Raw genomic sequence first — 110,165 nt, forward strand, 5'->3', positions numbered from 1 at the left:
ATTTTAATGAGGACTAAGGTTTGAGTTTGCATCGTTGCGACCGCCATCTTGTGTGGGCGGATCGTCGGGATTTCAACGAGCAAGGTTTCAATATTTTTGTACATGCAGCAATATATTCCATTAATATATGCTAAATACCTTATTTGAAATAAAGTATTGAAAATAGAGGTTAAGTAGTATATTAAAATACTAAAAAAGTATGGATTGAGGAAATTTCAATGGAATTAAGAACATTAAAGTATTTTGCTACTGTGGTCGAAGAAAAAAGTATTACAAAAGCTGCTGAAAAATTATGTATCGCACAACCACCACTTACACGACAAATCAAAAACTTAGAGTCAGAGTTAGGTGTCGTATTATTTGAAAGAGGCATGAGACCGATCAAAACAACTGAAGTTGGAGAATTTTTTTACCAATATGCTGTACAGATACTGACCTTAACAGCACATGCTAAATCGATGGTAAATCGATATAAAGTGACAGATACTACGGTACGAATTGGGTATGTTGGTTCGCTTTTTTATTGGAAATTACCTGAGATCATTGATTATTTAAGAAAGCATATTGCAAATATAAAAGTTGAATTAGTGGAATGCGGAACCAGAGACCAGGTAGAAGCTTTGAAATTGGGAAAAATTGATATTGGGTTTGGTCGATTAGGAATTAGTGATCCTTCAATAAAAAGAATAGTGATCGAAAGAGAGCAACTTTTTTTAGCAGTGCACAAAGATCATACATTAGTGACCCAAAATGTTAAGGAAGTACATTTATCACAATTGGTCAACGAACATATTTATATATATCCAAATACTCCTAAACCAAACTTCTCAACTTTTGTTCAAGGAATATTCTCTGAACTTGACTTAATTCCCCAAAATCTGATCGAGACGAGAGAAATCCATATGGCATTGGGAATGGTGTCATCTGGTGAGGGGGGGTGTATTATTCCAAAGAGTGCATGCTCTATAGGTATGAAAAATTTGAAATTTATACCAATTCTAGATAATGAGGCTGAAAGTCCAATTACAGTTGCCTATAGAAGTATCGATAATAATGAATACATCAAACAAATATTAGATTATCTAGACGAATTGAAGAGCATGAACTAATTTTTATGATTAGATTAATATAAAATATCTATTTATATGTAATATTTAATGGAAAAATAAATAGAATAATAATGTTAAAAATGATATTAATTTTATAAATCAGCATAAATTGGCATGGATTTGTCATAGGGATAGCGCTGATCTATAAAATATTTAGGATGATTTCGATGGAAAAAATTTCCGAGTTAAAGAGTAATGATGCAAAAAAAAAGGATATTTATGCTTGGTATGTTGTAATACTTTGCATGATTGCATATATATTTTCTTTTATCGATCGTCAAATTTTGGCTTTGATGATTGAACCGATAAAAGCAGATTTGAATTTAACAGACACGCAATTCAGTTTACTTCATGGACTAGCTTTTTCTTTATTTTACGCATTCATGGGTCTTCCATTGGCTTATATCGCAGATCGATTCTCAAGACCAAAATTAATTGCTGCTGGGATTGTATTTTGGAGCATTGCAACAGCTTTATGTGGTTTAAGTAAGAACTTTATCCAGTTGTTTTTGAGCAGAATGGGCGTAGGAATTGGTGAAGCTGCTTTGTCACCTGCAGCCTATTCAATGTTTAGTGATATGTTTGCAAAAGATAAATTGGGTCGAGCTGTCGCTATTTATTCGATTGGATCTTTTGTTGGTGGGGGAATCGCGTTTTTAGTAGGCGGTTTTGTCATTGGATTACTCAAGGACATGTCTCTTATCGCTGTACCCTTATTTGGAATGTTAAAGGCATGGCAAGTGGCGTTTATTTTAGTAGGTTTACCAGGAGTCATTATTGGCATATTGGTACTTTTAACTGTTAAAGATCCTAAGCGTAAAGGGCAAATGGTCGATGCGCAGGGGAACGTGGTAAAAGTAAAGCTTAGTGATACTTTTAAATTTTTGAAAAAGCATAAAAAAACATTTACATGTCATTATTTGGGATTTACTTTTTATGCCATGGCATTGTTTTGCTTAATTAGCTGGACACCTGCATTTTACATACGACATTACAATATGACAGCCACTGAAGTGGGCTATATGTTGGGTGCCGTGTTACTGATTTCAAATACTTTAGGTGTATTTGCGGCTGGTTGGATGAATGATTATTTTATTCAAAAAGGCAGAAAAGATTCGCCTATGTTTGTGGGTGTGATTGGAATCGTAGGTCTGATTATTCCAATGATTTTGTTTTCACAAGTTAATGAATTATGGCTATCAGTTACATTGTTGGTTGTTGCAATGTTTTTCGCTTCTTTCCCAATGCCGATCTCAACAACAGCAATGCAAATGCTTTCGCCAAATCAATTACGTGCCCAAATCTCATCTATCTTTTTACTCATCAGTAATTTGATTGCTTTAGGTATTGGTACCACATTAGTGGCTTTAATTACGGATCGTATTTTTGAAAATCCTTTAATGGTCGGTTCATCGATATCTATCGTTGGTGCAATATCATGCGTATTGTGCTTTGTCTTATTGAAAGTGGGTTGTAAAGCCTTCGAAAATAGTTTGCAAGTTGAGTATAAATAAATCATGTCTGAATAAAATAATGAGGGTACACCTATCATGTATTTATCGAATCTGAAACTTTTAAAGAAATTCAACTTATTGTCTTCAAAAGATTATTTTCAGATTAAAGATGTGATAGGACAATACTTGTGCCCTCATCAATTTGAAGTATTGAATGATGAATCTTTAGAAGTAAAATTAAGTGGGTTTTCATTTGGTCAAGTTGCACTATTTGAATTAAGTTACAATGCTGCAGTTCAAATTAGTTTTGGTGCTGAGTGTCAAAGTTATCTGTTTAGATTTAATTTGGAAGGGGAATGTAAAGTCAAATATGATCATTCAACTTATCAACAACGTCCTGGATTACTTACAGTTTCTCATCCTCATTTTGAAAATAGAATTGAACTCCAAGCCAAATGTAGAAATATCATATTAAAAATTGATCATGAGTTGATCAACACTGTTTTATATCGCTTGTTGGGATATATCCCTCAAAAAAATCTTATTTTCGATAGTGGCATTTCCTATACATCTGAAGAAAGAATTTCAATTTTAGAAACACTGAACTACTTATGCTTTGCATATTCAAATATTGAAAATTGGTGGCAAATTTCTGATAGCTTTAGTTCATATTTGACTGAGTTATTACTGATCAAAATTCCACATAATTTCAGTGAACGAATCGCAGATAAAAAATATCAACTCATCCCAAGTTATATCAAAAATGCAGCTCATTTGATTGAGCAACATTATATGGAAGCAATCTCGATTGAGGAAGTTGCGAGGCTTGTAAAAGTCTCGGTAAGAACGCTTCAAAAGGGATTTAATACCTATTTGAACCAAACGCCTCTCAGTTTCATGACATCAATCAAATTGGACCGAGTTCATCAAGAACTTAAACACACTCAGGTTGATCAGCCTATAATTGATATCTTCAATGCTCATGGTGTAAGAAGCTTTGGACACTTTACTCGGCTTTATAAAAAACGTTATGGATGCACGCCTTCAGAAACCGTGAAACAAAACAAATTAATAGAAATAAATTCGTAATTCGAATAGCAGTACCGCTTTTTGACGCGAGCAAAAAGAAGAATCTTTCCTACTATCACAATACACAATAAATATGTAAGGGAAGAAAATGAAAATCACGGTTCTTGGCGGTGGACATGGATGTTATGCATCAGCAGTGGAGATGGCGGAAAAAAATCACGAAGTTAAATTATGGCGAAGAGATCGAGATTCACTAAAAGAATTAGCGAAATATGGTGAGCTTACTGTAAAAGACTTTCGTGGCACTAGAACAGTATCTGTTGGGGCTGAACATCAAAAAATCCAACTTGAAACTGATTTATCCAAAGCTATTGAAAACGCTGAATTGATTATTATTCCTTTACCCGCAACAAGCCATGAAGATTTATCGATTGAAATAGCACCCTACTTAACATCTGGTCAAGTCGTATTTTTACCCCCAGGTACTTTTGGAACATACCTATTTGCTCAAGCAATGCTTAAAATTGGAAATAAGTCTGACGTGGCTTTTGCTGAAACGGGTACTTTGCCATATTTAGTAAGAAAACATAGTCCGAATTCTATCGTGATTAGTGTATATGCGACGCGATTGCCTACTGGGGTCTATCCAGCAAAATTAAAAGATCATGCTATTAGAGTATTAAAGCAAGCTTATGACAGCATCGAGCCTATAGAGGATGCTTTGAGTGGAGCTTTAATGAATGCAGGACCCATTATTCATCCTCCATTAATTATGCTCAATGCTGCACCTTTAGAACATTTTGATGTATGGGATATTCATAATGAAGGTACTCAACCTTCAGTGAGGAGAGTAACGAGCTTATTAGATCAAGAGCGAATGAATATTCGAGAAGCATTGGGATACTCGAAACAGCATTTCCCACTCGCAGATCACTACAATAAAGAGGGTGAAGGAGATGAGTGGATGTATGGTAGGGGGGCACATGGTAAGTTGACTGACAGTGGCGATTGGCGCGAGAAAATAGATTTACATTCACATCGGTATATGCTCGAAGACACACGATTAGGCCTGTCATTTATTGTATCGGTTGGTAAGTATGTTGGAGTCAAAACGCCGATTGCTGAAGGGCTTCTGAATATCGCATCATCAATTACTGGTAGGGATTTGTATAGTGAGGGTCGCACTCTTGAAAATTTAGGGTTATTTGATTTAACACAGCAACAATTAAAACACCTGTTGAACTCCGGAGAGCAATCTGCATGATTAAAAATATTATTATTGTAGGTGCAGGCAGAATGGGTAATGCGATTGCGATCGCATTCGCATATGCAGGAATTGAGATTGCACTTGTAGATGTAAAAGATCGAAACCCAGCAGAAAAAAATGAATTTCTGCAAAAATGGAATGACAGCCTCGAACAAGAGTTGCATCTCTTAGAACATATCGGGATGTTAGTGAATGATCAATGTAAAGTATTAAAAGAAAGAATTCATTTCTATTTCAAAGATAATCAAACTATTGATTGGAAAAATTGTGAATTAATTATTGAAGGTGTACCTGAAATAATGACTCATAAACAACATTGTTTTTGGTGGTTAGAACCCTTAATTTCTAAAAACTGTATTGTAGCATCAACGACTTCGACCTTTTTGGTCACTGATATAGCAAAATTAATTTCTCATCCAGAACGTATTGTTAATGCGCATTGGCTTAATCCTGGGTATTTAATGCCTTTAGTTGAGCTAAGCCGATCGGAGCATACTGCTGATATAGCAGTAGAAAAACTAAAAACATTACTTGAGGCAATTGGTAAAGTCCCAGTGATTTGTAATGCAGTTGCTGGATACATTGTTCCAAGAATTCAAGCATTAGCAATGAATGAAGCAGCGAGAATGGTTGAAGAAAACGTAGCAAGTGCTGAGGATATTGATAAAGCGATTCGTACAGGTTTTGGTTTGCGTTTTTCAGTGTTAGGAATGTTAGAGTTTATCGATTGGGGAGGAGGAGATATTCTGTATCATGCTTCAGAGTATTTGAGAGAAGAACTTGGTGAGCGTTACAAAGCCCCTGATATTATCAAAAAAAATATGCGCGAAAATAGAAATGGCATTAGAGAACTATCAGGTTTTTACAAATATGAAAGTATGGATATTTATCAATATAAACTAAATGTCATATCAAAATTCGCTGAAAATTTGCGATTTAATCAGCTTATTCCACAATATGAAATTATGAAATAAGCGTTAGTAGGTAAAAAGATTTTAGTCTTTTTACCTATTTGGCATTAAATTGAATATTTTCTTTAATTGTAAATTTAGTGACTCAAGTTCTTGCTCATCAAAAGAATTTAATATACCAGCTAAAGTAACACGATTGATCTGATTAATTTCATCCACAAGACCATATCCTTTTTCAGTGAGCTTCACCATAGAAATCCTTTCATCATGAGGGGATGAGAAAACTTCAACTATCCCTTCTTCGACTAATCTATAGATTGCTTTAGTTGCAGTTGTTAATTTGATTGTTGCTAAATTAGCTATTTCAGTGATATTCGCTTCACCGAGAGCATTTGTACTCAAAATGATTTTTCTTTTTGTATTATCGAGACCGATTTTTTTTAAAGATTTATCAATCAATTGGGAATACTTACCATTAACTTGAGATATCCAAAAAAATGGGAAATTTTCCAAACTTTTGGGATCGTTATTTGGCAAATAATTTTCAAAATTTTTTAACATGAGCAGCAATTAAACTTAAAAAAATATAATTGATTATACAAGAAAAAAGACAAAGATTATTTTATTTCAAAATAACTTGACAAATACATTAATTTTTCAGATATTGATGTTTAGTATAAAAATACATGGAAAAGTGAATTGAATATTATATCTAGAAGTCTCTCTTTAGGAGATGGAAAAATTAGAGTCATGGTTAAAGACTCAATTGATATACAAAATGAAGTGACGACACTTGGAACTCAGGCGCGCGTTGAAGCATGCCCTGCAAACTCACACGCTGAAATTATAAAAAATATACTCAACAGTGATTGCAAAATTATTGGAAAAACTCATCTTCATGAACTTGCATTCGGTATAACTGGAGTAAACAAAAACTTCGGAACACCTTTAAATGTTAAGTATCCGAAGCTTATTCCTGGAGGTTCTTCCAGTGGTTCGGCTGCAGCTGTTGCGGCGGGTCTAGCAGACTTTAGTATTGGTACAGATACAGGTGGCTCAATTCGTATGCCAGCCGCTTGCTGTGGAGTGTATGGTTTAAAACCTTCATTTGGGCGTGTTAGCCGTGTTGGGGTTTGGCCAAAAGATACCACTTTAGACTGTGTTGGGCCATTCGCATCAGATATCAATAATCTGATTCTTGCTATGCAAATCATTGATCCTACTTTTAAACAAATCCAAATTGATCAACAGCAGATTCAATTAGGAATATTGCGTGTCGAAGCGGAATCTGAAATTTGGCATGTCTTAGATGCTGAGTTAACAAAAATTGATTTACCTCAAAAAAATCTAGTCATAAACAATATTGATGAAGCATATCAAGCAGGTATGTCGATCATTAATTATGAAACTTGGGGTGCATATCATGATCTTACTCAAACTGGACTTCTAGCCAATGATGTTCAGCAGCGTTTATTAAAAGCATCTGAAACCACTCAAAAAGATGTTGAAAATGCTGAATTAATCAGAACTGAATTCACAAAGCAGATCAATGATTTACTCAACAACGTTGATGTCTTGATACTGCCGACACTACCTCAATTTCCACCTAAATTAGACGAAGCTGAAAATACTGTTGCTTTCCTCAATTTAACTAAGCTCGTGCGACCATTTAATTTATCGGGCCATCCAGCGCTCACGATTCCATATGAAACATCAAATGGCTTACCTGTCGGTATGCAATTAATCGCTAAGCATGGTGAAGATGAAAAATTGTGTGCTATTGCACAACACATTGTCGATATTACGAAGCATTCACAAGGAGGTGGCAAATGAGCAATTTAGCCAAAGATCAAACTGAGAGCTTGATTGATCTTGAAGAATTATGTCAAGAGATTAGACAGCGAGCGTGTTCAGGTGAATTCGACGAACAAGCATACGTGAGTCAAGACATTATTCAAAAACTGAAATCAATTGGGGTATATCGTGCTTTAGTTCCTAAACGTTTCGGTGGTGATGAGGTTTCACCACGTACGTTTTGTGAACTTATTGAAAGGCTTTCTAAAGCAGATGGATCAGTAGGTTGGGTTGCAAGTTTTGGTATGAGCCCAGCTTATCTTGGGAGTTTACCTGAAGAGACACTTTCTGAACTTTATAAAAATGGCCCAGATATCGTTTTTGCTGGTGGAATTTTTCCACCGCAAGCTGCTCAAGTGACCGATGATGGTTTAGTTGTAAAAGGCCGTTGGAAATTCTCAAGTGGTTGTAAAGGTGCAGATATCGTTGGTGTAGGCATTGCCCCGATCAAAGATAATGAATCTCATGGCTTACCACGTATGGCTGTTTTACCAGCGCATAAAGCACAAATTGAAATGACGTGGGATACAGTAGGTTTAAAAGGCACAGGTAGTCACGATCTCATTGTCGATAATGTACTTGTACCTGAGCATTGGACTTTTGTTCGGGGTGAGCCATCTAAACTCAGCGAACCATTTTTCAAATATCCATCCCTCTCTTTGGCGACTCAAGTCCTCACCGTAGTCGGAATTGGCGTAGCCTCGGCGTCATTGGAAGAATTTAGAAAATTAGCTCCAGGTAAGTCGTCGATTACTGGAGGTGCAGAAATTGCTAATCGACCTATCACTCAGTACGAATTTGCGAAAGCTGAAGCTGAGTTCCTAGCTGCAAGAACATGGTTCTACAACACCATGGATATTGTATGGGAAGAAGTACTCAACGGGCGAAAACCTGCGCCACATTTAATTAGTGATATGCGTCTATCTTGTACACATGCTGCAAGAGTCTGTGCAAAGGTCACACGCAAAATGCAAATGTTAGCTGGGATGACTGCCATTTATACCAACCATCCATTTAGTCGCTTTGTGAATGACACGAATGTCGTGACACAGCATGCATTTATGGGTGATGCAACTTTACAAAATGCTGGTGCGATGAGCTTTGGGCTTAATCCGACACCTGGATATTTATAAATGACCGAAAAGAAGGAAATCGAAATGGAAGCTAAAAAATCATTACGTGTATTGTTCTGTATGGGGATTAACCAAAACTTCTTTGATGCAGAGCCAGCAGAAGCAAAGGCAGTATGGGCAGCATTTGGTGAAATGTGGAATGGTATCCATGATTTACCTGGCGTTCATGTATACGGCAACTTAGATGATGATCAAAGCATGGTAGGTGCAAGTACGGGTTGGCCTTGGACAACCTATTTATTGGCTGATGTACCTGATATTGAAACTGTTCATGCTGCATGTAATTTATTCCGTACGACTGTGGTCGGAGAAGGTCCATATAAACTTTGGAAGTATTGCAAAGTTGAAGCAAGAGTTGGTCGTGAATTAATTATTCAACGATAAGGATATCGATATGGTCGACTCTAATGAACTCAAAAGCATTCTTCAACGTCTTCAACAGTTGGAAGCGCAGAATCAAATTCGTAATTGCGTAAATCGCTATATGGAAATTTGTGATGAACTTAATCAAAACACAAATTTAGAAGCGCTGATGGATTTATTTGATCGTGAGTGTATTTGGGAGGGGGTAGGGAAAAAATACGCCCAGTCATTTGGTCGGCTTGAGTCTTGGCAGGCAGTATATGACATGTTTAAAACATACACGCTGAAGGACTCGCATTTTGTTATGAATGCACATTTTGTGAATTCTGAACAAATTTATATTGATGGTGATGTGGCTGTTGGTCACTGGTTGATGTTGCAAACATCAACTTTCAAAACGGGTGCAAGCCACTTGAATGCAGCCAAACTGACAATCCGTTTTAAGCAACAAAATAATGGCATTTGGAAAATCAAACACTTCCAAACAGAAAATATTTTCAGTCGACCAGTAACGCATTGGACCAGTGATGATGAGTTACCAGTACCGCAATCAAATTTAGTCGGTTGAGTTGCATAAACAGTTATAAGGGAATACATGATGAATAGTGCAATACCAGTTCAAAATATTGAAATTGATTACAATGAATTAGTTCAAAGTGACCGAGTGCATACCTCTTTATATAAAGATGCACAAATCTTTGAAGATGAAATGGAAAAAATTTTCTACAGCACTTGGGTTTGGGTTGCTCATGCAAGTGAAATTCCAGATGCTGGTAGTTATAAAACGATTAATATTGGTAAACAACCTGTAGTGGCTGTACGAGATCGTAAGAAAAAAGTCCACGTTTTACTCAACCGCTGTCGCCATCGTGCTGCTACAGTTTGTGAGCATAAAAAAGGCAAAACAAATAGCTTTGTATGTCCATATCATGGTTGGAGTTACGCTTTAGATGGTACATTGCGTGGCGTTCCTTCACCTGAAAGTTATGGCGAATGTTTAGATAAATCTGAATTTCCACTGATCAGCCTACGTGTAGAAGAATATAACGGCATGATCTTTGCGACCTTCAAAGACGATATTGAGCCATTAGAAGACTTTTTAGGTGCTGCGAAAAAGTGGATTGATCTATTCATGAAGCAAGGCGCAGGTTATCCAGTCAAAGTATTAGGTGAACATCGTTTTACATTCCCAGGTAACTGGAAGATTCAGTTGGAAAATACAACTGACGCGTATCATTTCCCATTGGTTCATAAATCATTCTTAAGTTCTGTAGACGAAAAAACAGAAGAGCTTTTCAACTTTGAAAATCAACCAGGCTATGTTGAAGATCTAGGAAATGGTCACAGCGTGATGGTGATGATTCCAGAACTGGTAGATCTTGATGAAGAGTTGATGGAGCGACCAATCCAAGAGCGTTTTGAAGAACTTGCCCAAGCGCTACGTGAAGAAGGTCATGAGGAACTTGAAGTTCGTCGAATTTGCCGTGCTGTCGGTGGTTCGGGCTTTAACTTAAATATTTTCCCTAACATTGCATGTTCTATGGCGTTCTTCCGTGTAATGCAACCATTAGCGGTAGATAAAACTGAAATTCACCACTCAGTGATTACGATGGATGGTGGACCACAAATTGCCAACCAATATCGCCTACGTCTACATGAACATTTCCAAGGTCCTTTCGGTTTTGGTACGCCAGATGATGCGGAAGCTTGGGAGCGTGTACAGCATGGTGCAAATGCGGGCAATGATCTTTGGATCATGTTGAACCGTGGTTTACCAGGAGAAGTCAAAACTGAAGATGGTCTGAAGAGTGACGTGAGTGCTGAAACAGGCATGCGTGGCGCTTACCAACAATGGAAAAAGTTGATGACGGCTTAAGGGGAAGAGCATGAAAATTAATTTAAATCTTTTGAACGAAGTAACAGCATTCATTTGGGCTGAAGCTGACATGTTAGATCATTCAGAGTATCAAGCATGGTTAAATTTATGGAATGAAAATGGCAAATACATCATTCCAATTGATCCATCATTGACAGATTACGAAAACCATTTGAACTATGCATATGACAATCACCACATGCGTCAATTACGTGTAGAGCGTTTAGAAAATGGTGAAGCAATCTCGACAGCTCCCAAGGCCAATACTGTTCGTAGCCTGTCACGTGTGCGAATTATTGAAGAAACTGATCACAAGATAATTTTACGCTGTGCACAAAATTTAAGAGAGTTCCGCAAAGAAAATTTACGTCATTACACTGCTGATGTGATTTATGAGCTAATACGTCAAGAGAATGGCGAACTCAAAATAGACCGTAAAATTATCAATCTAGTCAATTCGACAGATACCTTAGCTGGTATCAGTTACATTCTATAGGAGGTGACCATGTCACAAGTTGTTTTGGTTACTGGTGCTGCCTCTGGTTTAGGTAATGTGATTGCTGAATATTTTGCTGAACAAGGGCATCAAGTTATTTTAACTGCAAGTACCTTAGAAAAAGCGGAAAGTGCTAAAGCTGCGAGTCAGTATCCATCGCAAATGTATCCCTTAAAACTGGATATATCAGTAGAGCAGGACTTTAGAGAAGCAGTGAGTTGGGTTGAAACTCATTTCAACAAGTTGGATGTTTTAATCAATAACGCCACAGTAACTAAAGCAACTCCTGTCCTTGAAATCACTGCGAGTGATTTTGATTGGGTGACACAAGTCAACCAACGAGGAACCTTTCAGTCATGCCAAATTATTGGTCAATATATGGCATCTAAAGGCTTTGGTCGAATTATCAACATGGCTTCATTGGCTGGTCAGAATGGTGGTACTGCAACGGGAGCGCATTATGCAGCTTCAAAAGGGGCAATCGTAACTTTGACTAAAATTTTTGCAAAAGAATTTGCCGCTAAAGGTGTGACGGTAAATGCCGTAGCACCAGGACCAATGGAGTCTCCAATAGTACACAGCGTTGTTTCAGATGAAAAAATGGAAGCGTTTATCAATAACATTCCTGTTAAGGCTTTAGGCAGTATGAGTTTTATCGCTGAAACTTGTGCTTTGTTAGCATCCCCACAAGCAGCTTTTGTGACAGGAGCAACATGGGATATTAACGGAGGACTATTTATGCGCTAAGCATTGGCTTAGTCATAAAGGGGAAAACTATGAACGAAAAATACTCCGTAATAGTAAATAAAAGATCAGTAGAAGCGGAAAATGTTGTTGTATTAGATTTAATTTCAGCAACTGAGTCTCCATTACCTGAAATTGAAGCTGGATCACATATCGATCTATTCCTGCCTAATGGTTTAATCCGTCAGTATTCTCTATGTCAAGATCCTAGTTTAAAAGGTGTTTTTCGATTAGGGATCTTAAAAGACGAAGCATCAAGAGGGGGATCACTGTCGGCGTTTAATGACATCTCTGAAGGGATGCAACTACAAGTCAGCCATCCTAAAAATTTGTTCCCATTGTTAGATGCATCTCACAGCGTTTTAGTTGGTGGTGGTATTGGGATTACACCGTTAATTACCATGGCTTATGATTTATTGAATAAGAATAAGTCATTTGAATTGCATTATTGTGCAGCCTCTAAACAAACCGCTGCATTTGTAGATGAAATCAAGCAAGGTCCCTTAGCGAGTTATACAACTTTCCATTTTAAAGATGATGGTGCAAATCATCGTGAATTTTTTGATCACGCAATGAAAGATATTGCCAAAGATTCACATTTATATACCTGTGGTCCTAATGGATTTATGGATTGGATTATTAATCTTGCTGAGTCTAAGGGTTTTAGTTCCGATCAATTACATAAAGAATATTTTCAGGTAGATATTGATTTAGGTGGCGCTAGTTTTGAAGTTGTTGCACAACAAAGTGGTAAAACGATTCAAGTAGCTCCAGAGGAAACTATTCTGCAAGCTTTAGCGCGAGAAGGGATTAAAGTCGAGTTATCGTGCGAACAGGGCGTTTGTGGAACGTGTATGTGTGATGTGCTTGAAGGCGAACCCGATCATCGAGACGTCTACTTTACTGACGAAGAAAAAGAAAGTAATGAGCAGATTTTAGTGTGTTGTTCTCGATCAAAAACACCGAGATTAGTTTTAGATATTTAATAGTTGAATTGCCATCATGGAAGGTCATTTTGGGATTCAGGAGAAGGGAATGAATAGTTATCAAAAATCGGAAGAACAAGCTATTGATCCGATGAAATTCCGCAGAGCACTCGGTAATTTTGCAACTGGGGTTACTATTATTACAGCGCAAAATGCGCAAGGTGAAAAAGTGGGTGTAACTGCCAATAGTTTTAACTCAGTTTCATTAGACCCACCTTTAATCTTGTGGAGTATTGATAAAAAATCGACCAGTTTTGAAGTTTTTAAAAACTCTAGTCATTTTGCAGTCAATATTTTATCTGGATCACAAATCGAGGTATCGAATAAATTTGCTAAACGCAATATTGATAAATTCGAAGGAGCAAACTACCGTTTGGGTGTAGGTAATGCTCCAGTTCTGGAAAATTGCTCTGCTGTTTTTGAATGTGAATTATTTCAAATTGTAGAAGGCGGGGATCACTGGATTATTATTGGAAAGGTCGTTAATTTTCAAGATGAAGGTCGTAGTCCATTAGTATATCACCAGGGTGCGTACTCAGCAGTAACACCACACCCAATGTTAAGAATTAAAGATTCAAATCCGGTCCAAACCGATGATTTGGGTCAACTATATCAAGGTAACTTATATAATAATGTTGCCTATCTCATGAGTCGAGCATTCAAGTTTTATCAAAATGATTACATCCCAAAGCAATTAGTCACAGGTTTTAGAACGAGTGAAGCTCGAATGCTTTTAGTGCTAGGCAGTGGTGCAAGTTCATGCAAAGATGATTTGCCACGTGATATAGCAATGCCTATGCGAGAAATAGAAAGAGCAGCGGAAATCCTTAAGAAAGATGAGCTACTAGTCGAAACAGAAGAATTCTACCAATTAACGGATAAAGGTAAAAAAACCGCACATTATTTATTTGATATAGCTGATGAGCATCAAAATGAAGTATTTGCAAAATACAGTGACCAAGAAAAGAATACTTTTATCACCATTCTAAAAGATATTGCGGGTATTCATTAAATCAAATTGGGCTAAATGTTAGATCATTTGGCCTTTTTTTCAATCTATGAAGATTTAAAAGGGATTTAATTATTAATTAAGGTATATAAATATACTTAAAAGAAAATTGAATTTTCTATGGAATTGGAAAAGAATTGGGTTGAATATATGAAATTTCATATAGCTGAATAGAAATAATTAAACAGGGTTGAGTGAGAAAATCAGTAAAAAACTAAGGGGAAGTTGAGTGAAAAAGTTACCTACATTTGCAATACTAGCAATTTGCTGTAATACAGCAGTTTATGCGGACTTGGTAAAAGATAGTCAAACGACAATAAATTTAAGAAATTTCTTTATTGATCGAAATAACACAACACAGCCTGATGTTGGTAGTTGGTCACAATCATTAGGTCTAAAGTTTAGTTCAGGTTATACCAATACACCCATTCAGGTGGGTTTTGACGTGACTTCAAGTTACGCACTAAGATTATCAAATCATAATGCTGAAAGGTCTGATTCGATCTTACCATTTGATCCCATAAAAAATGAGCAAGAACGTAGTTATAATAAATTTGGTGCAACCTTAAAGCTGAAATATAAAGATTCTGAGCTATTAGTTGGGGAACTTTCGCCAAAAACACCTGTTGCATTTATTGATGATTCACGTCAGTTGGTGACAACATATGCTGGTGCGGCATTTGAAACCAAAGCCATTCAAGATTTAAAACTGTCTGCTGGACGAATCACGCATATTAATGCGCGTAATGATGATGAGTTTGAAAAACTAAGCTTGTTTGCACCAGGTAAAGCAAGAATAGAAAGTAATGGTTTAAGTTATGTTGGTTTAGACTATAATTTTAGCCCTAAAATTTCAGGCTCTTACTGGTTTGGTCAGCTGGAAGATATTTATAACCAACATTATTTAAATGCAGCATATAACACTCAAATTGGCGACTCTAAAATCAAATTAGATGCACGTTATTTCCATAACAGTGAAGCTGGTGACAAATACTATGGAAACATAGATAGCAAAACATTTGGCGTTCAGGCCAACATTCAAAATGGCTCACATAGTTTTGCTGCAGGTGTTCAAAAAAATTCCGGGGATACCAATTTTCCAACATTTGATGGATTCGCTCCTCAACCTTTCCTACATACTTGGTCAACTTTAGGTTTCATCAAACCTGAAGAACTTACTTATCATGCACTTTATTCTTATGACTTTAAAAATGTTGGTTTGCCGGGTTTAAGAACGACTTTGCGTTATTTATATGGTACGAACATAGAGCGTAATGGCCTACCAGATAATAAAGAAACTGAAGCTAATTTCATTGTCGGCTACACCGTTCCAGAAGGGTCTTTTAAAGGGTTGGGTATAGAATGGAGGTATATCGACACGACTACTAAATATGGTGCAGGAACAACCAATGGTAATGATTTTGTTGAAAATCGAATCATTACTACATATAGCTATAAATTCTAATTACATAAACAGTTAATGGACAAACTGGAGATTATATGATGTTTAAAAAATTATTATTATCAACAAGCTTAATCGCAATTGCCACTTATGCTCAAGCTGATATCACGATTGGAGTTGTGACATCATCATCCGGACCTGTAGCAATGGTAGGTATACCACAAAAAAATACAGTTGCTTTATTACCTAAAAAAATTGGTAATGAGAACGTTCGATATATTTCTCTTGATGATGCGAGTGATCCTACAGCATCTGTCAAAGCTGTCGAGAAACTAATTAAAGAAAACAAAGTTGATGCAATCATTGGTCCTTCTGGTTCACCAAATGCTTCTGCTGTGATTGGGACGATTGCTAAAGCGAAAGTACCTCTTCTTGCACCGGTTGGAACTTCTACGATAGTCATGCCAATGACGGATCAAAAAAAATGGGTGTTTAAGACCACTCAGAATGATGAAATCATCGCAGAAGCGCTTGTGCAAGATATGGTGAAGCGAAAAATTACAACTCTAGGATTTATCGGTACTGCTGATCCGTACGGAGAAAACTGGGGAAAAGTCTTAGCGAATTTAGCAAAGAAAAATGGGATTAAAATCGTTGCTCAAGAATCATTTCAACGTCAAGATACCTCTCTAACTGGTCAAGCGTTAAAACTCATAAGTAAAAAACCACAGGCAATTCTAGTTGCAGCACCAGGTAGTTCAGCAGTGCCTCCACAAACTGCTTTATATGATCGAGGCTATCGAGGGCAAATTTATCAAACGCATGGTGCGGCTTTAGATCAATATTTAAAAATGGGTGGCAAGAAAGTAGAAAATACGATTTTAGCTGCCAGTTTAATGCTTGTTTTAAATGAAGTATCTAATACACATCCTTCTAAGAAAATTGCTACTAAATATATCAATGATTATAAAGCAAAATATAAACAAACACCTGCAACTTTCGGGGCAAATGTGTATGACGCAGGTATTTTGCTTGAAAAAGCTGTACCGACTGCTTTGAAAAAAGCAAAGCCTGGCACCGTGCAATTCCGTGAAGCTCTACGTGATGCATTGGAATCTACAAAAGAAGTCGCAGGAACTCAAGGCGTGTATAACATGAGCCCATCTGATCATAGTGGATTTGACAAGCGTGGGCGTGAAATGATCATTGTTAAAAATGGTCAGTGGAAACTACTGAAGTAAATTTAGCTTTTCATCATAAATAAACTCAGAGCGATATGCATATATCGCTCTAGGTAAATTCATCCTCAAAAAAGGGTAGGAAGATGTTATGGATTTAAATATCGCGTTAATTTTGGGGCAGGATGGTATTACCAGTGGTGCTATTTATGCATTATTAGCGCTATGTATCATTTTAGTTTTTACTGTCACTCGGATATTACTTATTCCATTGGGTGAATTTGCTGTATTTGGTGCATTGACTTTGGCATCCATTCAAGCAGGTATTCCAAGCTTAATAGTTTGGCTGGTAGTTGCGTTTTTTATTGTCAATACAAGTCTGGATTTATACGCTAAATTTTTTAAAAATCAAATATTTAATATCAAAATTTTTATTGCGTCATTGATTTATATTTCTTTGATCGTTATCGCGATGTACACACTACCTTTAGCGACGCTTCCAATGCCAATTCAAGTTTTATTGACTTTGGCTGTGATTACACCGCTTGGTCCTCAAATGTATCGCACTTTTTTTCAACCTTTAGTCGCAGCCAAACCTTTAGTTTTATTGATCGTGTCGATAGCGGTTCATGTGGCATTAGTCGGTTTAGGACTCGTGATATTCGGTCCAAATGGTGCTCAAACACAACCATTTAGTGATAAAAGCTTTGAAATTGGGACTCTTGTTTTAAGCAGTCAAACTTTGATCATTATCGTTTCATTCTTTGTGATGATTTTAGTGCTTTGGTATTTCTTTGAAAAAACACTCTATGGTAAGGCATTGCATGCAACCGCTGTCAATCGAGTCGGTGCACAGCTCATGGGTATTTCTCCAATCTTTGCGGGCAAACTGACTTTTGTTTTAGCTACATTTATCGGAACGTTATCAGGCATTTTAATTGCACCGATCACAACCCTGTATTACGACTCAGGATTTATTTTAAGTCTGAAGGGATTTGTAGGGGCAATCATTGGAGGACTAATCAGCTTCCCGGTCGCAGCAATTGGTGCCGTGATTGTTGGTGTTATTGAGTCTTTCTCAATGTTTTGGGCAAGTGATTACAAAGAAATCATCGTCTTTACATTAATTATTCCTTTCTTACTTTGGAAATCACTCACAACTCGTCATGTTGAGGAGGATGAAGAATGAAATCAAAAACTTATTTCTTTATATTTGCGCTAATTGTATTCATCAGCCCATTTTTTTTACCGACCTATCAAGTCACTTTATTGAACTATATTGGTCTAAATGCATTAGTCGTGTTAGGTCTAGTATTGGTGACAGGCGTTGGAGGCATGACTACATTTGGTCAAGCAGCCTTAGTTGGAATTGGCGCATACGCAACTGCTTACTTAACTGTGACTGAACAATTACCAAGTTTCCTCGCATGGACAGGTGGCAATCCTTGGTTTGGACTTCTGCTCGGAATATTCATTACAGTCGCATCTGCGATTTTGGTGGGTGGCTTAACACTTAAACTTTCAGGACATTATCTGCCTTTAGGTACGATCGCTTGGGGCATTTCACTTTATTATTTCTTTTCGACCATTGAAACTTTAGGTGGGCATTCTGGAATTTCGAATATTCCCTCTATTTCTATCGCAGGATTTGCCTTTGATAACGGCAACAAAATGTTCTACCTCATTTGGCTCATTGTATTTATTGCCATTATTTTGACAAAAAATCTTTTAAATTCTCGAGAGGGGCGAGCAATCCGTGCTTTGAAAGGCGGACAAGTAATGGCTGAGTCTATGGGAGTAAATACGTTTAGAGCAAAAATGATCATCTTTGTGATTGCTGCAATTTTTGCATCAATTTCAGGGTGGCTTTATGCACACACGCAAACTTTTATTAACCCGACACCTTTTGGACTCCAAATGGGTATCGACTACTTGTTTATGGCGTTGTTAGGCGGTGTCGGTAGTATTTGGGGTGCAATATTAGGTGCAGGCATATTCACCATGGTACGCCAATGGTTGCAAGACGCTTTGCCTATTATTTTTGGCGGACAAGGTCATTATGAAACAATCGTATTTGGATTAATCATTGTTGTATTGATGCAAAAAGCACCATCAGGGATTTGGTCATTTATTACTAAGTTGATCCCAAATAAATATAAGCCTGTAGATTTATATCCTTCAATCCACCCCATTCCTCAAATGGACAAAGTAGAAAATCAAATCAACAAGGGTGAATTGATATTAGATGCGAAGAACATCACGAAAAAATTTGGTGGCTTGGTTGCGAACAATGAAATGAATCTGAAAATTCACGCTGGAGAGGTTCTCGCTTTAATTGGTCCGAATGGTGCTGGTAAAAGTACCATGTTCAATCAAATATCAGGTGTAGATGTTCCAACAAGTGGTGAAGTTTTATTTAAAGGTAAAAAAATAAATGGCATACCATCCAGAGAAATTGCCAAATTAGGATTAAGTCGTACATTCCAACACGTAAAAATATTGCCTGAAATGACTGTATTAGAAAATACAGCCATAGGTGCACATTTGCGCGGAGAAAAAAGTGTCATCTCATCCATGTTACTTCTTGATCGAGTTGAAGAAAATGAACTTCTCAATGAGGCTAAATATCAACTAGAACGTGTAGGGCTTGGAGAATATTTGTATGTCGAAGCTGGCAGTTTAGCACTCGGGCAGCAACGTATTTTAGAAATTGCACGTGCTTTATGTGCGAACCCAAGCTTATTACTACTTGATGAGCCCGCAGCAGGATTAAGATTTAAAGAGAAACAAGCCTTAGCTGAACTTCTATCTAAATTACGTGCTGAAGGTATGGCAATTCTCTTGGTCGAGCATGATATGGACTTTGTCATGAATCTCGCAGACCGAATTGTGGTCATGGAGTTTGGTCAAAAAATTGCTGAAGGATTACCAGAAGAAATTCAAAAAAATGAAGCTGTATTGGAAGCTTATTTAGGAGGTGCTGCATGATCACAATGCTTGGAAATCAAGAGGGCACGCCTCTGCTAGAAGTAAATAATTTGAGTGTTGCTTACGGAAAAGTCGAAGCGCTTTCAAATTTTAATATGCGTGTTAATCAAGGCCAAATTGTTTCTGTTGTTGGTCCAAATGGTGCGGGTAAAACAACTTTATTGTCTGCAATTATGGGGGTGCTGGGTTCTAAAGGACACGTCGATTTCGATGGACATGTGGAGCAATGTCCACAGGTTGAGCAAATGGTCATTCGTGGGCTTGGATTAGTGCCTGAAAAACGAGAGTTATTTGGAACAATGTCTATTGAAGACAATCTTATGCTTGGCGCTTTTCAACGCTATCGCCAAAGAGACAAAGAGATTTTGAGCACTTTAGATGAAGTGTATGACATTTTTCCTCGTTTGAAAGAAAGACGATCACAGCAAGCAGGAACACTTTCTGGTGGTGAACGACAAATGCTTGCAGTGGGTCGTGCACTCATGGCTAAACCTAAATTGTTGATGCTAGACGAGCCGAGTTTGGGATTAGCGCCACTCATCACCCGAGAAATTTTTAAGGTGATTGACCAATTAAGAGGACATGGCGTGTCTATCTTGTTAGTTGAGCAGAATGCTAGAGCTGCTTTAAAACTTGCAGATTATGCTTATGTCTTAGAAATGGGAGAGCTTTCAATGGAAGGAAGGGGCTCTGATTTAGTTGAAGATCCAAGAATCATCGAAAGTTACTTAGGAATTAATAGTAAGCATCAAGACGTATTAGCTATTTAGAACATAACTACTCATACGCTTTTCAGGGATTTGAATGGATGTCAAAAAAAATTTTGGTATATGGTGCTGGAGCTATAGGCTGTGTAGTTGCTGCTAGATTAACGCTAGCAGGACACCAAGTCACTGTTCTCGCGCGAGGGGAAAAAGTCGAAACGCTAAAGCAAAAAGGGATTCACTTAAAAGATGTACTGGGTGAATTCCAAGTACATCCATCTCGAATTGTGGATACAGAAGAATGCATTGAAAAACAAGATTTTATCTTTATAGCAACGAAGTTTAACGCTTTATATGAAATTTCAACTCAGCTGAAGCGTTATATGCATAACGCGACAGTCATTGTCCCGTTAATGAATGGAATACCCTTTTGGTATTTTTACGGTTTAGAGAATAACTCTAAAAATTCAAGGATAAATTGTTTAGATCAACAGGGCGTTTTAAATGACCATTTTCCATTAGAACATTTAATTGGCGCTGTTGTATTTATTACAGCGCAAAGTGTCAATGAAAATGAGGTCAAATCAGACAATCCGTATTTGTTGATCTTTGGTGAGCCGAGTCATCAAATGACTGAACGATTAGATGCGCTTGTTGAATTGTTTGAAAATACAAGTATTGAAGCACGACCCGTAGAAAACATCCGAGATCAAATTTGGACCAAGGTTATGGCTAACTTGAGCTCCAATCCATTATCGGTTGTGGCTGATGCTCCGCTAAGTAAAATTTATGCTGATCAAAATTTAATTCGAATTACTCAACAAATTTTATATGAAGTTCGAGCTGTTGCGGCTTGCTATGGCGCTCGTATCAATATCGACCCAAACACATTTTTAAAGTTAGGTTCAGAGATGGGGGAAACATATACATCAATGTGGCATGACTACAAAAATCGTCGCCCTTTAGAGTTAGCACCCATTGCAGAAGCTGTATTTGAATTGGCAGATGCTTATGAATGTCCGATGCCGACATCCAAACTTATATATGAATTAACGGTCTATTTAAGCGAACAAGCCAGAACAAGGAATAATGAAGATGAAAAATAATGTATTGAATGTCTCTGAAGCTGAATGGGCGCTCAGAGTTAAATTAGCGAATTGTTATCACCTTATTGATTATTTTGGTTGGACGGAAACAATTTTTAATCATGTCTCAGCGCGCTTACCAGGAGCTGAACACTATTATTTAGTAAATCCTTTCGGCTTGAACTATACGGAAATCACACCCGAAAATTTATTAAAAGTAGATTTAAACGGTAATAAAGTGATTCATTCTGAATATGATGCCAATCCTGCAGGATTTGCTTTACATAGTGCTGTTCATGGTGCTCGTGATGATATTCGATGTTTAATACATACACATACCACACCAATCAGTGCTATTGCACAAAAGAAAGATGGCTTTAAAAATGACAATTTTTATGGTGCGCAGTTATATGGGCGGGTAGGTTATCACGCCTTTGAAGGCATTACTCTATTCGAAGAAGAAAAACAAAGAATGATCAAAAGTTTAGGTGATCATCACATTCTGGTACTTAGAAATCATGGTGTAGCTGTGGGAGAGAGTACGATTGAAAAAGCTTTTTTCCTACTCTGGACAGTTCAACGAGCCGCAGAAATACAATGCCAAGCGGATTCAATGCGTGGTGACGATGTTGAATTAGATCATATCGTAAAACAGAAGTGTGCAGACTTAACTCAAATGTTAATTCAAGAAAGTGCTTTCGCAGATAAATTTTTTAATGCAATGGTTCGAAAAATGCAGGAAAACAAACACTAGTTCAGGGATAGATTGCGATGAATACGATATTAAAAGAGAAAATCAGTCATAAGTCGGCATGGGTGGGCAAAGACCTAAAAAATCAGACAGATTGGACTTATTATTTAAGCGAAGAAATGCTTCATGAATTAAGCCAAAATTTGCAATTGATAGAACAACAAGATCTAGAAATTGATCAATTGAATAACACGCATTTAACGATTAATAATCCACAAGTTTTATCTGAATTTAAAAAATATGCCGATGAGCTTGAGAATGGATATGGTTTCTTTCTATTAAAAGGTTTGGATGTCTCTAAATTTAGTGAACGCCAATTGGCGATTATTTACTATTTAATAGGCATGTATATGGGTCAACCCGTTACCCAAAATCCTAAAGGCGATTTATTGGGTAAAGTAGAAAACGTTGGTGATCTTAACAACAAATCAACGCGAGTTTATGAAACAAACGCATATCTCCCTTACCACACTGACTTATCTGACGTAGTTGGATTGCTATCAATTAGAAAAGCAAAGAGTGGAGGATTGAGTAGTCTCGTCAGTGCTGCCACAGTCTACAATAGAATTTTAGAAAATTATCCTGAATATCTTGGTTATTATTATCATCCAACATATTGTGATCATTTGGGAGATCTAGAACCTACCTTGACACCAATTTTTAGTTATTATGAAAACAAATTAAGCTGTCGCTATTTAAGAGCTTATATTGAGCTTGGGCATGAGCGAAAAGGAATACCTTTATCCAGAGTTCAAGTCGATGCACTTGATATTTTCGATCAGTACATACAAGATCCTGATCTCAGACTAGATATGATGCTTGAACCGGGTGATATGCAGTTCTGTAATAACTATTGTGTAATGCATTCACGATCATCATTTATAGATGATGAAGACATCTCAAAGCGAAGAAAATTATTAAGATTATGGTTAAAAATGCCTAATGCTCGATCTTTAGCAAAGGATTTCCCAGGTAGAAATGGTATTCAAAAATTAAATCTTTCATAAAAAATGCTCAATATTTGACTATAACCTGACTCGGCCTTTTAAGGTCGAGTCTTTTTTTGCAATTACTCAAAGGTTTTAAGACGTGTCTGATTTAGAGCTGAGTATAAAAATAATTACAGTCTAATTCGATTGATCACCTAAACAATATTCTTTTTTTGTTAGCGCTATATGGTTCGGCATCATATCTTCAAACAATAATCACAATTTGAATGAGTTAAGTTAAATCAGCTTCTGGAAGTGAATTTTCCTTATTCAGCAGTCCTGAACGCATTTTAGTAAATTTGAGAGTGATTTCTATTCAAGTTGTTGAGGGAGAATAATCTGCTCTTCAAACGAAAAATGTTGAAAGCCTAGACCTGACAGGGGATACGTCGTTAATCTTTATTTAATCGGGCATCGTACATGGGTCATCATCATAATGCGGCTTTGGCTTGCAAGAAGTAGACGTTGATTATTTTTTTCTACATCTAGACTTTTCACAAAATGTTTACATCCTGTTTTGAGTAAAATAATAGTCAATAACGCTGAGAAACCACCTACGATTGAAATTGAATAACCCACCATGTTGGTATCCCCGAATACTTTATCGGTAATTAATGCGACTAAAGTTGTTCCAATACCTAAACCAATTAAGCTACTGATTAACAAGAAAATTGCAGAAATTTGAGCTCGTAATTGATTTGGAGCTAAAATTTGCATAGCTGCTGTTGAGGTTGGCATTGGGAAAGATGCAAAGAACATAGCCACTGTAAAAATAGCAACAGATAACCACAGTGAGTCTACTAATGTATAGCTAATAATCGGTAAGATAATTCCTAAACCACCTAAATAACCAGTATACATTGCAGCATCACGTCGACATTTACTTGTCAGATTAGTTAGTTAACCAGCCTACAAAGAAAACGCCAGATGTGTTTGCGATAAGTAGAATCATTCCTAACATATAACCTGTTTCAACAGGACTTAGACCAAAGTTACGCATATAAAATGCAGGTGACCAGCTCATGACACAAAACAATGCCATTGCATAGAATGTGAAGCCCATGTAGTGACAAGTAAATGTCTTAATATGCTTTTTTAAGAATTTAAACGAATCCGTAAATTTAACTTTTACGACATTACCTGAGGCATCGAGTTTTTGTCCTGTTCGTTGCGGATTTCTTACTGTTAAAATAAATAAAAGACCAATAAAAACGCCTGGCAATCCAACAAGAATAAAGGCAACTTGCCAAGCCTTTATCATGCCGAGTAGAGGAACATCAATAAACGTTGCATCTTTTAATAAGCTGATCACATAGCCGCCAACGAGAAAAGCCATCCCTCCACCGATAAAAGAACCAATGGAGTAAATACCAACGGCTTTACCTAATTTGTCTTTACTGAACATATCACTAAACATGGAATATGCTGCGGGTGATAATGCTGCTTCACCAATGCCAATCCCCATTCTTGAAAGAAAAAGTTGAATGAAGTTTTTACTTAGACCACAAGCCGCTGTTGCTAAGCTCCAAAAAATAATGCCAATTGCAATAATTTTTGGTCGGGAAAATCGGTCTGCTAAATAAGCGATAGGCAATCCCATAAATGCGTAAAATAGGGAAAAAGCTAAACCGTGCAATAGACTAAACTGAGTATCAGTTAAATTTAAATCTGCTTTGATCGGTTCAATCATCAAGACTAAAATTTGTCGATCAATATAAGAAAATATATAAGCCAACATACATAGTGTGACTACGTACCAAGCGTATCTCGTATTTTTTTTGACCGAAGCGGGTTCTTCAGCATTTAGAGTATTCTGCATTTTCGTATCCTATATCCTTAAGGGTTTGATTTTTATTCCATTATTTTTTTAGCTAAACTGTGACTAGGTATTCAAATTTAAGCAGCATTAGTCATATATAATGCAAAGTTAAACTCAAATACTTTTTTATCAGCATACTGATAATATTTATGATTTTATAAAAGGGCAATAGGTATGTTTAAAAAAAATACGAATTCACCTGAAATATTTGATAATGAATCGGGTTACCTTGGATTTTTATTAAGAAAGACATCCCATGTATATCGTTTAAAAATGGAGCGTGTACTTGCTGAATATTCAATCACTCCACCACAGTTCACAATTTTGAAAATTATTTTGACTTACCCAGGTTTCACAAATGCGGAAATAGCACGTTTTGCTTCATTAACACCGCAAACAGTAAATTTGATGATCTCAAAATTAGAAAAACAAAATATTCTCTATAAAACTTCTCATTCTACGAATAAGAAAATTCAATTAATTGAGATATCAGATTTAGGGAAAAAACTTATGGAAGATTGTGGTGATGCTATTGATCGTTTAGAAGATTCTCTAGTCGATGGTTTTAGTGAAAGTGAAATAAGAATCGTCAGGAATTGGATGAAAAAAATTAATGAAGAATAATTTTCTAAATTATTTGGTTTTTGAACTTGCATAATTATCAGCACACTGATAATTTTTAAGTGCATTAAAAAAACTGAATGGATTTAGAGGAAAATAAAATGATCAAACCTTATGGTGTAGTAGGATTAGTTCCAACAATATGGGGCACAAGTTGTAGAGCAGATATTATGAAAAATATCTCTCATTTAGAGGAACTTACATCCGGTGCATTATGGTTGAGTTCTTTAGATATTCCAGTAAGACTGTTGGTTCTCCCAGAGGGGGCATTACAGGGCTTCAACGACGAAGCACTCGATGTTGATATTCAAGAATTCTTGGATGATGGTGCGATCGATATACCAGGCCCTGAAACAGATCGTTTAGGTGAGTTAGCTAAAAAACATAATGTTTTTATCATGGCGCAAGCCAAAGCTAAAAATGAGGATTGGCCAGGCATTATGTTTAATGTCGGATTTATTATAAATCCTCAAGGCGAAATTATTTTAAAACACCACAAAATGTCTGCTTTATTGCCATGCGAGCGTTCAGCATCACCTCATGATTTGTATGATAAGTGGGTAAAAAAATATGGTGAAGAGCTTCAATCATTTTGGCCAGTAGTTGATACGGAAATTGGTCGATTGGGCATCATGATGGCAATGGAAGGTAATTTTCCAGAAAATGGTCGAGGCCTAGCGATGAATGGTGCTGAAGTCGTCTATCGTGCATCTTTACCAGCTTCATTTACTGAAAATGATGTATTTGAAATCTCCAATCGTGCTCGTGCTTTAGAAAATAATATGTACGTAGTAGCACCAAATATTGGGGGGATGTATCTTGATGAAAATACATTAGCACCGATCGATTGTGGTGGTGGTCTTTCTATGATTGTGGACCATAAAGGTAAAATAGTGGGTAAACAGCATGATACCAATGGATCTACCTATGTCACTGGTGTAGTTGATATAGAGGCACTTCGTTATCATCGTACACACGCTCAGGTGACCAATTGGATGAAAGATATACGTGCAGAATGCGCACAATTAATTTATAAAAATAATATATATCCTAAAAATTTGTATTTGCAGCAAAAACAGGGACATCACGACGAATATAAAGCGGAAGTGATTGATAAGCAAATTCAGAAGCTTATTGATATGGGTGTCTGGAAAAAAAGCGCATATGATGAGTCTTAATCAATGCACTAGCTTAAAAACCCAATAATGTATTGGGTTTTTTTGGGTTTATATATTTTTTAAATGATCTTTTTTTACATAAATCAAAGCGCCAGAACCACCTGCTTTGATTTCAATACGATGTTGAATCGGAAACCTCATCCACGAACCGGCTGAATAATTTCGTTCATTCATCACCAATTTACCTTTGATAATGAAAATTTCAATACCGTTATGATGTGTTGATTCTAAAACCTGTTGGCTTTCGAGTTTTTCGAGAAAGGTGTCTTCATACTCAGATTGAAATAGTTGGCAAATCTTTCTGTTGTTAAAATAGGTCCAGTTTCGCTCGTCACGAGTATCAATTCGTGTAGCTAATTTTTCTTCTTCAGACATTTGCATGAGTTTCACCAAGATCAGACATCCATCTAAGCTCGAGACAATATGTTTAGAAAGGTGAGGATTTCGCATATACCATCCAGATGGATAGTGCTGATGATCATCTTCAGTAAAAGTCCCGTTTAACACTAGAACTTCTTCACCGAAGGGGTGTTGATGCTCTGGGAACTGAGAATTTGAAGGGAACTCAACTAGGCTGGTTGCTCTTGCTTGTTCTAAGCCAACACGATCAAACATCATTCGTTTAACTTCGCCTCTTGGGGATTGAATCCATTGATAATCTTCTGGAGTAATTATTACAGGTTGAGAGAAGTCAGCATTTAATCTCATGCTTTTAGCCTAAAAAAGAGCATTAAAGTAATTAATATTATCAAAAAAAGAGTGAATTTAAGATGAAAACCTGTTCAAGTTTGAGAGTGATTGGGTGTGGAGCAACTTTGACTTTGGTCGGCTAGCTTCTCTTTTCTCTTTCGAATAATTTAATCTAGGTCGACTTTATTTGAGAATCTAAGTCAATAAAAAAAGCCTCAATCTTTCGACTGAAGCTTTTAAAATTTTGGAGCGGGAAACGAGACTCGAACTCGCGACCCCAACCTTGGCAAGGTTGTGCTCTACCAACTGAGCTATTCCCGCAATATGGTGTGAATTATAGTGATTTTGCACACCCTGTCAACACTTCCAAAATTTAATTGATGAATTAATCAGCACGTCGCCATAAAGTTCCTTGACGCGTATCTTCAAGTACAATGCCTTGATCAAGAAGATTTTGGCGAATCTCATCTGCACGTGCAAAGTTTTTCTCTTTCTTGGCATCTTTGCGTTGTTGAATGAGATCTTCAATTTCATCATTACTCAAAGATAAGCTTTCTTGACCAATATCTGATTTTAGGAATTCATCAACATTATGTTGAACAAGACCTAAGATATTGGTCAGATAGCGCAAGGTGGCATAATATATGGCCGCCTGTTCAGCAAGTTCGTCTTTTACGGCACGATTTAATTCTTTATTGATTTCAAAAAGTACGGCAATCGCTTCTGATGTGTTGAAATCATCCCGCATTGCTGCATTAAACTTTTCAACGAGTGCTTCATCGTATTGCGAATTAATTTCGGCACCATATATCTGTTGATATGCTTTAAATGAATGATAAAAACGACTTAATGTGTTTTTAGCTTCTTTAAGCGCAGTATCAGAAAAATTCACAGGGCTACGATAGTGTGATGAAACGATAAAGTAACGAATAACTTCAGGATGGAATTTTTCCATGACATCGCGAATCGTGAAAAAATTGCCTAAAGATTTAGACATTTTTTCACCATCGACATTGATAAAGCCTACGTGCATCCAATAGTTTACATATTGTTCGCCAGTTGCAGCTTCACTTTGTGCGATTTCATTTTCGTGATGGGGGAAGGTTAAGTCAGACCCACCACCATGAATATCAAAATGATTACCAAGGCAACATGTAGACATTGCTGAACATTCGATATGCCAACCTGGACGACCATTCCCCCAAGGAGATTTCCAAGAAGGCTCATTTTCTTTTGCATGCTTCCATAGCACAAAATCGAAAGGATGTTTCTTTTCAACTTCAACATCGACTCGTTCGGAAGCACCTGCTTGCATGTCTTCGAGTTTACGACCAGATAGACGCCCGTATTTTTTAAATTTTTCAACTTCGAAGTACACATCACCGTTTGACGCAGGATATGCAGTGCCATTATTGACCAAAGTACCAATCATATTTTGCATTTGATCGATGTACTCTGTCGCACGAGGTGCTTCATCAGGTGCCAAGCATCCTAAATTGGCAGCATCTTCATTCATTGCCTGAATAAAGCGATCAGTGAGTGCTGTAATGCTTTCACCATTTTCATTTGCACGTGCAATGATTTTGTCATCAATGTCAGTAATATTGCGAATATATTTAACTTTCCAACCTTGGCTACGAAGAAAACGAATAATATAGTCAAATGCAACCATAACCCGAGCATGACCGATATGACAGTAGTCGTAAACTGTCATCCCACAGACATACATATCAATATGTCCTTCTTTACGTGGTACAAACTCAACTTTTTTTCGTTGCTCTGAGTTATATAGAACAAATGGTTGCATAGGTCTTCAAAAAGCTAAAAAAATGGTGGTTCATCTTAACCTAAGGCTTATCTTTCACAAAGTTTTATGCGTAAAAAATCTATGCAAATGAAATTTATACATTTAAGAAAAAGATACTTGCATGCTTATGTTAATATATGAAGAATAATTTAATGATTGAAATTGTGGCTGAATCCAGCCTCAAGGTGCCCAGATTTGAATTCTGAAAATACTACATATCCAATTGATTTTCAAAAGGTTGCAAAAGAAACCTTGGAGATTGAACGTCAAGCTTTATCGGTGCTATCTCATCAGATTGATGATCGCTTTTCCCAAGCATGTCAAATTATCCTACGGTGCCAAGGTCGTTTAGTGGTCACTGGTATGGGGAAATCTGGTCATATCGGTCGAAAAATGGCTGCAACATTTGCATCAACAGGAACGCCGTCTTTCTTCATGCATCCAGGTGAAGCTGGTCATGGTGATCTCGGGATGTTAGTGCGTGGAGATGTGCTGATCGCGATTTCGAACTCTGGTAAAAGTGATGAAATCATGATGTTAATGCCACTCATCAAACATTTGGGTGTGCCATTGATAACAATTTCAGGTGATGACCGTGGACCAATGCCACAGAACGCTGATGTTGCGCTTACACTTGGTCATATTCAAGAGGCATGCCCATTAGGTTTGGCACCAACTTCAAGCACGACAGCGACTTTAGCTTTAGGTGATGCTTTGGCTGTTGCTTTACTTGAAGCGCGTGGATTTACTGCAAATGATTTTGCCATGTCACATCCAGCTGGTGCACTCGGTAAGCGATTACTGTTGCATGTTAAACATCTGATGCACGTGGGTGACTCTCTACCAAAAGTTTCACCAGATACACCAATGAATAAAGTTTTATACGAAATATCAAACAAACGTCTCGGATTAACCACAATTGTGGATGAAAATGATGTTCTGTTAGGTATATTTACGGATGGTGACTTACGACGTCTCATTGATAAGCAACAAGGTTTTGATGTTAATCTTGCTGTATCAAAGGTTATGATTGAAAATCCTCTAACCATTTCACAAGAAGCAAGAGCGGTTGAAGCGCTAGAGCAAATGAATGCTAAAAAAATCAATCAATTTGTAGTAGTCAATGATGCCAAACAAGTGATTGGTGTGATTAGCATGCACGATTTAATTCAAGCTGGGGTAAATTAATTCATGGCATCTTATGTATTGTTAGAACAAGCACGACATATCGAAGCGTTGGTTTTGGATGTGGATGGTATTCTAAGTGATGGTTTTGTAACGTTGACGAACTCAGGTGATGAAATTAAGTCATTTGATATTCGTGATGGACTTGGGATGAAACTTGTTCAGCAAGCTGGAATTAAAGTTGTCATTATTACCGGTCGCCAAAGCAATATTGTGACAAAGCGTATGAATGATCTAGGTGTAGACTTAGTTTATCAGGGGCGTGAAGACAAAGGGACTGCCTTACAGCAAGCTTGTACGCAACTGGGTTTAAAACCAGAAGATTGCTTGTATATGGGGGATGATTGGCCAGATTTATCAGCTTTTGCGATTGCGGGAATGAAAGTAACAGTGCCAAATGGTCATGTTGAAGTTCGTCGTCGTGCAGACCTTGTAACCCAAGCTTATGGTGGTCGTGGCGCTGTGCGTGAAATTTGTGACATGTTATTGTTGTCAAAAGGGGTTTACCATGAACTTCTTGAAAAATATTTGGCTGTAACGCACTAATACGCAGTTGATATGAACGCTGAATATAGTTGATGATTTATGGATACTAAAGTTTTATATATTACTGCTGTTATTGTCGCTGCTATAAGTGGTGGCTATTATTATTACAGCGGTAAAGGGAAAAAATTAGAGGGTTCATCCGCTCAATCGATGACATATTCAGCAAAGAATATTAATCTTTTGCAAACTGATGAAAAAGGCATGCTTTATGTTAAGGCTACAGTGGATGAGCTGAACCAAGATATGAAACAGAAAACATCAAGCTTGCAGAATTTAAATGCCAGCATGTTTACTAATAATGTAGAAGACGCTACGTTTTATGCTAAACAAGCACATGGTTTCAATGACAATGAGAAGATTGTGTTATCTGGAGATGTTGTTGCAACCAAGCAAGGAGAAATGGGCAAAATGGTTTTTCGAACCGATGCGCTTACAGGATATCCAAAAACAAGAAAGCTTGAAACATCTGAGCAAGTTACTGTACAAACACCAAATGCAGATTTTGTCAGCCAAGGCTTAGAAGCAGATTTGAATGAAGGTCAGTACGATTTTAAAAATATTCGAGGAAAGTATGCACCAAACTAAACCTTCTTATTTATCAGGTTCAAAAATGCTTAAAGCAATAGCAATGGTGGCACTCAGTTCTATTTCTGTTATGGCATTTGCATTGCCAAGTGATCGTAATCAACCCATCATGCTTTTAGCTGATCGTGCGACCTATAATGACAAAACAGGTATAACGACCTATGTGGGGAATGTTTCTGTTGAACAAGGTACTTTCAAGTTAAATGCAGCCTCTATAGTTGCTAATCTCAATGCCAATCGTCAAATTAGCTCAGTAAATGCGTCAGGTTCCCCTGCAAAATTCCAACAGCAATTAGAGTCTAAACGTGGCATTGCACGTGGTGAAGCCTCTAAAATTGTATATAACGCTGATACAGGCATTATTACTTTGTCGGGTAATGCATACTTGTATCAAGATGGCGCAAGTATTCGTGGGAACACTTTGCGTTACAGTATGAATAAGGGTGATATCGAAGTTGTAGGCGGTGGCAGTAGTGGCACAGGCAGTTCGAAAGGTCGTGTACAAATTATCATTCCACCTTCTGCCTCAAAATCATTCTCTGGAGTACGTGATTAATGAGTGTCAATGAATCACCAATCCAAACATTAAAAATTAAACATCTTGCCAAAGTTTATAGTAAACGCTGGGTGGTGAAAGATGTTTCATTTAGCATGCAGAGTGGTCAAATTGTTGGTTTGCTTGGACCGAACGGGGCGGGAAAAACGACAAGCTTTTACATGGTAGTCGGACTGGTTCGAATGGATAAAGGTGAAATTCACTTAGATAATCTTGATCTTTCGGACCTTGCAATGCATGAGCGTGCTCGTCATGGAATTGGTTATTTGCCACAAGAGGCTTCAATTTTTCGTAAATTGAGTATTTCAGATAATATTATGGCGATTCTTGAAACGCGGAAGGATCTTAATAAGCAACAACGTAAAGAGAGACTTCAAGAGTTATTAGAAGACTTTAAAATTACACATATTAAAGATTCTTTGGGGATGAGTGTGTCAGGGGGGGAACGTCGCCGTGCTGAAATCGCTCGAGCATTAGCCGCCGATCCTAAGTTTATGCTCCTTGATGAGCCTTTTGCTGGGGTAGATCCAATTTCTGTAGGTGATATCAAAGATATCATTCGCAATTTAAAAGAACGTGGTATCGGTGTGCTCATTACAGACCATAACGTTCGCGAAACGCTCGCGATTTGTGAGCATGCTTATATTGTCAGCGAAGGATCTGTCATTGCGGAAGGAACACCAGATCAAGTACTTATGGATGAAACTGTCCGTAAAGTTTATTTAGGTGATGATTTCACAGTTTAAAAAAATAGTGTGATATCTATAAAATAATGTTGTTTTATAGATATTTAGACTGTAAATTAACTCAAACAAATCGTAAGTTTACAATTGACGCAGAAATAATATAAAAATCATTGTAGAATACGATTGATTTTATGTGACGTAGTTCACACTTTTTAATAGAGATTACAAGTGGCTAAACATCAATTAAGTCAGAAGGATATGGGGTATATCACGCTGTTTGCGATCAGTTTATGTGCGACACAAGTACATGCTGAAGATGCAATCGCTCCTCTAGCAATTGACGATACCCAACGTGCACTATCAGCAGAATTACAAAAACCCAAAATCAATTTTAGTTTGGAAAAAAAGACTGTTGAAGATATACCTGAACAGCTTGAAAAGCCACGTTTTAAATTATTCCAATCGAAATCCAAAATCTCGAAAGAGCAAGTGAAAGAACAGGTTCTTGTTCCTAAAGTTATTGAACAAGTTCCTGATTTAGACGACATAGTCGAAAATGAAATTGCTCAAGTTAACACTATACCTTTATCTAATTCGCAGTCTCAGAATGAGTCGAAGGAAAAGACTCAAAAGAAATCTTTCTTTGCATTTGTTAAGCGTGAAAAAGCGGCATCTGAACCAAAAGTATTGCTGCCAAAGGTAAAGCAGGATATTGAAGAGGCTTCAGCTCCAAATGTTCTAAAACCTACTATTTCATCTACTGTACAACCCGCTACTAAAGACACTCGTCAGGTTTTAAAACCGCTTAAACCAAAGATCCAAAATCAACTAACAGAATCTTTAATTGACGCGCAACACGCAAAATTACTAGAAAATGAAACATCGGTTTCAGAAGACAAAACAGAAAAACCAAAAAGTAAACTCTTTACATTTATTGGGAATATAGGCAAAGATAAAACTAAGTTGGATGAGAGTCATCACCAAGCTACTGGCAATGTTTCAAATACAAAAGTTTTGACACCTACTTTACAAAAATCGGTGAGTGAATCTTCATTGAAAGTGTCTAGTACACCAAAACCGAAGATTGTTAATGATCAACAAATCAACAGCCAAAACAACTTGCTACAAGCTCCACCTTCAACTGTAGCGAAAGTTGAACATCGTCAAAGTCTTGTATCTAAAGCCAAAGCTTTTTGGCCTTTTAAATCAGGTTCTCATAATAAGTTAGAAACACAGAATGTAATTGAGCGTCCAAACTTGATCGTTCAGCAACCGACTAGTGCTTTGGCTGTAAATAAACCTACAATTGTTTATTCAAAACCAATAGAGCAGAAAGCGAAAATATCTGAACAATCGCAGTCGATTAAGCCAGTTGTAAATATTAAGCCTAAAGCTGATCAAGTCGTCTCTGAACAAAAATACAATACGGTGAATGCTGAACCTCAAGCAAAGAAAAAATTCAGTTTAACTGCATTAAAATCAAATATGGATCAGTTTTTTAAACCTAAAGCTGATGATGACTTTAGACAAGTTAAGTTAAATGAACTGAGTGATTTTAGCTTTGATCCTAAACAGGTCGAACAATTGCCTGTGATAACGACACAAGCTTCGCCTAGTGCTCCAGTATCTTTGATGCCACTTGTGAATGGTACGGCTGATAAACAAACGTTAAGCTTATACGATGCGATTAAGATTGCAGTAGCTAGACATCCTGAAGTGACACAAAGTGTTTCTTCACTCGCATCACAAAATGCATTTATTGATGTTGCTAAAGCCGGTTATTACCCACAGTTGAGTGCAGGTGTTTCAACTGGAGATATGACTTCAGGAGAAAGAGGGCGTCAATTATTTAATGTCAATGCGACACAACTACTTTTTGACTTTGGTAAACAAAAATCACTAGTTAGTACAGAAGAAGCCAAGTTGCAGTTTAGCCAAGCTCAAGTTCTTGTCACAATTGACCAAATTGCTCTTGAAGTGGCTTCTGCCATCGTGAATATTAAGCGATATGAAGAAATTACACGTATTGCACGTGAGCAAATTGCTGGTATATCACGAATCCGAGAAATTGCTAATTTACGTGCAGAGGCAGGTATCAGCAGTCAGGCCGATCCAATCCAAGCGCAATCATATTATGAATCTGCACAATCAAATTTAATTCTGCAAGAAACACAGCTCAATGTATTTAAACAACGTCTTAGAACTTTGATGGGAACAGATATATCAAAATATAACTGGGAGATACCTGAGAGTTTAATTAAGGCTTCAGATATTTATTCAGAGCCAAAGTTTAACGAAATTCCGAAAATGATGGCTGCCAAAGCTGAAGTTGATGTTGCAGAATTGGAAAAAAAACAAACTCAATTGAGTCGTTATCCTACGTTAAATGTTAAAGGTACATTGAGTCAAGCAGTCAACGGACGTAATCCGAATAACAATCAAGACGATGGAACAGATAGTTCTATTATGCTTGAAGCAAATAGTACTTTCTTCCAAGGTGGTGCAATTAGTTCACGCAGTCGTGCGGCATCGTTTGCAGAAGAAGCTGCTAAAGCAAAAGTAAATGCAGTTTATTTAGAAACAATTGATGAAATTCGTCGTGCTCAAGAACAAGTTGAAAATAAACAGCGACAAATGAAAGTATTAATTGATCAACAAGCGACATCAGTCAGAACAAAAGAGTTATATCAAGAACAATATAAACTTGGCACTCGTACAGCTGTTGATCTTTTAAATGCTGAACAAGCGATTCACCGTTCAAATTCAGATATTGAAACGGCACGTTATGATATTTATGAAAACTTAGTTCAATATATTGCCGCTTCTGGTAAGAGCCGCGATGTATATCAACTTAATAATTTGACCATTCAAGGGGTAGAATTGAAACCATGAATACAAGAATAAATTATCAACCATGGTTACAAGGTGTCCTGACGGTTGCACGTCATTATCGAATTGAAACCTCTGCTGAACGTATTCGCTTAGAACTAAACTGGAATCAGAACCAGTCAGTCGATGACATCTTGGCAATTATGACACGCCAAGTAGGTTTGCATGTCCGTAAAGTGGATTTTAGCCCCGATATTTTAAATCCGTGGCGTTTACCGGTATTGGTCGGATTTAAAGATGGGCAAGTTGGGGTCATTGATCGTGCAGATGCACAAGGTAACGCAAGTGTTCAACTGAGCGGTGATGAAGGGTTAGCGCAGACATTTTCAGTAGATACATTGTTAGATGTCATCGACTCAGTCTATATTTTAAGACCAGAAACCTCAGTACCTGATGCGCGTATTGACGAATACATTAAACCGTACGAAAAAAATTGGTTTTGGGAAATTGTATTACGCGATTGGAAACGCTATATCGATATTATGTTTGCATCATTGCTTGCAAACGTATTAGCACTCGCGACAATCGTATTCTCGATGAATGTGTATGACCGCGTTATTCCAGCACAATCTATTCCAACCTTGTGGGTACTGGCAGGTGGTGTATTACTTGCTGCAATCTTTGAATTCGCATTGAAATACTCACGATTAATTCTTTCAGATATGATTGGTAAGCGTGCGGATTTAAGAGTCTCAGATCGGGTCTTTGGTCATGCTTTACGTATTAAAAATAGTGAACGATCTAAATCCACGGGAACGTTTATTTCACAAATTCGTGAATTAGAAGGTGTGCGTGAGCTTGTAACATCTACAACAATTACCGCCTTTGCTGATTTACCATTCTTCTTCCTGTTTCTTGGTATTTTTTGGCTTATTGGTGGCAATCTTTTCTGGGTAATTTTGGTGGTTGTACCGCTGATGATTATTCCAGGGCTTTTGGCGCAAAAAAAATTAGCGCAATTGGCTAAAGAGGGTATGCGTGAGTCATCAATACGAAATGCGATTCTCGTTGAAGCTGTTCAAGGTATTGAAGATATTAAACTGCTACGTGCAGAGTCTCGCTTTCAAAATCAGTGGAATCACATGAATGATGTTTCAGCTTCTATCAGCATGAAACAACGTAAAATTGTAGGCGTATTGAATCTTTGGACACAAAAATTACAGGGATTGACCTTTGCAATTGTAGTATTGGTGGGTTGTTTTGCGGTAATGGATGGAGAAATGACCACCGGTGCGTTGGTGGCATGTTCGATTCTATCATCACGTATGTTAGCGCCAATTGCACAGGTTACAGGTGTTCTTGGTCGTTATCAGCAAGCTAAAACAGCGAAAGAAAGTCTTGATGAATTAATGAGTAAACAGGTTGACCATCCTGAGCGTTCACAATTGATTCAGCGATCAGTACTTGATGGTCATTATGAATTAAATGGTGTGGTCTTTAAATACGGCGAAGAAGATCCTAAACCAAGTGTCGTTATTCCTAAACTTGAAATTAAACCAGGTGAAAAAATTGCGATTCTTGGGCGTAACGGTGCAGGTAAATCGACCATTCTTCAATTACTTTCAGGTATGCAAACTGCAGTTCAAGGTAAGGTTCAATTAGATAATATTGATATTACCTTGTTAGATCCATCGGACGTTCGTCGTGACGTAGGTTTGTTGAATCAAAATGCGCACCTATTCTTTGGTACAGTCAGAGAAAATTTAACGTTAGGTGCACCCTTAGCTACCGATGATGATTTATTAAAAGCACTTGCTGTAACCGGTGCACTTAACTTCATTCAAGAAAAGAAAGAAGGATTGGATCATATTATTTTAGAAGGTGGTGTCGGCTTCTCAGGTGGACAACGTCAGGCACTTTTATTGTCAAGACTCCTCATTTGTCAGCCAAATATTCTGTTGTTAGATGAACCTACAGCTGCGATTGATGATGTATCTGAAAAACAATTAATTGATCATATGAAGAACTGGCTTGGACATCGCACATTGGTTGTGGCAACCCACCGCCGTGCAGTATTAGAGTTAGTGGATCGTATTATTGTGGTGAATGATGGTCGTATCGTTATGGATGGCCCACGTGATCAAATTTTAAATAATTCTGGCCAGCAACAAGCAAATTCAGGGGCTAAATCATGAGCGAAGAATTAAAACAACAACGTTCATTAAAAGTGTCTCAGTTAGAGCCACCATTACCGAAGGTCAGTATTACGATTTGGATTATTGGTCTGGGTTTGCTTGCACTCATTATTTGGGCAGCTATTTTCAAACTTGAAGAAGTTTCTAATGGTACAGGTAAAGTGGTTCCAACTTCTAAGGAACAAGTGATTCAATCTTTAGAGGGCGGGATTCTAACCAAACTTGAAGTTAAAGAAGGTGATATTGTTGAAAAAGGGCAAACCCTTGCTCAACTTGATCCGACACGATTTGCTTCAAATGTGGGTGAATCAGAATCGTTACTACTGTCATCGCAAGCAACAGCTGCGCGTTTACGTGCGGAAGTGAATGGTGGTCCACTGGTATTTCCAGAATCAGTTCAAAAAATTCCAAAATTGGTTGCTGAGGAAACTCAGCTTTATCGTTCTAGACGTGCCAATATGGAAGAATCCATTGCTGGCTTAACGCAAGCACTTACGTTAGTTCAGCAAGAATTGAGAATGACAGAACCGCTTGTTGCCAAAGGTGCTGCGAGTGAAGTTGAAGTTTTACGTTTAAAACGTCAAGCAAATGAATTGACCAATCAAATTAACGATATTCGTAACCAGTACTATGTTCAGGCACGTGAAGAATTATCTAAGGCGAGCACGGATGTCGAAACTCAACAACAAGTGATCAAAGGTAAATCGGATAGTCTGAATCGTACAATCTTTAAAGCACCAGTCCGCGGTGTAGTGAAAGAAATTGATGTGATGACTTTGGGTGGAGTTATTCCTCAGAATGGTAAGTTGATGACCATTGTTCCATTGGATGAACAACTTTTAATTGAGGCGCGAATTTCACCGCGTGATATTGCATTTATTCATCCTGGACAGGAAGCTTTAGTTAAAATCACTGCGTACGATTATTCAATTTACGGTGGCTTAAAAGGAGAGGTAACAGTCATTTCTCCTGATACGCTACGTGATGAAGTTAAACAAGATCAGTTTTATTATCGTGTGTATATTCGTACTGATTCAGACAAACTTTATAACAAAGCTGGGCAAGCTTTCCCAATCACGCCGGGTATGGTATCAACGGTTGATATTAAGACAGGTCAAAAAACGATTCTTGAATACCTGTTGAAACCATTCAATAAGGCGAAGGAAGCGTTACGAGAACGATAATCTTTATTTTTCAGTCTGTTTAAAACCCAATCAATGATCTTTTGATTGGGTTTTTTAATATGATTGAATCACGCATAATGTATTTGAGTTCAATTGTTGTAATTTACCATGCCATTTACTCTTGCTCAGACTTATATCTATGAAGAAGATATTAAGAAAAGCCGTTTTCAGGCGATCACCGCACCTGTGGAAAATGAACAGGATGTAAAAGAGTTTTTAAACCAGTATTTTGATGCCTCGACGACCCATCAATGCTGGGCATGGAAAATTGGGCAGCAAGTCCGTTTTAATGATGATGGAGAACCTTCAGGAACAGCTGGAAGACCCATACTTGCAACGATTGAAGGGAATGAGCTCACTAATATTATTGTATTGGTAAACCGCTGGTATGGTGGTATCAAACTCGGAACTGGAGGCTTGGTACGAGCATACGGAGGTGTAGCAGGGCAATGCTTATTACAGGTCGAAAAAATTGAACTCATCGAAAAGAAAACTGTAAATTTTAAATGCCAATTTAATGAGTGGTCGATTTTTCAATATGAGTTAAATCAACAAAAAATTGAATATATTGAGGAATATGTTGACTCTGGGGTGTTGATTACTGCACGTATGCAAATTCATGAAATTGAGCCGTTTAAACTGAAAATCCAAGATGTGACTCGTGGACGTGAGCAATTGAATATAGAGGATGTCGAACGTGACGGAACATGATCCTTTACTCAAGTACCGAGAACAGCATAAACATCGTTTGAATTACATGCCTTGGTTATATTGGTCACTCAAGGCAAAGCATCGTGAATGGGCTGAAGCTTGGCAAAAAGATTATCAAGCCTATTTAATGGACATGGAGACTGTTGAAATTGGAGAAAATTGTTTCATTTCCCCTTTAGCCCATATTTTTGCTGAGCGTGGTCGGAAGATCATTATTGGAGATAATACTTTTATTGCCGCGGATTGTACCTTGCATGGTCCTTTAGAAATTGGGTCTGAAGTCGCCGTTAATCATCATTGTATTTTAGATGGTGGACGCGTTGGGATTAAGATTCATGACCAAGTACGGATCGCAGCTTATTGTCATCTTTATGCATTTGACCATGGCATGAGTTTAGATCAACCTATTTACCAGCAAGCAGTACGCTCAAAAGGCATTGAGATTCATCGTGATGTTTGGTTAGGGGCGCATGTGGGCATTAAAGATGGCGTGACCATACATGAACAGGTGATTGTAGGTATGAATAGTATGGTTACTAAGGATATTCAGGCAAGAGAAGTTGTTGCAGGGAATCCAGCTCAATTTATACGAATGCGTGAATAATTCGTAACGCGAAAGATTGAATTAAATTACATAAACCATGTTCATTTGCCCGAAAGCTATGATAGTTTAAAGAAAAGAACAATCAGACATCATGTCAAAGTGAGGCAATCATGAACCGTGTAATTGCGTGTATTGATTCATCCCCATGTATTCATGCCTTAGCTGAAGCAGCAGCCTGGATTGCGGATCGAACTAAACGTGAGTTAGTCCTTTTACAGGTTTTAGATTACTATCCTGCAAGTTATCATCTGGGTGAAATTAGTGGTGTGATTGGATTTGAAAGTAATGCGATGCTCTTAAAAGAACTCGCGGAATTAGAACAAAAACAAAGTGAATTAGCTTTAGATTATAGTAATAATCTTCTTTCACATATTTCAGAAGTGATTGAAGAAAAATATGGTATTACGCCGATAAAAATTCAAGAAAAAGGCGATTTCCTCGAACAGAGTTTCAATGTTTTAAATGAAAATGATATTGCGATTATTGGTCGAGTAGGTGAGCGCTCCGCGGAAAAACACAAAAGCTTAGGGAGTAATGTAGAGAATTTTATTCGTGGTGCTCGTTGTACGGTTTTAACTGTTGGTGAAACCTTTAAGCCACCAACACGTTTTATTTTCGCCTATGAAGATTCTCAGACTTGTAAAGAAATGATGCATCGTGTTGCTAAAAGTGATTTATTAAGAACACTTCAGTGTCATTTGCTTTATGTGGGTGATCATCCCGAAATTCTTGATATCCCAGCTCAGTATTTACGTGAAGCTGGATTGGATGTGGTTGTTGAATACCGTTTTGGAGATGTCGCTGAGAATATTTTAGATTATCAGCAACAACATCAAATTCAATTAATTGTGCTAGGCGCTTATAGTCGCAGTAAAGTAAAACAATTTTTCTTGGGCAGTATTACGACCAATATATTTAGAAATTCAGTCGTTCCATTGTTGGTTGCTAAATGATCAATCAATTTTGATTAATTTTACTTGATAAATATTGGTTCAACTTTACTGGTAGAAGGTGGATAAATTTTTAGAACAGTAGGGTTTTATGGTTTGATTATTTTATAATCTTTTGATTAAAGCTTATGAAAATCAGGTGTTTGCCATAATATTTTATTTTTATCCACAGGAATACAAACAGGAATCGGGGATAACTTTTTCAGGGCTTTAGTGCAAAAAAAAGGAGTATTCAAATTGATGAATACTCCTTTAAGTGATACTAATGACTAGTATTAAGATTTATTTGACAATCGCCAGTGCAAAACCATCATGTCCTTTACTGCCGACGGTTTGTAATGCTGTACTCGACAATAGTCGAGGATGATTCTGCATAAGGCGGTACATTTCACGAATACCTTCGATGCTTGGTTTGACATTTTTTTCATCCAAAATATCACCAGCGCGAATCACATTATCTAAAAAAATAATGGTACCTGAGCGTGAAAATTTAAGTGATAGTTCTAAATACTCTGGGTAACTTTGTTTATCAGCATCAATAAATATAAAGTCAAATGGCTCAAAATTTTCAGGTAAAGATTTGAGAATATCCGCAGCGCGACCAACTTTTAATTCAACCGTTTGCTTTAATTTCGCATTGTCGATATTTTCTTGACCGAGTGCTGCATGTGTATCACGACCCTCGATCGTGAGAATATATCCATCCTCAGGAAGAGCTCTTGCTAGCCACATGGTGCTATAAGCCGCAAAGGTTCCAAGCTCTAACACACGCTTACACTGATTCATTTGAATCAACATTTGTAATAACATGCCTTGGTTAGCAGCAACTGCTAGATGGTCAGGAAAACCCTTATCAGCTGTATTTTGTAGAGTCTGAGTTAAAATTGGATCTTCTGGCATCAGATGAGATTCAATATAAGCATCAATATCTGACCATTGTTGTTGCATAACTGAGTACCTGTAGGGAGTTCAGTGCATTGTAATCGTTTCGAGTGAATGTGCAAATTTCTGATGCTTTGATGCTGAAAAATCAGTCAAAAAAAAGAGGTCAAAGACCTCTTAATTAAATGTGATCATCTAAAATTAGTAATGGCATAAAGATGTATTTCGAGTCAGATCGGGTCCCCAAGTTCGGTAACCTTGAGTATCAATATGTATTTGACCAGTCGCATACAAACCTAAGCCCATATTTAAGCTTTGACCATAATTTTGCCAAAATTGGCACAATTTAAATTTAGAATTTTCGATGAATGCATAATCTTCAGCCTGAGGAAATTCAGGACCGATTCTGAAATCAATGGCTGAGTTATACAAGTGTCGAGACGAACCTGCGCCACCAGCACACTGATTTAATGGAAGGTCACGATATACAGATGTAACCTCAAAATCAGTTAAAATCCTTGCTGCAACGAGATATTTAAATACTTTCAGTGTTGGTAACTGATTCGACCATAGCTCACGGTTTGGAACCATATATTCAGATTTACCACATTTCTGCCAAGCACGTGCTGATTTAAATAATTCAAAACTTGGGATAATATTGCCGACATTATTACGTTCTAAGTATTGTTCATATTCTCGTGCTTGAGCTTGGTTATTACCTTGCATCAGCCAAACACGATAAGAATTCGGCATGACTTTTGGTCGCGCTGGACGTTCATAGGTTATTTTTTCTTGTGGAATATATATGCGTTGACCATCATTGGTGACGATTGTTCGTCCTTTTTGAGGGGAGGACGTACATCCAATCAATATCAACGATATTGCACTGATTGAGCACAAGCCCTTCAAAATTAATTTCATTATAAATAAATTTTACTAAAGCAAATAAGTTTCTATTTTATGCTAATTGATTATCAAGAATGCGTATAAATTGCAAATAAATGTACCAATTGGGTATAAAAAAGATCAGCCGAAGCTGATCTCTCATTGGATTATTTTTCTAAATATTGCAATTTGTTTGGTTTGCCATTCCATTCTTCACGGTCAGCTGGCTGATCACCAATCTGAGTAATATTTGGCCATTTTTCTGCAAGTTCAGCATTGAGTTCGATAAAGACTTCTTGACCTTCAGGCAGTTCATCTTCCGAGAAAATGGCATTTGCAGGGCATTCAGGCTCACATAACGCGCAGTCAATACACTCATCTGGATTAATGACTAGAAAGTTTGGACCTTCATAGAAACAGTCAACTGGGCAAACTTCTACGCAGTCTTGATACTTACATTTAATACAATTTTCAGTGACAACAAAGGTCATGGCGTCAGCTACCTAAAAAATATGGTTCTAATAACGAATGCTGTATTTTAGGCAAATTGAACGAAACTAACAATTCCTTTTCTTGATATTTAATATAGGGGATGCTACTAAATCAGTAATATTTATGATGAGATCGTACTAATTTGCAAATTCTCAGGCATTCTGCCTCTGATTTCAAAAATCATGATTAAAAAAAGCCAGCAAATCGCTGGCTTATTGATTGAGTGTGCTTGAACTAAGATTTTTGGAGTAATTGTTTGAGTTGGTAGAGTTGGTCTAAAGCCTGTCTTGGACTTAAGTCATCTACAATAATTTCTGAAAGAAGTTGTTCAACTTGAGAAGGTTTACGAATTTCAACCACTTTTTCAACTTCAATAATTTTTTCTACAGGGTTACTATTTGAAAATAAATCTTGAGAGAACAAATCTTTTTGCACAGGTTGGGTTTGCAGTTGGAGTTTCTCCAGTTTTTTAAGTTTAGCTTGAGCCTCTTTAATCACGTTTTGAGGAATACCTGCTAGTTTAGCGACCTGTAAACCATGACTTTGACTTGCAGGACCTTTTTGAACCTTATGCAATAAGATGAGATGACCATTCACTTCTTGCGCAGTGACATGATAATTATCAATACACGGATCCATGCCTAATTCTGTTAATTCAAAATAGTGCGTTGCAAAAAGACATAAACATTTAATGCGATGCGTCAAATCAAGAACACAAGCCCAAGCTAATGACAAACCATCATAAGTGCTTGTGCCACGACCTACTTCGTCCATCAATACCAAAGATTGTTGAGTGGCATGATGTAAAATTTGAGAAGTTTCCGTCATTTCCACCATAAATGTAGATTTGCCAGAAGAAAGATCGTCTGCTGAACCGATACGCGTAAAGATCCGATCAATAGGTCCCAATTTTGCAGATTTCGCTGGAACGAAACTACCGCAATATGCCAATAGCGTAATTAACGCCGTCTGACGCATGAATGTAGATTTACCACCCATATTTGGGCCTGTGATAATCGACATACGATGCTGCATATCTAGATAAGTATCATTTGGGGTGTAAGGCGTTTTAATCAGTGATTCAACAACGGGATGGCGTCCTGCTTGAATGTATATTCCAATTTCAGGGCTAAATTCCGGACGATTCCAATTATATAATCTTGATAGATGTGCAAAGTTTGTAAGAACATCCAGTTGAGCAATAGCGCTCGCCATCATTTGAAGATTGGCGATATCTTGACGTAATTCATCCAATAACATTTCAAACAAAAGTTTTTCACGAGCCAATGCACGTGATTCGCTTGAAAGCACTTTATCTTCGAAAGACTTCAATTCAGGGGTGATATAACGTTCAGCATTTTTTAATGTTTGACGACGAATATAATGTGCAGGAGCTTGTTCTGCTTGCGCTCTGGTTAATTCAATATAGTAGCCACTCACTCGGTTATAACCGATTTTTAGTGTGTTTATACCTGTTGTTTCTCTTTCTTTGATTTCTAAATCAATTAAAAATTGTCCTGCATGATCACGTATTTGACGAAGTTCATCCAATTCATGATCAAAACCATTTGCAATGACATTACCATCTCTGAGTAGAACAGGTGGGTTTTCCACAATGGCTGACATGAGGCGATGATGTAAACCATTAAAGTCACCCAATTCCTCATTCAATTGATTGATTAAAGCGGATTGCGGTGTTGAGGTCATCGGTGCTAATGCATGGCGTAAATACGGAATCTGAGCACAGGCTTGACGTAGTTGCACTAAATCACGTGGTCGCGCACTTCCTAATGCCACACGGCTGAGTACGCGTTCGATATCACTGATTTCTTTTAATACCAGACGAATCGGAGATTCATGATAGCCAGAGAGTATTGTTTGTATCGCATCTAAACGCTGATCTAACAACGCAGTATCACGAATCGGTTGCATTAAGGTTCGACTAAGTAGTCGGCTACCCATAGCCGTTTGACATTGGTTGGTCAAATCAAATAATGAAGTGCCATGCTCAAACAAAGGATCAATGATCTCTAGATTTCGTCGCGTCACAGGATCAAGAGCGATAAAATCGGAGCTTTGTTCAAGTCGAATTGAACGAATATGTGGCAAAGCTGTTTTCTGGGTATCTTTAGCATAATGAATTAAAGCTGCCGCGGCTGCTTTCGCTAACTCAAGATGTTCAATTCCAAAGCCAGATAAAGTACTTACGGCAAATTGATCACATAAAGTTTTTTGCGCATTATTCAGATTGAAGTCTACATTTGGGCGTTTTGTAACGGGACAATCAAGAATTTGCTTAATCTGTTCAACCACTTCTGGATACTTGAAATCCTCATCAATCAAAAGTTCACTTGGCATAAGACGCGCAAGTTCCAGAGGAAGTTGTTCAGCTTGAAAACTTTGTTGTTGGACTTTAAAAATACCTGCACTGAGATCTAATAGGGCGATACCAATTTCATCAGATTTAATACAGATGGATACTAAATTTGAACTCTGATGGGCATTCAGCAATGCGTCGTCTGTCAATGTACCCGGTGTAATAATTCTGACTACACCACGTTCAACAGGTCCTTTACCAGTGACTTCCCCAAGTTGTTCACAAATAACAACGGTTTCACCTTTTTTAACTAAACGCGCTAAGTATCCTTCTGCTGCATGATACGGAACTCCAGCCATTGGTATCGGTTGTCCATTCGCTTTACCACGGTGGGTTAACGTAATCCCTAAAATTTTGGCGGCTTTATGCGCATCGTCAAAAAATAACTCGTAGAAATCACCCATACGATAGAACATTAACGAATGCGGGTGCTGTAATTTCACCGTCATATATTGCTGCATCATTGGCGTCAATGTTGAAAGATCGATATTGGATTGATCTAAAGTCATCTTTGAAAAAAACCTGTAGTTAAATTTTGAAACGAAGAAGTACTGCTCAAGCTTAGCATGAGAAAAAATGCGTAAATCGATTATAAGATCTATTTTTAGCAAAAGATAAATGAGTCGAACCAATATTATAACCAACGACTCAATTTCGTTCATTGAATAATTAAATTCGATATCCATTTATGCAAATTCTTTGTGTAAAGAATCAGCAGTCTCTGGATAGTCTCCGCATCTTTTGGACAGTTTGTTATCGCATTTCATTTCATGATCAGATCATATTCGATGTCTTAGGGAAGAAAAAATGACAGGTCAAACGATTGAGATCACTACCAAATCGGGGAATCGCTATTCAGGGTATTTGGCAGTCCCAGAAGCAAAGAAAGGTCCTGGGATTGTATTGTGTCATGAAATATTTGGTATCAATGCAGCGATGCGAGCAAAAGCTGACTTTCTCGCAGAGGAAGGCTATACCGTTTTAGTCCCTGATCTATTTTGGCGTACTGCACCAAACATTGATTTAGGTTATACACCTGAGGATTTTGAAAAAGCTTTTCAACTTTATCAGCAATATGATGAAGATCAGGGTGTAAATGATATTCGTGAAAGTTTAGATTTTTTAACGACTTTAGATGCGTGTGACACGACTACGGGTCAGTCAGTGGTTGGATATTGTCTTGGTGGAAAACTTGCATATTTGGCTGCATGCCGTATTGATAACTTAGCGTGTTCGGTTGCCTACTACGGTGTAGGCATTGAAAAAGCGCTCGATGAACTCTCGAATGTGAAGGGTAAGCTTGTGCTACACATGGCTGAACTTGATCAATTCTGTCCAGCTGAAGCGCGAAATCAAATTACTGAAGCATGCGCACAATTTAAACATATTCATGCTTATGTTTATGAAGGTGTTGATCACGCATTTGCACGACCGAACAGCGATCATTATCACAAACCATCGGCGCGATTTGCCCATGAACGTACCGTAACAGCATTACATGAAACGGTTGGCCCTCACTATGACTTAGTTGCATTGTGGGAAGAGCATATCAGACATGAGTTCGACACGCGCGATGTACCAGCAACCATGGCAACGATGGTCGCTCAACCATATGTGAATCACATTCCAACGTTGACAGGTGGTGTGGGATATAGCCAGTTAGCGCGATTCTATCGATATCATTTTGTACATCAAAACCCTCAAGATATGAAAATCACCTCAATTTCTAGAACTGTGGGATCTACTCAGGTTGTGGATGAATTCATCATGAGTTTCACTCACGACACTGAAATTGATTGGTTATTACCAGGTATAAAACCGACTGGAAAATATGTCGAAATTCCAATGTTGGGGGTCATTCAGTTTAGAGGTCCAAAACTTTGTCACGAACATATTTATTGGGATCAAGCTTCTGTACTTGTCCAAATCGGATTACTTAATCCAGAAGGATTGCCTGTTGCAGGTGTAGAAACAGCGAAAAAACTTTTAGATGAAGATATTCCTTCAAATGGCTTGATGCCAAGTTGGGAGTCGAGTGCTGGTAAGCCAATCGAATAATCAAAATATATGGGGCAAAAAATGGAATTAAATATTAAAGATAAAGTTGCCATTGTCAGTGGAGGATCAACGTTGATTGGACAGGCTGTGGTTCAAAGTCTCGTGAATTTAGGGGCTAAAGTTGCCATTTTAGACATTGATGACTACGGAAAAACCATAGCTGTGCAACATCCTTATGAAGTGATGTTTATACAAACTGATCTAACTTCAGACATCGCAATTCATGAAGCGGTGAACAGCATTAGAAATCATCTAGGTGAAGTCAGTTATTTAGTGAACTTGGCATGTACCTATCTTGATGATGGTTTCAAATCACCACGATCAGATTGGTTAAAAGCATTAGATATCAATTTGGTATCTATTGTTGAGCTAACGCGTGCCGTATATGAAGATTTGCAAAAAAATAAAGGGTCAGTGGTGAATTTCACCTCGATTTCAGCGCAATGTGCTCAAACGGGACGTTGGTTATATCCAGTTTCTAAAGCGGCAATTTTACAACTGACCAAATCGATGGCAATGGATTTTGCGCCAGATGGTATCCGTGTCAACTCAGTTTCACCAGGTTGGACTTGGTCGAGAGTGATTTCTGAAGTGAGTGGACAAAATCGTGCGAAAGCTGATGCTGTAGCAAGTGATTATCATCTCTTGGGACGTTTGGGTAATCCGGCAGAAGTGGCAAATGTAGTGACATTCTTATTGTCGGATGCTGCAAGTTTTGTGACTGGCGCAGATTATGCGGTAGATGGTGGGTATTCAGTCATGGGGCCTGAAACGAATCAACCCGCAATACCACGTTTAGCAGAATAAATTAAATATTGGAGAATAAAGATGAGAAAAATTGCAATTGTTGGTGCAGGTCAGTCAGGACTTCAACTTGGATTAGGACTGCTTGATAAGGGATATGACATCACGATTTTGTCGAATAAAACTCCTGATGAGATTCGTCAAGGTAAAGTCATGTCTAGTCAATGTATGTTCCATACTGCGTTACAGACTGAGCGTGATTTAGGATTAAATTTTTGGGAAGAGCATTGTCCAGCGGTAGAAGGTATTAGTTTTGCTTTGGTTGATCCAGCAAGTGGTGAAAGAGCATTTAAATGGAGTGCGCGATTAGAGCGTTATGCTCAATCTGTTGATCAACGTGTCAAGATGCCTTATTGGCTTGAAGAGTTTCAGCGCCGTGGAGGCAAGTTTGTTCTCCAAGATGTCGGTCTAAATGAATTAGAACATTTGGCTGACGAGTATGAATTAGTGCTATTGGCTGCGGGTAAAGGTGAAGTGGTTAAAGAGTTTGTACGTGACGCAGAACGTAGTACTTTTGACAAACCTCAGCGTGCATTGGCTTTGACTTATGTGAATGGAATGAAGCCAATTTCACCATACTCGAGAGTGAGCTTTAATATTATTCCTGGGGTGGGAGAATATTTTTGTTTTCCTGCGCTTACAGTAAATGGTCCATGTGACATCATGGTTTTTGAAGGAATTCCTAATGGTCCTATGGATAGCTGGGCTGAAGTTAAAACACCAGAAGAGCATTTAAATAAAAGCTTAGAAATTCTGAAAGAACATTTGCCGTGGGAGTATGAGCGCTGTCAAGACGTAACGCTTACGGATAATGGCGGATATTTAGCAGGACGTTTCCCACCAACGGTACGTAAACCCGTCATGACATTGGCTTCTGGTAAAAAAATATTTGGTATGGCAGATGCATTGGTGGTTAATGATCCAATCACAGGTCAAGGATCAAATAATGCAGCTAAGTGTAGCAAGGTTTATTTCGATGCGATCTTAGCACACGGTAATCAAGCGTTTACTGAAGATTGGATGGAGTCAACGTTTGAGAAATATTGGTCATATGCTGAAAAAGTCGTGAGCTGGACAAATAGTTTATTGGTTCCACCTCAACCTCATGTTGTTGAGCTACTAGGTGCAGCCTCTCAAAATCACAATTTAGCTTCTCAGATCGTTAATAATTTTGATGATCCACGTAACTTTTCACCGTGGTGGTTTGACGAAAACGCAGCGAAAGAATTATTAGAAACAGATCAAGTTTCTCAAGTGGCTTGATGGAACTGAGGTGTTAAAAATGGATGTATTAGATAAAATTAATCTGCAAGAGATTGACATCAGTAATCCTCGCGAGATTCGTAATCTTCTTGGTCAGTTTGCCACAGGTGTTACCGTAATCACCACACGTGGAACGGATGGACGAAAAGTGGGTATGACAGCCAATTCATTTTCTTCGTTGTCATTAGATCCACCGCTTGTGTTGTGGAGCTTGTCGAAAACAGCACCAAGTTTGCCCGATTTTGTTGCAGCTGAGCACTTTGCAGTTCATATGTTAACGAAGGAGCAGCATCAGCTTTCTACCCATTTTGCCCGTGGTGCACAAGATAAGTTTGCCACAGTTGATCATGGTGAATGTGATACTGGTGTTCCATTACTGAACGAAGCACTTGCTACACTTGTTTGTAAAAATGTACAGCAATACGAAGGTGGTGATCACTTGATTTTTATCGGTGAAATTCAAAAATATCAACAAACTGCTGGTGAGCCCTTAGTATTTCATGCTGGTCGTTACCAAATTGCAGCGAGCCATCCAGACCTTTAATCATTGTTTTAAAAACCACGATGAATAATCGTGGTTTTTTATGGGAAATACACATGAAAAATAAAATTATATTAAGTGCTTTAACCTTGTTTACTACAGCAAATTCATCACATGTTTTTGCTTATGATTTACCGACTGTGAATTTGGGTATGACCAGTTTTCTAGATGGTGGACTACCAGCTGGACCTGGTTGGTATTCGCAAACGTATTTTCAACATTATGACAGTGACAAGTTGAGAGATGCGAGTGGACAAAAGCTTCCATTGCCCAAAACAGATTTAAATTATCAAGTGATTGTCGAGCAATTAAGTTACATGTCGACCTATAAACCGACTGCTCATTCAAGTCTAGGTCTGAATTTACTTATCCCTTATTTAAGTAAAATCAGTGTTGACGATGGTTTAAATAATCAAGCTTTAAAAGCTAAAAGTGGATTTGGAGATTTGATGATTGGTCCATTTCTCCAGTTTGATCCAGTCATGGGTGAACAGGGACCAAAATTTGTCCATCGAATAGAATTACAGATAAATTTGCCAACAGGGGAATATCAGCAAAACCGTGATATTAATCCGGGTAATAATGCATTTTCCTTCAATCCATATTGGGCTGCAACGTATTGGTTTAATCCGAAATGGACAGCTTCGACACGCGCTCATTATTTGTATAATTTTAAAAATGATGATCCAACTTATGGTTTTGGTGCTGCTGATGACATCCAAGCGGGGCAAGCAGTACACATTAACCTAGCATCTGAATATGCTGTACATGATCAGATTCGATTGGGTTTAAGTGGGTACTATTTAAAACAGCTTACCGATACTAAAGTTGATGGTGTAAAAGTCGATGGTCGCAAAGAAAGTGTGTGGGCAGTTGGACCTGGACTTATGTATAGTCACTCGCCAAAAAATCATGTAGTCGCAAATGCATATTTTGAGCATGATGCAAAAAATAGAACTGAAGGCGATCGATTTCAAATTCGATACATTCATCATTTCTAATCAAAAAAGCCTGTGATTTCACAGGCTTTTTTATTGACAGACATAAAATTAAGAGAAGAGTGAATTTTGTGTAATCTTACGCGTTGATGATGGCAGCTCGCCATAACGACGTTTGTACTCTTGTGAAAAACGACCTAAATGAGTAAAGCCCCACTTAAATGCAACATCAGTGACCGTGGCATGTTCATTATTCATCAGTTCAAGATGAGCTTGTTCAAAACGAAGCTCACGTAAATATGCCATAGGGGTAATGCCAAAATGGTTTTTGAATCCTGCAAAGAGTGTTCGTGCACTTACACCTGATTGTTCCGCCAAGACTTCTATGTTGAGTGGTTCATGTAAGTGGTGGTGAATGTATGCTTCAGCACGTTTGATAAAGTAGGGCGCTAATTTTTTCTCATGATGAGAATTTGCTTTAAAAAAAGCATTATTTGGTTGTCCATAAATTAGCGCATTAAATAGATTTGATTCAAACTGCTTAAATGCAAGTGGGTGGTGGAGAGGATGATGCTCACATTTAAGTGCATCCATCATGGTTCTCAAAAGTTGCAGAAAATAACCACCAGATTGAGTGGTAAAATCAAGTCGAGGATTAAAAATTACACTTTTTTGTTCAGATTTCACGATATGTTGCTGACAATGATGTGCAAAATCATCTTTTGAAATTTTGAGAATGAGTTGAGGGGAGTGAGCACGCCAGCGCATTCTGAGTGATTGGTCAGGTGAGATAATTGACGCTACTTCTGAGTATGAAATAAATTTATCTTGACCAAATTCAATTTCAGCATAGCCTCGAGTAGGAATCTGAATAAGATAAAACTTTTCAAGTTGATCTGGTTCGATCAATACATCTGCGCCATATTCCAAGCGGCTGATAGAAAGAGCCCCAGTTTGAACATGATGCATGCTTGCACTAAAATTTTTAGCTGATTTTAACACTTTTAGAGCATGAGGCTTAAAAATTTGCCCTACATTTTTACAAGTTTCGCTCAAATCTGCTTGATTGAAGACCAAGTTTTGACTGTTGAAAATTGATTCATTACTAAAATTTTGCCCAGTTAGCTGAGAGGAATGAAGCTGGTTCATTGTGAATCCTTTTGGCTCATTAGTAGTCCGTACCATGACAGTAGTGTTAAATTGATATCATGGAATGAGATTTACGATATAAATAAATGAAGCAATATTCAGACCAGAAATAATAATTTTAAAATTTAATAGCTATAGTGGTAATTGAAAAAATTACATTTATTTATATCAGTCCTATCCTTAGGACGTTATTTAAAAATCTATCTCTATAATCGCTGAATGTCAAATAAAACCGAATTTTTTATCATTGTGATTTTAATATAAGTTAATGAAAAATAATAAAAAATTAAAATACCTATTAAGTAATATAAGATACCAAATTAGTATTTTTTAATTTACTAATCTGTGTTCAAAAATATATTTAATTATTTAGTCGAAGCGAAGAGACTTTATTTCGACATTATTATTAAAAATGTTTTATAGTATTTATCATGATTCAAAATAGCTAGGTGAACAGGATGATCACACTCAGCCAACATAAGGATCTTAGTCACGCATCGCGTGAATTGAATGTTGCTCAACGATTAATGAGCCTTATTTGTGGTTCACATCAATTAGAAACTGCTCGTAAAGATCAGCTTGATTTTCATTATTCAGGTATACGCTTGCCGAGTAAAAAAATGGCAATTGGCTGTATCAGTTATGGCACAGATGTATCTATTCAAATTCAGCAGCTAGGTGCATACAGTATCAGTTTGCCTATTCATGGACAGCAAACATTGCGTAAGAATGGAGAAACTCATTTATCACATAGTAATAATGGAATCATTGTTTCTAGTCAGGATCAGCAAGAACTCATCATTCACCGTAATTGTAAAAAATTTCAAGTGGTGATTCCTGAAGAAAGTGTCAAATCTGTACTTTCCAATTTGCTTTCTAAACCTGTTAAAGAGCGGGTGATTTTTGAGCCAGATATGCCATTTAGTGAAGATAACTTCCTAAGATTGTGGTGGAATAATATTCAACAATGTTTATCGCTCAGGCAAGATTATTCTCGTTTTGATGGTTTAAATCTGCTTTCTCAAGATTATGAAAGTTTTTTGATTAAGGCTTTGCTTTTAACCCAGCACAATAATTATTCCAATGAATTAAGATCGCTCCAAGAGTATCAGCTTCCGAAGCCAGTCATGGTGGTCAGAGAGTTTATCCATCGTTTTGCTGATCAAGAGTTGGATGCATCAGATTTAGTCATGATATCGGGAACTTCAAAATCGACTTTATACCGTGAGTTTCAACAAGCGCTGCATATGAGTCCTATGGATTATTTAAAAAACTATAGACTTGAACAGATTCATCATGCTTTGCTGCAGAACAATGCAAATATTTCCATTTCAAGATTGGCTTATGACTGGGGATTCAGACATTTAGGACGATTTTCTCAAGAATACAAAGCCAAATATGGGGTTCTCCCGAGTGAAACACTTAAAATAATGGTTTAAAAAAAAGCCCCTTGATTGGGGCTTTTTAATGACTGAGTTGAGATTACTGCGTTACCTCTGCAGTTGCAGTATTGGCTGATTCAGGTTGTTTTAGTCCTTTTAATGCGAGCGCAATAAACGAAATAAATGTCGGAATTGCTAGGACATAGAAAATACCTGCAAGAGATAATTCAAAAGTAAAAATCAGTGATCCGTAGAACGCACCTAAGATCGCACCGATACGACCAATACCATGCATCCATGAAACACCTACACCACGGCACACTGAAGGGTAGAACAGTGCTGTTAATGGAAGTAGTGATGATTGAGCACCCACTAATAATGCGCCAATTAAGAAAATTGCAATACCGAGTAAAACAATACTTTGGCTTACGAATGCTGCTACGAAGAACAATACAAATGCTGCGAGATAAGAATATTTAATCACAGTATTTGGATTAACTTTATCCATATACCACCCCATAAAGCATGCACCTATCACACCGCCAAATGGGAAAATCGCTGCAATTAAACTAAACTGTTCTGTTGTGAATCCAGCGGTTTTAAGAATAGTCGGCATCCAGCTGGTTAACAGATAAAATACCATTAGGCTGGTAAAGCAACACAGCCAAAGCATTGCTGAACCCCAAAAGTATTTGCTAAATAAAATTTTAACAGGGCTTTGTTTAGGATCTAATACTTCTGCTTCAGGTAGAACAAATACAGTACTTTGATCAAATGTTTGACCGTGAATCTTCTCAAGAATTGGTTTTGCTTTTTCTTGACGATTTTGTTTGATGAGGTATTGAGGTGATTCAGGTAACTTGGTAATCAAAAATACCAATACGATCAGTGGGATTACACCGCCGATAATAATGACATTTGCCCACCCTTGATTCTCTAATAAGAACGCAGATAAGACACCGCCACTTGAGATCCCTAACATAAATCCGCAACCTGCTAATCCGGTCAGGAATGCTTTACGTTTTAGAGGCATGTATTCGGATACCATTGTGCTGATATTCGGCATAGCCGCACCAAGTCCGACCCCTGTAATAAAACGATAGATCATAAGTTCTTGTGTGTTAGAAGCAAATCCACACATGATGGTGAAAATTGAAAACAACAAAGTCGTCATTACGATGACACCCTTGCGTCCAAATTTATCTGATAATGGTCCTGAGATAATAGCGCCGATCGACATACCTACTAAGGCCGCACTGAGCACAGGTGCTAGATCTGGTTTTGAAATCCCCCAATCATCTAACAATGCTGGTGCAATAAAGCCTAAGATGCCAGTGTCTAATCCATCACAGAAAAAAACCAAAAACCCCAGAAAGAAAACTGTCCATTGTAAAGGGGACATTTTTTCCCGATCAATAACGTCATTTACAATTATTTTTTGCATTTAAAATTTCCATATATTCAAACGTTAGAACAAAAAAGGACTATCGTTTGCAAAGAATATTAACGATAGTCCTTAGTGATTGTCATCAGCTCATTTAATTATCTTGAGCTATGACTTTGAATAAACTTCTCACTGTAAACACGTCCGTTGTCTATCTGGTGATCAGCTAACCAATTTTTGACAGCATCGATCATTGGTGGCGGACCACACAAATACATATCGAATGCTGATTCGCTTAATTGCGATTGATCTAAATGTTCGTGGATAAATCCTTTTTTTCCAGTCCAATCATTAGAAGGTTGTCCGATTACGGGATGATACTCAAAGTGTGGAATCTTGGCTGAGTATGCTTTTAACCTTTCTTGTTCACACAAATCTTGCTCTTTGTTTACACCATAATATAGATGTACTGGTGGAATTTGAGGTTGTTTCACAATTTGATCTAGCATTCCTAAAAATGCTGACAATCCAGTACCTCCTGCGACAAAGACTAATGGCTTTTCTTTTTCCACTTCGCGAAGATAAAAACTTCCTAAAGGTGCTTCGAGTAAAATGGTATCGCCAACTTTTGCTCGATCTCGCAGATAGTCACTCATGAGACCTTGCGGGAGTAAGCGAATTAAAAACTGTAATTGATTACCTTCATTGGGTAAATTGGCAAAGGAATAAGAACGCCAATCATTTGCACCAGGAATTTTTAATCGAGCATATTGACCCGGTAAATAATCAATTTTCTGCGTATGTTGACTGGCATCTACATGAATGATTGCCGTAGTTTCTGAGACTAATTCTACGTGAGTCACTTTGGTTTCGAGTTGAAGTGTTTCACCAGCATTACAGAAACTTGAGTCATGATCGAAATAGAATGCAGCATTCGATTGCACTCGTGTTTGACAAGCTAAAATTTTACGCTCTGCCAGATCACGTTCGGTTAATGCTTCTTCATCGACATAATCTTGAGTGTAATTGCCACTTTCACATTGCCCTTGACAGGTTGCGCAAACGCCTTCACGGCAGTCTAAAGGCAATGTGATACCTTGACGGAACGCAGCATCAAGTAAAAGCTCATCATTATTCACAGAGATAAAGAACGTTTTACCATCTGCAAAGTTGAGTGCAACAGAATGACTCATTCTTTTACTCCTTAAACGTGATAGAAGTCGAGCACAGAATCAATTTTGTCATTCAACAAAATGGTGTGCTGTTTACGAATGCGGAAAGTATCTTCATGTTGACGAAGGATATAAGTGACATGCCCGTAAAAATAGCCTTCTAAACCTTGGCGGTTATAGAATGTCGACCAACCCGCTTTAACTTCTAATAATCCGTCTTCAAGTGTTTTTACACGGATGTTGTGAATCGCATGCATGAGACGCGGAAGGGGCGTAGCTGATGCAGCTTTACCAGTTCCTATACGGAATACGCGATCTTCAAGGCCAGCACGGTTTTCATAGTAGATATATGAAAGCCCTTGGTTTGGATCAGTGACGTATTCATGGTCACTAATCCATTGTGGAATGTGGTATTCGCTGTCTTCGTCATAGAGTTCTAGATATGCGTCCCATTCATAGTTGTCACAAAGCGCAGATTTTTCATATAAAAATTGAGAAACTTGATGTACAAGAGCTTGTGTCATGATTAAGCCTCCTCAGTTGTCGCTTGTGATGCAGGGCATTCGTGTGGTTCAGAAGTATCTTCAGTGAGTTTAAGTGCTTTATTTTTTAAGCCTTTTAACATGAGATCGCGCCAAACTTGGTGTTGATTGACATATAAACCTTCTTGAGTGATTTCAGTACCCGTGATGACTGGTTTGATCCCTAATGTTTGAGCATTCGGGCTGTCGCCATAATTCCACTTGTGATAACCGCGCGAAATGTCACTCCAGCGTTCTAAACGAGCTTGGAAACCACGCTGTTGTTCACGGAATTCGACTAAATCGTCAGGTGTGCCTAAGCCCGATACGTTGAAGAAATCTTCGAATTGACGAATACGGTTACGACGTGCTTCAGCCGATTCACCTTTAACACCAATACACTGGCTAATGACTTCAGTTTTATTCCATGCAACTGGACGAATAATACGAAGTTGCGAACTGATTTGATCCATAAAGAAAAGGCTTGGGTATAAGTTCAAGTTTCTGAGACGATGCATTGCCCATTCAGCACGTTTTTGACCATATTTTTCAACCAGATATGGCATCACAGTTGCGTAACCAGGACGTACAGTTGGGTTAGGCATGTCACTAAACAAAACGTTATGACCATTTTTAAATGAGAACCAACCATCATCAGTTGTGTCATCACCAGCACCTAATTTACTGTAATCAAGTGTGTCCTTTGGTCCTGTCCCTTTTTGTGCATTCAGTTGCTGACGATATTGAACTGTAGAGACATAGTTATAGTGAACAGTACTTACGTGGTAGCCATCTACACCATTTTCATTTTGTAGCTTCCAGTTTCCAGCAAAGGTATATGCTGATTTACCCGGTAAAACTTCTAATTCACCTGTAGGTGATTGTTCAACCATAAGATCAAGGAAAACACGTGTATCACCTAAATAATCTTCTAAGGTGTCTGTAGCTGTTGTATCTAAACTAACGAAGACAAATCCTTTATAACTTGCAATACGTGCTTTTTTTAGACCTCGTGATGATTTATCAAAGTCATCACAATACTCACCAGGAGCTTTAACTTTTACGAGGCGACCATCCGATTTGTAACACCAAGCATGGAACGGGCAGGTAAATGTGGATTGATTACCTTTAGCAACTCGGGTCAATGTAGCACCACGGTGCTCGCAGGCATTGACCATTGCATTTAAATTACCTTGACCATCACGGTTAATGATGAGCGGTTGGCGACCAATTTGAACAGTGACAAAGTCATTTGGTTTTGGAATTTCACTTTCATGACACGCGTAGATCCACACCTTTTCAAAGATCATTTCCATTTCTAGATCAAAAAGTTCTGGTTCAGTAAACATGTCACGTGCGATACGATAGACGCCATCCTCTGGTCGAAAATCGATACATCCTTCAATAAAATCATGCCATTCGATGCTGCTACGAGATCCCATGGTCTAACTCCTTATATCACTTGATTTCATTTATCTTTGAATCTATTGAACAGTGATTAACGGAGTCAGGCTATCCAGTTTGTTCTAATCGTTATCCATTTTTTCTCAAATATTTTATGGAGAAGGTAGTTAAAAATATGAGTGGGATTCAAAAGTCGTCCTTTGGGACTATAAAAACAAAAAGCCGATGCATCTTTGATACATCGGCTGATAAAAGCTAAAGGAAATCGTTATTTGGCAATTCCAAGCTCTGTCAAATGAAGTCTTAGGATTCGTCTTAATTCCAAAACAGCTTCAGGCGTTTCCTGAATTGAGTGACCACCTTTGATAATAATCTCAGATTGTGCCCCTTTAAGATGAGCACTCTGATAAGGCACGATCCCATCTGACATAACAGTAGGATCTTTACTCTCAGTCACATTCCCCATGATGGAGTGAAATTTAAATCCTTTAATTGGCGTCACAGGTGAGGTTAATTTGGTGAAAGGAGAGTTGTGACTCAGATCACTCGGACCATTTTGAATCAATCCATGACCTAAGTCTTTGACAAAATGTTTAATATTAATATCTTTATCTGAGAGCGATTCAGCAAATGCACCCAAAAATGCACCTGGCAACTTGATCACTTTACGCGCAGCTCGTGTAAACCAACGATCAGCATAATCTGTACCTCGATGAGGTGCTGCTAAGAAAATAGCACGATTGAACTGTGGCACAGGTTTGATTTGTAAACGAGCTTTAAATAAAGGTTCATTCTTAAAGCGGCTAATTTGAGAATTTTTTAATTGAGACAATGCAGGTTGTGTTAAATCAGCTTGGCTCACCAATAATCTTGAAATAATACCACCCATACTATGTCCAATCAGAACTGCATCTTTAGCTGATGCTGTAGATTGATCAAGTGAATTAAGTGCTTGTTGAATGATCGCATTCACCTGAAAGCGACTTTCTAAAATTGGCATATTGGTTGAGTAAAATACTTGCCAAACTTGATAATGCTCTCTAAGAACATTATCTCCCATAATGTCATTGGTTAATGCAATCCAAGCTTCTGGACTGCTTGCAAGTCCATGCACCAAAACAATAATTTTTTTGTTTGGATTATAGGGTTCGAGCATAAAGAGATGGGGCATTGTGATTGTATTGTCACGATCAATCAAACTCAAATATGCAGCAGCACCTAAGTTATTTTCGGCAAGCCACAAACCATAAGGTGCAGAGTAATTCGCAGCTAAGGGATAAACTTTTCCACCTACTTTTAATTGATCTAATCCATAAGGATCATAAATATTCAGGGTGAAATGCGGGTCATTCAGAATATCCTCTACATTACTCTGACGCGCAGGCTCAGCAGTCATCGTGACTGAAAGATAACGTGGTGGATGAATATTAGGGTTACGACCATTTTTATAAGCGTGATTTAATGGATCTACAATATATTTACCTGAATCGCTATTTCGCTCTGGCGCTGGAAGCGTTGCGACAAATTCCGCACCGAAACCATCCCGACGGTTAATCGAACGCAAGCCACTAAAATTGAGGTTGTAGCTTGAAAGCAGGCTATCTAATTTTTGATTAGCAATCTGAGGGTAATGGTCATAGTTGATGGTATAAATGCTTTCACCAATTTTTATTTGTTTGGGAACTTTTTCACCCGTATAGCGCATACCATAGGTCATCACCATTTTCGCCAAGGCTTGATTGTAGAAATCTCGTATTTGAACTTGTCTATTATCGAAAATACGGTCGCTTGGTTGGCGTTTTGTCTTGAATAGATAGGCATAACTATAACGAATACTTTTATCAAGCATTGCTAACTGTTGGTCAAGACATTGACTATAGTTTTCTTGATGAAGTTTTTGCTTTTCTTCTGACTGATATTTATTAATTAAACTGGTATTACAATCAGAAGAATTACTGAGGGTTAATGCCCGTGTCAAATATGCTTCACTTGCAGTTGAATAAAGTTGTTCATCTTGAATTTGTTTTATTTTTTTTAGATCAGATACGCATTTATCTGGATCATTAGAACAACTTTCAGCCTCACTGCCTGTCATGGAGAGGACATTAAGACTCGCTTCACTCATTTTTTTACGCGTTAATATGCTATCTCGTTCATTCGCGATCGAAACATTAAGCGCTTGATTTTTTACACTGACGACTTGGCAACCTGTCATAAATAGTGGTGTTGCGAGCAGTAGGACGCCGATGTATTTATTGTTCATCATAAACATATTTTCAACTGTCAGCATGAATCATTAACGCTGAGCATACGTTATTTTTAGGGAGATAAAAATAAGTGCTAAAAAAAATAGACTGAATGATCAGTCTATTTTTTTTTAATAAGATTATGATTTCGCTGGATTGTTTAAAATTTGCCAAACATTGTAACGACCTTGTTTCTCAATTTCTTGAATCAAGCGGTCAGCAACTTCAGTTTCTTCAGGATATTTCACCTTGTAATTTTTTAAAGTTGTGATTGCATTTTTCTTTTGGCTCAATGCGAGGTAGTTATTAACAGCTACGAGATAAGCTTCTTGAACACCCGCTTTGATGGCCTTATCGATATATGGAATAGCTTCTTTTTGACCACCACCTTCAGACAAAGAGAAACCGAACCAGAAGTTCGCTTCAGCGTCTTCTTTGTTGATCTTCAGGATTTGTTGTGCATATTTTAATGATTTAGTGGTATAAGCAGAACCAAGATCGAGGTTACGACCCAATATACTTGCTTTAAATGCACGAATTAGGATATCGAATGACGCGTTATCTTTCGCTGCTAAAGTATCTAGTTGAGCTGAAACTTCACGTAATTTAGCTTCAAAACCGCGACGTTCTTGACGATCTGTAAAGCGAGGAGGATAGTGACGTGCTTTACCTTCAACCATCTGGAGGAAGTCATCAATTTCTGTAATATCGATTTCATTTTGACCCGCTAAAACCGTGTATTTCATCGCACGTTGTGAACTATTCACAGTCGGTACGATTAATTTGTTTTGGTCGAGGATCATCTTTCTGTTTGGATTATTTGGATCAGTCACCTCAAGTTTTTGAAGTGGTGCAGCAGCAGCTTTTTTTAGTTCAAGCTCGAATACTGGTGGTTGGCTATAATTAAAAGGATTTAATGCATAAAATGGCGCACTTAAATCAGGCTCAGAAAAGACGATTGGATCGTTTGTGTTAGATTGTTTTTTTACTGCTGGAGAGCTACAAGCACTCAATAATGAAACAGCGATCATGGTGGCAATGAGGGGCTTAATCGTCATATTTTCTTCCAATATTATGTTTTTAAATTCTAGTTCAGGTTGTATCTGAGTCTATGAAAAGTCGAAACAACATGCAACTCAGATTCACCTAACTTAGTCAAACTTATACATTAAGCTTTTGATTGTGCAGTTTGAGCTTCGCACTCACGACGAACTTCGTCAATGATTTTTAACTCTTCAGCACTAAATGGTTGTCCATTACTTTGAGCGTTATTAAATGTTGGATCAAGTAATGAAAGTCGCTGACATAGAGTGTTCATGCGCTTTTCATTGTGCTGTATACGATCCAATAATACTCGCATACCTTCTAACATAGGATCTGATTGATCTTGGGTTGTCGCATACGGCTGAAAACCGATGCTTTCTGCATAATTGCGTCGTTCGGATTCTTTGTCCAAATCTTTTTGCTGATTTTTAATAATAAATCGCGCTGGGTTACCTACGGCAGTAGCACCTTCAGGGACTTCTTTGGTGACCACAGCATTCGAACCCACCTTCGCATTCTTATGCACGGTAAATGGTCCTAAAATTTTCGCACCTGCGCCAACGACTACACCATCTTCTAAAGTTGGGTGACGTTTGCCTTTATTCCAAGTGGTGCCACCTAATGTCACGCCATGATAGAGCGTCACATCATCACCAATTTCAGCTGTTTCCCCAATGACCACACCCATACCGTGATCAATAAAAAAACGTTTGCCAATTTTGGCACCTGGGTGAATTTCGATACCAGTTGCAAAACGACTAAAAGAAGACAGCATGCGGGCTGAAGTTTTACACTCTTTTTTCCAAAGCTCATGCGCAACACGATGCATAATCAGTGCGTGAATTCCTGGATAAGTGGTTAAAACTTCAAATGTGTTGCGCGCCGCAGGATCGCGGGCAAACACAGCTTGAATATCTTCTTTAAGCTGTTTAAGCATCTTTTGATTTCTCTTTAGAATCTGACTTTTTCCATGTGCCATTGTTCAATGCCTGAACACGACTGAAAATACCTCTAAGAAGATGGTACTCCATACGATCTAATTGTATACGTCCGAATAAGCGACGCAAGCGTAAAGGCAATAATCGTGGGTTTTCTGGGTCTAAAAACTCGATTTCGTGCAACATTTTTTCAAAATGAGGATAAAATTGTTCCATCTGTTGATGTGTTACCAACGGCTCATCCCAATGCATAGAATCTTCATCAGTCACTTTCATAACTGCTTGAGGATCTTCAACTTGTTCCATGAGAGCTGTGGTCGCCATTCGCATTTCATAGCAAATAATTTGAATTGCTTGAGCGACATTGAGTACCCCATAGTCTGTATTCACAGGGATGGTCACATGGTAATTCGCCAAGGCCAACTCTTCATTGGTTAATCCGCGATCTTCACGCCCAAATATTACGGCAATTTCTTGTTGTTCTTTGATCACCGCTTGCATCGATTTATCAGCAGCAGGCCGAGCATCTAATAAAGGCCATGGAATAGTTCGGCTACGAGCACTTGTACCAAAGACTAAATGACAATCTGCGATGGCTTCTTCAAGCGTTTCTACAATCTGAATTTGATCAATTAAATCGGTTGCACCGGCTGCAAGTGCATCAATATCAGGGTGAGGATAAGTTTTAGGTGCAACTAAAACCAATTTTGAAAGCCCCATGGTTTTCATTGCTCTAAGTGCGCTACCGATATTCGCAGGCAGGGTAGTATTCACCATGACAATACGCACATGAGACAAATGCGCTGAGACAGCAGCATTATCAATTAAATTCATAAATCTTCCAAAATTAAGAGTATTGACTGACTTCCGTCATGTATTGATCCATTGCTTCATCCATACTGATCTGGTCTGGTGGAGAGGCATGTGATGTGATGACTGGTTCTGATTTTGGTTCTGCGGCGTGGGAACGTGCAGCTTTTGACTTGACATGATACTCCACATGTAAGGCCTCTTTACCAAAATAGTCGCGCAGTTTGAACAATAAGTCATCGAGTGGTGCGACATTCCATTGTGGTGGTAAATGAAAATCAGCCGTTGCATATGGAAAGTCGAGTTGTACTTGTAATGGCACATGCTGACACATATCTACATCACAAAATGGTTGAATGATCTGTGAAAGCTCTTGACCAAGATTTGGCTGAATATGCTCAGGTTGTAATTTGATGAGGATGTGATTCGCACGTTTTTGACGAATTTCGTTTAATGTAAACGCTTTTGTAAGACGTCCCATCGGACGATCGAAGCCTTCACGTTCATATATTTCACCTTCAATCACAATCACTCTTTCATTCACAATAATATCTTTAAAACGTTGGAAGCGTTCATGATTTGCTGAGACTTCAATTCGAGCAGTACCATCATCGAGTGTGATCATCATGCGGTTAGGGAAATTTGCGACATCCACAACCAAGCCGGCAAATACTGTAGTCACACCACGACGTGTTGGAGTCAGCTCATTAATTTTGTTAGAAATAAACGCTTTTAACTCGGGGCGATACACATCAATGGGGTGTCCCGTTAAGTATAAACCTAAGGTGTCTTTTTCACCTTTTAAACGGACTTCATCAGACCAAGGTTTTACAGGTTTAGTGGGTTTACGTTGAACTTCTTCAACTTCACCAAATAAATCCATAATGCCTGTTTCGCGGTTTGAACGAGCTTGTTCGGCTGCTTGTACAGCTTCAGGCAATTGAGCCATTAAAGTCGCGCGTTCAAGGCCGAGACAATCTAAGGCTCCTGAGCGAATCAAAGCTTCAAGTGTACGTTTATTGATTTTCTTCAGATCAATGCGATGGCAGAAATCAAATAAATCTTTATAAGGTCCAAGTTGCTTACGTGAATCAATGACGGATTGCATAGCTGCTTCACCAACACCCTTGATTGCACCTAGACCATATACAATGGTTTTTTCATCAATTGCATGGAATTGATAAATCGACATATTGACGGAAGGTGGTAACACGTCGAGACCATTGTTACGACAGTCATCAATCAAGAATACAATACTGTCTGTGTTTTGCATTTCCGAAGTCAGTACAGCGGACATAAACTCAGAAGGATAGTGTGCTTTTAACCAAGCCGTCTGATAAGCCACCAATGCATAGGCTGCAGCATGTGATTTGTTGAAACCATAGCCTGCAAATTTTTCCATATAGTCGAAGATATGGTTCGCCGTTTGCTCATCGATATCTTTTTTTGCAGCACCTTCAATAAAGATTTGGCGTTGTTTAACCATCTCTTCAGGTTTCTTTTTACCCATCGCACGACGAAGTAAGTCCGCACCACCTAGACTATATCCAGCACAATACTGAGCTGCTTGCATAACCTGTTCTTGATATACCATAATCCCATAGGTAGGTTCTAAGACACCTTCTAATAGGGGATGTAAGTATTCGAACTCTCCACCATGCATACGATGAATAAAGTCTGGAATTAGATCCATTGGGCCCGGGCGGTACAATGACACGAAGGCAATAATTTCTTCAAATTTACTTGGGCGTGCTTCCTTGAGCATTTTTTTCATGCCCACGGATTCAAATTGGAATACCGCAGTGGTATTTGCTTCGGCAAATATCGAATATGCAGCTTTGTCATTTAGCGGAATATTCTCAATCTTTAGAGGTATATCAAACTTTAATCGTTGGTTAATGTGCTGAATAGCATCTTCAATTACAGTAAGATTTCGCAACCCCAAGAAGTCAAATTTAACAAGTCCTGCCGCCTCAACATCGTCTTTATCAAATTGAGCGACACGACCGGTACCATCTTCGTCACACAGTACAGCTGAGAAGTCCGTAATCTTGGTCGGTGCGATTACAACACCACCTGCGTGCTTACCAGTGTTACGCGTTATTCCTTCAAGTTTAAGCGCCATTTCCCAGATTTCTGATGCATCTTCATAATCTGGGTTGGATGGGTTGGTTACAATATCTTTAAGTTGTGGTTCTGCTTCTAAAGATTCTTCTAAACTTAAACCCAAAGGTTTAGTCGGGATCATTTTAGAAATACGATCTGCTAAGCCGTAAGACTTACCTAAAACTCGTGCAACATCTCGAATTGCACCTTTCGCTGCCATCGTACCAAATGTTGCAATTTGAGATACAGCGTCACGCCCATAAGTTCGTGCTACATAATCAATTACACGATCACGACCTGCGATACAAAAATCCACGTCAAAGTCTGGCATCGAAACACGTTCAGGGTTTAAGAAACGTTCGAAAAGAAGTCCGTATGGTAGTGGATCTAAATCTGTAATTTTTAAACTGTATGCAACTAATGAGCCTGCACCTGAACCACGGCCCGGGCCTACAGGTACGCCATTGTTCTTGGACCACTGAATGAAGTCCATGACAATCAAGAAGTAACCTGGGAATCCCATCGAGTTAATGATCTTGATTTCGAAATCTAATCGATCGTCATATTCTTTCCGAATTTCAGGCCAGTCTTCTCCACGTTTCTCCACAGGATAGAGGTGATTAAGACGTTCTTCTAATCCTTCTTTAGACAAATGGGCAAAGAAGGTATCAATTGTATGACCTTCAGGAATTGGATAGTCAGGTAAAAAGTATTTACCTAAGCGAAGTGTCACATTACAGCGTTTAGCAATTTCAACTGTATTTTGAATAGCACTGGGGATATCAGCAAATAACTCCACCATTTGCGCTGTTGTTTTGAAATATTGCTCAGGGCTGTAAGTACGTGGACGACGATTATCACCTAAAACATAGCCATCTGCGATGCAGACGCGCGCTTCATGGGCTTCAAAGTCTTCTTCTCTAATAAAATGAACATCATTATGAGCGACAACACCGATTTGATATTTTGCGGCTAATTTAACAGCTTCAATAATAAAATCTTCTTCTTGTGGGCGATTGGTGCGCGTGAGTGCTAAATAGACACGATTGCCAAATTTTTCTATCCAAGCTTCAAGTAAGGGTTCAGCTTTTTCAGGGCTACTTGAACACAGCATTTCTCCAACATCACTTTTAATCCCTAAAAGTGCAATCATGCCCGGCGCTTGTTCTAACACCCATTCTTTTTTTACACACGGGATACTGAGTTGTTGTCCTTCAATAAAGCCGCGCGATACTACTTCAGTTAAACTACGCCAACCCTCATTATTCATCGCCAGTAAAGTCATACGATGTGATTCATCATTCAAACGAATCACACTTCCTAAAATAGGTTTAATCCCTTTTTTAAGACACGAGGTATAAAACTTCACTGCTGCATGTAAGTTCGATAAATCTGTCATCGCGAGTGCAGGCATAGAATCCTGTACAGCAGACTTCATTAGATCAGGTATACGTACGATTGATTCAGTAATAGAAAATTCTGTATGAACACCGAGATGAACAAACTGCATAGATGAGTCCTTTACAAGAGCAGAGCGTATTTTATCATGCAAAGTGATTTAGAGCTGAGAATCCACGATATTTTATATGATTCGCACAAATTATCTTCGATTTGAATAAAGGCGATTTTATATCAATCAAAAAAAGTGCCATTCGGCACTTTTTTATAACATGAAAATTGGGCTTAATATTCCCAGAACATGCGTTGTATTTCTTTTGCATCTTTGGTTTTGGTTAAAGCAAGCGCGGTTAAAATTTTAGCTTTTTGAGGGTTGAAGTCATGTGCAACTACCCAACCATATTTGTCATCTGGTTGTTCGGCATTACGGAGAACGAATCCTTGTGGCACTCGTGAAGAACGTACAATTTGTATACCACTTTGCTGAAGTTGATTCAGCGTGGGAACAATATTTTTCGCGACTGAGCCGTTTCCTGTACCTGCATGGACAATGGCTTTAACCCCAGCCTTGGCATACGCTTGATAAGCATCAGGAATCATGTTGCCAGAGCCATAGACAATTTGAACTAATGGGAGTGTATCACCCTTAATATTCTCGATATTAAATTCTGACCGCTGATTAAATCGCTTAACAGAACTTCGGAACCAATAAGGTTTAGATTCTACCAACGTCCCTAAAGCTCCCCATTGGCTTACAAAGGCATTGGTATGAATATTAATGCCTTTAGTCACATCTCGAGCTGCAAAAATACTATCGTTCATAAGGATGAACACCCCCTTATTTTTTGCACTCGGGTCTGCTGCCAGAGCAACTGCACTATATAAATTTAGTGGGCCATCCGCAGATAAAGCCGTCGATGGGCGCATTGAGCCGACAACAACAATAGGTTTTTCCGTTTGTACGACTAGATTAAGAAAAAAAGCGGTTTCTTCTAAAGTATCTGTGCCATGTGTAATCACAACACCATTTACATCTGACTTTTTAACCAAATCATTGACTTGGCGGGCAAGGGAAAGTAATTCTTTGTCCGTAATACTTTCAGAAGCAACTTGCATTGCTTGTACGCCACTCACATTGGCTAAATCTTTAATTTGAGGGACGGCATTCAGTAAGTCATCCATTGGAACTTTTGCGGCAGTGTAAGTGGCGCTGTTGGTTGAACTAGCACCAGCACCAGCAATCGTTCCCCCAGTTGCAACGACGACAACGTTATTTTTAGCAAAGCTCGCTAGGGGTAATAACAAGCCAATCGATAGAGTCAGTGCGGTTAGCGTCTTTTTCATCTTTTTTCCTAAATGTTTTTTATAGTATTGTGCATGGATAATGCTTAATCACGATAAAGGAAAAGAAGGGTGTTTGTATATAATCAAAATGAAATTAATATCATGAAATAATCAAAATATTAAATATAAAACCCCCACATTGAAATCTGGGGGTTTTAAATACATCATTCACATAAAACGACTGAATTAACGCATTTTCGCCAAGAATCTTCCTAGACGGTTAATCGCTTCACGAAGTTCATTTTCAGCAGGCAAGAACACCACACGGAAATGATCAGGGGTAGGCCAGTTGAATCCTGTACCTTGAACCAATAACACTTTTTCTGCTTTGAGGAAGTCAAGCATAAACTGTTCATCATCCTGAATCGGATAAATTTCAGGATCAAGTTTAGGGAAACAATACATTGCACCTTCAGGTTTAACACAGCTTACACCTGGGATTTCATTCAACATTTGCCAAGCAATATTGCGTTGCTCATACAAACGACCACCTGGACGAATTAAATCGTTGATAGACTGGTAGCCACCCAATGCAGTTTGAATAGCATATTGAGCTTGATGGTTAGCACACAGGCGCATTGACGCGAGCATGTCTAGACCTTCAATATAATCTGCTGCACGTGTCTTATCACCCGTAATTGCCATCCAGCCTGAACGGTATCCAGCAATTCGATAGGATTTAGATAATCCGTTAAATGAAATACACAGTTGATTACCCGCAAGGGCAGCGACCGATACATGTTCGATTCCATCGTAAACGATCTTATCGTAGATCTCATCAGCAAATAAAATCAGGTCATATTTTTTTGCAAGAGCGACAATTTTTTCTAAGACATGACGTGGATAAACAGCACCCGTTGGGTTGTTCGGATTGATAATCACGATCCCACGAGTATTAGGCGTAATTTTGTTTTCCATATCCTGAATATCAGGATACCAATTGTTTTCTTCATCACATTTATAATGGATTGCAGTACCACCAGAAAGATTAACGGCAGCAGTCCATAATGGATAATCTGGCATTGGCACCAGCATTTCATCGCCGTCATCTAACAGGCCTTGCATAGCCATTACAATCAGCTCAGAAACACCATTCCCAATATAAACGTCATTGACATGCATATTGAAAATACCTTTTTGTTGATAGTACTGACAAACCGCTTTGCGGGCAGGGAAAATCCCTTTTGAGTCTGTATAGCCAATTGCATTTGGTAAGTTCAACGCAACATCATTGATAATTTCTTGAGGTGCTTCAAAACCGAAGGGCGCTGGGTTGCCGATATTGAGTTTAATTATCTTATGTCCGGCTTCTTCCATTTCGTTGGCGGCGCGTAACACAGGTCCACGAATGTCATAGCATACATGCTCGAGCTTAGACGATTTCTTAATTTCGCGTGGAGTAGTGTTACCTAAAACGGACATATTCCCATCCAATTATTTTTGAGTGAATAAAAATAGATTACTAAATATCACAATCTATGTAGAAATTTAGCTAGAAATTTTTCAAGCTCTAGCGTAAATATGAAGGTACTGAAGCATGACATTGAATGTCAAAGATTTAAAGGAGTTAATCATGGGAAAACTCAATAAAACAGACCGAGAATGGCAAAGAGAGTTATCACCAGAGGAGTATCGTATTACCCGTCAAAAGGGAACTGAGCCTGCTTTCACAGGGCGATATTGGAATACCAAACAAGAAGGAACTTATGTTTGTCGTTGCTGTGGCGAACCTTTATTTACTTCAGAAACCAAATATGACAGTGGTTGTGGATGGCCTAGTTTTTATCGTCCAATCAACCAAACAGTCATTGAAGAACATGACGATCACTCACATGGCATGATTCGTACTGAGATTGTTTGTCATCATTGTGACGCACATCTAGGTCATGTTTTTGAGGATGGACCTGAACCTACAGGTCTTCGCTATTGTGTAAACTCAGCTTCATTAGAATTAAAAACCCAAGAAAAAAATGATGAGGAAACCTATCCATGACCAATATTTATCAATTTGAGGCAGAATTGCTAGAAGGGGAAAATAAGCAATTTTCGGACTATGAAGGTAAAGTGCTATTGATAGTCAACACAGCCAGCAAATGTGGATTTACGCCACAATTTGCAGGGTTGGAAGCGCTGTATGAAAAGTATAAAGATCAAGGTTTTGAGGTATTAGGATTTCCGTGTAATCAATTTGGTGGGCAAGATCCGGGTACGCACGAAGAAATTGGTAGTTTTTGCCAGAGAAATTACGGTGTATCCTTTCCGATGTTCGCTAAAGTGGATGTAAAAGGTCCTGAAGCCCATGTGATTTTTCGGTATCTCACCAACAACAGCAAAGGCATTTTAGGAAGTGGAATTAAGTGGAACTTTACCAAATTTTTGATTGGAAAAGATGGCAAAGTGCTTAATCGATATGCACCTACAACTAAACCAGAAAGCATTGAAGATGATATTCAAAAAGCGCTGGCTCAGTAAAAAAAATCAGCTCAATTGAGCTGATTTTTTTTATTCATTTAATTCAAGAAACGGTAATCGGCTAGATTTGCATTTTTGGTTTCTAGCCAATACTTCCATGTATAACTCGGCCAAAGTGAAAAATTCTTTCCGCCTTCTTGCTGATACCAACTCACACAGCCAGATTGCCAAACTGTGCCTGCAAATTTTTCTTGGATTTTACGGTTGAATTCTTCTTGGACTACATCTTTGACCACGATTGCTTTGGTTTTGGATTTTTCTACAGCTTCAATCAGTTGTAGAATGTAATTCACTTGAGATTCGATCATAAAAATTACAGAGTTATGACCTAAAACAGTATTCGGGCCTAAAAGTTGAAAGAGATTTGGAAATCCTTTGGTAGAAATTCCATAATAGCTTTCAGCACCCTCTTTCCATGCTTCTTTCAACTCAATACCATTTTCACCATAACATTTAAAATCTTTTAAATAAATTCGTGGATCAGTAATAAAACCAGTACCGTAAATTAAGCAATCTATTTCTCGTACTTGCCCATCTTTGGTAACAATCGCATTTTCAGTAATTTCTTGGATGCTGTCCGTCACGAGCTCTACATTCTTGCGATTAAATGTTGGGAAATATCGATTTGATACCAAAATTCTTTTACACCCCATGGTGTAATCTGGTGTCAATTTTTTTGCTATTTCTTTATCTTTGACTTGGAAGCGAATAAAAGCTTCTGCAAGTTTTTGACCCAGTCGCATCATTTGAGGTTTTACAATCGGAACTACGCGTGATTCATTTGACCAATACAAGCGCGCTCGATGCAATTTTCTAAACCAGTCGTATTGGGCAAACAGTTTTTTGTCTAAAGCATTATAAGCACGTTCATCGCGCGGTATTACCCATGCAGCAGTTCTTTGAAACACGTATAACTGTTTGGTTTTTGGTGCAATCTCAGGAATATATTGAATTGCACTTCCACCTGTGCCGATACTGGCTACACGTTTACCATTCAGGTCATAAGCATGATTCCAAGATGATGAGTGGAATACTTCGCCTTTAAATTTTTCGATACCTTTAATCTTTGGAATTTGAGGAATATGCAATGGACCAGAGGCAAAAATAAGGAATTGACTGCGTAGAGCACTTTGATTCTTGATGGAGATTTCCCACGCATGAGCTTGCTCATCGAAGCGTGTCGAAATGACTTCGGTATCAAATTGAATAAATTTTTTTAAATCATATTCTTGAATAAGATCTTGAATATATTGAAAAATTTCAGGTGCTTCAGCATATCGTTTTGTCCAATCAGATTTAGGTGCAAAAGATAATGAATACATATGAGACTGCACATCACATGCAGCACCCGGGTATTGATTTTCACGCCAAGTACCACCTACATCTGTAGCTTTTTCAAGAATAACAAAATCTTTGATACCGCGTTTAAGAAGTTGAATAGCTGTGGCTAATCCTCCAAATCCGGCGCCGATAATCGCAATTTTAGTATTTTTCTTGATGAGTTGCGTTTCAGTTAAGTCGACTGAATTTGTATCTAGCTGATCTGATGTAACTTCCATTTTAATACTCGTTTATATTATTTGAAGCTATCATAAGCAGTCTGGACTGAAACTGACATGATTTCATTGACATTTAATATTGATATTTTCGGCAATATTCTTTCCCTTTTTTTTAGGGTAAAACATATGCAACTTTAATTTTAAAATTCTGTTTTATGAAAAGGTCGATTCTCGGTTTGTTGTATCTCATACAGGGCATGCGACAGGTCGGAATAAATGTGGACGAAAGATTGGAAGCTGTCGGTTTAAAGGCGGATGCCTTAGATCCGAGTTCAACGATTCAACCTGAATTAGAACAAATCATTCAAAGAATTATTGCTAAAGGGGTTAACCCGCTGCTTGGTTTGGATGTCGGTCAACATTATGCGCTCGCAGGCTATGGTCCGCTTCTCATGCTGTTGGTCACAAGCTCGAATGTCGGTGCGGCTCTCACAAATGGAATACGCTATCAAGCGCTTACCCATTTATCGGGTAGGCTTACATTAGAGCAGACGAGTGTCTATGCGGCTTTATGTTATGAGCCACTCAATTTACAAAGTGAAGTTGATGAGTTCAGGGCTCAATGTGAAATTTCAGGTACGGTTAAATTCGTGCAAGATATCTACAAAATGATAGGATTGCCCTTTCCTGAAGTGCAGATTGAATTGCCGTTTTCACGACCGAAAGAATCCATTTTTTTGAACAAGTATTTGAATTATTTCGGTGAACAAGTTCGGTTTGAACAAGAGAAATTTCGACTGATTTTTGATGCTGAAATTTTAGAATTGAAGTTGCCTTCAGCTGATCAAATCACATTTAATGTCCATCAACAAAGATGTAATGCTGAAATCGAAAGATTGAATGCACAACAATTGAATCAACACCAGTTGATTCAAAGAATTCACGATTATTTGGATTTACAAACGGGGCAGATTCCAACAATGGCAGAAACTGCTCAAGCATTGAATATTCCAGAGCGTACTTTGCGACATCAGCTTAACCAACTGGATACAAGCTATAAGCAAATACGGGAGCAACTCATTCGAGAGAAAGCGCTTCGATTAATTGAGTACAAAGAGTATTCAATCGAAGTAATAGCTGAAATGCTTGGATATTCAGAACCTGCAGCATTTAACCATGCTTTTAAAAGATGGTTTGGACAAAGTCCACGACAGTATGGGAAATAACCTCAGCATGTATGCTCAAATGGTATATGCCAAAGTGTTATTTATCATTTTTTTAAATATTCGTTATACTTCCGACGGCCTAAAAAAGTAATCAATATCTATGTTCCATTCTCATTCTTCGCAAAATAGTTTAAGTCACACTCCGCAATCACCTGCAGAACGTTATGCTCACGCAATTTCGTCAGGACAATTTATGCCTGATGATGCTCAAGCTCAAGCTGTACATGAACTTAATCGTGTTTGGGAAGAACTGATCTTACGATATAAAGCTTCTAAAAAAGCGTTTCGACGTTTTCGCCGTCAAACAGCCCCGAAGGGTGTTTATATGTGGGGTGGTGTTGGGCGTGGAAAAACTTGGTTGATGGACCAGTTTTATGATGCGATACCATTCCGTCGTAAGACGCGTATGCATTTCCATCATTTTATGCAATATGTGCATAAAGAGTTAAATAAAAATTCAGGACAGCAAAATCCACTCGACATCGTTGCTGATCAAATTTACAAAGATGCGGTTGTGATCTGTTTTGATGAATTCTTTGTATCAAATGTCACGGATGCGATGATTTTAAGTGATTTATTCCAAAAGCTATTTGTTCGTGGAATTACACTTGTTGCGACATCAAACATTGCACCAGATGGTTTATACAAGAACGGTATTCATCGCGACCGCTTTATTCCAACGATTGAAATGGTAAAAAAGAATTGTGTCATTTTGAATGTGGATGCAGGTGTTGACTATCGTTTGCGTGTACTGAAACAAGCGCAGTTGTTCAAATCACCTTTAAGCCATGATAATCAGGTATGGATGGCACAACGTTTTTCAGCATTAACCAGTGCTCAAAATGTGAGTGAAGAACCGATCATCATTAATGGACGTAATGTCGATACAATTGGTCATACTGAAGATGTATTATGGTGTGAGTTTTCTGAACTCTGTATGAAGCCACGAAGTCCTGCGGACTTTATCGAAATTGCGAACACTTATAACACTGTCCTAGTCAGTAATGTTCCCGATCTGAATGATTATTTATCAGAAGGAACACGCCGATTCATTTATTTAGTCGATGAGTTCTATGATCGTGGTGTTAAATTATTACTAACCTCACATGCCAGTATCATTGATATATATAGTGGCGAAAAATTAGCGTTTGAAATCGAACGCACACGTTCACGCTTACTCGAAATGCAATCAGATGACTATTTACAATCTGCGCATCGACAAATTGATATGCCTGCAGAATAAATGTGAAAATTCAAAAACGAACCCAAACAGATGATGTTTGGGTTTTTTTATTTGGAGTGGAATAAATTTGAAATCGTCGCTTAAAAGCGTAGAGAAAATAGACATATTGGTTTAAATTAAATCAGATTTGATGGAAATTGGCACTTAAGTCTAATTTCTACCTTTATAAAACTTTATACACTGTAATTAGATTGTTGAATTAAAACGACTCAATAAGTAATAGATCAAAAGTCTCATCTGATTGGTGTCTATAATAAATGATCACTATTTAGCAATGTGATATTACTATTCAGCAATTTATAAATGGGTATACTAGATTCTCTTGTATAAAAAGTAGCAATATCAGGAAAGACAATGACTGCACGTATTCAGAAAGGCAAGTTAGCGATTGCTAAAGAACTCTACGATTTCATCGAAAATGAAGCACTACCAGGTTCTGGTTTAGACAGTGAAACTTACTGGAAAAACTTTGAACAAGTCGTTGTTGATCTTAGCCCAAAAAATAAAGCACTCTTGGCTAAGCGTGATGACATTCAAGCGAAAATTGATGAATGGCACCGCAATAATAAATTTGAATTAGGAGCTTACAAAGCTTTCCTGACAGAAATTGGCTACTTATTACCAGAAGTAGAAGATTTTCAAATTACAACTGAAAATGTAGATGAAGAAATCGCACTATTGGCGGGTGCACAATTGGTTGTGCCTGTACGTAATGCACGTTACTGCTTGAACGCTGCAAATGCTCGTTGGGGCTCTTTATATGACGCATTGTATGGTTTCGATGTCATCTCGGAAGAAGGCGGTGCGGAAAAAGGTAAGGGGTATAACCCTGTTCGTGGCGAAAAAGTTATCGCTTTTGCTAAAAATTTCTTAAATGAAACTTTCCCTTTAGCAAATGGATCACATGCGGATGTTACGAAATACGCTGTTGAAGCAAAAAAATTAGTGGTAACGCTTAAAGATGGCAGCACAACGAATTTGGCTAAACAAGCTCAATTTGTAGGTTTTAATGGTGAAGAGTCTGCGCCGACAGAAATCGTTTTATTAAATAATGGTTTGCATGTCATCATTGAAATCGATGCGACAAGCCCAATTGGTCAAACGGATGCTGCTGGCGTAAAAGATCTTGTTTTAGAATCTGCGGTAACAACGATCCAAGATTTGGAAGACTCAATTGCTGCGGTTGATGCTGAAGAAAAAGTTGAAGGCTACCGTAACTGGTTAGGTTTGATGAAGGGTACTTTGGAAGAGAAAATCGAGAAAAATGGTAAAACCATTACTCGTGCTTTAAACAAAGACCGTACCCACAAAAATCTGATCGGTGGCGAAACAACTTTGCACGGTCGTTCATTGATGCTTCTTCGTAACGTTGGTCATTTGATGACGAACCCGGCGATCCTAGTGGATGGTCAAGAAATCTATGAAGGTATCATGGATGCATTGATCACACCGTTATTAACGTTTGCTGACATCAAAGGTCAAAATGAAATCAAGAACTCTCGTAAAGGTTCTATGTATATCGTTAAACCTAAGATGCATGGCCCTGAAGAAGTTGCATTTGCAGTTGAACTATTTGAGCGTGCAGAACAAGCTCTAGGTTTGCCAGCAAAAACGCTTAAAATCGGGATCATGGATGAAGAGCGCCGTACTTCTGTAAACTTGAAAAACTGTATTGCTCAAGCGAAAGATCGTACCATCTTCATTAACACAGGATTCATGGACCGTACAGGTGACGAAATCCATACCTTTATGGAAGCAGGTCCATTCGTTCGTAAGGGTGAAGTTAAATCTCAAATTTGGTTCCCTGCATATGAAAACCGTAACGTGATGGTTGGTTTACAAGCAGGCTTACGTGGCAAAGCACAAATTGGTAAAGGCATGTGGCCTAAACCAGATATGCTTTTAGATATGTATAAAACCAAAATTGAGCATCCTGAAGCTGGTGCGAGCTGTGCTTGGGTTCCATCACCATCTGGTGCTGTAATTCATGCGATTCACTATCACCAATGTAATGTTTCAGCGCGTCAACAAGAGTTGTTAAAAACTGAAGCATTACCTTTAGATGATTTATTAACTCCACCATTAGCGACTGATACGAATTGGACTGATGAAGAGAAAACCAAAGAGTTAGAAAATAACCTTCAGGGTATTCTTGGTTATGTTGTTCGTTGGGTTGATTTGGGTGTTGGTTGTTCTAAAGTTCCAGACATCAACAACGTTGGTTTGATGGAAGACCGTGCAACTTTACGTATTTCATCTCAACACGTTGCTAACTGGTTACGTCACGGTATCGTGACTAAAGAGCAAGTTGAAGAAGTAATGCAACGTATGGCTAAAATTGTAGATGAGCAAAATGCGAACGATCCAGCGTACACACCAATGGCGCCTGGGTTTGACGGTTATGCTTACCAAGCAGCATATGATTTAGTGTTTAAAGGTGCTGAACAACCATCAGGTTATACAGAACCATTACTTCATGCTTACCGCTTGAAGCTTAAAGGTTATACTGGTGACTAATTAAAATAAAAAGGCCTCTCCGGAGGCTTTTTTTACGACTGTGTAAAATAGTTGACCATTGGGTAAAAAGTGGCATGAAGAGGGACATAAAATGACGCGATATTCAAATTTAAATCAACAGTATATTAACGGTTCTTGGTTAAAAGGCTCTTCAGAGCGTGTCATACAAAATTTTAATCCATTTGATTTAAAAGAAATACACCAAATTCAAGCGGCGAATCAGTCTGATGTTGATCTCGCTTTTTCTGCAGCACAACAAGCATTTGATCTTGGCTTAATTACCTCTGCTATAGATCGCAAGAAAATCATTCAGAAGCTGCATGACATCATACAATTACGTAAAGACGAAATTATAGATTGGCTGATTACCGAGTCTGGAAGTACGCGTCTCAAGGCAAATATTGAAGTGGGTGCTGCGCTTGGTATTATCTCAGAATCATTCACTTTTCCTGATCAAATCCAAACTGTTCAGCTAGAAAGTAAAGATCCTGCGAGAAAAAGTTTTTATCAACGCAAAGCGTTGGGTGTTATTGCTGTCATTAGCCCTTGGAATTTTCCATTTCATTTGTCAATGCGATCGATTGTTTGCGCAATCGCATGTGGAAATACAGTGGTACTAAAACCTGCGAGTGACACACCTGTTACAGGTGGAACATTATTAGGGAAATTGTTTGAAGAGGCGGGTGTGCCCGCTGGTGTACTGAATGTCATTGTGGGTAGTGGTAGTGAAATAGGGGATTATTTTGTCGAGCATTCTATCCCGAAGATGATTTCATTCACTGGCTCTACAGAAGTAGGACAAAATGTTGGTGCTAAAGCGATGGCCAGCTCTAGAATCAAACGACTTGCTTTAGAGCTTGGGGGGAATGCGCCATTATTAATTCTTAAAGATGCAGATTTAGATTTGGCAGTCGATTTGACGATCAAGGGGCGCTTCCTTCACCAAGGTCAAATCTGTATGAGCACTAATCGTGTCATCGTAGATCAATCGATTCACAATGAATATGTTGAAAGGCTTTTAAACAAAGTAAAAGATATTCCTGTGGGTGATCCTAATCTTGATGAGACGCTTATAGGACCTATTATTAACAATACACAAGTGAAACAGCATCAACGAATCATTGATCAGGCTCAAATAGAAGGTGCTAAGTTGGTCTATGCTGGGGGTATTGAGAATAATTTGGTTTCACCTCATGTGTTTATTGATGTGTTGCCGACTTATACAATTGCTCAAGAGGAGAGCTTCGGACCAATTCTGCCGATCATCAGAGCAGATGATGAGGCACATGCAATTCAAATCGCCAATGACACACCGTTTGGTTTATCTGGTGCTGTATGTACATCTGATATTGAGCGCGGAGTAGAAATCGCTTCAAAACTCGATATTGGAATGACACATATTAATGGTATAAGTGTCGCGGACCATGCTAATGCACCATTCGGTGGAGAAAAGAACTCTGGATTAGGGCGCTTTAATGGGCATTGGATTATGGATGAATTCACGCGTACACACTGGATGACAGTACCAATATCATCATAATGAACTGAATTGGATCGGCTATAATAGCCTAAGTTTTTTATAGTATTGAAAATTATGCTATGTGTGCCAACTTTAAGCCAATACAAGCGCATCAAATCCAAGCATTAGAACTTCCACATATTTCATTTGAATATGTGGAAGAGGTTTATCCAAGCTACGAAACCCCGTTGTTATTTAAATCTGATCATAGCTACGAGTGGAGGTTAGTTAATTTTGGTTTTATACCAAAATGGGCAACTGATACAGAAATAGCGAAGAAAACCTATAATGCACGCAATGAAACATTAAGCGAAAAAAGAAGTTTTCAAGAAGCATTTGAAAAATGTAAATTTGGTGTAATTCCAGTCACTGAGTTTTATGAAGCAAAATATATTAATGGACGACCGCAACGATGGGGTGTGAGAAGAAAAGATGGTCAGGCATTTTTTATCGCAGCGTTGTATGAAATCACGAAAATTGATCAAATTATTTATCGTTCAGCAACGATGATTACCATGGATGCTATTCATCACGAAATGATGAAGGATTTTCATGAGCCTGGAGATGTTAAACGATCAGTAATTATTATTCCGCACCATAAATTAGATCAGTGGTTGAGTTTAAAATCCCCCGACATTCAGAACTTTGTTGAAGGCTTTCCAGTAGGGGAATTTGAATGTTTTTATTGTCCAAAACCACGGCAGAACAATACAGCCCAACTCAATATGTTTGATGATGGGCTTTAATCTAAAGTTTAGGAAAATTAATGCGCTAAATTTTTGAAAATATGCTTTAAGCTTTCCATTAGTTTTTCAATTTGAAGTGGGGTTAATCCCTCAAATGTTTGTTCAAGAACCACACTCATCAGGTCATTAATTTTTTTTGTCATTTCTAAACCTTTTGGTGTTAGTACCACACGCGTAATACGGGCATCGTTTTCACACGAGTAAGTGTCAACCATTCCTTCATCTTTTAAACGGTAAACGATTTTTGTAGTCGTCGACATTTTTGACACAATCATGTCAGAGAGTTCTGAAACACTTGCATCTGGTTTAGTAGACAATGCGACAAGCAAACGTCGACGAGAATTATCAACGCCATACTTTTTGAGCACATGGTCAACATTCAGTACATACTGAGAATGGACTTGAGTGATCCAATAGAATGGAAAATTTTCGAGTTCAAAATTTTCAGATGAAGGTAAAAATTTTGCATATTTTTTTGACATCGCTACGTCCTTGTCAGTGTAACTTAATTGTTTTTATTAATTTAAATATTACATGAAGCATAACCTATATTAAAAGAACTATGTTCAAATAATCAACTTATGTTCAAGCGCTTACCTTAAATCAGACAAAAGGTATGACACCTATTGACTTCAGTTTTATAAAACATATTTCAATGATCTGTAAATATCTTTATGTGTATCAAAACAGAAGATTCGAAAAATACAGCTATTCTGATCTTCATGATTATATCTTTATGTAAATTCCACGCTGACCAAATTCTATTGAAAAATATAGGAACTATAACTTGGCACTGATATTTTTTTTTGTGTCGAAAATGTCAAAGACTATTCAAGGATGGCAATTACGACTAAAGATATGATCTAAATTTACATAAAAAATTGTTTTGAACATAAAAAAAGTAATTACAAAATAAAATTCTTATGCATAATAGTTTCATCATTTCTGAAAAGGTAACTTTATATATGGACCCGTCGCCGTGTTGGCCTAATTTAGCTTCTTACATTATCTTAAATAATAAGAACCAGGAGATCTAATATGGAATTTTTATTGGATCCTGGCATTTGGATAGGGTTAATTACCCTTATCATTCTTGAAATCGTTTTAGGTATTGATAACTTAGTATTTATTGCGATACTTGCAGAAAAACTTCCTCCAGAACAACGTGATAAAGCCCGTGTAATCGGTTTATCCCTCGCATTATTAATGCGTCTAGGTCTACTTTTTGCGATCTCGTGGTTAGTGACTTTAACTCAACCATTGATTGAAATTTTTGGAAAAACATTCTCAGGTCGGGATTTGATATTACTGTTTGGTGGTCTATTCCTTGTGTATAAGGCTGTCAATGAACTCCATGAAAAAATGGAGGGTAAACCCGAGATTAAAACGAATAACAATGTCGTATACGCTGGTTTTGCTGCAGTTGTGGCTCAGATCGTCGTGCTAGATGCGGTATTTTCACTCGACTCAGTGATCACTGCGATTGGTATGGTGGATAATATTTACGTGATGATGGCTGCGATGATTGTGGCTATGGTTGTCATGTTAATTGCATCAAAACCGTTAACTACGTTTGTTAACCGTCATCCTACGGTGGTTATCCTTTGTTTAAGTTTCTTGTTATTGATCGGTGTAAGTCTAATCGCTGAAGGTTTTGGATTCCATATCCCTAAAGGTTATATTTATTCAGGTATTGGTGTTGCAATTCTAATTGAAGCATTCAATCAATTTTCGAATCGTAATCTTGAAAAAAATCAAGCGAAGATCCCGTTACGTCATCGAACTGCAGATTCAATTTTGAAATTGATGGGCAGTAAATTGGATGCCGATATTGCAACATCCAAAGAAGTTGAAGAAATTCAACAAGCTTTTGGTGATGAAGAGCGTTATATGGTTGGTGGTGTGCTATCACTTGCTGAACGTTCAGTTGCTTCAATTATGACACCTCGAAATCAAATTTCTTGGGTTAATATTGAGGACGATGCCGAAGCAATTCGTGAACAGGTATTAGCTGTACCTCATAGTCTTTTCCCAGTTTGTCGTGGACAATTGGATAAAGTCATCACGATTGTACGTGCAAAAGAATTGATTGATGCATTAGATGATCCAGATCAACTAAAAGATTTGATGAAACGTGTCCGTCCTATTTTCATTTATGAAAAAATGAAAGTGATTGATGCAATTAATACATTAAGAACTTCTAAAGGTTCATTGGTACTTGTTACAAATGAATATGGCAATATTCAAGGCTTAATCTCACCATTAGATGTTTTTGAAGCAATTGCTGGTGAATTCCCAGATGCTGATGAACAGCTTGAATTGGTTAAAATCGATGATACCACTTGGAAGGCGTCTGGTATGTTAGATTTATATCAATTAGAGCTGGCGCTCGATATATTAGATTTAGATCTGGTGCAAGAAGACTCAGGTTACTTTAGTGTTGCAGGACTGATTTTAGATAAAACGAGTGGGGCGGTTGAAGTTGGTATGTTGATTGAACACCAAGGGGTTAATTTCGAAATTCTAGAAATGGAAGATAATCGAATTAAAACCGTTAAAATCACGCTTTAAACTCTAATAAAAAAGCTCCTTATTGGAGCTTTTTTTTGGCTTAAATTTCTATATAAGGTATGGAGGTAGCCAAGTAGTAGTACGAAATATGAGATAAGATGCTAAACATATTGCAATCTGTTTTATAGCGAAGGAATGTAAGATCATGATTGATCAAATGGAATTATCGGTAAGACTTGCTATTTTTTTTAGTGGTATTTTTTTATTGACGGGTATGCTTACTGGCGTTTGGAAGTATGTGCAAATCAGCTTATCTAAACAAGCTCGAGCACATTATTATGTTGATATTGCGCATAGGAGTAGTTTGCTATATGCACCTGCAACGTTAATTCTAGCGGTTATGGCATATTTTTCAGCGTTGAATGAATCGACAAATTTGCTCTTTATTTTGATTAATATTTTCTTTTTTGCATTTTCAATTTTAAGTTATATTTTGCATGGCTTATTGAAAGATACGACAAATCAGTTCAAAGAACCACATCAATTAGGGCGTATTGAATTACCAAAATTGCTCATGAGAGGTGCGATGGTACTATTGGTCTTAGGTGAGGTTGGGGCGACCTTAGGTTTGCTTTATGGTTTATATGTTGGGTTATTCTAATAAGTAGAGCAGAATTGAAAAACTTGTTATTTTGATAGAGTGCTTTAAATGATGACATTGACTTTAAGATGGATGCTTTGGCATCCATCTCTTAGTCTAAATGTGCTTCTTGATCAGAAAGCTTTTGAGTACGATATTTCGTGTCAATAAAGGCCCACACGTAAAATGCTAGCGTCGCAGCAAGTGCATAAGCAAAATATTCAAGCTTCAACGTGCCTTGAATTGTACCTTGCACAACAAGTGTCAGCATGAGAGCAAACATTGTGCTTAAAAAAACGACAGCATTGTTGTTCGCTTTAAGAGTATTAATGAAGACTTGCTTGTTGAAATGTAATGATAACATCTCCATCCCTCCTGATAATTCATGACAAATCTGAATGATTTAGTCGACTTTGTTTACATACTTGTACAGGGGATTGAAGAATAAAGCAAGTTTTTAACACTCTATTATGTAAATAAATTATGACATTAATATGACAAAAGTCGAAATATTTGAAATTAAGATACTACGTGAGCTAAGTGATAGAATTATTTCGATAAATCGTGATGAGAAGAATAGAGTTTCTTGTAATTCTTTAATCTATTTACTTTTTAGCATCTTGCAAAACAAATAAATAGTAGCAAAAGTCATTCCAAATCTGACTGATGAGGTCAAAGTTAAGGTGGGTAAGCAATAATAGTCTGTTGGATAAACGAGACAATTATTGATTACAGAACAAATACGGCTTGGGTAAAACAATATTTATTGATAAATCACCTGAATTTACTTCTTCAGTCTATCCAGTGTGTAGACAATGACAAATACAACTAAAGAAGGAATCAACCATGCTAAATTTTGTTCAGCCAATGGTAGATTGTTCATAAATGCTGGCAAGAAATGATCTAATTCTGCAACCTTAAGTCCATCAATAATACCGAATATGAAAGCAACCGCTGTAACAGGCGCAATGACGCGTGGAGCGGAATTAAAGAACTTCCACATAAATCCCATCATGATCACCACAATCGCTGGTGGGTAGATTGCACTTAATACAGGTACAGAGAAGGCGATTAACTTGGTTAAACCTAAGTTGGAAATGACAAATGAGAAACCAACAAGAATGAAAACCCATTTTTTGTAAGTAATCTTCGTGATTTGTGAGAAATATTCTGCACATGCACAAGTCAAACCAATTGCCGTAACCATGCATGCGATAAAAATCATCGCCCCTAGAAAATATGAGCCAAAGTCACCAAAGGCGTGCTGAACATAGCCATGGAGAATAATGGCACCATTTGCAGCGTTAGGTGCAGCCTCGTGACTACTCAGTCCAAGTTTAAATAGGCTAATGTAAACCAGTGTAAGGCCAATACCTGAAATTAAACTTGCGATCACTGCATATTTGGTAATTAACTTTTGATCATTTACACCACGTGAACGTATCGCATTAATAATGACAATACCAAATACTAAAGCTCCTAAAGTGTCCATGGTTAAATAACCATTAACAAAACCTTCTGAAACAGGACTATTGATATAGTTTCCAATAGGTGCAGGGATATAATCTGCAGAAACTAAAAAGGCACTACCACCTAAAATGATCAAAGAGAGAATTTTGAGTGGAGATAAAACATAGCCGACAGTATCCAAAATTTTATTCGGATAAAGTGAGATTAACGTTACAAATGCAAAATAAATTGCACTGTAGATCAACAAGGTCGATGAAGACGTTCCAAAATAACTCGAAAAACCAATTTCAAAAGAAACTGTAGCTGTCCGAGGTGTCGCGAAAAGTGGTCCAACAGCAAGATAGCATGCTACGGTTAAGATTAAACTTGCAATCTTACCCAGTGGAGAGCTTAAAAGTTGAATAGAGCCTTCAACACGCGATAGCGCAATGATCGTGATAACAGGAAGGCCAACAGCAGTAATTAAGAAGCCAAAAGCAGCTAACCAAACATGTTCACCCGCTTGTTGAGCAACAATAGGTGGGAAGATAATATTGCCTGCACCGATAAATAGTGCAAAGGTCATAAAACCTAAGGCAATAATGTCCCGTGTACGCAAATTGGTCATAAGGGAGATCGGTTCAAGAAAAAAGAAAGCGATTTTAGAGCAAATGTCAGTAAATAGGGAGGGCGGTCATCCATCGAATGGAATAGTAAAAAAGCAAGAAGCGAATAATTTTATTGGATGGGAAATTATGAGTTAAATTAAGTCTATGTATTTATAAAACTAATAAAATAAATTTATTTATTGAATTGAAATTAAGCAGAGCATAGATCTTGATTCGCAAAATAAAATAATGTACTGAATGGTTAAATAATAGTCGAAAATGATTAAGTTACAGATAGTCTATAGCGTTTGTGATCGACAAATGAAAGTCCTATAATGAATCCTGAATTAAAAAGGGGTTCATCATGAAGGCAACAGCTGTCACCATTAAAACTGAACAAGATATTGAAAAACTAAGAATATCGGGTCGGCTTGCGGCACAAGTGCTTGCAATGATTGGTGATTATGTGAAGCCAGGTGTGAGTACTGAGTATCTTGATGATATCTGTAATGATTACATCGTCAATACACTCAAGGTGACGCCAGCAAATGTGGGTTATTACGGATATACAAAAACAACCTGTATTTCGAAAAATGAAGTTGTATGTCATGGTATCCCTGCTTCCAATATTATCTTAGAGGATGGAGACATCATTAATATTGATGTTGCAATCATCAAGGATGGTTATTTTGGTGATACCAGTCGAATGTACTATGTAGGTACAATTAAACCTGAAGCAAAAAAATTAGTCGATACGACTTATGAAGCGATGCTTGCAGGTATTAAAACGGTTAAACCTGGCGCGACGCTAGGTGACGTGGGTCATGCTATTCAACAAGTTGCGCAACGCGAAGGTTTTACGATTGTACGTGAATATTGTGGTCACGGTATTGGAAAAACCTACCATGAGCAACCGAATGTATTGCATTACGGACAGCCTGGTCAGGGATTAGTATTAAGAAAAGGAATGGTGTTTACCATTGAGCCTATGGTGAATGCAGGCAAAGCCAAAGTTAAAGAATTAAAAGACGGATGGACAGTAGTAACAGCAGATAAATCTTGGTCTGCACAATGGGAACATATGGTTGCTGTGACTGATGAAGGATATGAATTATTGACACCTTGGCCTGAAGGTACGGGTGAATATCCTGTAATTTAATTCCCAAAAGCCTATTTTTTTAAATAGGCTTTTTAATTTGTATACGCATCAAATGATAAATAATAAATCCAATAACCAATCCCCAAAAAGCAGATCCAATGCCCAAAAACTGAACTCCAGATGCAGACATTAAAAAAGTGATTAAAGCAGCATCACGATCTAAATCTTCTTTAAATGCGATACTGATGTTATGTCCAATCGTTGCAAAAAGTGCGATCGCCGCCAAAGTGGTGATCATTTCTCTAGGGAATGACAGTAATAATCCCGTTAGTGTCGCTGCAAAAATGCCCATAAAGATATAGAACACTCCACAAGCCATACCTGCAATATAGCGTTTAGCAGGGTCTTGATGAACTTGTTCATCAAGGCTCACAGCTGCACTAATTGCTGCGATATTGGTTGAAAATGCCCCGAACGGAGCGAATATTGCTTGAGCAATTCCTGTCCAACTTACTAATTGGTTGACATGAGGTTTGTAACCATAGGATCTGATCATTGCTAAACCAGGTAAATATTGTGAAGCCATATTGATGATCAAGAGGGGAATAGCTAAACCCAGAATACTTGACCAGTGAAATTCAGGCTGAATCCATACTGGATACGTCATTCCGTAGTGAATTTTGGTTGCTGTATATTCAAAGAAAAAAGGTGTGGCGATAATGCAAGCTAACAATGTAATGACAATGGAGTGACGGGGTAATGCTTTTTTACTTATAAAATATGTACTGATCAAGATTAAAACATAGATCAATTGGTCTTGCATGACCGTAAATAATGAAATGCCAAATTTTAATAACACTCCAGCTAACATGGCGCTTGTAAGAGATTGCGGTAAAAATTCAAGAATTCTTTGAAATATTCCAAAAAAGCCCAATACAGCAGTCATAATTCCACATATTAAAAATGCCCCTATCGCCTCATTCAAATTGTATCCTGAGCCTGTAGCGATAATCAGTGCTAGTCCTGCTGTTGACCATGATGTTGCAACTGGATATTTAAACTTCCAGCTTAAGATCAGTCCTGATAATCCTATACTCAAACCCAGTGCCCAAAACCATGAGCTAATCTGTGCTTGATTTGCACCTAATACTTGTCCAGCTTGAATAACCAGTACAGATGAAACGCTAATGCCAATTAAAAATGTAATAAAGCCAGCGAAAACAGCAGGTAGACTTAAATCTTTTTTTATTCTTGTTATCACGTCTATGAGCATTTTTATATTATTTCCCTAATGATTCTGTGAAGTTAAGATTACATTGTTGATGTCGCAAGTTTGATCCCAAACAATCCAAATAAAATACCAATAGCGGCAACAGAAGCAGCTGCTAATTTATAATGCGTGTTGAAGTAATTTGAAATTTTGATACCTGTGAAGATCAACATACTTAAGTAGGCTATACTCATTAATTGTAAAATTACAGCAAGCATTAAAAAGCTTTGGGCTGGATAAGGATAAGCTGGATCTACAAATTGAACAAAAAACGATAAAAAGAACAGTATTGCCTTTGGGTTAATCAGACTAATGAGTAATGCGGTACGAAAAGGATGAAATTTTTCTTGTTTTTGTACAATAGAAACATTAGCTTGATCTTTACTTGGACGTTTCCAAGTTAAATAGGCTGCATATATTAAACGGATACCTAAATAACTAAGATATAAAGCACCAATAATTTTTAGGGCGAAAAAAATCCAGGGAAATTGATGCAATAATGTTGCGGCACCTAAGACAGTTAGCAAAATAAGGATGCTATCTCCACACAAAATACCGAAAGCACCTTGATAGCCCACTTTTATGCCAAAGCGAGTCGCAATAGACATGACATAGAGCGAGTTAGGTCCAGGTAATAAAATAATAAGTAATGTACCTATTAAATAGGTTGGAAGATCAGTTATACCAAACACTCATTTATCTCTTAAAAAATAATCGAGCTCCTAAGAGCTCGATTGAAAGAATGATGGATAGGTGCAATTAAGCTTTTATATCAGCATCTATGCCAAATGATTGTTTTAACAGAGAGCTGAGTTGATCTCTTGCCTTAATAAAGCCATCTATACCGCCTTGCAATAATTGCGATGCCATAAGATCTTTCTGAATTTGCGCTTTAAAATCTATTTCAGTGATTGGACTAAGTGATTCAATATTTGAGCTGTGTGCATTTGCATTTAACTGAACTTCAACTTGGCGATGATCTTGAGCCAATTCGTCAAGTAAATTCGGTGATACAGTTAAGAGGTCGCATCCAGCAAGTCCGAGAACCTGTTCTATGCTACGAAAGCTTGCGCCCATAACTTCAGTTTTCACCTGATTTTGTTTGTAGAACTGGTAAATTTGTTTAACGGATTGCACACCAGGATCTTGTTCAATTGGATAGTGATCCACATTTTCAGCTTTTTTATACCAATCGAGAATACGACCTACAAATGGTGAAATTAATGTGACCTGAGCATCCGCACATGCTTTTGCTTGATGTAAGCCAAACAACAAAGTTAAGTTGCAATGAATGCCTTCTGCTTCAAGAACCTTAGCAGCTTGAATGCCTTCCCATGTTGAGGCGATTTTAATTAAAATTCGGTTTTGATCAACACCATACGTCGCATAGAGAGCGAGTAATTCTTTAGCTTTAGCAATTGTCGCGGCTGTATCGTATGAAAGTGCTGCATCAACTTCTGTTGATACTCGACCTTCAACTACTTTTAGAATTTCCACACCTAATTTGACAGTCAGGATATCAATTGTTCTATCGATTAACTCATCTGACTGATAACCCTCTGACTTTGCTTGATCAAATGCAGCTTCAATCAGTTCTTTGTTTTCAGGGAATGAAGCTGCTGCAGTGATGAGTGAAGGGTTAGTGGTAGCATCCAATGGCTTAAATTTTTTTATAGCGTTTAAGTCACCTGTGTCTGCAACAATTGTAGTGAAGTTTTTTAATTGAGATAAAGCTGTTTCAGTCATTGCGATCTAATTCTTTGTTTCATTACTTATATCATCTTTATAACACATGATTATTTTGAAACATGCTACAAAAGTTTTAAATCAAGTTATTTTCCTACATTTTTCTTTTATTTCTGATGTGATGAATTAAAAATTGAGCAGCTTTGCCCAATGGTTGCTCTTTACTCCAAACTAGATCGATAAAATAATCAAATTTTGGGGTGAAATCTGAAAATCGTAGAACTTTAAGTTTTTTCTTTAATGTTGGTTGTTCGATAAGCATTTCAGTGGGTAAAACTCCCCATCCAAGTCCTTGTGAAATTAATCTAGATGCAGAATGGTGATTGTCTGTACGCCATGCATCTTTGGAGAAAAGTAATTCAGGCTTAATGTTCCGATCGCGACTAGCGACTACAATCTGACGACTTTGAAAAATTTCTTCATAGCTCACTTTTTGATTTTGGCACAGCGGATGATGAACAGATGCAACTGGAATTAAACTTTCTTTCATTAATTCCACAAATTGTTCATTCGCCTCAATATATTCACGCTCAAACATCAAAGCTAAATGTGCTTTACCCGTTAAAATCATTTGTTGAGCATCTTCTTGTGGTGCGCTGAATATATTGATTTGTAGTTGAGGAAATTGTTGTTCTAATAAAACAATATAATCAGTCCATCTACTATGTAGTAACTCTGATACCACCACAATATTTAATTCGGTTTCGATGCCGCTACTCAAACCAAACGCATGTTGTTTCCATTGATTCATTTCAATCAATAAATGATTAGTACGTTCATACAAAACTTTAGCTTGAAGCGTTGGTTGTGGTTCACGTCCTATTCTTTCAAACAGATGAAGATTCAGATCAATCTCTAAATTGGAAATCGCCATACTGACAGCAGAGGGGACCTTGCCTAACTGACGTGCGGCTGCGGAAAAAGAACCTGTTTCCATCACGGTTTTAAAAACGACCAATTGTTCTTGATTAATATTCATGTTTATTCTTTCAAAAATTTTGATGGATTCTAACTCGATCATTCAATATTATGAAAATAAAATGCGCTCATGAATAACAATGTTGATGAGTGAACGCATGTTTTTTTCAAAGAGAAGAATTATTCACGCAATAAGCTATGAAATCATTCTATTGGTGATCATCGCAATTTCTTTGAGTTTTATTTTTGAAGTTCCACTGGAAATTGCAGGTTCATTAGGTGTGATTATGGCTGTACTTTCAGTGATCTGGAATATGATTTTCAATCATTATTTCGAAAAAATTGAAGCGCGCAATCAGTGGAAGCGTACTGTAAAAGTTCGTATATTGCATGCGCTAGGATTTGAAGGTGGCTTGATGTTAGTGACCATTCCAATTGTTGCATATATGATGGATATGACGCTCATACAAGCTTTTATCGTCGACTTAGCTTTGACGCTTAGTATTCTGGTGTATACATTTATATTTCAATGGTTCTATGATGGGATCGAAGCTAAACTGGGTTATGCACCTGAGGCTTTAAATCACTAAAACTCAAAATAAAAAAGCATCTCTATTGAGATGCTTTTTTGTTGTCATAGAAATTATTTTTCAATAATTGCCGTTACACCTTGACCACCTGCAGCACAGATCGACACAAGTACACGACCTGAACCTTTTTCATTTAAAATTTTTGCAGCAGTTGCGATAATACGACCACCCGTTGCGGCAAATGGGTGACCCGCAGCCAACGAAGAGCCTTTAACGTTTAACTTCGCACGATCAATTGAACCTAAAGGCGCATCTAAGCCTAGACGTTCTTTACAGAATTTAGGATCTTCCCAAGCTTTTAATGTAGAAAGAACTTGAGATGCAAATGCTTCATGAATTTCATAGTAGTCAAAATCTTGAAGTTTTAAATTAGCACGCTCGAGCATACGTGGAACTGCGTAAGCAGGAGCCATTAACAAACCTTCTTTTTTACCAATGAAATCTACAGCAGCAGTTTCAGAGAAACTTAAATACGCTAAAATTTCGTGACCATTTGCTTTAGCCCATTCTTCTGATGCTAATAATACACAAGAAGCACCATCGGTAAGTGGAGTAGAGTTACCCGCAGTCATTGTACGAGCATCACCTTTACCAAACGCTGGCTTAAGTTTTGCAAGCTTTTCTACAGTTGAATCAGGACGTAAGTTGTTGTCGCGCTCAAGGCCAAGGAATGGCGTCATTAAATCGTCAAAGAATCCTGCTTCATAAGCTGCAGCCATTTTCTGATGAGACGATGCAGCAAGTTCATCTTGAGCTTCACGAGAAATGCCCCACTCAAGTGTTGTGATCGCTTGGTGATCGCCCATAGATAAGCCAGTACGAGGTTCACCATTTTTAGGAGCATCTAGCAAATCTTTTACGTTAATTTTAGTTAACGCTTTAAGACGATCTTTACCTGTTTTTGCAACGTTGAGTTCTAAGAGGGCTTTACGTAATCCATCACCAAATGCGATAGGAGCATCTGAAGTGGTATCTACTCCACCTGCAATACCCACCTCAATTTGACCTAATGCAATTTTGTTCGCTACGAGGAAAGCAGCTTGAAGCCCAGTACCACAAGCTTGTTGGATATCGTAAGCTGGAGTCTCAGGTGCAAGCTCTGTGCTTAACACACATTCACGCGTCATATTGAAATCACGGCTGTGTTTTAGTACAGCACCAGCAACGACTTCACCCAGACGTTGACCTTGAAGATTAAAACGCTCAACTAGACCATTCAATGCTGCTGTAAGCATATCCGTATTTGTGGCTGTGAAATAAGCACCATTAGAACGTGCGAAAGGAATACGATTACCACCGATAATTGCAACACGGCGTACAGTATTTTGAGTCATAGTTTTTTCCTGTTCAGCGGAAGATTGAGTCGTAGTTGCTGAAGTTTGATTTTCAGCTTTAGTTTTATTTGTTGCTGCTGTTTTTTTGCGAGTCGTCGACGTACGAGGGCGAGTCGCTTTTGGAGTATTTGCGTTGTTGGCACTGTTTGGATTACCACTACTCGCATTTGAACGAGCTTTTGATGTATTTGACACAGTCGCTTTCGCAGAATTCTCAGTTGTTGGATTTTCTTGAGTTGTTTTGCTCATAAGGCTTTTCCAAGCATATTTGGGATATTCTTGAGTGCTACATTAGCATAATCGCTAAGAGGTCGTATTGACTAAAATGACATTTAGCAATGCTTTCAGGTCAAGACATACATAGAGTAACTCAAGTATTATTTAACTGAAACGCAGGGATCGATTAATTTACTAAGTATCAGAGTTTGAACTGAACTTCATCTACATCATAGATCCTTCAAAAAATTATTCTATCGAGAGATCATATTCATGACTGACCAATATCAAGCTTTTGCAAAATCTCCAATTGGTAAATTTGTCATCAAAAATTTAGGTTTACCATCTCCAATTCACTTAGATCGCTTTGAATCAGCAACGCCTGTTGTTCAAGGCGCTGTTTTATTCGGTTCTGCGTCTAAAAGTCTTTTCAATGGTGAAATTGCGCAAGTTCTGAGTAATATTCATGCCAACAGCTATGCGGGAAACAATGCTGAGTTACAACAAGCTGCAGCTAAAGTAGGGTTGAACTTAGGTGCGTTTAATGAAGGCGATAAAGAGTCGAAATTCAAAGCAGTTGTGTTTGATGCTTCGGGTATTCAGGACTCTGAACAGTTAATTGAATTGTATAAATTCTTTAATCCAATTGCTCGCCAAATTCAAACTTCAGGTCGTGTAGTCGTCGTTGGCTTGACACCAGAATCAGCACCTACAGTGAAACAAGCGATTGCTCAACGTGCATTAGAAGGTTTCGTGAAATCTGTAGGTAAAGAATTTAAGAAAGGTATTGCTGCACAATTGGTTTATGTAGATCAAGATGCTGCTTTAAATCTTGAATCTACACTTCGTTTTGTACTTTCTCCGCGCTCAGCGTATGTATCAGGTCAAGTCATTCGTGTTTCAAAAGCAAATGTTGTTGATGTTGATTGGACTAAACCACTTGCGGGCAAAACTGCAGTGGTCACAGGTGCAAGTCGTGGTATTGGTGAAGCGATTGCGCATGTTTTGTCGCGTGATGGTGCTCATGTCATTTGCTTAGATGTACCACAACAACAAGCAGATCTTGATCGTGTTGCGAGTGAAATTGGTGGATCGACTTTAGCGATTGATATCACTGCACCAGATGCTGGAGAAAAAATCAAAGCTGCAGCGGCTGCTCAAGGCGGGCTAGATGTGATTGTCCATAATGCCGGTATTACACGTGATAAAACGCTTGCTAATATGAAGCCAGAGCTTTGGGATCTTGTGATTAACATTAACTTATCTGCGATTGAGCGTGTGAATGACTATTTGTTGTCTAATGAAGGCATCAATGAAAATGGTCGCATCGTTTGCGTATCTTCGATTTCAGGTATTGCGGGTAACCTCGGTCAAACGAACTACGCAGCTTCTAAAGCTGGTGTGATTGGTTTAGTGAAATTTACAGCACCAATTTTGAAAAATGGTGTAACGATTAATGCTGTTGCTCCTGGATTTATTGAAACTCAAATGACAGCAGCGATTCCATTCGCAATTCGTGAAGCGGGTCGCCGTATGAATTCGATGAGTCAAGGTGGTCAACCAGTTGATGTGGCTGAAACAATCGCATTATTTGCTTCATCTGCTTCAACGGGGCTGAATGGAAACATTGTACGTGTGTGCGGTCAAAGTTTATTAGGTGCGTAAGCTTTAGTGGTCATAGATTGTTAAATGAAAGAGAGTAATGTTCAGGCATTGCTCTCTTTATTGCTCGTATGATTTGTTATGATCGTTTTGTTGAGCTGCAAACTGTAAATTTTTTATAAAGATAAATGGGAATTTTTAACATGAAAACACGTCACTTTAGTCAATTGCCAAAAGCTTATTTAGCTTATCCTAAAGTCATTAAAGGTTTAATTTTTAAAAAACCGAAAGGCGAAAAGACACTTCCACAAGTGGATTACATCGTTGATGAATATCGTGTTGATCATGACCATTTAAAATCTTATAACGAAATTTGTGGTTATAAGAATAATGGATATGTACCATCGACTTACTTGGCAGTCATTTCTCAAAGTTTGCAGATGCAAATGATGACACAAGAACCTTTCCCATTTGCTTTGCTGGGTTTGGTTCATATTCGTAATCAAGTTAAGCAGTATCGCAAAATTGGAGTGAATGAAACTATCACGCTATCATGCAAATTTGGTGAGTTAAAACCACATGACAAAGGTTTGCAATTTGACTTCATTACGACTGCAAAAGTAGGAAATGATGTAGTGATGGAAGGTTTAACGACCTATCTTTCTCGTCAAAAAACAAATACTTCATCCGCTTCAAAGGCGAAAGAAGATCAGTTACCTGAATTTAAATCACAGGGTAATTGGAAAGTCGCTGAAAACACGGGGCGTCGCTATGCGCTCGTTTCAGGTGATTTTAACCTCATTCATATTCATGCAGTTACAGCGAAAGCATTTGGTTTTAAACAAGCGATTGCGCATGGCATGTGGAGTAAAGCTAAAGCATTAGCAAGTATTAGTTTACCGGATGCTTATGATGCTGATGTTTATTTTAAGTTGCCTATGTTTTTACCATCTGAGGTTGAATTTTTAACGGGTGAGCGAGATCAAGCGACATATTTGTTAGTTCGTAATGCAAAATCACAAAAACCTCATGTTTCTGGTGTTGTGAAACCACTTTAATAGATGCTCTAGGCCTAACATGTTTGTTAGGCTTTTTTATAACTATAAATCAAGGATAGAAGATGAAAATTCTAAAAGATTTAATTTACGCTGACACACATAATTATAAGGGTATCGTTCACCATCAGTTTGCAGATTTGGCACATTTATTTAGTCGTTTACAAGACTCTCGTACTGAACAAGGTGGTGCATCATTGGCTGTATATTATGGTCAAGAAAAAGTGGTTGATATTTATGTTGGAAAAAAGTCTTCGAGTGAAGAGTGGTCAGAAGACACAATGGCGATGTGCTATTCCACCGGAAAGGGGATCTTAGCGACTTTGTCGCATATTCTAGTGAGTGAAGGGAAATTAGACTATCGTCAACCCATAGCTGATTATTGGCCAGAATTTGCTGAACATGGAAAATCTAAGATTACTTTGGCTGACGTATTAAGTCACCGTAGTGGTTTATATGATGTTAGAAATGTCATTGCTCAAGCATCTGAAATGGCAGACTGGGATCACATGCTCAATGTGATGGCTAGCGCGACACCACGTTTTAAACCCAATTCAAATTATGCATATCAAGCACTTACGTATGGCTGGTTATTAGGAGGGCTGATTGAAAAAGCGACTCAGCAAAATCTTTCTGAGCTGATGAATCAATATTTAGTAGAACCACTGCAATTAGATGGTGCCTATTTTGGTGTCCCTCAGGATCAACTTTCAAGAATAGCCAAACCTCTAGAAAAAACAAATATTGAAAAAAAGTCATCAACTACTCAAGTTGCACAACAAAAGAAGAAAAAACAGAAAGTTTCATTTTCGGATCGTATCATTCAATATTCTGGTCAAAATCCTGATGATTTTATAGATGCAATGATTCCAAAGGGAATGAAGGGGTTTAGCTTTTTTGATGATCGTGTTCTGACTCAACCCATTCCTGCTGCTAATGGTGTCTTTACAGCCAGAAGTTTAGCGAAAATCTATGCCATGATGGCGCACTATGGTCAGTTCGAATCAAGACAATTTATCCAGCCACTTGTATTCAAACAACTTTCGCAAATTCAAAGCTATGATCGAGACAAGGTGATGCCAATACCTATGCATTGGCGTTTGGGTTATCACAGAGTTATCACGCTGGGTAAAAGTGCAAAAAATGGATTTGGTCATATGGGCTACAACGGATCAGGGGCTTGGTGTGATCCTGAAAGAAAATTAAGCTTTGCCTATACCCATAATTATCCTGTTGGGTCAATTACAGGGGATTATCGTTTGTGGAGTTTATCGCAAGAGGCATTAAGATGTGTGGATCACATTAATAATGGTAAAAAGGGATGGTTTTAACATTTACAAAGGAGAATTTGTATTTATAATGTATACTAACTTTAACTAAAATAAACAAATAGTGACATGATGAATAAAAAAATTACCTTTTTACTAATGGGTTGTTTGATGAGTGGTGTTGTGGCAAGTACAGTACTTACACCAAACCAAAATCAGCAAAGCGGGCAGATTCCGAGCGGTTATGCTGAATTAGAATTTAAATTGCGTGATGGAAATTGGACGAAACAAATCTATCTGCCAAACAATCCAAAAAATAATGACAAGATTAGAATTTCCTCATCGGCGGGATATGCGGCATATCTAGATACTTCCAATATTGATATTCCCCTTGAATCAATTCAAATCAATAAAGGAAACACATTCGACTTTATTTATAGTGAATCTTTAAAAAAATGGCGAATCAACAGTACACCCAGTGTCATTTTAGATAATTCAAGTGTACAAAATATTATATCTAATCAACAAACAATACAGCGAGTTCATCTAAAAGATGGCGCTTGGGCAAAGAAAATAGTATTGCCGAGCGATGTTGCTAACAATACGGTAATGTTGATTGAATCTGATGCAGGCAGGGATTCATCAATTGATACAACAAATCTTCTTTTTTCGAGTAATTTTAATTTAAAAAAAGGAGATCGCTATTGGTTTGTATTTAATCAAAATCTAAAAAAATGGGTGCCTGAATATATCAAGCCGAGACAACTAAATGTTAGTTCAGTGGGTACTCAGTTAAATAAAACAGATAGCCCTTTAACTGAAATTATTTTTGGTGATGGAAACTGGGTGTCACAATTCACATTACCAAGTTCAGCATATGACCGTGATCGTGTGATCGTGAAGTCGACTGCAACATGGCAAGCTACTATTTCAAATCAGAATATCAATACCTCAGCAACTTTAAAACTAAATAGAGGTGAACGATATGAATTTATGTTTGTAAAAGAATTAGCGAAGTGGATTTTAGTTTCTGCACCAGAACGTGTGATACAAGCGAAAGATTTAAATAATCAAAAAGTTCCTGATCCTAAACAACCAGTGACACGTGTTAAGTTGGCAAATGGAAATTGGCAATCAGTAATTAATTTACCTGATCGCGCTCAAATCAATGACAAGATAATCATAAGTTCTGGAGCGGCGTGGAGCAGCATAATTCAGGCATCCAATAATTTACGACAAACGATTCAAACTGGTGAAACGCAACGTTTTGTCTATACATCTCAAGGATGGCAAGCTGATAGTGCAACCATTGACATGCTTTTGGTGAGTAGTACTGCTGTTGCAGAGAAATTAGGTGCAAATGCAGCGAAAATGAGGTTGATTGAAGGCTTTGATCTAACCAATGTGTCTGCAGAGAATTCAAATGCCAAGTTTTATCTGCGCAACGTTGGTTATCTGCAATATAAAACACCAGGTTCTAAAACATTAAACAATGTCCTTGATATTGGTCGTGTGGACAAAGTTATTCAGAATGAGCGTAATCGCTTAAAAGCTGATGCTGTATATTATGAAGGTGATGAAGAAGGCTGTGGTTTAGCTTACTTGCTTGAAAACCCTAACTCTAATTATATGATCGGTAGTGGAAGTATTAACTGTGGAATCACGGTTTTACGTCATGAATTCGGTCATAATATGGGGGTGAATCATGATGATACCGATGGACCAGCACGTGGTTTGGAGCATCCATTGGGTGGTACGATTATGGGAGGTAATAGTATCTCTTATTTCTCAAGCCCAGATTTATTCCATCCAAAGTATGGATACCAATTAGGGGGTACGAATGATCGTGATGCTGTCACTATGATTAATAAAAATGCTAAAGCAGTGTCGCTATTCAAATAACGTATGAAAGTAATTTATATTTTATTGGGTGTAGCAGTTTTTGTGACTGCTACATTTACGTTATATCTAAAACCCGAAAAAGACAAATCATCTGCAAGCTTACAGCAGCATCAAGTTGAAAATGAACTGGGTCAAAATGTTAATGCTCATGACGAACGGCTTGAAAATAAGAATGAATCATCGAGTTCTCATCTGATGCCTGAGCTTATGCCTGTACTAGAACAAAATGTTGAACGGCATATGATTCTTCCAGAAAGTTTTCAGCATCGGGCTGACTCGGGTTATGTATTTAAGTTTAGTCCTGATCAAGTGGCGAGCATGAAAGAGGGCAGTAAATTTCCCTTGAAACTTTTGCAATTTGGTATCAACCGTGTGGCTGAAATTACTGAGATTGAACAAGTTGAGGATGGAATTGTGCGATACAAGGGGCAATTTGAGGATTATCCTGCTGATCTAAACTATTTTACGATTACTCAAAGTATTGAAGATCAATATGCAATTATTAAAGTTTATACAGATAAAGGGTCATATTTTGCTGAAGTAATTAAAGGGATTGGACTCGCTTACCCTGATCAAGTTTTACATGATGATGGGGTTCATGTGCACCAACATACGCATTGATTCATTTGCAGACTTGAGATATGGTAATTTTCACAAAATTGTTAAAATTGATTTGTGATTATGCGCCGTAGTACTGTCATCCCATTCGTTTTGATCTCGTCGATTCATATGGCTTCTTGCGATCAGTCCACGCAATCAAATCAACTCTTGAAACAGAATGATTCAATAAAAAATCAAGTAACACCTCAATATATTGGTTTGTATCAAGGTACTACGCCATGTATGGGGTGTTTTTCGCGTTGTGAGGATTGTCCTGGTATGGCTGTTGATTTACAACTTAACGCAGACCAAACGTATGTGTTGTCACGATTAAGTCTAAGCGGTCATAACCAAGCAGAAGAAATCAAAGGTCAGTTCAAATTCATTAATACTGAAAAGTCTTTGATTCAATTAAACGGTGTCCCAACCAGAAATATCATTCTTGTCGATTTGGTCAACAAAATGCTCGAAATTCGTATCGATGGGACTGGTGAGGAATACGAAAATTTCGATGATTTTAGTTTGAATTTAACAGGTTAAATTTTCCCAAGAAAAAAGAGTTGGATTTAAATTGCTTTTTGAATGTATGAATGATCTGTAACGCATTCACTCTTGCCAAAAAAAACAGTATGCTTAGTCCTGTAATTAGGGAGCATTCATGTATCAGGTTCTTGCGCGTAAATATCGTCCACGTAATTTTTTAGAATTGGTTGGTCAAAACCATGTGTCGCGTGCATTAACCAGTGCTTTAGAGCGTGGTCGACTGCATCATGCTTATCTTTTTACGGGGACGCGTGGCGTTGGTAAAACAACGATTGCAAGGATTCTTGCTAAATGTCTGAACTGTGAAACAGGTGTAACATCTACACCGTGTGAAGTATGCCCAACGTGTACCGCAGTCAATGAAGGTCGATTTATAGACTTAATTGAAATTGACGCAGCATCCCGAACCAAAGTTGAGGATACACGAGAATTATTGGATAACGTACCTTATGCACCAACGCAAGGTCGTTTTAAAGTGTATCTCATTGATGAAGTACACATGCTGTCCACACATTCTTTCAATGCTTTACTCAAGACACTTGAAGAACCGCCTGAACATGTCAAATTTTTATTTGCGACGACAGATCCTCAAAAACTTCCAATTACGGTTATTTCACGTTGTTTGCAATTTACTTTACGCCCATTGGCGGTTGATGAAATCACTTCACATCTCACACAAATTTTAACTAAAGAATCAATTAATGCGGAAGCTGATGCGATTTGGCAGATCGCTGAGTCAGCACAAGGTTCTTTACGTGATGCACTGTCGCTAACAGATCAAGCAATTGCATATGGGCAAGGTGCGATTCACCACCAAGATGTGAAAGAAATGCTGGGTTTGATTGATCGCACGATTATTTTCGACCTTATTTTGGCGATACATCAAAATCAACGTGCTAAAGTCAGTGCTTTATTACTCCAATTCCGTCAACAAGCACTTGATGTTTCTTTGGTGTTGGATCAACTCATTTCAACTTTACATGAGTTGGCTTTACTCCAATACTTACCAGACTTGAGTTTAAAATATAGTGCTGAGATTAATCAGAAAATTATGCAGCTTTCGAGCATGATTTCTGCTCAAGATCTACAATTGTATTATCAAATTGCATGTAAAGGTCGTGCTGAATTACAAATTGCAGTGACTCAAGAGCAAGGCTTTGAAATGTGTGTGCTCAGGTTGTTGGCATTCCGCCCGATGGCGAATAATGAGCAGCTGACCACTCAAGCACCTCTAGAACAATCAAATGTCTTAAAAGAAGCTGAAAATTTCAATCAGATTTCGACAGAGAATTCAGAATCTATATCGGCTGATCATCAAGAGGCAGGATCGAAAATCAGTTCGCCTGAGAATAATACGAGTTCGATTCAGCGTAGTCGTGATGTAAATGATGAGGAAAATACGGATCTAATCTTATTTCAACAGATGATGGCATCAGATGATGAGGCTGTTCCTACGGAGTCAGTTCATCCTGAAAAATCTGAATCTGAAAGCTTGCATTCAACAGAATTAAATCATGCGGATGATGTCGATCAGTCTGTATCTGTTGAAGTGAAACAAGAGAATTTAACCAACTCTGTGGTAGGCAGTGGGGAGATTGAGCTGACTTCATTTGGAGCAAGCTTTAATTCAGAGCCTGTTGAATCTTCTATTGTTGATCAAGACAATATTTTCTTTTTAGAGCCTAAGCCAAATGAACATTCTGCTGAAAGCGCTGAATTGTCAGTTCAAGAAGAAGGATCATCGAATGGCACTCATTGCCCAAGTCTAGATCTACTTGATGAGAATAAAAATGTTGTCGCAGATGCTGGCTTAAAAGGTTTAATGCCTCAAGATATTTTAAGGCTTGAGCCTGTCGAATTGGTAGGTGAATGGGATACTCAAAAGTGGGAATATTGGTTCAGAAATAGTCCATTAACACCTGCGGTACAAGAATTAGCACAACAAGGTCTTATGCAAGGGCAAATTGATGGGACATGTGAATTCTATATCCCTGCAAAATACGAAGCTTTATTGCACTCACTCATTCCGAGTTTAGAAGCAGCACTCAAGCAATCATTTTCAAAATCTCAATTAATCGTAAAATACAACGAACCAAACGGTGAGACGCCTTTCGATCTGCAGGAAAAGCGTAAGCAAAAGGCATATCGACGTGCTGAAGAATTGATTCATCAAGAACCCGTCGTGGAAGACTTGTTAAAAACTTTCGGCGGTGAGCTACATAATATTCAGCTTAAGTCTTAAGTTGATTTCGTCATAAACGTATTTAAGGCTTCGCGTATTGAGTTTGGTAATTCAATACTTTTACGAGAGTCACGGTCGACAAATACATGCACAAAATAACCTTGAGCAGCAGGCTCTGATTGATTTTTCTTAAATATTGAAATGCTATACGTCACTGAAGATCGTCCAATCTTTTCGATAGCGACAGCAACATCAATTACTTCGGGGTAGGATAGTTCAGAAAAATATGTACATTTTGATTCAACAACGAGTCCAATGATAGGCGAAGTTTTAAAGTCAAATAGTGCGTGTTGAATAAGTAGCGCATTTGCGGCGGTGTCAAAGTAGCTGTAATAAGTGACGTTATTGACATGCCCATACACGTCATTATCAGCCCAACGGGTTTGGATGGGAAAAAAGAATTTATAGTCTGCTCTAGTTTTTTTTGAAATAGTTGTCATATTTTATTCAGAAAGTTGATTAAAGATTTCGAGTCATTTAATGATAAATTGCTTGGTAGATGCTTAAAGCATCAGCATAGCTTAGAGCTCTAGGATTGTTTTGTAAGAGGCGCGTTTGTTGCATCGCATCATTAGCTAACATCTCTAAATCTGATTCTTGTACACCTAGCTCATTGAGTTTTAAGCTCAACCCACTCTGGCTAACAAGCCTTTCCATATGATCTATAAATAAATCACATAAGCCATCAGTATTGCCTTTGCTATATGGGTCAATCCATTGCATCAGTTCAGCATAGTATTTCTTCGCTTGAGGTGCATTGAATTTCAGTGTTTCAACAAGCACGATTGCATTGGTATGACCATGCGATAAGTGATAATGCCCGCCCAAAGGATAGGCAAGCGCATGAACAGCTCCAACAGGAGCATTTGCAAATGCTTGTCCAGCCAACATAGAGCCTAAGAGCATTTTTTGGCGCGCTTCTAGGTTTTGGGGTTGCTCTAGAACAAGTTTTAAATTTTGATTCAATAAATCCAATGCTTGTTTAGCGAGCAAATCAGAATAGAAATTTTTCTTTAGTTTTGAGGTGTAGGCTTCAATTGCATGCACCATTGCATCAATTCCTGTTGCTGCAGTGATGTGAGCCGGAAGACCTTGAGTAAAAGTTGCATCTAAAATGGCAGTATCCGCATACAGAACGGGTGAAACAATTCCTGTTTTTGTTGTTTTGCCTGTAGTGACAATAGAGATTGGTGTAACTTCAGAACCCGTACCTGCAGTTGTAGGCACTAAGATGAGTGGTAATCGTGGCGATTGAGCTTGATTGACGCCATATAACTCAGAAATCGTTTGGGTTTGATTGGGGTGTGAAAGTACGGCAATAATTTTTGCCACGTCTAAGGAGCTACCACCGCCAAAACCAATGACTGCATCAATCTGTAAACGTTTTGCTTCATCTACTGCATTTAAGATGACATCTTCTGGAGGGTCTGCAACGACATCGGAAAAAATACTGAACTCAGTCCCAGTAGCGTTGAAAATGTGAAGAATAGGTTGGTGGAGGTGGTGATCAATCATCCCTTGATCTGTGACGAGAAGAACTTTATTAAATCGATGTTGTTTTAAAATTGAGCCAAGCTGTTGAATACTCCCTAAACCAGAAATAATATTCCCGACAGTTTGAAATTGAAATTGGCTCATCACACATCCTTTTTTGCGCTTTAAATAAGATTATTGTTTTACAGTTCTATAGGATTCACTCCTTAAATAACTTAACATATGCACTGCGAAAGTATATGTATTTTTGAGGCGAAGATGACGACGAAAATGCCATACAAAATTTTATGTGTATGTTTAGGAAATATTTGTCGTTCCCCAACAGCAGAAGTGGTAATGAAACACTTTGCGGATTTAGAAAAATTAAATATTCAAGTTGATTCAGCTGGAACCAGTAATTATCACCCAAACAAAGCGCCTGATTATAGAAGTCAAAAGCACGCATTGAAACGAGGATATGATTTATCTTCATTACGTGCGAGACAGATTCGTATTGAAGACTTTAAGGAATTTGATTTAATCTTGGCGATGGATCATGAAAATCTAGTCAATATTCAGAAACTGCAAGTTGAAGCAGCGCAAATATTTCAAAACCATGAACTGCGAGCAAAAATAGAGCTCATGAGTGCCAAAGATCCTTCATATTTAAATCAACCAGTACCTGATCCTTACTATGGTGGAGATGATGGCTTTGAGTTGGTCTTAGATCAATGTGAGTCGAACAGTAAAGCATGGATTAGTTACTTAAAACCAATGTTGCAGCAGTCAAACGTTGAGTAAGATAAAAATATGATTGATATTCAAACTAATATACAACTCCAGTCTTTCAATACGTTGAATTTAAATGCTGTTGCATCTCATTATTGTATTGTTCGATCTCTTCAAGATTTGCGTGAAGCAATTGAATTCGCTGAGCAAGCTCAATTAAACATGATGATACTTTCAGGGGGGAGTAATATGCTGCTCCCTGAGCATCTAGATGCTTTGGTTGTTCAATTACATTTAGATGATCTTGTCCTGCTTGCTGAAGATGATACCAATGTAACAATTCGAGTAGGTGCTGGACGTCACTGGCATGAGTTCGTGCTATGGACAACAGAGCAAGGTTTCTATGGATTGCAAAATCTCGCATTGATTCCAGGGTGGGTGGGGGCTGCACCTGTTCAGAACATTGGTGCCTATGGCGTTGAAGTCGGTGAATTTATTGAATTTGTAGAGGCTTTTGATCGTACAAAAAATGAAATCGTTCAAATCCAAGCGAGTGATTGTCATTTTTCATATCGACACAGCATTTTTAAAGATCAGCCTGAGCGGTTTGTTATTACTGCGGTCATCTTTAAATTACTTAAACAGCCACAACTCAAAATGAATTATGGAGATTTAAAAGCTGCGATGGGCGATGACATTACGCCATATAATTTACAGCAACAAGTGATCAAAATTCGTCAAAGTAAACTCCCAGATCCTGCAGAATATCCAAATGCAGGGAGCTTTTTTAAAAATCCGATTTTAATTAAAACGAAATTTGAGGAAGTTTTACAGCTTCATCCTACGATTCCACACTATCCTCAAGCAGATGGTTCTGTAAAAGTTGCAGCTGGTTGGTTGATTGACCAATCAGGCTGGAAAGGAAAAAAATTAGGAAAAGTGGGAATGTTTGATCGACAGGCTTTAGTGTTAGTCAATTACGCCGATGCATCTCTCACAGATGTGCAGGCAACCTATCGCTCTGTGCAGCAAGATGTGTTAAATAAGTTTGGTATTTTATTAGAACCTGAGCCTGTTTTGTTCGATCAAAAAGGTTCTATTCAATCTCATTTGGTTTAAAAAGGACAGTATGTCTAGAAAACATTGGATGGTGGCAACGGTGCGTATGATGGCGATCATATTCGCACTTTTGAGCTGTCTCATGGTTTTCTGGTATACACCATTTTATTCAGCACTTGTTGTGAAATCACTTCACGCATTTGTACCTATCAAAGTTGACGAAATTGCGGCTAAGAGCCAGCAAATGGCAGCATTAACTGATAAGGAGGATTTGGAGCCTGGTTCAAGGCTGTGGATTGCAAGACAAGCTTATCTCAAACTTATTGAAGAACAATTGAATGATCAAGGGGCTGAACAGCTTGCTGAAATTCAAACTCGCTATGTGTTATTAAAACAAAAAATTAAAGATGAATTGCTTACAGATATAAATACAAAGAATGAAACTAAAGAGGATGTTGTCTTCGCAATTGATCAGCCTGATTTAGCCAGTGATGTTGCTATAAGCCAAACTGATTCAACAAACTCATCCATCAATGAAGAAAAAAATCAGCGCTTGGCTTTAATGGAAAAATATGAATTTTTCCTTAGAAATCATCCCTTAGAAGAAGATGAGGTTCAAACATTAGATCCGCAAATCTATAAAGATATCGCGTTGATTCAGAATGAAAATAAAACTTTATCAAATCAGAAAGATAAACCTTATGCGATAGTTGTGTTGGGTGGTGGGTTGACGCTAGGGGATAATAAAATTGATATCGTAGTTAATGATTACACACGCTCTAGACTAGAAAAAACACTTGAGATTGAGAAGCAAACGGATTTACCTATTGTGTTGAGTGGTGTTGAAGCACCGTACATGCAAGCGTGGTTAGCATCGCGTGGGGTAGAAGCGAATCTATTAGAGCAACGCAGCATGAATACCTGTGAGAATACACGCTTTAGTTCATTATTATTACAAAAAAAAGGAGGAGCGCCGACAGTGATTTTGATTACCGATCGTTATCATATGACACGTACACGACGTCTTTTTGCTTTGAACGGTATCAAAACAATTCCTGTTGAAGCGCCCATGCCTACAATGCTGACAACATGGCGTCCTAGCCAATTAAACTACGATCACAGTCGTCGTGCAAATTATGAATTACTTGCCACGATCAGAGATGTAATGTTTGGCTCTAGCGGTTGTCGGGAGGTGCCATAATGTCTGATATTCCCTTTCTGAATCCAAATGTGTTGAAACAACTCGATTTACCCATTCCGAATCGAGAACAAACACCTTTAAGATTGGAACCATTAAATTTAAATCGACCTTATTCACCTTCGAAAGAGATTCAAGCTTATCGTCATCTTTACGCACTTGATCGTCTTGAAGCGAATTATTGGCAGGGTTATATCAAAATGCCTTTGTTCAAAATTCATGTGCAGGTGTATCAACCTCGCATAGAGCAGGTGAAAGGTACTGTATTCTTATTGCATGGCTATTTGGAACACAGTGGGATTTACCAACCAATTATTGGTGAATTGCTGGATCAAGGGTTTAGTGTTTTAACTTATGACTTGCCTGGACATGGGTTAAGTGATGGCAATGCTGCCAGCATTCAGAACTTTGATCATTATCAGCAAGTACTCCATGCGGTTCACCAATATGTAAAACAAGCTGATCAATTGCCTAAACCATGGCTAGGTATTGGACAGAGTACTGGTGGTGCAATTTGGATGCATCATTTGTTGGAGTTTGCTGAACAACGTAAAAATCCAATTGTAGAACGCGTATTGCTCTTGTCGCCGTTAGTCAGACCTGCAAAAACAGCATGGTGGCATAATCCAGTAGGCTTGGGAATCATTCGCCGTATCAAACGTGAAGTTCCAAGGCATTTTAAGCGCAATAATCACAACCCTGAATTTTTAAGATTTGTACGTCTAAAAGATCCACTACAACCGCGTATGATGGGGATGGATTGGATATTAGCAATGTCAAAGTGGATGTTGGAAATGGAAAATCGACCTGCATGCCGAATTCCAGTTTGGCTGGCTCAAGGTGCCCAAGATCAAACCGTAGACTGGCGTTATAATATCGAATTTATTCGCAGAAAGTTTCGCCTCCAGACCTTGCTTATGCTAGAGGAGGGATCCCATCAGTTGATCAATGAGCGTGCTGATATACGGGCAGCATTAACGGGTCTAATCCCAGCGTTCTTGCATGCTCAAAGTCACAAAGGATACTTTTAAAATAAAGGTGCTGATTTCAGCACCTTTTTGATGAAACTAGAATTTGCTGGCATCTGCCAAATTCCACATTCTGAAATAGAAATTTTCTTCATCTCTATCTTTACAGTTTAATAATTGACCTGATTCTAACCAAAAATGTAATTGAGCATAATTTTTGATTTCACGATCATTTATACGTTGCGCGAGATGATGAGCTTTAATTTCGCTCGGATGATTTAAACCTGCAGCTGCTATCATTTCCGCCAGTGCATGCAATGTATTTTTGTGGAAATTATAAACACGTTCTGCTTTCGTTGGTACATGGACTGCTTTTTGGCGCTCAGCATCTTGTGTTGCTACCCCAACTGGACACTGATTGGTATGGCAACTTTGAGCTTGGATACAACCGACAGCAAACATAAATCCACGAGCTGAATTCACCCAATCTGCACCTAAGGCAAAGGTACTTGCAATATCAAAAGCACTGATGATTTTACCACTTGCACCAATTTTTACTTTATCTCTTAATCCAGCACCTACTAAGGTATTGTGTGCAAACAAGAGCGCTTCACGCAGTGGTGTTCCGATATTATCGCTAAATTCAATCGGTGCAGCACCGGTTCCACCTTCTGATCCATCTACGACGATAAAATCAGGAACAATATTGGTTTCAAGCATCGCTTTGACAATACTCATAAATTGCCAAGGCTGTCCGATACATAATTTGAATCCAACAGGTTTACCACCTGATAGTTCACGTAACTTTTGAATAAAATGCATCATTTCAATCGGTGTATTAAAGCTAGGGTGGCTTGGCGGGGAAATACAATCGCGATCACGAGGAACACCACGAATCTTCGAAATTTCTTCTGTAATTTTATGTTTGGGTAAAATACCGCCGTGACCTGGTTTTGCACCTTGAGACAGTTTTAGCTCAATCATTTTGATATTGGGATGTTTGGCTTGAGCTTTAAATTTTTCAGGATCAAATAGACCGTCTTCAGTTCGACAACCAAAATATCCACTGGCAATTTGCCAAACAATATCTCCATTATTTTCAAGATGGTAGGGGCTTAGGCTTCCTTCGCCAGTATCATGATAGAACTGACCCATGTGGGCACCGAGATTAAGTGCGCGTATTGCATTAGCACTTAAACTCCCAAAACTCATTGCTGAGATATTCATGATTGATGCACTATAAGGTTGAGCGCACTGATCATTACCCACTTTAATACGGAAGGTGCTGGTATCAGCTGGGAGTTTCGGTGCAAGAGAGTGAGTAATGAAACGATAGTCATCTTGATATACATCAATAATTGAACCAAAAGGCTTATCAGCATTTTCATTCTTTGCACGCTGATAAACTAAGCTACGTTGCATTCTTGAAAAGGGTAAAGCGTCTTGGTCTGATTCAATAAAATATTGACGAATTTCGGGTCTGAAATCTTCAAATAAGAAGCGAAAATGCCCCATGATTGGGTAGTTCTTTAAAATCGAATGTTTATTTTGAAGTACATCATATAGGCCTAAGACACTGAGTAAACTGGTCAGTAGCCAAATAATATTAATGACACTGTCGGATAGAAAATAATAAATATAATGGGGGCTGTAAAATAGCCTAAGCCATGTAATACTCAGGGCGATGATAATACATGCGAACCATACAGAATGTCTTGAAAAAAAAGTGTTCAGTAATTTATGTCTTATTGCTTGAGCAGGACTTGCCATTTTTATTTTCCATCGTTCTTTACTGCAATTACCATACGAACTTCTATGGAATCAGACAAGTAGTGAATTGTTAGCTTACAGCTGTAAGCTAACAATTTATATTTATGGGTTTAGTTTTCTTCCGAAGGAAGCAACATAATGATCGAATTATTCAAGAGTTCCGCGAGATCTTCAAGAATGTGTTGATCATATAAATTTTCATCCAAAGCGATCATTTCACCATCAGCGATACGTTTTAAATGGGGTTTAAATTCTTCGGAGATGCATAAGCGTTCTCCATTTGCCCAAAAGTTAAGTTCATCATTGAAGTTGCTATAAAGCAAACGTGAAGCAGGTTCGATTTTTAATAAATAACCTTCTTCAAGTGCTTCTTCTAAATCACCTGTTCCAATTTCGTCATTTTCTGGAATATTGTTAGGATAACCAGGTTGCGAAGCGAGACACATGATGGCTTCATTTAGCATCTCAGGATTTTGCAGTTGAGCTAAAAGTTGTTCGCGCAAATAGCTAAGCTCATGATCTGAAATTTCGCCGACAGCAGTGCTGACAGAGCGTGTGATATCTAATAATGGTTTTTTCAGTTGCTCTTGTTCTGAAAAAAAATCACCAAGACTATCCATCATGTCTGAGATATTTGGCATGCGGAAACCGAAAGAATAGGTTAAACACTCATCTTCAGCTACGCCATAATGAGAAAGACCAGGTGGGACATATAGTAAATCTCCTGGCGCCAAAACTTCATCAAAATGAACTTCCATTTCTTGCAAAAGTTTTAAAGGCTGACCTGCAACGAGTGCTGTCTGTTCATCACACATTTGGCCTAATTGCCAACGGCGATGTCCGTAACCTTGAACTAAAAATACATCATAAAAATCGAAGTGTTTACCGACAGAACCACCTTGTGGTGCGTAAGACACCATAATATCTTCACGACGCCATTGAGGAATAAAAGGAAATTTTTTCCATAACTCAGCAAGATCAAACGAATAGTGATCGACCGCTTGAACGAGTAGTGTCCATAATTTTGGCATTTTTTGGAAGTCTGCTTTGAGCAGTGGCGATGACTTCACATTCCATTGGTTAGGGTCACGATCTTTTTGTTTGATCAAACGTGCAGCCACGTTTTCATCGAGTGCAAGCTCCATAACATCATTGGGTTCAAGTAAACCCACAATTTCAGGAACTGCATTACGAACGAGGAGCGGTTTTTTTTGCCAATATTCCGTAAGGAATTGTTCAGCGCTAATACCGCCGAGAACGTCTAAAGTTTGGGACATAATAAGGACTACAATTTAGTTTGGCTTATTGTCCCTTGAACGATGCAAGTTCTGCAAGTGACACGGCTTTAAAAGCGCATGTTTTCTTGCTTATGGATGATACAAATGAATATGAAAAAAATGAATATAGCTATTTTAAAGAAATAATTAATTTACACTTTGAGGGGAATTTCTGTTATTCACCAATTAAAATGTCTATGTGATAAACCATTTAAAATGTCCTGTTTTTAACCACAAGAGTCAAGCATAGGATTTAAATTTCTT

95 protein-coding genes, 1 tRNA gene and 1 pseudogene are annotated in these 110,165 nt (G+C 38.0%); 63 read left to right on the forward strand and 34 right to left on the reverse strand.

All coding sequences use genetic code 11. The features are described from left to right. Positions 1-218: 218 nt before the first annotated feature. The 5 genes from AC1M9L_RS10530 (at position 219) to AC1M9L_RS10550 (ending at position 5,833) form a co-directional block, all read left to right on the forward strand. Positions 219-1,109, forward strand: coding sequence for a LysR family transcriptional regulator (locus tag AC1M9L_RS10530; protein WP_035266330.1), 891 nt, complete (start codon positions 219-221; stop codon positions 1,107-1,109). Positions 1,110-1,276: 167 nt separating this feature from the next. After that, positions 1,277-2,623: a spinster family MFS transporter gene (locus AC1M9L_RS10535; RefSeq protein WP_481592075.1), complete on the forward strand. Its 1,347-nt coding sequence runs from the start codon at positions 1,277-1,279 to the stop codon at positions 2,621-2,623. Between the two features lie 36 nt (positions 2,624-2,659). Continuing rightward, positions 2,660-3,652 carry a helix-turn-helix transcriptional regulator gene (locus tag AC1M9L_RS10540; protein WP_481592076.1) on the forward strand — a complete coding sequence of 331 codons (993 nt, stop codon included), beginning with the start codon at positions 2,660-2,662 and terminating at the stop codon, positions 3,650-3,652. Between the two features lie 88 nt (positions 3,653-3,740). Beyond that, entirely contained in the window at positions 3,741-4,856 is a 1,116-nt protein-coding gene (locus AC1M9L_RS10545) for an NAD/NADP octopine/nopaline dehydrogenase family protein (protein WP_481592077.1), read from the forward strand. Further along, positions 4,847-5,833, forward strand: a complete 987-nt coding sequence (locus AC1M9L_RS10550; RefSeq protein ID WP_481592119.1) for a 3-hydroxybutyryl-CoA dehydrogenase — start codon at positions 4,847-4,849, stop codon at positions 5,831-5,833. Before AC1M9L_RS10545 ends, AC1M9L_RS10550 begins: the two co-directional genes overlap by 10 nt. A 30-nt stretch (positions 5,834-5,863) precedes the next feature. Here AC1M9L_RS10550 and AC1M9L_RS10555 read toward each other — a convergent pair whose 3' ends face one another. Next, a complete protein-coding gene (locus tag AC1M9L_RS10555) occupies positions 5,864-6,331 on the reverse strand; it encodes a MarR family winged helix-turn-helix transcriptional regulator (RefSeq protein WP_092767678.1) in 468 nt (155 codons plus the stop codon). Positions 6,332-6,469: 138 nt separating this feature from the next. On the opposite strand from AC1M9L_RS10555, the gene AC1M9L_RS10560 reads away from it, so the two are divergent. The 17 genes from AC1M9L_RS10560 (at position 6,470) to AC1M9L_RS10640 (ending at position 23,346) form a co-directional block, all read left to right on the forward strand. Continuing rightward, positions 6,470-7,603: an amidase gene (locus AC1M9L_RS10560; protein WP_481592078.1), complete on the forward strand. Its 1,134-nt coding sequence runs from the start codon at positions 6,470-6,472 to the stop codon at positions 7,601-7,603. Then, the gene (locus AC1M9L_RS10565) at positions 7,600-8,757 is read left to right on the forward strand and encodes an acyl-CoA dehydrogenase family protein (protein ID WP_481592079.1); all 1,158 of its coding nucleotides are present in this window, start codon (positions 7,600-7,602) and stop codon (positions 8,755-8,757) included. Before AC1M9L_RS10560 ends, AC1M9L_RS10565 begins: the two co-directional genes overlap by 4 nt. 24 nt (positions 8,758-8,781) lie before the next feature. Continuing rightward, a complete protein-coding gene (locus AC1M9L_RS10570; protein ID WP_035266405.1) occupies positions 8,782-9,141 on the forward strand; it encodes a hypothetical protein in 360 nt (119 codons plus the stop codon). Positions 9,142-9,151: 10 nt separating this feature from the next. Beyond that, positions 9,152-9,688, forward strand: a complete 537-nt coding sequence (locus AC1M9L_RS10575) for a nuclear transport factor 2 family protein (protein WP_481592080.1) — start codon at positions 9,152-9,154, stop codon at positions 9,686-9,688. 30 nt (positions 9,689-9,718) lie between these two features. Then, entirely contained in the window at positions 9,719-10,996 is a 1,278-nt protein-coding gene (locus tag AC1M9L_RS10580) for an aromatic ring-hydroxylating oxygenase subunit alpha (protein WP_035266339.1), read from the forward strand. 10 nt (positions 10,997-11,006) lie between these two features. Next, complete coding sequence (locus AC1M9L_RS10585) at positions 11,007-11,492, forward strand: aromatic-ring-hydroxylating dioxygenase subunit beta (RefSeq protein WP_092767687.1); 486 nt, start codon at positions 11,007-11,009, stop codon at positions 11,490-11,492. 9 nt (positions 11,493-11,501) lie between these two features. Further along, positions 11,502-12,239, forward strand: a complete 738-nt coding sequence (locus AC1M9L_RS10590; protein ID WP_481592081.1) for an SDR family NAD(P)-dependent oxidoreductase — start codon at positions 11,502-11,504, stop codon at positions 12,237-12,239. A gap of 29 nt (positions 12,240-12,268) precedes the next feature. Next, positions 12,269-13,222: a PDR/VanB family oxidoreductase gene (locus AC1M9L_RS10595; RefSeq protein WP_481592082.1), complete on the forward strand. Its 954-nt coding sequence runs from the start codon at positions 12,269-12,271 to the stop codon at positions 13,220-13,222. Between the two features lie 49 nt (positions 13,223-13,271). Then, positions 13,272-14,234: a p-hydroxyphenylacetate 3-hydroxylase reductase component gene (locus AC1M9L_RS10600; protein ID WP_180028234.1), complete on the forward strand. Its 963-nt coding sequence runs from the start codon at positions 13,272-13,274 to the stop codon at positions 14,232-14,234. A 226-nt stretch (positions 14,235-14,460) separates the two neighbouring features. Beyond that, positions 14,461-15,696 carry an OprD family outer membrane porin gene (locus AC1M9L_RS10605; RefSeq protein ID WP_481592083.1) on the forward strand — a complete coding sequence of 412 codons (1,236 nt, stop codon included), beginning with the start codon at positions 14,461-14,463 and terminating at the stop codon, positions 15,694-15,696. A gap of 35 nt (positions 15,697-15,731) precedes the next feature. Continuing rightward, positions 15,732-16,874 carry an ABC transporter substrate-binding protein gene (locus AC1M9L_RS10610; RefSeq protein WP_180028233.1) on the forward strand — a complete coding sequence of 381 codons (1,143 nt, stop codon included), beginning with the start codon at positions 15,732-15,734 and terminating at the stop codon, positions 16,872-16,874. A gap of 88 nt (positions 16,875-16,962) precedes the next feature. After that, positions 16,963-18,000 carry a branched-chain amino acid ABC transporter permease gene (locus AC1M9L_RS10615; protein ID WP_035266350.1) on the forward strand — a complete coding sequence of 346 codons (1,038 nt, stop codon included), beginning with the start codon at positions 16,963-16,965 and terminating at the stop codon, positions 17,998-18,000. Continuing rightward, on the forward strand, positions 17,997-19,799 hold the full coding sequence (locus AC1M9L_RS10620) for a branched-chain amino acid ABC transporter ATP-binding protein/permease (protein WP_481592084.1): 1,803 nt from the start codon (positions 17,997-17,999) through the stop codon (positions 19,797-19,799). The genes AC1M9L_RS10615 and AC1M9L_RS10620 overlap by 4 nt, the downstream gene beginning before the upstream one ends. Further along, a complete protein-coding gene (locus tag AC1M9L_RS10625; RefSeq protein ID WP_481592085.1) occupies positions 19,796-20,569 on the forward strand; it encodes an ABC transporter ATP-binding protein in 774 nt (257 codons plus the stop codon). The genes AC1M9L_RS10620 and AC1M9L_RS10625 overlap by 4 nt, the downstream gene beginning before the upstream one ends. A gap of 38 nt (positions 20,570-20,607) precedes the next feature. Next, the gene (locus AC1M9L_RS10630) at positions 20,608-21,609 is read left to right on the forward strand and encodes a ketopantoate reductase family protein (protein ID WP_481592086.1); all 1,002 of its coding nucleotides are present in this window, start codon (positions 20,608-20,610) and stop codon (positions 21,607-21,609) included. Next, positions 21,599-22,342 (forward strand): class II aldolase/adducin family protein, encoded by a 744-nt coding sequence (locus AC1M9L_RS10635; RefSeq protein ID WP_228143120.1) that lies wholly within the window; start codon positions 21,599-21,601, stop codon positions 22,340-22,342. Before AC1M9L_RS10630 ends, AC1M9L_RS10635 begins: the two co-directional genes overlap by 11 nt. Before the next feature lie 17 nt (positions 22,343-22,359). Further along, the gene (locus tag AC1M9L_RS10640) at positions 22,360-23,346 is read left to right on the forward strand and encodes a TauD/TfdA family dioxygenase (RefSeq protein ID WP_481592087.1); all 987 of its coding nucleotides are present in this window, start codon (positions 22,360-22,362) and stop codon (positions 23,344-23,346) included. Between the two features lie 456 nt (positions 23,347-23,802). On the opposite strand, the pseudogene AC1M9L_RS10645 reads toward AC1M9L_RS10640, so the two are convergent. After that, positions 23,803-25,147: pseudogene (locus AC1M9L_RS10645) on the reverse strand (spinster family MFS transporter); the annotation flags it as partial. Between the two features lie 174 nt (positions 25,148-25,321). Between AC1M9L_RS10645 and AC1M9L_RS10650 the strand changes: the two are divergent. Further along, positions 25,322-25,771, forward strand: coding sequence for a MarR family winged helix-turn-helix transcriptional regulator (locus AC1M9L_RS10650; protein WP_092767707.1), 450 nt, complete (start codon positions 25,322-25,324; stop codon positions 25,769-25,771). Between the two features lie 98 nt (positions 25,772-25,869). Then, a complete protein-coding gene (locus AC1M9L_RS10655; protein WP_092767709.1) occupies positions 25,870-26,946 on the forward strand; it encodes a nitrilase-related carbon-nitrogen hydrolase in 1,077 nt (358 codons plus the stop codon). A 48-nt stretch (positions 26,947-26,994) separates the two neighbouring features. Here the strand turns inward: AC1M9L_RS10655 and AC1M9L_RS10660 are convergent, their stop codons facing one another. The 3 genes from AC1M9L_RS10660 to cysS all read right to left on the reverse strand — a co-directional run bounded on the left by AC1M9L_RS10660 (position 26,995) and on the right by cysS (position 29,443). Next, positions 26,995-27,654 (reverse strand): cupin domain-containing protein, encoded by a 660-nt coding sequence (locus AC1M9L_RS10660; protein WP_092767711.1) that lies wholly within the window; start codon positions 27,652-27,654, stop codon positions 26,995-26,997. A 227-nt stretch (positions 27,655-27,881) separates the two neighbouring features. After that, positions 27,882-27,957, reverse strand: a tRNA-Gly gene (locus AC1M9L_RS10665). Positions 27,958-28,021: 64 nt separating this feature from the next. Further along, the gene (cysS, locus tag AC1M9L_RS10670) at positions 28,022-29,443 is read right to left on the reverse strand and encodes a cysteine--tRNA ligase (protein ID WP_092767713.1); all 1,422 of its coding nucleotides are present in this window, start codon (positions 29,441-29,443) and stop codon (positions 28,022-28,024) included. 195 nt (positions 29,444-29,638) lie between these two features. On the opposite strand from cysS, the gene AC1M9L_RS10675 reads away from it, so the two are divergent. From AC1M9L_RS10675 to AC1M9L_RS10725, 11 genes are all read left to right on the forward strand, one after another. Beyond that, entirely contained in the window at positions 29,639-30,631 is a 993-nt protein-coding gene (locus tag AC1M9L_RS10675; RefSeq protein ID WP_481592088.1) for a KpsF/GutQ family sugar-phosphate isomerase, read from the forward strand. Between the two features lie 3 nt (positions 30,632-30,634). Then, positions 30,635-31,174 carry a KdsC family phosphatase gene (locus AC1M9L_RS10680; protein ID WP_035266365.1) on the forward strand — a complete coding sequence of 180 codons (540 nt, stop codon included), beginning with the start codon at positions 30,635-30,637 and terminating at the stop codon, positions 31,172-31,174. A gap of 39 nt (positions 31,175-31,213) precedes the next feature. Then, positions 31,214-31,759 carry an LPS export ABC transporter periplasmic protein LptC gene (gene lptC / locus AC1M9L_RS10685; RefSeq protein ID WP_180028221.1) on the forward strand — a complete coding sequence of 182 codons (546 nt, stop codon included), beginning with the start codon at positions 31,214-31,216 and terminating at the stop codon, positions 31,757-31,759. A gap of 25 nt (positions 31,760-31,784) precedes the next feature. Next, positions 31,785-32,315, forward strand: a complete 531-nt coding sequence (lptA, locus tag AC1M9L_RS10690) for a lipopolysaccharide transport periplasmic protein LptA (protein WP_373683313.1) — start codon at positions 31,785-31,787, stop codon at positions 32,313-32,315. Next, positions 32,315-33,061: an LPS export ABC transporter ATP-binding protein gene (lptB, locus tag AC1M9L_RS10695; protein WP_481592089.1), complete on the forward strand. Its 747-nt coding sequence runs from the start codon at positions 32,315-32,317 to the stop codon at positions 33,059-33,061. Before lptA ends, lptB begins: the two co-directional genes overlap by 1 nt. A gap of 1,425 nt (positions 33,062-34,486) precedes the next feature. Further along, the gene (locus AC1M9L_RS10700; RefSeq protein WP_481587693.1) at positions 34,487-35,893 is read left to right on the forward strand and encodes a TolC family outer membrane protein; all 1,407 of its coding nucleotides are present in this window, start codon (positions 34,487-34,489) and stop codon (positions 35,891-35,893) included. Then, a complete protein-coding gene (locus AC1M9L_RS10705; RefSeq protein ID WP_481587669.1) occupies positions 35,890-38,025 on the forward strand; it encodes a type I secretion system permease/ATPase in 2,136 nt (711 codons plus the stop codon). The genes AC1M9L_RS10700 and AC1M9L_RS10705 overlap by 4 nt, the downstream gene beginning before the upstream one ends. After that, positions 38,022-39,209 carry an HlyD family type I secretion periplasmic adaptor subunit gene (locus AC1M9L_RS10710; RefSeq protein ID WP_035266373.1) on the forward strand — a complete coding sequence of 396 codons (1,188 nt, stop codon included), beginning with the start codon at positions 38,022-38,024 and terminating at the stop codon, positions 39,207-39,209. The genes AC1M9L_RS10705 and AC1M9L_RS10710 overlap by 4 nt, the downstream gene beginning before the upstream one ends. Before the next feature lie 108 nt (positions 39,210-39,317). Continuing rightward, the gene (locus AC1M9L_RS10715) at positions 39,318-39,920 is read left to right on the forward strand and encodes an IMPACT family protein (protein ID WP_481587668.1); all 603 of its coding nucleotides are present in this window, start codon (positions 39,318-39,320) and stop codon (positions 39,918-39,920) included. Continuing rightward, complete coding sequence (locus AC1M9L_RS10720) at positions 39,907-40,524, forward strand: DapH/DapD/GlmU-related protein (protein WP_092767727.1); 618 nt, start codon at positions 39,907-39,909, stop codon at positions 40,522-40,524. The genes AC1M9L_RS10715 and AC1M9L_RS10720 overlap by 14 nt, the downstream gene beginning before the upstream one ends. A gap of 110 nt (positions 40,525-40,634) precedes the next feature. After that, complete coding sequence (locus AC1M9L_RS10725; RefSeq protein ID WP_035266378.1) at positions 40,635-41,477, forward strand: universal stress protein; 843 nt, start codon at positions 40,635-40,637, stop codon at positions 41,475-41,477. A gap of 279 nt (positions 41,478-41,756) precedes the next feature. Here the strand turns inward: AC1M9L_RS10725 and AC1M9L_RS10730 are convergent, their stop codons facing one another. From AC1M9L_RS10730 to mutS, 4 genes are all read right to left on the reverse strand, one after another. Beyond that, complete coding sequence (locus AC1M9L_RS10730; RefSeq protein ID WP_035266381.1) at positions 41,757-42,422, reverse strand: O-methyltransferase; 666 nt, start codon at positions 42,420-42,422, stop codon at positions 41,757-41,759. 135 nt (positions 42,423-42,557) lie between these two features. Then, the gene (locus AC1M9L_RS10735) at positions 42,558-43,277 is read right to left on the reverse strand and encodes a D-Ala-D-Ala carboxypeptidase family metallohydrolase (RefSeq protein WP_035266384.1); all 720 of its coding nucleotides are present in this window, start codon (positions 43,275-43,277) and stop codon (positions 42,558-42,560) included. Between the two features lie 131 nt (positions 43,278-43,408). Further along, complete coding sequence (gene fdxA / locus AC1M9L_RS10740; RefSeq protein WP_035266386.1) at positions 43,409-43,732, reverse strand: ferredoxin FdxA; 324 nt, start codon at positions 43,730-43,732, stop codon at positions 43,409-43,411. A gap of 235 nt (positions 43,733-43,967) precedes the next feature. Next, entirely contained in the window at positions 43,968-46,619 is a 2,652-nt protein-coding gene (mutS, locus tag AC1M9L_RS10745) for a DNA mismatch repair protein MutS (protein WP_481592090.1), read from the reverse strand. A 298-nt stretch (positions 46,620-46,917) separates the two neighbouring features. Between mutS and AC1M9L_RS10750 the strand changes: the two genes are divergently transcribed. The 5 genes from AC1M9L_RS10750 to AC1M9L_RS10770 are packed head-to-tail and all read left to right on the forward strand — an operon-like array spanning position 46,918 to position 51,777. Further along, positions 46,918-48,168: a dienelactone hydrolase family protein gene (locus AC1M9L_RS10750; protein ID WP_180028213.1), complete on the forward strand. Its 1,251-nt coding sequence runs from the start codon at positions 46,918-46,920 to the stop codon at positions 48,166-48,168. 21 nt (positions 48,169-48,189) lie between these two features. Continuing rightward, positions 48,190-48,975 carry an SDR family oxidoreductase gene (locus AC1M9L_RS10755; protein WP_481592091.1) on the forward strand — a complete coding sequence of 262 codons (786 nt, stop codon included), beginning with the start codon at positions 48,190-48,192 and terminating at the stop codon, positions 48,973-48,975. Positions 48,976-48,996: 21 nt separating this feature from the next. Then, positions 48,997-50,235 carry a styrene monooxygenase/indole monooxygenase family protein gene (locus AC1M9L_RS10760; RefSeq protein ID WP_481592092.1) on the forward strand — a complete coding sequence of 413 codons (1,239 nt, stop codon included), beginning with the start codon at positions 48,997-48,999 and terminating at the stop codon, positions 50,233-50,235. Positions 50,236-50,254: 19 nt separating this feature from the next. Beyond that, on the forward strand, positions 50,255-50,779 hold the full coding sequence (locus AC1M9L_RS10765) for a flavin reductase family protein (protein ID WP_180028210.1): 525 nt from the start codon (positions 50,255-50,257) through the stop codon (positions 50,777-50,779). Positions 50,780-50,832: 53 nt separating this feature from the next. Further along, positions 50,833-51,777: a SphA family protein gene (locus tag AC1M9L_RS10770; RefSeq protein WP_481592093.1), complete on the forward strand. Its 945-nt coding sequence runs from the start codon at positions 50,833-50,835 to the stop codon at positions 51,775-51,777. A gap of 48 nt (positions 51,778-51,825) precedes the next feature. Here AC1M9L_RS10770 and AC1M9L_RS10775 read toward each other — a convergent pair whose 3' ends face one another. Continuing rightward, positions 51,826-52,863, reverse strand: coding sequence for an AraC family transcriptional regulator (locus AC1M9L_RS10775; protein WP_481592094.1), 1,038 nt, complete (start codon positions 52,861-52,863; stop codon positions 51,826-51,828). Positions 52,864-53,321: 458 nt separating this feature from the next. Between AC1M9L_RS10775 and AC1M9L_RS10780 the strand changes: the two genes are divergently transcribed. Then, positions 53,322-54,302: an AraC family transcriptional regulator gene (locus tag AC1M9L_RS10780; RefSeq protein ID WP_481592095.1), complete on the forward strand. Its 981-nt coding sequence runs from the start codon at positions 53,322-53,324 to the stop codon at positions 54,300-54,302. A gap of 43 nt (positions 54,303-54,345) precedes the next feature. Here the strand turns inward: AC1M9L_RS10780 and AC1M9L_RS10785 are convergent, their stop codons facing one another. From AC1M9L_RS10785 to AC1M9L_RS10835, 11 genes are all read right to left on the reverse strand, one after another. Continuing rightward, entirely contained in the window at positions 54,346-55,689 is a 1,344-nt protein-coding gene (locus tag AC1M9L_RS10785; RefSeq protein ID WP_092767747.1) for an MFS transporter, read from the reverse strand. A 98-nt stretch (positions 55,690-55,787) separates the two neighbouring features. Continuing rightward, positions 55,788-56,822 carry an anthranilate 1,2-dioxygenase electron transfer component AntC gene (gene antC, locus AC1M9L_RS10790; protein ID WP_180028207.1) on the reverse strand — a complete coding sequence of 345 codons (1,035 nt, stop codon included), beginning with the start codon at positions 56,820-56,822 and terminating at the stop codon, positions 55,788-55,790. Positions 56,823-56,833: 11 nt separating this feature from the next. Beyond that, positions 56,834-57,325, reverse strand: a complete 492-nt coding sequence (gene antB, locus AC1M9L_RS10795; protein ID WP_035266119.1) for an anthranilate 1,2-dioxygenase small subunit — start codon at positions 57,323-57,325, stop codon at positions 56,834-56,836. Between the two features lie 2 nt (positions 57,326-57,327). Then, positions 57,328-58,764, reverse strand: coding sequence for an anthranilate 1,2-dioxygenase large subunit (antA, locus tag AC1M9L_RS10800; protein WP_035266117.1), 1,437 nt, complete (start codon positions 58,762-58,764; stop codon positions 57,328-57,330). A 230-nt stretch (positions 58,765-58,994) separates the two neighbouring features. Next, positions 58,995-60,998 carry an esterase/lipase family protein gene (locus tag AC1M9L_RS10805; RefSeq protein WP_481592120.1) on the reverse strand — a complete coding sequence of 668 codons (2,004 nt, stop codon included), beginning with the start codon at positions 60,996-60,998 and terminating at the stop codon, positions 58,995-58,997. Between the two features lie 114 nt (positions 60,999-61,112). Then, on the reverse strand, positions 61,113-62,030 hold the full coding sequence (locus AC1M9L_RS10810) for an ABUW_2363 family tetratricopeptide repeat lipoprotein (protein WP_481592096.1): 918 nt from the start codon (positions 62,028-62,030) through the stop codon (positions 61,113-61,115). Between the two features lie 110 nt (positions 62,031-62,140). Further along, positions 62,141-62,953 carry a serine O-acetyltransferase gene (cysE, locus tag AC1M9L_RS10815; protein ID WP_035266113.1) on the reverse strand — a complete coding sequence of 271 codons (813 nt, stop codon included), beginning with the start codon at positions 62,951-62,953 and terminating at the stop codon, positions 62,141-62,143. Further along, positions 62,946-63,788, reverse strand: coding sequence for an RNA methyltransferase (locus AC1M9L_RS10820; protein ID WP_092767753.1), 843 nt, complete (start codon positions 63,786-63,788; stop codon positions 62,946-62,948). Before AC1M9L_RS10820 ends, cysE begins: the two co-directional genes overlap by 8 nt. A gap of 13 nt (positions 63,789-63,801) precedes the next feature. Beyond that, complete coding sequence (dnaE, locus tag AC1M9L_RS10825; protein ID WP_481592097.1) at positions 63,802-67,380, reverse strand: DNA polymerase III subunit alpha; 3,579 nt, start codon at positions 67,378-67,380, stop codon at positions 63,802-63,804. Positions 67,381-67,553: 173 nt separating this feature from the next. Beyond that, on the reverse strand, positions 67,554-68,612 hold the full coding sequence (locus tag AC1M9L_RS10830) for a type II asparaginase (protein ID WP_481592098.1): 1,059 nt from the start codon (positions 68,610-68,612) through the stop codon (positions 67,554-67,556). A gap of 186 nt (positions 68,613-68,798) precedes the next feature. Beyond that, the gene (locus AC1M9L_RS10835) at positions 68,799-70,034 is read right to left on the reverse strand and encodes a pyridoxal phosphate-dependent aminotransferase (protein ID WP_481587655.1); all 1,236 of its coding nucleotides are present in this window, start codon (positions 70,032-70,034) and stop codon (positions 68,799-68,801) included. A gap of 151 nt (positions 70,035-70,185) precedes the next feature. Between AC1M9L_RS10835 and msrB the strand changes: the two genes are divergently transcribed. Together msrB and AC1M9L_RS10845 are read left to right on the forward strand one after the other, a co-directional pair. Next, positions 70,186-70,605: a peptide-methionine (R)-S-oxide reductase MsrB gene (gene msrB, locus AC1M9L_RS10840; protein ID WP_035266138.1), complete on the forward strand. Its 420-nt coding sequence runs from the start codon at positions 70,186-70,188 to the stop codon at positions 70,603-70,605. After that, complete coding sequence (locus AC1M9L_RS10845; protein ID WP_035266096.1) at positions 70,602-71,084, forward strand: glutathione peroxidase; 483 nt, start codon at positions 70,602-70,604, stop codon at positions 71,082-71,084. The genes msrB and AC1M9L_RS10845 overlap by 4 nt, the downstream gene beginning before the upstream one ends. 38 nt (positions 71,085-71,122) lie before the next feature. Here AC1M9L_RS10845 and AC1M9L_RS10850 read toward each other — a convergent pair whose 3' ends face one another. Then, the gene (locus AC1M9L_RS10850) at positions 71,123-72,643 is read right to left on the reverse strand and encodes a flavin-containing monooxygenase (RefSeq protein ID WP_481592099.1); all 1,521 of its coding nucleotides are present in this window, start codon (positions 72,641-72,643) and stop codon (positions 71,123-71,125) included. A 155-nt stretch (positions 72,644-72,798) separates the two neighbouring features. Here AC1M9L_RS10850 and AC1M9L_RS10855 point away from each other — a divergent pair, with 155 nt between their 5' ends. The 5 genes from AC1M9L_RS10855 to AC1M9L_RS10875 all read left to right on the forward strand — a co-directional run bounded on the left by AC1M9L_RS10855 (position 72,799) and on the right by AC1M9L_RS10875 (position 79,834). Further along, positions 72,799-73,809 (forward strand): AraC family transcriptional regulator, encoded by a 1,011-nt coding sequence (locus AC1M9L_RS10855; RefSeq protein ID WP_481592100.1) that lies wholly within the window; start codon positions 72,799-72,801, stop codon positions 73,807-73,809. 100 nt (positions 73,810-73,909) lie between these two features. Then, positions 73,910-75,052: a cell division protein ZapE gene (gene zapE, locus AC1M9L_RS10860; protein WP_481587652.1), complete on the forward strand. Its 1,143-nt coding sequence runs from the start codon at positions 73,910-73,912 to the stop codon at positions 75,050-75,052. A gap of 354 nt (positions 75,053-75,406) precedes the next feature. After that, positions 75,407-77,569 (forward strand): malate synthase G, encoded by a 2,163-nt coding sequence (locus AC1M9L_RS10865; protein ID WP_481592101.1) that lies wholly within the window; start codon positions 75,407-75,409, stop codon positions 77,567-77,569. Positions 77,570-77,660: 91 nt separating this feature from the next. Further along, positions 77,661-79,109 carry an aldehyde dehydrogenase family protein gene (locus tag AC1M9L_RS10870; protein WP_481592102.1) on the forward strand — a complete coding sequence of 483 codons (1,449 nt, stop codon included), beginning with the start codon at positions 77,661-77,663 and terminating at the stop codon, positions 79,107-79,109. A gap of 59 nt (positions 79,110-79,168) precedes the next feature. Further along, positions 79,169-79,834 carry an SOS response-associated peptidase gene (locus AC1M9L_RS10875; protein WP_481592103.1) on the forward strand — a complete coding sequence of 222 codons (666 nt, stop codon included), beginning with the start codon at positions 79,169-79,171 and terminating at the stop codon, positions 79,832-79,834. Between the two features lie 17 nt (positions 79,835-79,851). Here the strand turns inward: AC1M9L_RS10875 and AC1M9L_RS10880 are convergent, their stop codons facing one another. Beyond that, complete coding sequence (locus AC1M9L_RS10880) at positions 79,852-80,316, reverse strand: MarR family winged helix-turn-helix transcriptional regulator (protein ID WP_035266085.1); 465 nt, start codon at positions 80,314-80,316, stop codon at positions 79,852-79,854. Between the two features lie 556 nt (positions 80,317-80,872). Between AC1M9L_RS10880 and AC1M9L_RS10885 the strand changes: the two genes are divergently transcribed. Both AC1M9L_RS10885 and AC1M9L_RS10890 read left to right on the forward strand, forming a co-directional pair. Beyond that, a complete protein-coding gene (locus AC1M9L_RS10885) occupies positions 80,873-82,405 on the forward strand; it encodes a TerC family protein (protein WP_092767773.1) in 1,533 nt (510 codons plus the stop codon). A 145-nt stretch (positions 82,406-82,550) separates the two neighbouring features. Further along, positions 82,551-83,006, forward strand: coding sequence for a hypothetical protein (locus AC1M9L_RS10890; RefSeq protein ID WP_481592104.1), 456 nt, complete (start codon positions 82,551-82,553; stop codon positions 83,004-83,006). Between the two features lie 91 nt (positions 83,007-83,097). Here the strand turns inward: AC1M9L_RS10890 and AC1M9L_RS10895 are convergent, their stop codons facing one another. Both AC1M9L_RS10895 and brnQ read right to left on the reverse strand, forming a co-directional pair. After that, the gene (locus AC1M9L_RS10895) at positions 83,098-83,349 is read right to left on the reverse strand and encodes a hypothetical protein (RefSeq protein WP_035266079.1); all 252 of its coding nucleotides are present in this window, start codon (positions 83,347-83,349) and stop codon (positions 83,098-83,100) included. Positions 83,350-83,769: 420 nt separating this feature from the next. Beyond that, a complete protein-coding gene (gene brnQ / locus AC1M9L_RS10900) occupies positions 83,770-85,062 on the reverse strand; it encodes a branched-chain amino acid transport system II carrier protein (RefSeq protein WP_481589302.1) in 1,293 nt (430 codons plus the stop codon). Between the two features lie 344 nt (positions 85,063-85,406). Here brnQ and map point away from each other — a divergent pair, with 344 nt between their 5' ends. Further along, complete coding sequence (gene map, locus AC1M9L_RS10905) at positions 85,407-86,201, forward strand: type I methionyl aminopeptidase (RefSeq protein ID WP_481592105.1); 795 nt, start codon at positions 85,407-85,409, stop codon at positions 86,199-86,201. 19 nt (positions 86,202-86,220) lie between these two features. Here the strand turns inward: map and AC1M9L_RS10910 are convergent, their stop codons facing one another. From AC1M9L_RS10910 to aceR, 4 genes are all read right to left on the reverse strand, one after another. After that, positions 86,221-87,399: a benzoate/H(+) symporter BenE family transporter gene (locus AC1M9L_RS10910; protein ID WP_481587691.1), complete on the reverse strand. Its 1,179-nt coding sequence runs from the start codon at positions 87,397-87,399 to the stop codon at positions 86,221-86,223. Positions 87,400-87,452: 53 nt separating this feature from the next. Continuing rightward, positions 87,453-88,103: a leucine efflux protein LeuE gene (leuE, locus tag AC1M9L_RS10915; RefSeq protein ID WP_481587646.1), complete on the reverse strand. Its 651-nt coding sequence runs from the start codon at positions 88,101-88,103 to the stop codon at positions 87,453-87,455. Between the two features lie 67 nt (positions 88,104-88,170). Continuing rightward, complete coding sequence (gene tal, locus AC1M9L_RS10920) at positions 88,171-89,157, reverse strand: transaldolase (RefSeq protein WP_481592106.1); 987 nt, start codon at positions 89,155-89,157, stop codon at positions 88,171-88,173. Positions 89,158-89,251: 94 nt separating this feature from the next. Further along, positions 89,252-90,136: an HTH-type transcriptional regulator AceR gene (aceR, locus tag AC1M9L_RS10925; protein WP_481592107.1), complete on the reverse strand. Its 885-nt coding sequence runs from the start codon at positions 90,134-90,136 to the stop codon at positions 89,252-89,254. 97 nt (positions 90,137-90,233) lie between these two features. On the opposite strand from aceR, the gene aceI reads away from it, so the two are divergent. Continuing rightward, the gene (gene aceI, locus AC1M9L_RS10930; RefSeq protein ID WP_092767850.1) at positions 90,234-90,665 is read left to right on the forward strand and encodes a chlorhexidine efflux PACE transporter AceI; all 432 of its coding nucleotides are present in this window, start codon (positions 90,234-90,236) and stop codon (positions 90,663-90,665) included. 53 nt (positions 90,666-90,718) lie between these two features. Here aceI and AC1M9L_RS10935 read toward each other — a convergent pair whose 3' ends face one another. Continuing rightward, positions 90,719-92,248, reverse strand: coding sequence for an acetyl-CoA C-acetyltransferase (locus tag AC1M9L_RS10935; RefSeq protein ID WP_481592108.1), 1,530 nt, complete (start codon positions 92,246-92,248; stop codon positions 90,719-90,721). 240 nt (positions 92,249-92,488) lie between these two features. On the opposite strand from AC1M9L_RS10935, the gene AC1M9L_RS10940 reads away from it, so the two are divergent. The 7 genes from AC1M9L_RS10940 (at position 92,489) to dnaX (ending at position 101,427) form a co-directional block, all read left to right on the forward strand. After that, the gene (locus tag AC1M9L_RS10940) at positions 92,489-93,880 is read left to right on the forward strand and encodes a 3-oxoacyl-ACP reductase (protein WP_035266061.1); all 1,392 of its coding nucleotides are present in this window, start codon (positions 92,489-92,491) and stop codon (positions 93,878-93,880) included. A 140-nt stretch (positions 93,881-94,020) separates the two neighbouring features. Further along, positions 94,021-94,875 (forward strand): MaoC family dehydratase, encoded by an 855-nt coding sequence (locus AC1M9L_RS10945; RefSeq protein ID WP_092767854.1) that lies wholly within the window; start codon positions 94,021-94,023, stop codon positions 94,873-94,875. Positions 94,876-94,943: 68 nt separating this feature from the next. After that, positions 94,944-96,203, forward strand: a complete 1,260-nt coding sequence (locus AC1M9L_RS10950) for a serine hydrolase domain-containing protein (RefSeq protein ID WP_481592121.1) — start codon at positions 94,944-94,946, stop codon at positions 96,201-96,203. Positions 96,204-96,272: 69 nt separating this feature from the next. Further along, positions 96,273-98,042 carry a metalloendopeptidase CpaA gene (gene cpaA, locus AC1M9L_RS10955; RefSeq protein ID WP_481592109.1) on the forward strand — a complete coding sequence of 590 codons (1,770 nt, stop codon included), beginning with the start codon at positions 96,273-96,275 and terminating at the stop codon, positions 98,040-98,042. Positions 98,043-98,045: 3 nt separating this feature from the next. Then, complete coding sequence (gene cpaB / locus AC1M9L_RS10960; RefSeq protein ID WP_481592110.1) at positions 98,046-98,663, forward strand: metalloprotease secretion chaperone CpaB; 618 nt, start codon at positions 98,046-98,048, stop codon at positions 98,661-98,663. Positions 98,664-98,723: 60 nt separating this feature from the next. Then, positions 98,724-99,182: a copper resistance protein NlpE N-terminal domain-containing protein gene (locus AC1M9L_RS10965; protein WP_481592111.1), complete on the forward strand. Its 459-nt coding sequence runs from the start codon at positions 98,724-98,726 to the stop codon at positions 99,180-99,182. A gap of 118 nt (positions 99,183-99,300) precedes the next feature. After that, positions 99,301-101,427: a DNA polymerase III subunit gamma/tau gene (gene dnaX / locus AC1M9L_RS10970; protein ID WP_481592112.1), complete on the forward strand. Its 2,127-nt coding sequence runs from the start codon at positions 99,301-99,303 to the stop codon at positions 101,425-101,427. On the opposite strand, the gene AC1M9L_RS10975 is transcribed toward dnaX, so the two are convergent. Beyond that, entirely contained in the window at positions 101,424-101,867 is a 444-nt protein-coding gene (locus AC1M9L_RS10975) for an acyl-CoA thioesterase (protein ID WP_481592113.1), read from the reverse strand. The two genes, dnaX and AC1M9L_RS10975, sit on opposite strands and share 4 nt — an antisense overlap. 37 nt (positions 101,868-101,904) lie before the next feature. Next, on the reverse strand, positions 101,905-103,065 hold the full coding sequence (locus AC1M9L_RS10980; protein ID WP_481592114.1) for an iron-containing alcohol dehydrogenase: 1,161 nt from the start codon (positions 103,063-103,065) through the stop codon (positions 101,905-101,907). A 114-nt stretch (positions 103,066-103,179) separates the two neighbouring features. Between AC1M9L_RS10980 and AC1M9L_RS10985 the strand changes: the two genes are divergently transcribed. Genes AC1M9L_RS10985 through AC1M9L_RS11000 form a run of 4 tightly spaced genes read left to right on the forward strand, consistent with a single transcriptional unit; the run spans position 103,180 to position 106,917 of the window. Next, a complete protein-coding gene (locus AC1M9L_RS10985) occupies positions 103,180-103,701 on the forward strand; it encodes a low molecular weight protein-tyrosine-phosphatase (protein WP_481592115.1) in 522 nt (173 codons plus the stop codon). A 12-nt stretch (positions 103,702-103,713) separates the two neighbouring features. Further along, complete coding sequence (gene murB / locus AC1M9L_RS10990) at positions 103,714-104,748, forward strand: UDP-N-acetylmuramate dehydrogenase (RefSeq protein WP_481592122.1); 1,035 nt, start codon at positions 103,714-103,716, stop codon at positions 104,746-104,748. 10 nt (positions 104,749-104,758) lie between these two features. Further along, positions 104,759-105,889 (forward strand): YdcF family protein, encoded by a 1,131-nt coding sequence (locus AC1M9L_RS10995; protein WP_481592116.1) that lies wholly within the window; start codon positions 104,759-104,761, stop codon positions 105,887-105,889. Then, positions 105,889-106,917: an alpha/beta hydrolase gene (locus tag AC1M9L_RS11000; RefSeq protein WP_481592117.1), complete on the forward strand. Its 1,029-nt coding sequence runs from the start codon at positions 105,889-105,891 to the stop codon at positions 106,915-106,917. The genes AC1M9L_RS10995 and AC1M9L_RS11000 overlap by 1 nt, the downstream gene beginning before the upstream one ends. Positions 106,918-106,953: 36 nt before the next feature. On the opposite strand, the gene AC1M9L_RS11005 is transcribed toward AC1M9L_RS11000, so the two are convergent. Beyond that, a complete protein-coding gene (locus AC1M9L_RS11005) occupies positions 106,954-108,624 on the reverse strand; it encodes an FMN-binding glutamate synthase family protein (protein ID WP_481589291.1) in 1,671 nt (556 codons plus the stop codon). A 110-nt stretch (positions 108,625-108,734) separates the two neighbouring features. Further along, the gene (locus AC1M9L_RS11010) at positions 108,735-109,901 is read right to left on the reverse strand and encodes a ribosomal protein uL16 3-hydroxylase (RefSeq protein WP_481592118.1); all 1,167 of its coding nucleotides are present in this window, start codon (positions 109,899-109,901) and stop codon (positions 108,735-108,737) included. Between the last annotated feature and the right edge of the window lie 264 nt (positions 109,902-110,165).

It is taken from the genome of Acinetobacter sp. ANC_7511, from assembly GCF_056779975.1.

Bases quoted from the DNA above. Each gene is read 5' to 3' on its own strand.
- AC1M9L_RS10710 (WP_035266373.1), top strand. From the start codon at position 38,022: ATGAGCGAAGAATTAAAACAACAACGTTCATTAAAAGTGTCTCAGTTA.
- mutS (WP_481592090.1), bottom strand. From the start codon at position 46,619: ATGACTTTAGATCAATCCAATATCGATCTTTCAACATTGACGCCAATG.
- AC1M9L_RS10760 (WP_481592092.1), top strand. From the start codon at position 48,997: ATGAGAAAAATTGCAATTGTTGGTGCAGGTCAGTCAGGACTTCAACTT.
- AC1M9L_RS10780 (WP_481592095.1), top strand. From the start codon at position 53,322: ATGATCACACTCAGCCAACATAAGGATCTTAGTCACGCATCGCGTGAA.
- AC1M9L_RS10590 (WP_481592081.1), top strand. From the start codon at position 11,502: ATGTCACAAGTTGTTTTGGTTACTGGTGCTGCCTCTGGTTTAGGTAAT.
- AC1M9L_RS10875 (WP_481592103.1), top strand. From the start codon at position 79,169: ATGTGTGCCAACTTTAAGCCAATACAAGCGCATCAAATCCAAGCATTA.
- AC1M9L_RS10715 (WP_481587668.1), top strand. From the start codon at position 39,318: ATGCCATTTACTCTTGCTCAGACTTATATCTATGAAGAAGATATTAAG.
- AC1M9L_RS10725 (WP_035266378.1), top strand. From the start codon at position 40,635: ATGAACCGTGTAATTGCGTGTATTGATTCATCCCCATGTATTCATGCC.
- AC1M9L_RS10600 (WP_180028234.1), top strand. From the start codon at position 13,272: ATGAATAGTTATCAAAAATCGGAAGAACAAGCTATTGATCCGATGAAA.
- AC1M9L_RS10820 (WP_092767753.1), bottom strand. From the start codon at position 63,788: ATGAATTTAATTGATAATGCTGCTGTCTCAGCGCATTTGTCTCATGTG.
- AC1M9L_RS10730 (WP_035266381.1), bottom strand. From the start codon at position 42,422: ATGCAACAACAATGGTCAGATATTGATGCTTATATTGAATCTCATCTG.
- msrB (WP_035266138.1), top strand. From the start codon at position 70,186: ATGGGAAAACTCAATAAAACAGACCGAGAATGGCAAAGAGAGTTATCA.
- AC1M9L_RS10775 (WP_481592094.1), bottom strand. From the start codon at position 52,863: ATGAACCAGCTTCATTCCTCTCAGCTAACTGGGCAAAATTTTAGTAAT.
- AC1M9L_RS10620 (WP_481592084.1), top strand. From the start codon at position 17,997: ATGAAATCAAAAACTTATTTCTTTATATTTGCGCTAATTGTATTCATC.
- AC1M9L_RS10610 (WP_180028233.1), top strand. From the start codon at position 15,732: ATGATGTTTAAAAAATTATTATTATCAACAAGCTTAATCGCAATTGCC.
- AC1M9L_RS10945 (WP_092767854.1), top strand. From the start codon at position 94,021: ATGAAAACACGTCACTTTAGTCAATTGCCAAAAGCTTATTTAGCTTAT.
- AC1M9L_RS10630 (WP_481592086.1), top strand. From the start codon at position 20,608: ATGTCAAAAAAAATTTTGGTATATGGTGCTGGAGCTATAGGCTGTGTA.
- AC1M9L_RS10845 (WP_035266096.1), top strand. From the start codon at position 70,602: ATGACCAATATTTATCAATTTGAGGCAGAATTGCTAGAAGGGGAAAAT.
- AC1M9L_RS10545 (WP_481592077.1), top strand. From the start codon at position 3,741: ATGAAAATCACGGTTCTTGGCGGTGGACATGGATGTTATGCATCAGCA.
- AC1M9L_RS10890 (WP_481592104.1), top strand. From the start codon at position 82,551: ATGATTGATCAAATGGAATTATCGGTAAGACTTGCTATTTTTTTTAGT.
- AC1M9L_RS10750 (WP_180028213.1), top strand. From the start codon at position 46,918: ATGACAGGTCAAACGATTGAGATCACTACCAAATCGGGGAATCGCTAT.
- AC1M9L_RS10705 (WP_481587669.1), top strand. From the start codon at position 35,890: ATGAATACAAGAATAAATTATCAACCATGGTTACAAGGTGTCCTGACG.
- AC1M9L_RS10865 (WP_481592101.1), top strand. From the start codon at position 75,407: ATGACTGCACGTATTCAGAAAGGCAAGTTAGCGATTGCTAAAGAACTC.
- AC1M9L_RS10965 (WP_481592111.1), top strand. From the start codon at position 98,724: ATGCGCCGTAGTACTGTCATCCCATTCGTTTTGATCTCGTCGATTCAT.
- AC1M9L_RS10805 (WP_481592120.1), bottom strand. From the start codon at position 60,998: ATGTTTATGATGAACAATAAATACATCGGCGTCCTACTGCTCGCAACA.
- AC1M9L_RS10980 (WP_481592114.1), bottom strand. From the start codon at position 103,065: ATGAGCCAATTTCAATTTCAAACTGTCGGGAATATTATTTCTGGTTTA.
- cysE (WP_035266113.1), bottom strand. From the start codon at position 62,953: ATGCTTAAACAGCTTAAAGAAGATATTCAAGCTGTGTTTGCCCGCGAT.
- antA (WP_035266117.1), bottom strand. From the start codon at position 58,764: ATGGGATCTCGTAGCAGCATCGAATGGCATGATTTTATTGAAGGATGT.
- AC1M9L_RS10985 (WP_481592115.1), top strand. From the start codon at position 103,180: ATGACGACGAAAATGCCATACAAAATTTTATGTGTATGTTTAGGAAAT.
- AC1M9L_RS10650 (WP_092767707.1), top strand. From the start codon at position 25,322: ATGTTTAAAAAAAATACGAATTCACCTGAAATATTTGATAATGAATCG.
- AC1M9L_RS10975 (WP_481592113.1), bottom strand. From the start codon at position 101,867: ATGACAACTATTTCAAAAAAAACTAGAGCAGACTATAAATTCTTTTTT.
- fdxA (WP_035266386.1), bottom strand. From the start codon at position 43,732: ATGACCTTTGTTGTCACTGAAAATTGTATTAAATGTAAGTATCAAGAC.
- AC1M9L_RS11010 (WP_481592118.1), bottom strand. From the start codon at position 109,901: ATGTCCCAAACTTTAGACGTTCTCGGCGGTATTAGCGCTGAACAATTC.
- AC1M9L_RS10530 (WP_035266330.1), top strand. From the start codon at position 219: ATGGAATTAAGAACATTAAAGTATTTTGCTACTGTGGTCGAAGAAAAA.
- zapE (WP_481587652.1), top strand. From the start codon at position 73,910: ATGTTCCATTCTCATTCTTCGCAAAATAGTTTAAGTCACACTCCGCAA.
- antC (WP_180028207.1), bottom strand. From the start codon at position 56,822: ATGAGTCATTCTGTTGCACTCAACTTTGCAGATGGTAAAACGTTCTTT.
- AC1M9L_RS10935 (WP_481592108.1), bottom strand. From the start codon at position 92,248: ATGAGCAAAACAACTCAAGAAAATCCAACAACTGAGAATTCTGCGAAA.
- AC1M9L_RS10870 (WP_481592102.1), top strand. From the start codon at position 77,661: ATGACGCGATATTCAAATTTAAATCAACAGTATATTAACGGTTCTTGG.
- lptC (WP_180028221.1), top strand. From the start codon at position 31,214: ATGGATACTAAAGTTTTATATATTACTGCTGTTATTGTCGCTGCTATA.
- AC1M9L_RS10880 (WP_035266085.1), bottom strand. From the start codon at position 80,316: ATGTCAAAAAAATATGCAAAATTTTTACCTTCATCTGAAAATTTTGAA.
- AC1M9L_RS10895 (WP_035266079.1), bottom strand. From the start codon at position 83,349: ATGTTATCATTACATTTCAACAAGCAAGTCTTCATTAATACTCTTAAA.
- AC1M9L_RS10570 (WP_035266405.1), top strand. From the start codon at position 8,782: ATGGAAGCTAAAAAATCATTACGTGTATTGTTCTGTATGGGGATTAAC.
- AC1M9L_RS10680 (WP_035266365.1), top strand. From the start codon at position 30,635: ATGGCATCTTATGTATTGTTAGAACAAGCACGACATATCGAAGCGTTG.
- lptB (WP_481592089.1), top strand. From the start codon at position 32,315: ATGAGTGTCAATGAATCACCAATCCAAACATTAAAAATTAAACATCTT.
- AC1M9L_RS10580 (WP_035266339.1), top strand. From the start codon at position 9,719: ATGAATAGTGCAATACCAGTTCAAAATATTGAAATTGATTACAATGAA.
- cpaB (WP_481592110.1), top strand. From the start codon at position 98,046: ATGAAAGTAATTTATATTTTATTGGGTGTAGCAGTTTTTGTGACTGCT.
- AC1M9L_RS11005 (WP_481589291.1), bottom strand. From the start codon at position 108,624: ATGGCAAGTCCTGCTCAAGCAATAAGACATAAATTACTGAACACTTTT.
- AC1M9L_RS10635 (WP_228143120.1), top strand. From the start codon at position 21,599: ATGAAAAATAATGTATTGAATGTCTCTGAAGCTGAATGGGCGCTCAGA.
- AC1M9L_RS10785 (WP_092767747.1), bottom strand. From the start codon at position 55,689: ATGCAAAAAATAATTGTAAATGACGTTATTGATCGGGAAAAAATGTCC.
- AC1M9L_RS10830 (WP_481592098.1), bottom strand. From the start codon at position 68,612: ATGAAAAAGACGCTAACCGCACTGACTCTATCGATTGGCTTGTTATTA.
- AC1M9L_RS10535 (WP_481592075.1), top strand. From the start codon at position 1,277: ATGGAAAAAATTTCCGAGTTAAAGAGTAATGATGCAAAAAAAAAGGAT.
- dnaX (WP_481592112.1), top strand. From the start codon at position 99,301: ATGTATCAGGTTCTTGCGCGTAAATATCGTCCACGTAATTTTTTAGAA.
- AC1M9L_RS10995 (WP_481592116.1), top strand. From the start codon at position 104,759: ATGTCTAGAAAACATTGGATGGTGGCAACGGTGCGTATGATGGCGATC.
- AC1M9L_RS10700 (WP_481587693.1), top strand. From the start codon at position 34,487: ATGGATCAGTTTTTTAAACCTAAAGCTGATGATGACTTTAGACAAGTT.
- AC1M9L_RS10655 (WP_092767709.1), top strand. From the start codon at position 25,870: ATGATCAAACCTTATGGTGTAGTAGGATTAGTTCCAACAATATGGGGC.
- cysS (WP_092767713.1), bottom strand. From the start codon at position 29,443: ATGCAACCATTTGTTCTATATAACTCAGAGCAACGAAAAAAAGTTGAG.
- AC1M9L_RS10765 (WP_180028210.1), top strand. From the start codon at position 50,255: ATGGATGTATTAGATAAAATTAATCTGCAAGAGATTGACATCAGTAAT.
- AC1M9L_RS10565 (WP_481592079.1), top strand. From the start codon at position 7,600: ATGAGCAATTTAGCCAAAGATCAAACTGAGAGCTTGATTGATCTTGAA.
- AC1M9L_RS10640 (WP_481592087.1), top strand. From the start codon at position 22,360: ATGAATACGATATTAAAAGAGAAAATCAGTCATAAGTCGGCATGGGTG.
- AC1M9L_RS10835 (WP_481587655.1), bottom strand. From the start codon at position 70,034: ATGTCCGTTTTAGGTAACACTACTCCACGCGAAATTAAGAAATCGTCT.
- AC1M9L_RS11000 (WP_481592117.1), top strand. From the start codon at position 105,889: ATGTCTGATATTCCCTTTCTGAATCCAAATGTGTTGAAACAACTCGAT.
- AC1M9L_RS10940 (WP_035266061.1), top strand. From the start codon at position 92,489: ATGACTGACCAATATCAAGCTTTTGCAAAATCTCCAATTGGTAAATTT.
- AC1M9L_RS10855 (WP_481592100.1), top strand. From the start codon at position 72,799: ATGAAAAGGTCGATTCTCGGTTTGTTGTATCTCATACAGGGCATGCGA.
- AC1M9L_RS10850 (WP_481592099.1), bottom strand. From the start codon at position 72,643: ATGGAAGTTACATCAGATCAGCTAGATACAAATTCAGTCGACTTAACT.
- AC1M9L_RS10735 (WP_035266384.1), bottom strand. From the start codon at position 43,277: ATGAAATTAATTTTGAAGGGCTTGTGCTCAATCAGTGCAATATCGTTG.
- AC1M9L_RS10810 (WP_481592096.1), bottom strand. From the start codon at position 62,030: ATGACGATTAAGCCCCTCATTGCCACCATGATCGCTGTTTCATTATTG.
- dnaE (WP_481592097.1), bottom strand. From the start codon at position 67,380: ATGCAGTTTGTTCATCTCGGTGTTCATACAGAATTTTCTATTACTGAA.
- AC1M9L_RS10575 (WP_481592080.1), top strand. From the start codon at position 9,152: ATGGTCGACTCTAATGAACTCAAAAGCATTCTTCAACGTCTTCAACAG.
- antB (WP_035266119.1), bottom strand. From the start codon at position 57,325: ATGACACAAGCTCTTGTACATCAAGTTTCTCAATTTTTATATGAAAAA.
- AC1M9L_RS10540 (WP_481592076.1), top strand. From the start codon at position 2,660: ATGTATTTATCGAATCTGAAACTTTTAAAGAAATTCAACTTATTGTCT.
- brnQ (WP_481589302.1), bottom strand. From the start codon at position 85,062: ATGACCAATTTGCGTACACGGGACATTATTGCCTTAGGTTTTATGACC.
- AC1M9L_RS10585 (WP_092767687.1), top strand. From the start codon at position 11,007: ATGAAAATTAATTTAAATCTTTTGAACGAAGTAACAGCATTCATTTGG.
- AC1M9L_RS10595 (WP_481592082.1), top strand. From the start codon at position 12,269: ATGAACGAAAAATACTCCGTAATAGTAAATAAAAGATCAGTAGAAGCG.
- AC1M9L_RS10755 (WP_481592091.1), top strand. From the start codon at position 48,190: ATGGAATTAAATATTAAAGATAAAGTTGCCATTGTCAGTGGAGGATCA.
- cpaA (WP_481592109.1), top strand. From the start codon at position 96,273: ATGAATAAAAAAATTACCTTTTTACTAATGGGTTGTTTGATGAGTGGT.
- AC1M9L_RS10555 (WP_092767678.1), bottom strand. From the start codon at position 6,331: ATGTTAAAAAATTTTGAAAATTATTTGCCAAATAACGATCCCAAAAGT.
- AC1M9L_RS10770 (WP_481592093.1), top strand. From the start codon at position 50,833: ATGAAAAATAAAATTATATTAAGTGCTTTAACCTTGTTTACTACAGCA.
- aceI (WP_092767850.1), top strand. From the start codon at position 90,234: ATGTTTTTTTCAAAGAGAAGAATTATTCACGCAATAAGCTATGAAATC.
- tal (WP_481592106.1), bottom strand. From the start codon at position 89,157: ATGACTGAAACAGCTTTATCTCAATTAAAAAACTTCACTACAATTGTT.
- aceR (WP_481592107.1), bottom strand. From the start codon at position 90,136: ATGAATATTAATCAAGAACAATTGGTCGTTTTTAAAACCGTGATGGAA.
- AC1M9L_RS10625 (WP_481592085.1), top strand. From the start codon at position 19,796: ATGATCACAATGCTTGGAAATCAAGAGGGCACGCCTCTGCTAGAAGTA.
- map (WP_481592105.1), top strand. From the start codon at position 85,407: ATGAAGGCAACAGCTGTCACCATTAAAACTGAACAAGATATTGAAAAA.
- AC1M9L_RS10660 (WP_092767711.1), bottom strand. From the start codon at position 27,654: ATGAGATTAAATGCTGACTTCTCTCAACCTGTAATAATTACTCCAGAA.
- lptA (WP_373683313.1), top strand. From the start codon at position 31,785: ATGCTTAAAGCAATAGCAATGGTGGCACTCAGTTCTATTTCTGTTATG.
- AC1M9L_RS10885 (WP_092767773.1), top strand. From the start codon at position 80,873: ATGGAATTTTTATTGGATCCTGGCATTTGGATAGGGTTAATTACCCTT.
- AC1M9L_RS10615 (WP_035266350.1), top strand. From the start codon at position 16,963: ATGGATTTAAATATCGCGTTAATTTTGGGGCAGGATGGTATTACCAGT.